Source organism: Achromobacter sp. GbtcB20, assembly GCF_019091095.1.
Taxonomy (GTDB): Bacteria; Pseudomonadota; Gammaproteobacteria; order Burkholderiales; family Burkholderiaceae_B; genus Achromobacter; species Achromobacter mucicolens.
The window spans coordinates 55,734-152,447 of sequence record NZ_JAGXJZ010000014.1 but is presented as its reverse complement, the minus strand read 5'-3'; the positions used below and the strand labels follow the sequence as shown (position 1 = coordinate 152,447).

Genomic DNA, 96,714 nt, shown 5'->3' with positions numbered 1-96,714 from the left:
GTTCGCTTGATCCTTGATTCCAATTGACTCTCCTTTTTTCTCTCAAAAAGGTGTCAACCAATTCCAGGACGGGTCACGGCAATAAAAATGGCCGGCAATAAAAAAGGCCCTGCATGACAGGGCCTTTTTTGCGGGATACCGGCTGAATTACTTCAGCTTGGTTTCCTTGTAGTCGACGTGCTTGCGAGCGACCGGATCAAATTTCTTGATCAGCATCTTCTCGGGCATGTTGCGCTTGTTCTTGGTGGTCGTGTAGAAATGACCCGTGCCGGCGGTCGACTCGAGCTTGATCTTTTCGCGGATACCTTTGGCCATGTCGTGCTCCTAGTATGTAGATTGGCGGGGCGGCCGATTAGGCCATTTCGCCGCGGGCACGCATTTCGGCCAGCACGGCTTCGATGCCGTTCTTGTCGATCGTGCGGATGGCCTTGGCAGAAACACGCAGGCGAACCCAGCGGTTTTCGCTTTCAACCCAGAACCGGCGCGATTGCAGGTTGGGCAGGAAGCGACGCTTGGTCTTGTTGTTTGCGTGCGAAACATTGTTGCCCACCATCGGGCCTTTGCCGGTCACTTGGCATACGCGTGCCATGGATGCACCTCTTTAGTGTCGTTCTTGCCGCGCATCGCTTCGGGGGAGTAGACGGGGGTTTAGCCGCCGGGCTGTGAAGGCTGCTGTACGCTGCCTTGGCCGGCCACCCAGTCTTAGTGGATGAGGGGGAAAGTGATTTCACCCCAGTGCTTATACCCGCTGCCTGCCGCCCGCTTGCATTCACAACACGCGGTTGGGGGTCAGAGTGCTGAACTACAAAGCATAGTAGTCCTGCACGGGAAACTTCATGTGAAGACCGCGATTCTAATACGAAAATCTTAAGTAAATCAAGCTGCAGGGCTACGCGGTGTGCGAACGCGCCACACGCCCGGCCGTCCAGGACAGGCATGCGCAGGCCGCCAGGGTGGTGGTCAGCGGCAGGGCGGTGTCGGATTGCCAGGCACTGACCGCGAAACCCGCGAGGGCGCCGCACGACAACTGAAGTGTCCCCAATAGCGCGGACGCCGCACCCAGCCGCTTGCCCTGGTCCGCCAGCGCAAGCGCCGCCGAGTTGGGGTTCACGAAGCCCTGGCTGCCCATGTAGCAGATCAGGCACAACATCAGCAGCGGCAGCGTCAGCAACCCGGCCAGCGTCAGCGCGACGGCGGCGAGGCTGGCGCAGGCCAGCGTGACCAGCGCGCGGCTTTGCAGCTGGCGCGGGGTGTAGGTGCGCAGCAGCCGCGCGCTGATCTGCGAGCAGATGATGAGCGACAGCGCATTGGTGCCGAACAGCAGGCCGTAGTATTGCGGCGGCACGCCGTAGAGTTCGATGAAGACGCGGGGCGAGCCGATGATGTAGGCGAACATGCCGGCCTGGCCAAAACCGCCCGCCAGGCTGTGCGACATGAAGCCGCGGTGCGCAAACAGGCCGCGATAGTTCTGCAGGATGGTGCTCCAGCGCAGCGGCACCACGCGCTCGGGCGTGAGCGATTCCTTCATGATGAGGATGACGGCCGTCATCAGCATCGCGCCGCCCGCGAGCATCACCCAGAAGAGGCTGCGCCACGAGGTGATGGCCAGCAACTGGCCCCCGATCAGCGGCGCGAGGATCGGCGCCAGGCCCATGATGAGCATCAGCAGCGACATGGCGCGCGCCGCCTCGTGGGTCTCGTAGTGGTCGCGGATGACCGCGCGTGGAATCACGATGCCGGCCGCGCCACCCATTGCCTGCACGACGCGCCAGCCGGTCAGGGCTTCGACCGATCCCGACAGCGCGCACCCCAGCGAGGCGATCATGAACAGGGTCAGGCCCACCAGCAGCGGCGGCTTGCGGCCGAAGCGGTCGGCCATCGGGCCGTAGAACACCTGCGCCATCGCCAGGCCGATCAGGTACGCCGCCAGCGTGCGCTCGACATCGCCGCGGGAGACACCGAGATTGGCCGCGATCGTGGGGAACGCGGGCAAGTACATATCGATGGCGAACGGGCCGATGGCCGTCAGCGCGCCCATGAGGATGAGCCAACCGGGCAGGCTGCTGCGGGATGTCTGTGATGGGGGCATGTAGATCGCGATGAAGCGCAGGGACAGGGCGCGTGGCGGTGCAGGGGCTGCACTGGCCGCGCCAAGCCGGGGACTTTATCATGGGCGGGCTTACAGGAAAATTGCGGGTGCTTTCCGAAAGCGTCCCTGGCGCCGCTACGCATCCGGAGGAGAAGCCGTGAATCCTTTGCTATCTGTCGTGGAACGCAAACTTCAGGCCCTGCCTGTCCCTGTGCAGCTCGTGCTGCCCGATGGCGCCGTGCTCGGCGCGCCGGCCCCCCGCGTGCGGTTCGTGACGCACGACAAGAGCGCGCTGGCCCATCTTGCCGAAGGGGCCGTCGGCGTGCTGGGCCAGGATTACGTCGAAGGCCGCATCGATATCGAAGGGCGCATGCGCGACGTCATGGCGGCCGCGGCCAAGCTTCTGCCCGGTTCGCCGATGGACGCCGCGCGGGGCGGATGGCTGACCGAGCTGGTGCGCAAGGTGATGTCGGTATGGCGGCATTCGGTCGAGCGCGACGCCAAACAGATTCAGTTCCACTACGACCTGTCCGACGACTTCTACGCACTGTGGCTGGATCCGCGCCGCGTCTATTCGTGCGCCTACTACCGCGAGCCAGGCATGACGCTGGCGCAGGCGCAGGAGGCCAAGCTCGATCACATTTGCCGCAAGCTGCGTCTGTCGGCCGGCGAGCGGTTCCTGGACGTGGGCGCGGGGTGGGGCGGCCTGCTGCTGTGGGCCGCCGAAAATTATGGCGTCGACGCCACCGGCATCACGCTGTCACGCAACCAGCATGCGCACGTCAGCCGGCTGATCGAAGAGAAGGGGCTGTCCGGGCGGGTCCGCATGATGCTGCTGGATTACCGCCAACTGGACGAATCGCAGCCCTACGACAAGATCGCATCGGTCGGCATGTTCGAGCACGTGGGGCGCGCGCAGCTGGAAAGCTACTTCGCCAAGCTGCGGCGCCTGCTCAGGCCGGGCGGGCTGATCATGAATCACGGCATCACGGCGGCCGGCGTGTACAACGCCGAGCTGGGCAACGGGATGGGCGAGTTCATCGAGAAGTACATCTTCCCGGGCGGGGAGCTGACGCACGTCAGCGTGGTGATGCAGGCGCTGGCCAATGGCGGACTGGAAGACCTGGACGTGGAGAACCTGCGGCCGCACTATGCGCGCACGCTCTGGGCCTGGAGCGATGGACTGGAGGCGCGCTTGCCCGAAGCGGCCCGCATTCTGGGTGGGGACCAGGGCGAGCGGTCGCTGCGCGCTTACCGGCTGTATCTGGCCGGGTGCGCCATGGCCTTCGAGCATGGGTGGATCGCACTGCATCAGATTCTTGTCCAGCATCCGGCGTCGGGCCGCGCGGACGAACTGGATGGGCCTGCGGATCTGTCTTATCCGTGGCGGCGGGACTATATGTATGGATCGCGGTCCGGAGAGTGAGGGGCCACCGGTGTCAATTGGAACCCTCTTAATTTAATGAATGTTCGCGATTTCTGGAACCAATTGCCGTGTTGCAGTGCACTCTGGAACGCGCTGAACGTATTAATAGGCACATAATATTAACTAAATGTATCTGCCTTTTCGGGTTTGATCTCCCTAGGAGAAATCCGCCGTTTCCCCCTGATCTACTGGGGTTTTCCCGGAGCAATTTGGCCGCGAATGTATCTGTTTCATTCACCCCTGGGGTTGGGCGGCGCAGCAATTTCGTTTAAGATGCTGCCTTCTTCGTTCAGTTTGTTCTCTTTCTGTGAGTATTCAAAAACCCGTTTTTGAAGCTCCCTGTCTTGCAAGACGCCGCATCCCTCGCGGGCAGTCTTGTTGCTAGTGTCGGTTTGTATTGGCGGTTCAGCCCGTCTTCCGCACAACCCCCTTAGCTCCACGGTGCCGCCCCAGGCTTTCATCCTGGCGTGAGTGCCTGAACCTATGGAGGCAAAAGCCAATGCGTTTTACCCCTGTCAAGTCCCTGGCCGCCGCGGCCGTTTTGTTTGCGTTTGCTGGTTCGGCTCAAGCCGCCGACGCCCCGCAATGTGAACTCAAGCGTCCGGTCACGTTCGGCGCCATGAACTGGGAATCCAACCTGGTCCTGGTCGACGTCGAGCGATTCATCATGGAAAAGGGCTACGGTTGCAAGACCGAAACCCTGCCCACCGAGACCTTGCCCGCCCTGGCCGCCCTTGAGCGCGGCGATCTGGACATCAACACCGAGATCTGGCTGAACAGCGTGGCCGATCCCTGGGCCCGCGCCGAGAAGACCGGCAAGGTCAAGCGCATTGGCGACCTGTACATGGGCGCCGAAGGCTGGTACATCCCCAAGTACACGGCCGAGCGTCTGCCCGAGCTGAAGTCGGCGGCGGACCTGCCCAAGTTCAAGGATGAATTCAAGGATCCGGAAGAACCCGGCAAGGGCCGTTTCTATGGCTGCCCGGCCGGCTGGGGTTGCGAAGTCACCAGCAACAACCTGTTCCACGCCTTGAAGCTGGACGACACCTACACGCTGTACTCGCCCGGCACGGGCGCGGCGCAGAAGGCGGCCCTGATGTCGGCCTACAAGCGCAAGCAGAACGTGGTCTTCTATTACTGGTCGCCCACGCCGCTGGTCGGCGCCATGGATCTGGTCAAGCTGGACCTGCCGGCCTACGATGCTGAAAAGCACAAGTGCCTGACGTCGCCCAAGTGCGCCAAGCCCGAGCCCAGCGCCTACCCCGACAACCCTGTCTTTACCGCGGTGAACACCAAGTTCTCCGAAGATGCGCCCAAGCTGACCGAATTCCTGTCCAAGGTTTCGGTGCCGCTGCCGGTCATCAATGAAACCCTGGCCCACATGGAAGAGTCCGGCGATGAGTCCAACGCCGTGGCCAAGTGGTTCCTGAAGAACAAACCCGACGTCTGGACCAAGTGGGTCCCCGCCGACGTCGCCGGGCGCGTCCAAAGCGCGCTGTAAAGCACTGTGATCCTGGCTGCGCGCCGCGGTGGCGCGTACCGGTCCGTCAAGGGGCCGGAACTCTTTGCCGGGATGGCCGCCGGCCGGGCGCATGCGTCCGGCCCGGCAAGCGTGCTTGTGCCGCCACCCGCGGTGGCAGTGATTCCGGTGCCGGGCACCGATGCGGAATGGATTTGCGCAATCAGCGGTCCTTCCGGGTGCCTGGCGCCAGTCTCAGTCTCGATGTCTTGTCCTGCGCCAGCGTGCCCGGTGGCGACACGGGCGGCGAGCGCGCCAGAATGGAGTCGAATGTATGTTTCCTGAACTTATTCCCGCCCGTCAGGTACGGGGGGCGATCGACGGTTTCGTCGATCACCTGGTCACCAACTACGCGGACACGCTGGAAAAGATGTCCCAGCCCGTGCTGCACGCGTTGGTGTGGCTGGAGCAACTGCTGCGCAATTCGCCCTGGTGGGCGGTGGTCGCGGTGACCATCGCGATCGCCTACGGCGTGAGCCGCCGCATCGGCCTGAGCCTGGCGATGGGCGCGCTGCTGTGCGTCATCGGGGTGCTGGGCTTGTGGGACGCCGGCATGCAGACGCTGGCGCTGATGATCATGGCCGCCGGCCTGTCGGTGCTGATCGGCATTCCGCTGGGCGTGCTGATGGCACGGGTGAACTGGCTGCGCTCGGGCATGCTGCCCGTGCTGGACGTGATGCAGACGATGCCCAGTTTCGTGTATCTGATTCCTGTCGTGATGCTGTTCGGCCTGGGCAAGATTCCCGCCATCATCGCAACCGTCATCTACGCCGTGCCGCCGCTCATCCGCCTGACCGACCTGGGCATCCGCCTGGTCGACCGCGAAGTGCTGGAAGCGTCGCGCGCCTTTGGCGCCAACCCGCGCCAGCAGCTGTTCGGCGTGCAGTTGCCGCTGGCGCTACCCAACATCATGGCCGGCATCAACCAGACCACGATGATGGCGCTGTCGATGGTGGTGATTGCGTCGATGATCGGCGCGCGCGGCCTGGGTTATGAAGTGCTTCTGGGCATCAACCGCCTGGAAGTGGGCCGGGGCCTGCTCGCCGGCCTGGGTATCGTGGTGCTGGCCGTGCTGTTCGACCGGATCACGCAATCGTATGGACAGCGCATGCGCACGGGAGGCCAGCGATGAGCAAGATCGAAGTCAAGAACATCTACAAGATTTTCGGTGCGCATCCGAAGAAATGGCTGCAAGCCGCGCAGGGCGGCATGAGCAAGGAAGAGCTGCTGGCCAAGAGCGGCCACACGCTCGGCCTGCGCGACATCAGCCTGTCCATTGAAGAAGGCAGCATCTACGTCATCATGGGGCTGTCCGGGTCGGGCAAGTCCACGCTGATCCGCCACTTCAACCGCCTGATCGAGCCCAGCTCGGGACACATCCTGGTCGACGGCGTGGACGTGGTCAGCCTGAACAAGCGCGACCTGGAAATCTTCCGCCAAAAGAAGATGAGCATGGTGTTCCAGCGCTTTGGCCTGTTTCCGCACCGCACCGTGCTGGACAACGCCGCGTACGGCCTGACCGTGCAAGGCGTTGGCAAGGCCGAACGCGAGAAGCGCGCCCGCGAATGGCTTGAACAGGTGGGCCTGTCGGGCTTCGAGAACCAGTATCCGCATCAACTGTCGGGCGGCATGCAGCAGCGTGTCGGCCTGGCGCGCGCGCTGGCCACCGATGCCGAGATCCTGCTGATGGACGAAGCGTTTTCCGCGCTGGATCCGCTGATTCGCCGCGAAATGCAGGATCAGCTCCTGCAGCTTCAGGCCAAGCTGAACAAGACCATCGTCTTCATCACGCACGATCTGGACGAAGCGCTGCGCCTGGGCAACCGCATCGCCATCCTGAAGGACGGCGAACTGGTGCAGGAGGGCACGCCGGAAGACATCCTGCTGAACCCGGCCAACGATTACGTGCAGTCGTTCCTGCAGGACGTGAACCGCACCAAGGTGCTCAACGCCACGCACGCCGTGAATCCGGCGCGCCTGACGCTGACGATGCGCTCGCGCCCGGCGCACGCCGTGGACCGCATGAAGGCGCTGAACTACGAGTACGCGCCGGTGCTGGATGGCAAGCGTCTGGCTGGCGTGCTGACCGCCGAGGCCGCCGAGAAGGCGATGCAGGAAGGCGTGCGCGACGTGTCCCGCTTCGTCGAGGACCTGGCGTCGGTGCCGGCCACGGCTGGCCTGGGCGAGGTGCTGGCGCAATTGGTGCACAGCGACCAGCCGGTGGCCGTGACGGGCGAGGACGACGAGTTCCTGGGCATGCTGTCGCGCAAGAAGGTCGTGGAGCTGGTGACCCCGGCCCTGACCGAGACGCAGGTGGCGGGCGACACCGCCGCCACGCCCGATGCGGCTGCGTTGACGGCCCAGCCCGAGCAGGAAAGCGAGGGCAAGGCCGCCGCCTGATCCCCGCATCGTCGGCATGACCCCATGCGCCCGCGTGCACCCGCTTGCACGCGGGCGCAGTCACGATATGATGGCTTGCCGGCCGGTTTGGCCGGCTTTCCTCGTCATGCACCCTCGGAACCTGTCATGCCCCTCTTGAACGTCCAGATCATGCAAGGCCACTCGGCCGCCCAGAAAGCCGCCCTGTTGAAGGCGGCGTCCAACGCGGTGGTCGAAAGCATCGCGGCCCCGGTGCCCAGCGTGCGCGCCGTGCTGCACGAAATCCCGGCCGAACACGTGATCGTGGCGGGCGAGATCGGCAAGCGCATGGCGCGCGTGGACGTGGACCTGATCGAAGGGCGCGACGAGGCCAAGAAGGCCGCGCTGATCGCGGCGCTGAATCAGGCCGTGTGCGCCAGCCTCGACATGTCGGGCGAAGACGTGCGCGTGATCCTGCGCGACGTGCCTAAGACGGACATGGGCGTGGCCAATGGACTGAGCGCCAAGGCCGCCGGACGCTGATCCGTTCCGCCGGCAGAACAGAAGACGCCCGCTTGCCGCGGGCGTTTCCGTTTGGGCGATACGTGGGCTGCGCAGTCAGTCCAGCTTCACGTTTGCCGCCTTCACTACCTCGCCCCACCGCGCGATCTCGCTCTTGATGTAGGCGGCGTATTCCTGCGGTGTCGACCCCAGCGCCTGCGCGCCCTGCACCTTGAGCTGCTTCTGCATTTCCGGGGATTTGAGCGCGCGCAGGATCTCGGCGTTCAGCTTGTCGATGATGGGCGCGGGCGTGCCTGCCGGCACGACGACGCCTTGCCAGGCGCCCATGCCAAAGCCCGGCGCCACCGTTTCCGCCACCGTGGGCACGTTGGGCAACTGGTCGCTGCGGGTCTCGCTGGTCACTGCCAGGGCGCGCAGCTTGCCTTCGCGGATGAATCCCAGCGAGTCGTTCAGCGTGTTGGTCATCACCTGGACCTGGCCGCCGACCAGATCGGTCATGGCCGGAGCGCTGCCGCGATAGGGCACGTGGACCGCGTCGATGTTCAGCGACTTGAGGAGCAGCAACGCGCCCAGGTGCGTGACGTTGCCCGCGCCCGCCGATCCATACGACAGCTTGCCAGGATGCTTGCGGGCGTAGTCGACAAACGCGGACGCGGTGTCGGCGGGGACCGAGGGATGCACCAGGAGGACGAGTGGAATGACGGCCGTGCTGGAGACGGGCGCAAAGTCCTTGACCGGGTCGAACGCCAGCGAGCGGTACAGGTTGGGGCTGAGCGCAATGGACGAGGTGTTGTACAGCACCGTGTAGCCGTCTGGCTTGGCCGCGGCCGCGTATTGCATGCCGATGTTGCCGTTGGCGCCGCCCTTGTTTTCGACGACGACGGTCTGGCCGAGCTGGTCGGTGAGCTGTTTGGCCAGCACCCGCGCCACCAGGTCGGTCGGCCCGCCGGGCGGGAAGGGCACCACCATCGTGATCGGGCGGTCGGGCCATGCGGCCTGGGCGCTTGCGGCGCCTCCCAGCGCCAGAATGGCCAGCGTCGCGGCCAGCATTGCTTTTTTCATGGTTGTCTCCTTGTGCTGTTATGGGTACTGCGAACTGGCGGCCGCGTCCTCTGGCGGGACGCGTGCCGCCGAGGGGCATTCAGCCGGGTCTGCCGGCCAGCATGCGCACGGCCGTGTAGGCCATCACCGGCTTGCCATGCTGGTTGCGGACGTCGATCGCGGACGTGACCACCGCGCGGTTGTGCTGCGAGGTGGGGCGCACGCCGGTCACTTCGATCTCGGCCCAGACCGTGTCGCCGGCCACCACGGGCGCGATCATTTTCTTGTGGACTTCCAGCAGAGCCAGGCCCGTTCCCTGCACCATGCCCTGCATGATCAGCCCTTCGATCAGGCCGTAGGTCAGCGCGCCGGGGGCGGGTCGGCCCTTTATCGCGCCGTGGCTGTAGGTGGCGTCGATGAAGATGGTCTCCAGCATGCCCGTGACGCTGATGAAGTTGACGATGTCGGTTTCGGTGACCGTGCGGCGAAACGTCTGGAAGCGCTGGCCGACGGTAAGGTCCTGCCAGTAGTAGCCCTGGCCCAGTTGGGCGGCGGGCGCGGCGTTGCGGTCTTGGGTCATGCGGTGTCCTTGGCGTTGTCGGAAGAGGGGGAGGGCGCTTGGCCGGCGGCGCCCGCTTGCAGCAGGGCGTCGATGGCGGCCGGTGCAAGGCCGGCCTGGCGCAGCACTTCGTGGGTGTGCTCGCCCAGGCGCGGCGGCATGGCGGGCGGCACGCTGGATTGCTGCAGGCGCACCGGGTTGCGGGGAAAGCGGTATTGGCTGCCGGACGCGCTTTGCAGCGGCACGAAGAAGCCGACGCTCTCCAGGTGCGGATCGGTCTCCAGGTCTTCCAGCCGGTTCACGGGCGCGGCCGGAATCTCCAGCCGCTCGCACAGGGCAAGCCAGTACGCCGTGTCGTGGGCCGCGACGATGCCGGCCTGCAGTTCGTACAGCGTCTCTATGTGCCGGGTGCGCGCCGAGATGTCGGCAAAGCGCGCGTCCCGCGCCAGGTCGGGGCGGCCTGCGGCGTTGAAAAAATCGCGCCAATGGGCGTCCGTATAGGGCATCAGGCAGACGTGTCCATCGGCGGTCTGGCAGGGCCGGCGCCACGGCGTCAGCACCCGCGGATAACCGGCCGGGCCGGGCGCATCGGCCAGATGGCGGCCGTAGTAATGCTCCACCAGCGCAAACGACGCCATGCTTTCGAACATGGGCACCTCCAGCTGCTGGCCGCGGCCCGTGCGCTCGCGCTGGAACAACGCGGCCAGGATGGCGTGCGCGGCGATCAGGCCGCAAGTCTTGTCGGCCGCGACGGTGGGCAGGTAGCGCGGCGCGCCGGTCTGGCGGCCCACCAGGTCGGCAAATCCGGACAGGCCCTGGATGATGTCGTCGTAGGCCGGACGGCCGTCATAGGCGCCGCCTTCGCCAAAACCATACAGGCCGGCATACACCAGCCGCGGATGGCGCGCGCACAGCGTGGCGGGGTCCAGTCCCAGCGCCGCCATCTTGGCCGGCCGCATGCTGTGCATCAGCACGTCGGCCTGGTCCACCAGCGTCAGCAGCGCCTCGCGCGCGGCCGGCTGCTTCAGGTCCAGCACGATGCTGCGCTTGTTGCGGTTCAGCCCCAGAAAGATCGCGGACAGGCCGGCCTCCTGCGCGGGGCCGGTGTGCCGGGTGGAATCGCCGCCGGGCGCTTCGACCTTGATGACGTCCGCCCCGTAGTCGGCCAGGATCTGCGAGGCATAGGGGCCGAACACGACGGAGGTCAGGTCCAGGATGCGGATGCCGTCCAGCGCGGAGACGGTCGGGGAGGGAGGCGTGGTCATGGCGGAAATCCTATCGGCGCCGCACATACGCGTCTAATATGGCTTCGGTATTGCTTGATACGGAATCTGTTATGGCTATAGATTTGCGCCAGCTTCGGCAGTTCGTCACGATTGCCGAACTGGGCAGTTACCGCCGCGCGGCCGACGCGCTGCACATCGCGCAGCCGGCGCTGTCGGTGTCGATCCAGAAACTGGAGCATGCGGTGGGCGTGCCGCTGCTGGTGCGGGGCGCCAAAGGCGTCTCGACGACGCCAGCGGGCGACGCGCTGATGGCCGACGCGCGCCGCGCGCTGTTTCATACCGACCAGGCGCGCCAGGCCGCCCGCCGGGTGGCGCTGGGCGAATGGGGCACGCTGCGGCTGGGCTTCGTGGGCTCGGCCACCTACATGCTGCTGCCGCGTTGCCTGCCCGCCTTCCGGACGCAATACCCGGACGTGCAGCTTGATCTGCGCGAGGACAGCACGATCGGCCTGGTGGCGATGCTGCGCGCCAACGAAATTGACGCCGGCCTGGTGCGCGGGCCGCTGGCCGAAGACAATGAACTGGATTCGTGGGTGGTCGAGCGCGACGACCTGATCCTGGCCGTGCCCGCCGGGCATCCGCTGGCCGGCGCCGGCCCGATCGCGCTGGAACGCATGCGGTCCGAGAACTTCGTGCTGTATTCGCCGGCCAAGGTGCCGGGGCTGAACGGGGTGACGCTGGCGCTATGCCACAAGGCGGGGTTTTCGCCCCGCATCAGCCAGGAAGCGATCCAGGTGCAGACGCTGGTCAGCCTGGTCGCCAGCGGCCTGGGTGTGGCGCTGGTGCCCGGTGTGACCCGCGCCTATTCGACGCCGCATGTGGCCTTTGTGCCGCTGACCGACCCGGACGCGCAGGGCGCGCTGTCCCTGTCGCTGGTGACGCATCGCGACACCTCCTGCGCGTCCGTGCTGCGGCTGCGGGAAAGCATGCTGGCGCCGGCCCCGGCCTGACCGGCGCTACACCGCGTAGACGACGCGGTGCGCCTCGGTCGGCAGCGGCAGGTCCCAGCGGTGCAGCATGCCGGTCAGTGTCTTGTTGGACAGCGACGTGTCGCGCCGGGCATTGCGCCGCAGCAGCTCGGCGCGCGGCTTTTCCAGATACACCAGCTCCACGTCGGCCTGATACGCGTACAGCAGGTCCAGCGTCTTCTTGCGCATCAGTTCGCTGAGGTTGGTGGCGTTCCACACAAAGGGCGTGCGGGCGCGCAGCAGGGCCTTCGCGCGGTCGACGGCCAGGTGCGCCACCATGCCCTCGTTCTTGCCGTGCCGCAGCCCCAGTTCCTCGCGCGCATCGTCGAACGACACCACCGGCAGATCGGGATGATGCGCTGCCACCCAGGTGTTCTTGCCGGAAGCGGGCAGGCCCGACATCACGATGACGCGCGAACCGGGTTCCTGGAACAAGGCGTAGTCCGGATGCACGTCCGCGCCGCGGAAATAGCTGACGGCGGTGTGCGCGTCGGCGAAGACGCGGGGCTGGCCAAAGCACTGCTCGTCGCGCGCCAGTTCGCAAAAGAGGGCGATGTTGTCCAGCACGCGGCCCGCGTCCGCGCAGAGGCGGCCGCGCATGTCGGCCTCGGCCAGCATGGCAAGCAGCGGAAGGGACACCTGCCAGGACAGCTCGCGCACGATGAATTCGGGCGAGCGGCCGCGGCGCGAGCCTTCCAGCGCAAAAAACGGCACCTGGTGCGTGGCGATCAGCCGGCAGATGGCTTCGCGCACCGCGAAGGGGACGCCGGCGTCCCACAAGGCGATGCGCGCATCGATCGCGCCCTTGCGCGAATGGCCGGGCTGGCCGATGGCGCCCGTTACCGGGTCGACCACCGTGGTGCTGTGCTTGGCCACATCGTGCAGCAGCGCGGCCAGGAACACGATCTCCTGGTCGGCGCGGGATGCAGCCTGGTACTGCGGCAGCGCGAGCAGCGCGTCCACGACCATTTGCGTGTGCGTCCATACGTCGCCCTCGCCGTGATAGCGCGGGTCCTGCGGCGTGGTCTTGGCCAGCTCCAGCGCGGGAAAGGCCGCCAGGCACGCGGCATAGTCCGCGCCGCGCGTGGGCGTGGGAACCAGTGCCCGGATCTGTTCGTAATTCATGATGTCTCTCCGGCGCGGGTGGCGCCGCGCAAGGTGTCCCAGTCCACCGCGAGGCGCGGCGCGTACAGGTCGACGCCGTCGGCGAGCAGATTGGGGATGTAGGGCTGCTCCGAATGGTGCATGTCCGAATCCAGGATGGCCTGCACGAAGTCGCGGCGCACCCACTTGTAACGGGCGAGTGTCTTGCCGTCGGCTTCGGCCTTGATGTAGAGGCCTTCGGACAGATCCGACTTGTCGCACTGCTTCCAGGCGCGCGCCAGGTCCAGGCCTTCGCGCAGCACGGTGGCCTCGAACGCGTCGCGCCAGCCGGCCGTCTTGGCCAGCGAAGGCTTTAGCAGGGCCTTCAGATCGGCCAGCCGCGCGGGCGCCGGGCCTTCGTACAGCACCGGCACGGACAGCACCGGGCCGCCTGCCAGCAGCGCGCGGCGCGCGCCGGTCGACAGGAATTGGCCGGTGCGGCGGTCCAGTACATCGAATTCAAAGAAGTGATGCGGCAGCGCGTCGTAGAACACGGAGTGCTTTTTCGACAGGGTTTCGCCGTACATCACGTAGCGGTCTTCCAGCCGGTCCAGCAGCCAGTCCGCATGCGCGGCGGCCCAGGCCTTGATGAAGCTGAACTGCCGTTCGCGCCCGCCGCCCACCAGATAGTGGCCGCGCGATTGCAGCAGCAGTTCGCCCGACGGGCTGAAACTGATGCCCGTGTTGGCGCCGTCGAGCTTTTCTTCAACGACAAGGGTCTGGCCCGCCAGCGTGCGATAGGGCACGTGGCCGTGGCCTTCGTCGCCTTCCTGCAGGCGCGAGCCTTCCAGGTGGGGCGTTCGGGGATATCGGAACAGGTCCAGCGATTGCGCGTAGGCGCAGAAATCCAGCGTCATGGGTCTTCTCCAGCAGATGGGAAAAGCCGACAACGCAGTCTTTACGGGAGGGGAAGCAGAGAGGGGGTGGTGTTGCGCTTCCTGGATCCGCGCCTGCCGGGCGGGGTGTGCTCATGACATGGCGTTGAGCAGCGAATGCGGGCAGGCTGACCGCGGTACCAGGACGGTACTCGTCGGCGTTCAGGCGAATTGACGAATGGCAGACACGGTTGCACCCAGAAAATGGCAGGGGTTGAAAAAGCAGGGCCGAATGCTAAGTCAGCGCGGCGGCGCTTGTCAATGCGCCGCCGACAGGGCCCGCTCGCCAGCGTCAGGCGGGCGGCGCGGCGCGCAGCACAATCTGCGTGATCTCCGACGGCCGTCCGAGCCGGATGGGAAAGCCCGGCCACAGGCCCGCGCCGTTGCTCACGTAAAGCTGCATGCCGCCGACCTGATACATGCCGGACACGTAGCCCTCGTTGGCCAGTTGCGTGATGAAGTGCGGACCCAGGATCTGGCCGCCGTGCGTGTGCCCCGACAACTGCAGGCCGGCGCCTGCCTGCGCGTGGCGCTTGGCGCCGACCGGCCGGTGGCTCAGCAGGATGACGGCCGACGACGGCGGCACGCCCTTCATGGCCGCGTCGATATCCGGCAGCGGCTGGCCGACGCGCGCGGCCACGCTGTCGGTGATGCCCGCCAGCACGAGCGGCTGGCCGTCGCGGTCAAGGACCATGTGTTCGTTCAGCAGCATGCGCAGGCCCAGCTTCTCGAAGGCCTGCAGCCAGCCCAGGTATTCGGCGTAATACTCGTGGTTGCCGGGGATCGCCACCACGCCATGCGGCGCGCGCAGATCGGCCAGCGGTTGCACGTCGGCGGCGCGGGCCGCGGGCGTGCCGTCGACCAGGTCGCCGGTGATGAGCGTCAGGTCCGGTTCAAGCGCATTGGCGCGCGTCACGACGGCCTGCATCCAGTCGCGTTGCAGCAGGCGGCTGGCGTGCAGGTCGGTCAGATGCACGATGCGAAAGCCGTCGTAGGCGCGCGGCAGATTGGGCAGGGCGACTTCGATGGTTTCGACTTGCGGCACGCGCACCGCCTGCCAGACACCCAGCGCGGACAGCGCCAGCGCGGCCACGGCGGACACGGCGCGCAGGCGCGGGCAGCCCAGCAGCGCGCGGCCGCGGCGCCGCGAAAACAACGACACGGCAAGCCCCGCCACGTCCGAGACGAACAGGAAGACGGCCAGCAGAATCAGCGCGCCAAACGCCCAGCCCAGCGCCATCAGGACGGCGGCGGGCACCTCGGGCGAGGCCATGGTGCCGAAGAAGGTGCGGGTGATGAGGTGATGTTCGGCGGCAAGCAGCACCAATGCCGACAGCAACAGCTTGCCGGCGGCCGGCCAGCGCAGACGCCAGACGAAGCGCCAGATGACGTAGAGCGCGATAAACGCGGTGATGACATGAAACACGTGCGACATCCTGAATCTTGTTGTTGGAATCGCCGGGGCCAGCCTATTGCAGCCGCCCCGGTGAAGTGTCCCGCGAGGGATCGCCGATTAAACAACGGATTGCGCGGAGGGGATTGAAACATGGCGCGGCGTAGAATCGCTGGCGCCTGCATTTGGAGATTCCTGCGCCCCATGTCGATCCGTTTCGCTCGTCCCGAAGATGCCGTCCTCTTGCCCGCCATCGAACGATCCGCGGCGGCAGTGTTTCGCGCCGCGCCCGGGCTGGCGTGGATCGCGGACGATGCGGTCATGTCCGAATCCGAGCATCGGCGCCTGATCGCGCAGGGCACGGCGTGGGTGGCGCAGGACGCCGAGCGCGTGTGCGGATTTCTAGGCGCGGAGCGCTTTGACGACGACCTGCATGTGTGGGAACTGGCGGTCGATGCAGATCATCAGCGGATGGGGCTCGGTCAGCGTCTGGTGCAGGCCGCGTGCGGCCATGCGGCGGCGGCGGGGCTGTCCGCGGTCACGCTGACGACCTTTCGCGATCTGGCCTGGAACGCGCCGTGGTATGCGCGGCTGGGGTTTCGCGAGGAGACCGCGCTGCCCGGAACGCGGCTTTACGCGGTGCTGCAAGCGGAAGCCCGGCACGGGCTGCCCGCGCAGCGGCGTATGGCGATGCGCCTGCCGGTTGCCGGCGGCGCGTGACTGGCCGGGGCAGCCGCCTAGCGCCCAGCGCCCGTCAGCCCCGCAAAAAAACGCGTCGCATTCGATTCCAGCCCATCGATGTAATAGCCCCCTTCCTGCACGATCAGTGTGGGCAGGCTCAGGCCGCCGACCTCGCGGCCCAGGCGCTCGAAGCCGTCTTCCGTCACGCTGACCATGGCCTGGGGATCCTTCTCGAAAATGTCAAAGCCCAGCGACAGCACCAGGGCGTTGGGCTGGAACAATGCGATCGCACGGCGCGCCTGCGACAGCCGCTCGAAGAACACGGATTCCGGCGAGCCGTGCGGCATGGGCAGGTTGATGTTGTAGCCATAGCCCGCGCCGGCGCCGCGTTCGTCCTCGAAGCCCGCCACCACAGGGTAGAAGTTCTCGGGATCGCCGTGGATGGAGACGTACAGCACGTCGCTTCGTTCGTAGAAGATTTCCTGGATGCCCTGGCCGTGGTGCATGTCGGTGTCCAGGATGGCGACGCGGGGAAACCGGCGGGTCAGCCGCTGGGCGGCGATGGCGGCGTTGTTCAGGTAGCAGAAGCCGCCCGCGGCATCGCGCCGCGCATGGTGGCCGGGCGGGCGGCAGATGGCGTAGGCGCTGCGGTCGCCGGCCAGCAGCGCATCGGCGCCGGCGATGGCGCATTGCGCCGACCAGTAGGCCGAATGCCAGGTCTTCGGGCCAACCGGGCAACTGCCGTCGGCCAGGTAACGCCCGGCCTTGGCCAGCACGCCACGCAGCGCGTTGGGCTCGCGCACGAAGACGTTCGACACGACCTCGCCGCCCCAGTCTCCGGGCAGCTTCATCCAGTCTTCATGCGCATCCTGCAAAAAGCGCAGGTAATCCAGGCTGTGCACCGCCGCGATCGCGCCCGCCCCGTCGTCGGCCGGCGCCTGGACGTCGAAGCCCAGCTTGCGCGCCGCCTGCACCAGGCCGTCCAGCCGCGACGGCACCTCCTGCGGCGTGCGCATCTTGCCGCGCGAAAAATAGGTCTGCGGATGGTGAAGCTTTTGATCGTCGTGAAAGAACGCCTTCATGCCTGGGACCTCTGGACGGGTTGGCTCGCAAACCATGAATTCTTATCCAGCGGCGCGGCGCTGCTTATGGGGGATTACCCGCGCCGCGCGTGCCCGCGTCCGGTCCGAAGGTCTTTGCGGCCCGCCTTTCCCACTACTGCGGCCTGATTTGCGCCGCCTTGACGATGTCCCGCCACTTTTCGCCTTCCGACACGTTGAATCGGGCAAACGTCGCGGGGTCCGATCCCACCGGCTTGGCGCCCAGGCCCGCATACTGCGTCACGACATTGGGCTGGCGAAGCGCCCGGGCCGCATGCTCGGACAGCTTGGCCACGATGGCCGGCGGCGTGCCTTTGGGCGCCCACAGGCCGTACCAGGTGCTGATGTCAAAGCCCGGAAATCCGGACTCGGCCATCGTGGGCACGTCGGGCAGCTCATCCACGCGCCGGCTTGTCGTGACCGCCACCGCGCGCAGCTTGCCGGACTTGATGAAGGGCATGGCCGACGGCATGGAATCGAACATCAGCTGAATCTGTCCGCCCACCAGATCCGTCAGCGCGGGCGCGCTGCCTTTGTAGGGCACGTGCTGCATCGGCAGGCCGGTGCGCACCTTGAAGGACTCGCCCGCAAGCTGCTGCGCAGACGCCGAACCGGCCGAACCGAAGTTCAGCGGCTGGGTCTTACCCTGCGCCACCAGGTCCTGCACGGTCCGCACCTTTGACGTCTGCGGCACCACCAACACCAGCGGCACGTCCGCCAGCTGCGTGATGGGCACGAAATCCTTGAAGGCGTCATAGCGCATCGACGCGTAGATGTACGGGTTGATGACATGCAGCGAGGCGTTGGCCAGGAACGTGTAGCCGTCGGGCGCGGCGCGCGCCACCAGGTCCGCGCCGATCATGCCGCTGGCGCCCGGCTTGTTGTCGACGACGATGTTCTGGCCGATGGTCTTGGACATTTCCGCGGCCACCAGCCGCGCCACGATATCGGTCGGGCCGCCCGGCGGGTAGGGCACCACCATGGTGATGGGCTTGCTGGGGTAGGCATCGGCAGCCTGCGCCGCAACCGTAAAGCAGGCGCAACTGGCCGCCAGGGCCAAGGCAGCAAGCTGGCGAACGCGGGGCGCTACATCGATCGCTGCGCGGGCGCGGCGCGGCCAGGCGGCGCGCCGGAAGTCGTGGGTACGCATGGGGTTGTCTCCTTCGTTATTGTGATCGCCACCTTGCCGACGACTTGTCGGCTTTCCAGGGCGACGAGTGCTGCGGCAAGACCGGTGATCGGATAGATCGCCGTTACAGCCGGCCGGATCCGCTGGCGGCGGGCCCAGTCGAAGAGGGTGGACATGGTCCGCTGCACGGCGGGCGCGTGGACGATGCGTTCGTCCGCGGGCGTCCAGCCGATGTAGCGGCCAAAGAAAAACCCATGCAGGGCAATGTTCTTCACAAGCAGCAGGTTCAGCGGCACGTCGGGAATGCGGCCGCTGGCGAAACCCACCGACACCATGCGCGCGTTGGCCGCCGCGGCGCGCACGCTGTGTTCGAAAGCGTCGCCGCCCACGGCGTCCAGCACCACGTCCGCGCCATGCCCTTGGCTGGCTGCCTTGACGGCCTGCGGCATGTGCGCGTCGGCGGCGAACGCATGGGCCGCGCCGGCGTCCAGCGCGGCCTGGCGCTTTTCCGGCGTGCTGGCGCAGGCGATCACGTTCGCGCCCAGTGCCGACGCAATCTCGACGGCCGCCAGCCCCACGCCGGAGCCGGCGCCCAGCACCAGCACCGTCTCGCCGGGCTGCATGGCGGCGCGCCAGAGCAGCGCTGTCCAGGCGGTGCCGTACGAAATCGGGATGGGCAGCGCGGTCAGGAGCGGCAAGTCCTCGGGCACCGGATAGACGGTGTATTCGGGCACGGTCAGGCGTTCGGCGTAGCAGCCCCAGCGCGCCAGCGCCACCACCCTGTCGCCGGGCTTGAGGCGCGTGACCTTGGCGCCGCAGGCGATGACGCGGCCGGCGGCCTCCGTGCCGGGCGCAAAGGGCAGGGGCGGACGGCTTTGATAGCGCCCCTCGATCAGCAGCTTGGTTGCATGGCTGACGCTCGCATGCTCGATGGCGATGGTGACCTCGTCGGGGGCGGGGGCGGGCGCGTCGGCAAGCTCGCCGGGCACGACGTCCTCGACCGGACCGTGGCGATGGCAGACCAGGGCGCGCATCAGACGGCCTCCTTGCTGCAAGCAGCCTGGCATAGCACGCCGGCCTCAAGCAGGGCCTGGACCTGCCCGGGCGGCACGCCCCAATCGGTCAGCGCCTCGACCGTGTGCTCACCGACCGCGGGCGCGGCGGCAAGGGGCCGGCGCGACAAGGCGCCAGCCGCGCGCGCATAGGGCAGCGGCTCGCCGCCCGGCTGCGCCAGCGGTTCCAGCAATCCCAGGTGTGCGGCCTGCGGATGCGCGGCCAGACCGTCGTAATCGCGCACGCGGGCATGCAGCACGTCTTCGCGCGTCAGGCGTTCCACCCAGTGCGCGGCGGGATGCAGCGCCAGTTGCTCGGCCATTTCCCGATGCAGGCGATCGCGCTGCGCCATGCGCCCCGCGTTGGTGGACAGGGCCGGATCGGCAAGCCAATCGGTCCGCTCCAGCGCGCGGCACAAGCGCGCGAACTGATCGTTGTTCAGCGCCAGCACCGACAGGCGCGCGTCGGCGGTGTCGAACACGCCATTGGGCGCGCTGACCGCCACCGCCTCGCGCTGCCCCGCGATGCCGTAGGCAAGAATGTCGTTCACCTGCAAGGCCGCGCAGGCGGCAAGCAGACTGAGCTGCACATGCTGGCCGCGGCCGCTGCGCGCCTGTTGGTAGAGCGCCGCACTGGCGGCCTGCACGGCGTACAGCGCGGTGGCGATGTCTGCCATCAAGAGGCCGATGCGGCGGGGCTCGCCCGCGGGCGTCTGGTTGGCGAACATCAGGCCGCTGTCGGCCTGCATCACCGAATCCGAAGCCGGCGCGTTGGCATAGGGGCCGTCCGGTCCGTAACCGCTGATGGACACGTAGACGAGACCGGGGCAACGCGCCGCGAGGCTGTCGTAGCCCACCCCCATGCGCTCGGCCACGCCCGGCCGGAAGTTCTGGATCACCAGGTCCGCGCGTTGCGCCAGCTCCGCCAGAAGCGCCTTGCCGCGCGGCTGGCGCGCGTCCACGCACACGCCGCGCTTGCCGGCGTTGTAGGCGATGGATAGCGCGCTCTGGTCGTCGCGCACAACGCCCACGTGCCGGCCCCAGTCGCCGTCCGGCGGCTCCACCTTCATGACGTCGGCGCCTTGCTGCCACAGGATCTGCGCGCAGTATGGGCCCGCGATGCCCTGGCTCAGGTCCAGCACACGCAGCCCGGCGTAGGGGCCGCAAGAAGCGTCAATGGGCGGGGTCGGCATGGGGATCGGGCGCTCCTCGGCAAGGGGTCTTGGGCAATGAAGACGATGCTAGACTCGGCCGACGCATTGGACAATCCATCGGTTTGTGCCGGGAATGGTGAATCATGATTGACAATATGCCGGACCTGAACCTCGTCAGGCTTTTTGTCGCGATGGTCGAGTCGCGCAATCTCAGCGCGGCCGCCCAGCGTTGCGGCATGACGCGGTCGAACATGTCGCATCGGCTAAAGCGGCTGGAACTCGATCTGGGCGCGCAACTGTTCCGGCGCACCACCCGCCATGTCGAACTGACGCAGGCGGGGCAGTTGCTGTACCAGCACGGCATCCGGCTGCTGGACGAGATGCGCGCTGTGCAGGCGGCCATCGACAGCCTCGATGGCGCGGTGCGCGGCGACGTGCGCATCCGCCTGCCCACGGGACTGGGCCATCTTTATCTGGCGCCGGTGCTGCTGGAATTCGCGCGCGCCCATCCCGACATCGCGCTGCGCGTGCACATCAACGACGGCATCGGCGACCTGATCTCCGCCGAGGTCGACATTGCGCTCAAGATCACCTCGTCTCCGCCCGAGGATCACGTGGCGCGGCGGCTATGCGGCATCCAGTGGTGCCTGTGCGCATCGCCCGGCTTCCTGGCGCGCAACGGGCCGGTGCAGCACATCGAACAGTTGGGCCGTTGCGACCTCATCGCGCCGCAATCGCTGGGCCGGCGCTTCGATCTGCGGCTCAAGCAGGCGCACGGCGATCCGTTGATCCTGCGTGTGGCGCCGCGGCTGCAGTCGGGCGATTATCCGTTCCTGCGCGACGCGGTGCTGGCGGGCCTGGGCGTGGCGCTGCTGCCGCGCTACGCCGTGTGGGAAATGCTGCGCGATCAGACGCTGGTTCAGGTGTTGCCCACGTTCGAGCCCGAGGGCGTGGGCGATGCCATCTATCTGCTGACTGCACCGAACCGCTTTCCGTCGATGGCCACGCGCGTGCTTGCCGACTTCATCCGCGAGCACATCGAGCGGCATGCGCGGGACTGGGGCGGGACGCTTCCCGCCGCGAGCGATCAGGCTTTTACGCCGTCCTGACCCAACCGCGCGATGGCCGCCTCAAGATCGTCGGCATGCACCATCAACGCCCGCACCTGCTGCAAGCACGGAAACTGATTGAGCACGGGGCTCCAGCGTGGCTGCGCAAGCAGTTGATGCCATAGCGGCGCAAGCGTCTGCGAATCTGGCGCTTCGCCCGCAATCGTCTGGCTGGCATAGTCCAGACTTTCTTGCGCGGACAGCAGCTGCATGCGGCTCGCGGCGCTGAGCAGCCGGGGCGCGGTTTCTGCGGGCGCGTCCGAGAAATACAGGATCTTGCTGGCCAGTTCGTCCGGGTCCGCCGGCAGCGCGGCCAGCGCCGCGCCGCGCAGCCGCAGGGGCCCCTGATGGCTGTCGAACACATAAGTGGTCTGCGCATCGGCATGCTTGAGCAGCCGCAGGCCCCGCAGCAACCGCGGCAGATCCGTGGTGGCGGCATCCGTGGAAGCCTTTGCCTCCACCAGCAGACACACGTCCCAGACCGGGTCCGCCGCATCGCCACCCGACTGGCGCAGCAGGGCCACGTCCCATTCGCTCTTGGCGCGGTCGGCATTGCCGGGTATCGATGCCGGCACGCGCAGGCACGTCGCCACCCGATAGGTCTCGCCAGCCGCCTGCGCAAGGTGTTGGGCCAGCGCGGCAATTGACGCTTGCGCGCGCGCCTCGACGGCCACACCGCGGCGCCGCGCGTCCAGCCCCTGGGCGGCGGCCTCGGCCGTGCCGGTGCGCGGGCCTTGGCGCTGCCACAGGGATTGATAGCGTTGAACTTGCGGATCGGACGCCAAGTCGTCCTGCCGCCGCAGACGCGCCAAGGCGGGGTCGCGAAGCAACGCCTCCAGTTGACCGGCAAGCGCCGCGTCCGCCTCTTCATCGGACGCCAGTGCGCAATGCAGGGCTTGCACGCCTTGCGTCAGAACGCGCCAATCGCCGGCGGCGCAGGCGCCATCCAAGTCCGCGAGCGCATCGGCCAACGGCCCGGCGGGCATCCGGCGACGCTTGCCGGCATGCGCAAACGCAGCCACCGCCGTGCGCACGGCGCGCCGGTCCGCGCCCGCGTGCGCCGATAGCGAAGCATGTTCGCGCACCTGCGAACTTTGATGGCGCAGGACCATGGCCTGGAAAACGGGATCTCCGCCCGGGTCCCGCAGGGCATCACGGATCAACCGCGACAGCGCAATGACAAAGAGATGCTGATGTTCGCGCCGCGGCTCGGCGCCGGAAGTCAGCGCCGTGCGGCCTGCTTCGATGGCGGCGGCAAGCGCCGCCGCCGGGTCGGAATCTTCAAGCCCGCGCGTGGGTGCGGACATCGCCGCGACGCGGTAGCGGCGCGCCACGGCGCGCAGCGTCTGTTCGATCAAGGCGGGCGGTAAGGCAGCGGGCATGAAGGTTCCGTGGCATGCCCGGCCTCGTCGCTAGCTACCTACCAGGGTACGACCGACACGGCGATCGAAACCACGACGACCAGGGCAATGATGGTGAGGATGTGATTTGTACGCATATTTTCTCCTTTGAGCCACCGCTACACACTACTTGCTGGCGACGCCCCTCGTCTGCAACTGAAGTTTTAAATTCTCATCGGATGTTAGCGGCGCGCGTTTGGCGCGGATTTCCCGCGGCGGCGCGGGGTATAACCAAGGCAAGCGGCCGCGAACCCTTTGCGCCGCGCCGATCGGGAGGTGCCATGCGCGACATCGTGCAATTGCGTCCGGAAGGGCTGTACTGTCCGGCCGGCGGCTTTCATATCGATCCCTGGCGGCCGGTGGACGTGGCCGTGCTGACGCATGGTCACGGCGATCATGCGCGTTCGGGCATGGGCCGCTATCACACCAGCGCCGAAGGCTTGCCCATTCTGCAATGGCGTCTGGGCGACCAGGATTACCGGGTCCATGCGTACGGCGAGACCTTCACGTTGGGCGACGCGCGCGTGTCACTGCATCCGGCCGGCCACGTGCTGGGATCGGCGCAAGTGCGCATCGAAGTCGGTGGCGAAGTCTGGGTCGTGTCCGGCGATTACAAGCGCCAGCCCGATCCCACATGCAGCCCCTTTGAAGTCGTGCCGTGCGACACCTTCATCACCGAGGCCACCTTTGGATTGCCCATCTACCGCTGGCCCAGCGCCTCGGACGTGGCGCGCGACATCGTGCAGTGGCGTGACCACTGCGCCGCGCGCGGCGAGGCGGCCATTCTGTATTGCTATGCGTTAGGCAAAGCGCAGCGCGTGCTTGCGGAATTGATCCCGTTCATCGACCGCCCGGTCTACCTGCATGGCGCGATCGCCGCGGGCGTGGACGTATACCGCAAGGCGGGCGTGCCGCTGGCCGAGACGCGGCTGGTCATCGACGCGGACGGCCCCGCCGCCTCGGGCACGGGATTTGCTGGGGAGCTGATCCTTGCGCCGCCGTCAGCTGCCGGCAGCCCGTGGCTGCGGCGCTTTCGCAAGGCGCAGCACGGGTTTGCGTCCGGGTGGATGCGGCTGCGGGGCAATCGGCGGCGGCGCAACATGGATCGGGGTTTCGTGGTGTCGGACCATGCGGATTGGCCCGATCTGGTGCGCACGATCCGCGACACCGGCGCCAAGCGGGTCATCGCCACGCACGGCGATACCGAGGCGCTGGTGCGGACGCTGAATGATTCGGGCATCGCCGCGGAGACGCTGGCGACGCAGTACGGAGAAGACGACTAGGACGGACACGAACATCCTGGATCATCGACAGGGGAACGGACGCAGGCATGAAGCGATTCGCGGGGTTGTATCAGGAGCTTGACCGCAGCACCGCCACCTTGGACAAGCGCGCGGCGCTGGTGGCGTACTTCCGCGATGCGCCGCCGCGCGACGCGGTCTGGGCGCTGTATCTGCTGGCGGGCGGCAAGATCACCAGCGCGCGCAAGAAGATTGCCGGCGTGGGCGAGCTGCGCGCCTGGGCGGCCGACGCCTCCGGCACGGCGCCGTGGCTGCTGGACGCCTGCTATGACCAGGTCGGCGATCTGGCCGAAACGTTGGCGTTGCTGGTGCCGGATCCGGTACAGGCCGCGCCCGATCGCGGGCTGGCCGATTGGATCGAAGAGGTCTTGCTGCCCGTGGCCAATCGCGACGAGATCGAGCGGCGCGAGGTCGTCGTGTCGGCGTGGCTGGGCCTGCCCTATGCCGAACGTCTCGTGTTCAACAAGTTGCTGACCGGCGCGCTGCGCGTCGGGGTGTCGCAGCGCATGGTGCAGCAGGCGCTGGCCGAGATGTCGGGGGTGCCCATCGCCCGCATCGCGCAGCGCATGCTCGGCGCGTGGTCCCCCAGCCCGGCGTTCCTGCGCGACTTGCTCAGCGTCGAAGAGCTGCCCGGGGATCGCCAGCAGCCTTACCCCTTCTTCCTGGCCTCGCCGCTTGAAGGCGAGCCGGCCATTCTGGGACCCATCGACGAGTGGCTGCTGGAATGGAAGTGGGATGGGATCCGCGCGCAGCTGATCCGGCGCCACGGCGAAGTGTCGCTGTGGTCGCGCGGCGAAGAGCGGCTGGACGGGCGTTTTCCGGAAGTGGAAGCGGCCGCCGCCGCGCTGAACGTGGACTGCGTCATCGATGGCGAGTTGCTGGCCTGGCAGGATGGCCAGGCGGACCCCATGCCGTTTTCAGCACTGCAAACCCGTATCCAGCGCTTAAAGCCCGGCCCCAAGTGGCTGGCCGAGGCGCCCGTGCAGATGCTGGCGTACGACCTGCTTGAACTGGAAGGCGAGGACCTGCGCGAATTGCCGCAGGCAGAGCGGCGTGAGCGTCTGGAAGCGCTGCTGCGCCGCCACCCCGATCCGAGGTTGCGCATGTCGCCGGCCGTGGCGCCCACGGACTGGGACGAGGCCCACGCACTGCGCGCGGAATCGCGCGAGCGCGGTGTCGAGGGCTTCATGCTCAAGCGCCGCAGCGCGCCCTATCAAAGCGGGCGGCGGCGCGGTGACTGGTGGAAGTGGAAGATCGATCCGCTCACCATCGACGCCGTGCTGTTGTACGCGCAATCCGGTCATGGCCGGCGCAGCACGCTCTACACCGACTACACCTTCGGGCTGTGGGATGGCGATGCGCTGGTGCCGATCGCCAAGGCCTATTCCGGCCTGGACGACAAAGAGATCCTGGAACTGGATCGCTGGCTGCGCGCCCACACGCGCGAGCGCTTCGGGCCGGTGCGCTCGGTCGAGCCGGTGCAGGTCTTCGAACTGGGCTTTGAGGGTGTCAACCTGTCCAAACGGCACAAGTCCGGCGTGGCGGTGCGCTTTCCGCGCATCCTGCGCTGGCGGCACGACAAGCCTGCGGGCGAGGCCGATCAGCTTGACACCCTGAAGGCGCTGGCGCGATGAGTGGCGGGGCCCGGGGCAGGGACGCGCCGCTGATCGCGTGGTTCAAGACACGGGGCTGGAAGCCCGCGCCTTTTCAGCGCGAAACATGGCGCCGTTATCTGGATGGCGAGTCGGGGTTGCTGCACACGCCGACGGGCAGCGGCAAGACATTGGCGGCATTTGGCGGCCCGCTGCTCGAAGCGCTTGAAGACGACACACCGGTGCGCGCGGCAGCGGGCGAGGGACCACGCGTGCTGTGGGTGACGCCGCTGCGCGCGCTGGCCGCCGATACCACGCGGGCATTGACGCAGACGGCGAGCGAATTGGGCATCGACTGGACGGTCGCGTTGCGCACCGGCGACGCCAGCGCGCGTGACAAGCGGCTGGCGCGGCAGGGCAAGGCGCACGTGCTGGTCATCACGCCCGAATCGCTGGCGTTGCTGCTGTCGTACGCCGATGCGTCGCTGCGCTTTCGCGCGTTGCGCTGCATTGTGGTGGACGAATGGCACGAGCTCCTGGGCAACAAGCGGGGCGTGCTGTTGCAGCTATGCCTGGCGCGCGTTCGGAAGCTGTCGCCGGCCGCCAGGACGTGGGGGCTGTCCGCCACGCTGGGCAATCTGGAGCAGGCGCGAGCGGTGCTGCTGCCGCAGGCGCTGGACAGCGCGCTGGTGGCGGGCGCCAAGCCGCGCAAGATCCAGATCTCGACCTTGCTCCCGGAACGCAGCCGCGCCCTGCCTTGGGCGGGCCACCTGGGGCTGTCGCAGCTCGAACGCGTCTTCAAGCGCCTGTTCGACGTGCGCGCGACGCTGCTGTTCACGAACACCCGGGCGCAGGCCGAGCTGTGGCATCGCGCGCTGGAATCGATCTGGCCGGAAGCCCCGGCCACGCTGGCCCTGCATCACGGGTCGCTGGATCCCAAGCTGCGCGCCGGGGTCGAGCAAGGGCTGCGCGACGGCACGGTGCGCTGCGTGGTCGCGACGTCCAGCCTGGACCTGGGCGTGGATTTCCCCGCGGTGGATCAGGTGCTGCAGATCGGCAGCCCCAAGGGTGTTGCGCGCCTGCTGCAGCGCGCCGGCCGCGCCAAGCATCGGCCGGGCGAATCGGGCAACGTCGTCTGTGTGCCCGCGCAGGCGCTGGAATTGATCGAGTATGCCGCGGCCCGCCAGGCGATTGCGCGCGGCGAGATCGAATCGCGCATGCCACCCATCGGCAGCCTGGACGTGCTGGCCCAGCACGCCGTGACGCTGGCGCTGGGCGGCGGGTTCGACGCCGCCGAACTGTACGAGGAAGTTCGCGGCACGCATGCCTACGCCACGCTTGACGCTGCAACGTGGCAGGCCGTGCTGGACTTCATCGTGCAAGGAGGGCGCGCGCTGGCAAAGTACCCGGACTACCACCGCGTGGTGCGCGACGAGGATGGCTGCTACCGCGTGCACGACCGGCGCATCGCCTTCCGGCATCGGTTGTCCATCGGCACAATTACGTCCGACGGCGCGGTGGCGGTGAAGTATCTGCGGGGCGGCAGCCTGGGGTCCGTCGAGGAAGGGTTCCTGGCGCGTCTGCGGCGCGGCGACCGCTTCCAGTTCGCCGGCCGCACGCTGGAGCTGGTGCGGCTGGAGGGCATGGTCGCCTACGTGCGCCGCGCAAAGGCCGGCGACGGGCCCGTCGCGACGTGGCAGGGCGGCCGCATGCCCTTGTCGACGCAGTTGGCGAGCGAAGTGGAAAGCCTGTATTCCCATCCCGGCGACCATCCGGAAATGCGTGCGGTCGGGCCGCTGCTGCGGATTCAGGAAGCGGCCAGCGCGCTGCCCGACCACGGCCGGCTGGTGGCCGAGCGCATCAAGACGCGGCGCGGCACGCATCTGTTCCTGTTTCCGTTTGCCGGGCGCGCCGTGCACGAGGGCATCGCCGCAATGGTCGCGCTGCGCTGGGGCCGGCGACAGCCCAACACGATTTCCTACACCGTCAATGACTACGGCCTGATGCTGACCTTGGCCGAACCTGCCGCGCTGGACGACGCGCTGCTGCGCGCGCTGCTCAGTCCCGACAACATGGCCGAGGACCTGCGCGACGGCGTGAATCTTGGCGAAATGGCGCGCCGCCAGTTCCGGGAGATTGCCCGCGTTGCCGGCCTGCTGACGCCGTCGTTGCCGGGGCAGGCGGCGCGCTCGCTGCGGCAGGTGCAGGCGTCCAGCGGTCTGCTCTACGACGTGCTGCGCCGCTACGATCCCGATCACCTTCTGCTGGCGCAGGCGGAGCGCGAAGTCTTTGAATTGCAACTGGAGGCGCCGCGCCTGCTGGCGGCGCTGCAAGACTGCCAGCGCCGCGATCTGGCCTTGTGCGAACCGCGCGCGCTCACGCCGCTGTCGTTTCCGCTGTGGACCGAAAGCCTGCGCGGACAGCTCAGCACCGAGACGTGGCAGGCGCGTGTCAAGCGCGCCGCCGAGCAACTGGAGAAGCGTTATGCACGCATCGCCTGACGCAGGCCTGGCGATGGCGCTGGCGGGCGAGCGCGTCGTCCTGCTGGGCGCGCGCGCCATGCACTGGCCGGCGCGGTCCCGGCTGGTGATTGCCGACTTGCATCTGGGCAAGAGCCATGTGTTTCGCCAGGCGGGCATCGCCGTGCCGCGCGGCGCGACGATGGATGACTTGAATCGCTTGTCGGCGCTGATCGCGGCGACGCAGGCAACCGAGCTGCTGATCGTGGGCGACGTGCTGCACGGTCCCGCCGCGCAGGCGGCCTGGCGCGATGCGTGGATCGCGTGGCGCGAGGCGCATGCGGGCGTGGACGTGGCGGTGCTGGCCGGCAACCACGACCGGGCCCTGGACGCGCCGGCGCTGGGCATGCGCCAGCTTGGGCAGGCGTGGGCCGACGGCCCATTTCTTTTCCGGCATCTGCCAACGTCGGACACGCAGGGCCGGCATGTCATTGCCGGCCACGTGCATCCGAAGACGCGCGTGCCGGGCGTGCCGCGCAGCTGGCCGGCCTTCTGGCTGCGCCCCGGCATCACCGTGCTGCCGGCGTTTTCCGACTTCACGGGCGGACATCCGGTGCAAGGCGGGCAGGGCGCGTCGTTAGTCGCATGCGTGGAAGGCGATGCGCTGGCGCTGGGGTGGTCGCCACCCCCTCCGTGACGCCCCGCCGTGACGGGCACGACGTTTGCTGAACAGGGCGCATCTTCTTGCGCACCTTGTGCCCCAATCTTCATGACAGACCATCGCGGCCTTGCCGCTCAGCCGTCCTGCCTGGACATCCTCGATCAGGCACTTTCAGATGCCCATGCGCCGCTCGATCCCGGGCGGTGGCTGCGGATCCTTGTCGACCAGGGTTGCGACCGGTTGCCGCTGCCCGCCTCGGGCCGCACGCGCGAACGGTGGCAGGCGTTGGCCCGCGTGGCGGCAGCGGATCTCAGCCTGGCCAAGCTTTTCGAGGGCCACACCGATGCGCTCGCCATCCTGGCGGAGTTGCAGGCGTCGCCCGCGCCCTTGATGGCGAATAGCCGCTGGGCCGTGTGGTGCGCCGAACCCCCGGATCACCGCGTCCAGATCACGCAGCGCGCCGATGGTTCGACGCTACTGCACGGCGTCAAGGCCTGGTGTTCCGGCGCGGCATCCGTGACGCACGCGCTCGTCAGCGGCTGGAATCCGGCCGGAGAACCCTGTCTGGTCGCGGTGGCAATGGATCAGGATGGCGTCAAGGTGACCGACGCCGGCTGGCACGCGGTGGGCATGCGCGCGTCGGCCAGCGTCGACGTGGCCTTCAGCCACGTGCCGTGCACGCTGGTGGGCAAGTCGGGCGCCTACGTGGATCGCCCCGGTTTCCTGCACGGCGGCGCCGGTGTCGCGGCGTGCTGGTATGGCGGGCTGGTGCACATTGCACGGTCGCTGCGCGCGGCGTTGCCCGTGACGTCCGCCGATCCGCATCGCCTGGCGCATCTGGGCGCCGTCGACGTCGCCCTGGCGCAGGCGCGGGCAGTGCTGCGCGAGACCGCTGCCGAGATCGATGCGCATCCGCGCCAGTCGTGCGCGATGGCTTGCGCGCGAGCCCGCTTGGCCGTGGAGGCCGCGGCGGCCGTGGTGGTGGAACGGGCGGCGCGCGCGCTGGGCGCGGGGCCGTTGTGCCGCGACGCCGGCTTTGCGCAGGTGATGGCCGATCTGCCCGTCTTCATCCGTCAGAGCCATGCCGAACGCGACCAGGCGGCGCATGGACAAGCGGTGCTTAACCACGAGGGCGCGCCATGGGCGCTGTAGCCGCAGATCACTTCGAACGGCTGTACCGCGCCGACCCCGACCCGTGGCGCGTGGCAAGCGCGTGGTACGAACGCCGCAAGCGCGGCCTGCTGCTTGCGGCGCTCGGCCGCGAACACTATCGCCATGCCTTCGAGCCGGGTTGCGGCACGGGGGAGTTGACCCGATGCCTGGCGCTGCGGTGCGCGCAGGTCTGCGCCGTCGACGTCGCGCCGGCGGCAGCCGCGCGTTGCGGCGAGCGCATGGCGGGCGAGGGCCTGGACCACGTCGCGGTGCTGGCGCTGGACCTGCCGCGGCAGTGGCCAGACGTGCCGCCAGACGGCTTTGACCTCATCGTGCTGTCGGAAGTGGCGTATTACCTGGACGACGCCGCGCTTCGCGCTTTTCTGCATGGCGTGGACGCGTCGCTGGGTGCCGGCGGCGAACTGGTGGCCTGCCACTGGCGCCCGGACTTCGATGACCGTCTCCAACCCACGGATGCGATGCATGCCGCCCTCGGCGCGCTGCCCGGCCTGGTGTGCACGGCGCGGCACGAAGAGCCCGAGTTCCGCCTGGATGTATGGCGCAGACAACCCCAAGGAAGCGATTCATGATCGGCGTGTGTATTCCGGCGCACAACGAAGAGCGCCATATCGAGGACTGCCTGCGCGCCGTACTGCGCGCCTCGCGCCATGCGCGGCTGGGCGGCGAAGCGGTGCGGATCGCGGTGGTGCTGGATCACTGCGTGGATCGCACCGCGGGAATCGTCGCCGGCTGGCCGGTGGATCTGCTGACGGTCCACGCGCGCAACGTGGGCGTCGCGCGTGCCGCCGGCGCGCATCATCTGCTGGATGCCGGCGCGCGTTGGCTGGCCTTCACCGATGCCGACACGAACGTGTCGCCCGATTGGCTGGCCGACCAGCTTTCCCTGAACGCGGAGGTGGTGTGCGGCACGATATCGGTCGCGGGATGGGAAGCGCACGGCGCGTTTGCGCAGCGGGCGCGCGGTGCGTTCGCCGCGCATTACCAGGACCGCGATGGCCACCGGCATGTGCACGGGGCGAACCTGGGCGTCGCGGCGCACGTGTACCGGCGCATCGGCGGCTTTGCGGCGTTGACCTGCAGCGAGGACCAGGCCCTGGTCGACAAGCTGGAAGCCGGCGGCGCGCACATCGCATGGTCCTGCCTGCCGCGCGTGACCACCAGCGCCCGGCCGTACTCACGCGTCGAAGGCGGATTCGCGACCGCGCTGCGCAGAGGGTGGGACGCGGCGGCAGTCAGCGAGGGCGCTCAGCCGGACCCGGAGCCGGACGGGGAGGCCGGGGCGCCGTTCTGCCACTGCTCGTGATAGGCAATCATCCGGGCCAGCGCGTGCTGCGCGCTGGCCCGCCGGATCGCGTTGCGGTCGCCTTCGAAACGCGTCGTCTCGGTGTAGACGGCGGGCGCGCCATCGGCGGGGCCGGCCTTGAATACCCATGCGTAACACTGCGTGCCGGCGGGAATGTCGGGGTCGGTGCCGTCGGTGACGCCCGTGTTTGAAATTGCGACGTTCGCCGGACTGTTGCGGGCGGCGCCCAGCGCCATTTCCCTGGCCACCGCTTCACTGGTCAGATTGTGGCGCTGCAGCGTACGCGCCGCCACGCCCAGGCACTTCTGCTTGGCCTGCGGCGAGTAGGTCACGAACGCGCAGTCCAGCAACGCGCCCGCGCCCGGTATGTCGGCAAGCGTGGCGGCAATCAGCCCAGCCGTGCACGACTCGGCCGTCACCAGTTGCAGCGAGTGCTCGTGCATGTACGCGGCGACCCGTTCGATGGCATTCATTCGCGTCCCTCCTGGCGTGAATGCCCGGGCGGCCAGCAAGCTGCGTGCCGCCCGCGTGCCGACTGCCTGCCCCGTCACCTGTCAGGCGGTTTGTGAGCCACCGCCACCCCCACCGATCCGCACGGCAGCCGGTATTTGCCTCCCCCCAGCCACGTGACGGGTTCGCCGGTCGGAAGGGTGCAGACGTAGATGGGGACACCGGATGCTTCTTGCGTTCTCCTTGCGATCAAACGCCGTTCTACGCGGCAGGTGGAGCGATCGGGGAGTTTTACGATTACATCGGACAGCCTGGATCCTGAAGCCATATTTCATCTCCTGAATGTCGTGTGTCGTGTTGCCGGATGCGGTTGTTGGGCCTTGCCACGGCGTTCTGACCGCATGACCCATTCTTAGCACCGCGACCGCCTTTGGCCTATCGGCCATACAGCGTGGACCTTGTGCGGTCCGGCCGGCCGCCTCCGTCCGGCACAGCACTTGCTGCCCTGGCGAGGCGGGCAGGCGAGGGCGCGCAGCTGTCCCCGAACCCGGCCCGCTTGATGTGCAACTTGCAACGGGAGAGACGATATGAGTAGAGACCCGAGGAACACGCCGGCATTTCGAGGCGAGCGGGAACCGTGGCAGGATCCCGCGCCTTCGTTCGGATACCAGAGCGAAGGCACCCGCCAGGCAGGCACGCGCGAGACGCGAGAGCCTGTGCGCAGCCGCAGCGCGGATCCTGGCCAGAGCAGCTACGGCGGATTCTCGAACGAAGATCCCTCGTTCCAGCGTCAACAGGTGGTCGAGGGGCAGGACCGCGGGCGTGGCAGCGATGACCGCCACCATGACGCGCGCGGCCGATATGGCGATCAGGGCCGCGGCACGGGCGGCCAGGGCCGATATCCGGGCGGGCGCGACCGCGCCTACGGGCGCGATCAGTCCTACGACGGCCCCACGTCCTTTGGCGACGACGAAGGCGGCTATTACGGCGACCGTCCGGCCTGGCGCGAGGAATCCATGTCCTTCGAAACCGCCGAGCGCGGCGGCTACAACCGCGGCCCGACGGCATGGCGCGACCGCGCATCGCGCAGGACCGATCCCAAGGGCTACATCCGTTCGGACGACCGGATTCGCGAGAACGTCTGCGAGGCGCTCGCCCATAGCGGCCTGGACGTGAGCGACGTGTCGGTTTCGGTCACCGATGGCCGGGTCGTGCTGGAGGGCACCGTCCCCAACCGCCGCATCAAGCATCACATCGAGGATTGCACCGTGGAATGCGCCGGCGTCAACGACGTCGACAACCGGATCCGCGTCAACGAAAGGAGCAAATCATGACCAAGCAGAAGGACGACAAGCACAACGAGACCGGCGCGGACCGCACCCAGGACGATACGCCCCGGCAATCGCAGGCGAGCCACGGCGACACGCAGAACCGCACCAAAAAGGAGGGCCATACCACGCAGATCGGCACTGGCCAGGACCAGCAGAGCCAGCGCAACCGCGGGCAGGGCGCCCGGTCCAAGCCTTGATCCTGTCCTGTGCATTGAGCAGGAACCGTAGCCGATGACGCTGGACGCGTTGTGGGACTTCCTGCAGTGGCCGGCCATGGCGGCGTCGCTTGCCGCCGCCTGGCTGGTCGCCTCGCGCAGCCCTGCCCGGCGCACGGCCGGTTTCTGGGTATTTCTTGCCAGCAACGTGTTGTGGGTGGCCTGGGGGCTACACGACGACGCGTGGGCGCTTATTGCGCTGCAACTAGGATTGGCCGTGCTCAACGTGCGCGGCGTCCTGAAAAACGATTCTTAGGGCGCCTGCCGGCAGGGCCAAAGGCCTATACTTTTTCCATCACGCACGCTCCGGCGCACGACACAGGGCGTCTGCCGCCTTCCCCCCGCGCGGCGTTCGCCGGGCATTCATGTGCACAGGGTCATGGCCCCTTTTCCAAGGAGGCAATTCCCATGTCGCGCCCCAGCAGATAGACGGCTTTACACGCTGTTTGTAAAGACATCGCCATCAAGGAGATGTGTGATGAACAACCTGTCCAGCAGTAGTTTGGACGATCTGCGGGCGGCGGCCCGGGGTCAGATCCTGTCGGCCGGCGATGCCGGTTACGACGAGGCCCGAAAAATCTGGAACGCCACGGTGGACCGGCGGCCTGCCGTCATCGCGCGATGCGCCGGGCCGGCCGACGTGCGCCGTGCCGTGGACTACGCGCGCGAACACGGCCTGGTGATTTCCGTGCGGGGCGGCGGCCACAATATCGCGGGCACCGCCGTCTGCGACGGCGGCATGATGATCGACCTGTCGCCCATGAAATCGGTGCGCATCGATCCGGCGCGCGCCAGGGCCTACGTGGAACCGGGCGCTACCTTGTCCGACCTCGATCACGAAGCGCAGGCGTTCGGCCTGGCGGTGCCCTTGGGCATCAATTCCACCACCGGCGTTGCCGGCCTGACGTTGGGAGGCGGTTTTGGCTGGCTGACGCGCAGGTTCGGCATGACCATCGACAATCTGGTGTCTGCGGATGTCGTCACCGCCGACGGCCAGATGCTGCGCGCCAGTGAATCGGAGAACCCGGATCTGTTCTGGGCGCTGCGCGGGGGCGGCGGCAATTTCGGTGTGGTCACGATGTTCGAATTCCAGCTGCATCCGGTGGGCCCCGAGGTCTACGGCGGTCTGGTGGTGTTGCCGCTCGAACAGGGCCGCGAGGCGCTGGCGCGCTACCGCGACGCATTGCCATCGATGCCGCCGGAGCTGACCGTGTGGGCCGTGCTGCGCCAGGCGCCGCCGCTGCCGTTCTTGCCGGCGTCCGTGCACGGAAAGCCCATCGTCGCCTTCGCCGCGTGCTACACGGGCGGGGTGGACAAGGGGCCGCAGGCGCTGGAGGCGGTGCGGGCCTTGGGCGAACCCTATGGCGAGCACCTCGGGCCGATGCCTTATGCGGCCTGGCAGAAGGCGTTCGATCCCTTGCTGACGCCCGGCGCGCGCAACTACTGGAAGTCTCACAACATCGGTGAGCTGCAGGACGGGCTGATCGACGCCGTCGTGTCGGCGGTCCAGAACGTGCCGTCACCGCAATGCGAGATTTTCTTCGGCCACATTGCCGGCGCGGCGATGCGAGTGCCCGTTTCCGCCACGGCCTATCCGCACCGGTCCGCGCAGTTCGCCATGAATGTGCACGGACGCTGGGACGATCCTGGGGACGATGCGCGGTGCATCGCCTGGACGCGCGACATTTTCAAGGCGACCGAGCCCTGGTCGCAGGGCGGTGTGTACGTCAACTTCCTGACGCAGGACGAGACGGCAAGGGTGGGCGCGGCCTATGGTGAAAACTTCGACCGGCTGGTGCAGGTAAAGACCCGCTACGATCCGCACAATCTCTTCCGGCACAACCAGAACATCAGGCCGTCCGCGCCTTGAGGCACGCGGGGCGGCGTGTCAGCCGGGCCGGCGCAATGCGGCATGCGACCGGCCCCGCTGCTTGCGCCGCCAGATCAGCACGCCGGTCACGGACAGCATGACGACGATCAGCCCGAGAAGGCACGCAAAGATCCGGTAGGGCAGGCCGAAGACGTGCGCCATGTGCAGCGCGCCCAGCCAGTTGCTGAAGGTGTCGCCCCATGCGCCGCGCGTGGGCAGGTACATGCCGCGCCGCTCGCCCGTGTTGGCGTCGATCAGGACGGCGGTGTTGCCCACATGGCGGCGCAGGTCGGCATCGCTATGCGCCAGGTACGCGTACATGCCGCGCCGCCGGTCCAGCATCAGCGACTCCTCGCCATCCACGGTAAAGCCGCGTTCTTTTGCCAGTTCGCCCATCGCGCGGCGCGCGGCCGCAAGGGCGGCCGGGCCGTCCAGCGCGGGCGTGGCCAGCGGCTGCGGCAGGACGGGCGCGCCCCGCCACGATGTGTCGAACGTCATGATGACCGACATCACCGGCTGGTAGACCTGGGCCCGCAGGTTGAACATGACGCTGGACCACGCATACACCAGCAGCAGGACCCACAGCCACAGGCCGAAGGCGCGGTGCAGATCCAGCGTCACGCGCGCCGGCGACGCGCCTTGCTTGATCGACCAGGCCGGCCGCCACGCGCGCCAGAATCCCGCGCGTTTCGCGCCCTTGGACGGCAGGGTCAGGTAAAAGCCGGCAAAGCAGTCCAGCGTCCAGATGAGCGCGATCACGCCATACAGCAAGCGGCCCCAGACGCCGGGCAGCGTCAGATCCAGATGCAGCCGGTAGATGAAGGGCAGCAGGTTCTCGCGCGCGAGCGACACCGCACCCTCGTTGCGCCAGCCCAGCACCTTGCCGCTGTAAGGATCCGCGAAGGCATGCGTGGCGGGCAGCGGCAGCATGCGCTCGGCGGCCGCATCCTGCCGCGGCGTCAGTCGAAAGACCACGGCCCGGTCCGCCTCGCGCCGCAGCGGCACCTGCTCGATGCCGGCCCACGGCAACTGTGCGCGAACCGCGTCGCGCAGGACGAAGGGATCCAGCGGCGCGCGTCCCTCGGCGGGCGCCAGGAACAGCTGCGGATTCAACCAGGCGTCCAGGTCTTCCTTGAAGGCCAGGATGCTGCCCGTCAGCCCGGCCACGCACAGGAACAGGGCGGTGGCCAGCCCCGCCCATCGGTGCACGCGGACCCAGAACGGGCGCGCTGCGATTGCCATGCCGCGCTCAGTACTTGGCGCGCAGCGTCAGCAGGAAGGCCTGCGGCTCGCCAAAGATGTTCTGCGAGCGCGGCGAGCTGATGGTCGCGTAGTACTTGCGGTCGAACAGGTTGGTGACGTTGAGCGCCACATCCAGGTTGCGGTTGATCTCGTAGCCGATCTTCATGTCGACCGTCGCATAACCGCCTTGCTCCAGCCGTGCGCCGTTGTACTGCGGCAGGGCAACATAGGTGCCGCTTTGCACGTTGACGCCGCCGCCGATGGTCCACCGGTTTGCCACGCCGGGCAGCCGGTAGTCCGTCCACAGCCGCAGCAGATGGCGCGGCGCGACGGCGGTCACGTTCGAGTCGTACGAGGCGCTTTGGTCCACGCGCGTCTGCAGCCACGTGTAGCCGGCGTAGATGTTCCAGCCCGGCTGGATCTCGCCGTTGACCTGCAGTTCGAAGCCGCGGTTGCGGGTCTTGCCGTTGGCCGTGTAGACCGTGGTGGAATCCGGCGAGAGCGTGGCGCGGTTCTCGTCGCGGATCTCGAACACCGCAAACGAGGCATTGAGCGCGCCGTCCAGGTATTCGCCCTTGATGCCGGCCTCGATCTGCTTGCCTTCCAGCGGCTTGAGCATGCTGCCGTCCGCCGTGGTGTATCCGTTCTGCGGCAGGAAGATCTCGGAGTAGCTGGTATAGACCGAATAGGTGTCGTTCAGGTCATAGATCAGGCCCAGGTTGGGCGTGAACTTGCCATCGTAGTTGGCCTGCTGCGCCTTTTCCGCGGTGAGCGTGCGCTGATTGGACGTCAGGTCCCACCAGCTGAAGCGCCCGCCCGCCACCAGCGTCAGCGGCTCGGCCAGACGCAGGCGCAGGTTGCTGTAGAGGCCCCATTGCTTGGTGCGCGCGTGGTTGCTGTTGTTGAAGGCATAGTCCAGGCGGTCGAAGTCCGAACGCGGGTTCGTGATGTCGATGCGCGGCGCCCAGTTCGGCGTCGGATAGTTCCACGCGTTATCAAAGCGCGAGTCGGTGTAGTTGGCGCCCAGCGTCAGATTGTGCTGACGGCCGAACAGCTGGAAGGGGCCGTCGGCATAGGCGTCGTAGGACGTCTGCGCCTGCCCCGTCGGGCCCTTGGCCGACAGCAGCTGGATCAGGTTGTTCGAGGTATTGGCCGGCCCCCAGCCGTACGCCTGTTCGCGGTCCAGCTTGTTTTCGGCGTAGCGGCCGGACAGCTTGGCGGTCCAGCCATTGTCCAGGCGGTGCTCCACGTCGGCGAAGGCTTCGGTGGACGTGAACTGGTCACGGTTCCAGTCGGCGCCGATGAAGGTGGAGCGCTTGATGTCAGCCAGCGAAAAACTGGGCTGGCCGCCGGGGCCCACGGTCATGAGCGCCGGGATCGACCACATCGACGCGTGGATGTCGCGCTCCTGGCGGCCGCCGCCCACCGTCAGCGTGGTGCGCGGCGTGAAGTCATACGCCAGCGCGCCGTACAGCACGGAATGCTGCTCGTTGGTTTTGTCGTAGAAGAAGCGGCGGTTCTGGTAGACGCCAACCAGCCGTCCGCGCAGCGAGCCATCCTCGTTCAGGCCGCCGGTCAGGTCGACTTCGGAGCGGTAGTTGTCCCACGATCCCGCCGAGACGCTGCCTTCGAAGCCGAATTCCTTTTGCGGGCGCTTGTGGACCAGGTTGATCGCGCCGCCCAGCCCGCCGGCGCCGTTGTACAGGCCTGCGGGGCCTTTCAGGACCTCGACGCGGTCGTAGATGGCAAGGTCCGTCGAGGACAGCATGCGCCAGTCGTATTGCGTGGGAATGCCGTCGATCTGATACGACGTCATGTCAAAACCGCGCGAATGGAAGATCGAGCGGCTGTTGTCGCGGCGTTCGACGGTGACGCCCGCCGTGTTGCGCATCGCATCGTCCAGCGTCTGCATGGCCTGCTGGCGCATCCGCTCTTGCGTGACCACGCTGATCGACTGCGGAATCTGGCGCTGCGTGAGCGGCGTCTTGGAGCCCACCGTGGTCGGCGGGTTGTAGCGTTCGGCGGCCGAGTCGCCCGTCACCGTGACGGGGGCCAGCGTGCTGACCGACGGTGCAGCGGGCCGGATGACGAAGTGGCGTTCGCCCGTCTGTTCGGCGACCAGGCCGCTGCCCGCCAGCAGCGCCGCAAAGCCCTCGGCGATGGCGTAGGGCCCGCGCAGCGCCGGCGCCTGCCGGCCCGTGGTGAGCGACGGATCGAACGACAGCGTCACCCGCGCCGACGCGGCGTACTGGTTCAAGGCGGTCTCAAGCGGCGCGGCGGCCTGTTCGACCGTCACGCGCGCGGACTGGGCATGAACGGCAGGGGCAAGCGCCAGCGCGGCGCACAGCGGAAGCAGGCGCAGAAGGCGCGTCGGGGTGGGGCGGGCAGAGCGGGACATGACGTAGGCGATCCTGGTTCAAACGGGGGTTGTCATTCCCTATGTCGAACGAGGACGCCAAAACCCGTAAACGGAATCGCCAAAAAGTTGTAACGGCATTCAGGCGGGCAGCACGCGGGTCCACAGGCCCGCGTAGCGCTCGATCCGCGTGGGCAGCGCGCGGGACAGCGTATTGAGCGCGCCCGGCAGGTCGTCCAGCAGGAAGACGCCCGACACCCGCAGATCGGCCACGGCGGGATCGCAGCTGATCCAGCCGCGCTGATAACGCGACAGTTCCTGCAGGAAGTCCGCGAGCCGCATGCCGCGCACGGTCAGCACGCCGTCGGCCCAGCTATCGGCGTCAAACGGCACGGCGGGTTCGCGCCGCGCATCGCGGTCCGTCACGCGGTAGCGCCCGCCCGGGTCGGCGCGCGATTCGGCGCCGTGCACGGGGGCAATGCGCAAGTCGCCGAGCTGCATGTCCAGCAGCGTGGCGTCTTCGATCGTGCGCAGCAGAAAGCGCGCCTGCGTGGCGGTGAAACGCGCCTGGCGTGTGCGCACTTCCCACGGGGCGGGCGCCGCGCCCGTGTCCATGCGCAGCTCGCCGGCCAGCAGGGTCAGGCGCCGGCCGCCCGGGTCGGTCCGCACGGCGCTGCCCGTGTTCAGCCACAGTTCGGCCCCGCCCTCCAGCGCGAACCGGCGACGCTCGCCGACGCCGCTGCGGTAGTCGGCGGTCATGCGATCCCAGGCGCCGTCGCGCCACGCCAGCGTCGCGCCAGCGCCCACCGTTCCCAACGCCAGCATGGCAAGGACGCGGCGGCGGCCACGGGCGGGGGCGGCGCGCAGCGCGGACGCCGCCGCCGAACCGGACACCGCGCGCAGATCCGTCTCGATCGCCTGCAACTGGCGCCAGACCCGTTCGTGCTCGGCGTCGGCCTCGCGCCAGCGGCGGCAGGCCTCGTGCTCGGCGGCATCGGCGTGGCCCGAGTTCAGGCGCACCGCAAAGGAAATGGCGCGATCCAGCACCACGGCGCGATCAGCCATAGCGCAGTTCGTAGCAATGACGGATGGCGGCGGCCATGTATTTTTCGACGGAGCTCACCGATACGCGCAGGGTTGCCGCGATGTCGGGATAGGTCAAGCCGTCCAGCCGGGACATCAGGAACGCCGCCTTCGCCTTGGCGTTCAGGCCGTCCAGCATTCGGTCGATGCGCACCAGGGTTTCGAGCAGCAGGGCACGGGTTTCGGGAGAAGGGGCCTGGGCTTCTGGCAGCAGGGCCAGCTCGTCGAGGTAGGCCCGCTCCAGCTTGCGCCGGCGGATGTGGTCCACGGCCAGGCCGTGCGCCAGCGTCGTCAGGTAGGCGCGCGGCTCTTGCAGGCCGCGGGCGCGCTCCGGCGCGGCCAACAGCCGATGAAAGGTGTCCTGCGCGATATCGGCGGCGTCAAAGCCGCACCCCAGCTTTCTGCGCAGCCAGTTCACCAGCCAGCGGTGATGGTCCACATAGAGTGCGCCCACATGATGGTGATCCGGCGCCAGGCTGCGAGTCATGGAAGTGCGGAGAAAGGGGAGACGTTGGCAATCCCGGACGGAAGGTGTCGAGATTGAGAATGGTTCTTATTGTATCAGCGGTTTGCGGGGGCGGCATCAGGGAATCCGAGGGGGGCAGGTGTCAGGCGGGACGCTGGCTTTCCAGTTCGTGCTCGATGCCGGCTTTCAGCGCCAGCAGATGCGGGGCATGCCGCTGCGCCACCGCGGACGGCGCGTCCTCGGTGGTGAGGCTGATGTTCAGCGCCATTGCCGGGCCGCCCAGCGGGCGTAGCGGCGTGGACAGCGCCACCACGCCCGGCTGCCACGACGCCACGCAGTATCCGCGCGCCGCCACCTTGGCGATGGCGCTGTCGATGTCCGCGCGGATCGGCTTCCAGGTGGCGCTGCGATAGCCCTGGCGGATCTGGTCCAGCAGCGCGTCGCGCATGGCGGCGTCCAGCGTCGCCAGGTAGGCGCGGCCCAGCGACGTCAGCTCGATCGGAACCCGCTGGCCCGCAACGATGGTGCGCAGGGACGCCTTGCGGTTGTAGCGGATGGATTCCAGGTAGACCATGTCGGCCCGGTCGGCGCTGGCCAGGCCCACGTTCAGACGCTGCTTGACGGACACCTCGCGCATCAGCGGCGTGGCCGCGCGCAGCACCGGAGACGAGGCGTGCATGGCGTGTCCCAGGCTGAGCACCGGCGCGGCCAGGCGATAGGCGCGCGCGCGCCGGTCGTGTTCCAGAAAGCCGCTGGTCACAAGTGTCTGCGTCAGCCTGCTGACCGTCGCCGCCGACAGGCCTGTGCGTTCGGCCAGATCGCCATTGCCCAGCAGGTCCGTGCCCGGCTTGAACGCGCGAAGGATCTCCAGGCCGCGTTCCAGCGAGCGGTTCTGGCTGACGCCGGTGAAGCGGCGGCTGGCGGCGGGAGCGGGTTCGGAGGCGGCGGGCATGGCAGTGCAATTCCACTAGATGGAAATAGGGCGGTGCATTTGCACACTGTAGCGCCTACCTTGTCGGTGTTGCCAGCCCGGCAGCCGTTGTGGATTCCGGGGCTGGCCCCGGAAACGACGGAGCACGGAAATGGCTGACTACGAATTCATCAAACTGCAGACGCGGGACGGCGTGGCGACGCTGACACTGAACCGCCCCGACAAGCGCAACGCGATCAGCGACGCAATGCGCAGCGAATTGATCCAGGCGCTGGAGCACGTCGCACAGGACCGCGCGATCCGCGCGCTGGTGCTGACAGGCGAAGGCAAGGGATTCTGCGCGGGCGGCGACATCGCGGGCATGCAGCGCAGGATGGACGCGCCGGCGGGCGAGGTCGGATTCAACGGATGGTCGCGCCAGCAGCGCGTGCACCACGCGCAAGGGCTGCTGTTCAACATGCCCAAGCCGACGATCGCGGCGGTGAACGGCGCGGCGGCGGGGCTGGGGGCGGACACGGCGCTCAGCTGCGATTTCATCGTGGCGTCCGAAAGCGCCTCGTTCACGTGGAGCTACATTGCGCGCGGCCTGATCCCGGACGGTGGCGGCATGTATTTCCTGCCGCGCCGCGTCGGCCTGGCGCGCGCGAAGGAATTGATCTATTCCGGGCGCAAGGTGGCGGCACAGGAGGCCCTGCAACTGGGCATCGCCGACCGGCTCGTGCCGGCCGGTACCGAGGTGGAGGCAGCCCAGGCATGGGCGGCGGAATTGAGCCAGGGCTCGGCCACGGCGTTGGCGCTGGGCAAGTCGATCCTGGACCAGACGTTTGAACTGACGGCCGACCAGGTGTTCGCCATGGGCAGCCAGGCGCAAGGCATTTGCTACACCAGCGCCGAGCACCGCGATGCCGTGGCCGCGTTTCTGGAAAAGATGGCGCAGGCGCAGGCGGCCCGCGCCCAGGGAGAGAAGCCGTGAGCGCGCTGGACAAGCTGCTGCGGCCCCGCAGCGTGGCAGTGGTCGGGGCGTCGGCGGACCCCGCCAAAACCTCGGGCCGGCCCGTGGCCTACCTGCGCAAGCACGGGTTTCAGGGCAGCATCTACCCCGTCAACCCGAAGGCGTCCGAGATCGACGGCTTGCGTTGCTACCCCGATATCCGCTCGCTGCCGCAGGCGCCCGACGTCGCCATCGTGGTGCTGGGCGCCGAGCGCACGCAGCAGGCCGTTCGCGAGCTGTCCGCCATCGGCACGGGCGCGGCCATCGTGCTGGCAAGCGGATACTCGGAAAGCGGCGAGGAGGGCGCTCGCCGCCAGCAAGCGCTGCGCGAGGCCGCCGGCGCCATGCGCATTCTGGGGCCGAACACCATCGGCCTGGTCAACCTGACCGACCGGGTCACGTTGTCGGCCAGCGGCGCCCTGGAAATCGACGACCTGCAGCCCGGCGCGGTGGGGCTCGTCTCGCAGAGCGGCGGCATCCTGGGGGCGCTGCTGTCGCGCGCCGCCGCCCGCGGCGTGGGCCTGTCCAAGCTGATTTCGACCAGCAACGAGGCCGATCTGGAAGTGGCCGACTTCGTGGACGCGCTGGCCGACGACCCCGCTACGCAGGTCATCGCGCTGTACCTCGAGAGCCTTCGCCATCCCGCCAAGTTCCGCGCCGCCGCGCGCAAGGCGCGGACCGCCGGTAAACCGGTGGTGGCGTTCAAGATTGGGCGTTCGGAATCGGGCGCGCGGGCGGCAGCGTCGCACACCGGGGCGCTGGCCGGCGCCGACGCCATGTACGACGCGCTTTTCGAGGATGCGGGCATCATCCGGGCGCAGACCTTCTCGGACCTGCTGGATATTCCGGCTGCGCTGGCGCACGCACGCAAGCTCCCCGGACGCCGCGTTGCGATCCTGACATCGACAGGCGGCGCCGGCACGCTGGTGGCGGACTGCCTGGGCCTCGCGGGGTTCGAGCTGCCGGCGCCTGACGGCGCCACCGGCGCGGCGCTGCGCGCCCTGCAACCCGGCACGCCCGCCGCGCTGGACCGCAATCCCATCGACGTCACGCTGGCGGGCCTGCAGCCCGAACTGCTGCGCGGCGCCATCCGCATCCTGCTCGACAGCAGCAGCTATGACGCGCTGGTGGTGATCGTCGGTTCGTCCGGCGTGGCGCAGCCCGAACTGATGGCCGGCGCTTTGAAGGACACGTTGGCTGGCGCCGCCAAGCCCGTGATGGCCTACATCAGCCCGCACGCGCCCCGCGCCGCCGAGGTGCTTGGCCGCTACGGCATACCGGCGTTTCACACGCCCGAAGGCGTCAGCGCGGCCATGGCGGCGATGTGGCAGGCACAGGCGCGCGTCGAGGCTGACAACGCGGTGCCGCCGGACGCAGCGTTGCCGGGCGGCCTGGATCTAGGGGACGGCGGCTCGCTGGACGAGGCGCAGGCCAAGGCGCTCTTTGCCCGGTTCGGCGTGCCTGGCGTCAAGGAAATCGTCGTGCGCGACGAGGCGCAGGCCGCGCAAGCCGCGGCCGCGCTGGGCCCAAGGGTCGTCCTCAAGCTGCTGTCGCGCCACATCACGCATAAGAGCGACGTGGGCGGCGTAGCCGTGAACGTGGCGCAGGAGGACGTGCCCGCACGGCTGCAGCAGATGCGCGAGGAAGTTCTGCGTCATACCGGCGGCGAACCCCGCGCCTTCCTGGTCCAGGAGATGGTGAGCGGCGCGGCGGAAGTGATCGTCGGCCTGCATCGGGATCCCCTGGGGTCGGCCATCCTGCTCGGCATGGGGGGCGTGGTCGCCGAACTGGTGCGGGATACGACGCTCTTGATGCTGCCCGAAGACGGGACCGGCCTGTCGCCGACGCAGGTGATGGCCGGACTGCGGCGGCTCAAGACCTGGCCCTTGCTGGACGGCTACCGCGGGCGCGAGCGCGCCGACGTGCCGGCGTTGGTCGCCGCCGTCGTCGCGTTCTCACGCATGGCGGGCGCGTTGGGAGATGTCCTCGTCGAAGCCGAAATCAATCCGCTCTTCGTTCGGCCTGCGGGCCAGGGCGTTTGCGCGGCGGACGGCGTGGCCGTCCTGCAAAGCCGCCTGAACTAGTTCAGGCGGGTGGATAAAAACAGGAGACAACCATGAAACAGCAAAACTTCTTCACGCGTGGCGGCATCGCCATGGCCGCGGCGGTACTGGCGCTGGGCGCATTGGCCGCGCCGCAGGCGCGCGCGGCCTACCCCGACAGGCCCTTGCGCATCGTCGTGCCGTTCACGCCGGGCGGCGGCACGGATCTGATCGCGCGCCAGTTGGCCAAGGGCCTGACGCAGGAATTGGGCCAGACCGCGGTGGTGGAAAACCGCCCTGGCGGCAGCACCATCATCGGCACGGAGAACGTGGCCAAGAGTCCGCCTGACGGCTACACCTTGCTGATGGCCACGTTCGCCCATGCGGTGAACCCGGCCATCCACAAGAAGCTGCCCTACGATACCGAGCGGGCCTTCGCGCCGGTCGCGATGATCGGCAAATCGCCCAACGTGCTGGTGGTGTCGCCGAACTCGCCGTTCAAGAGCGTGCAGGAGATCCTTGCCTACGCGCGCGCCCATCCCGGCAAGCTGACGTTTGGATCCTATGGCAACGGCACCTCGGCCCATCTGGCGGGCGAGCTCTTCAAGAGCCTGGGCAAGGTGGACATCCTGCACGTGCCCTACAAGGGCGCCGGCCCCGGCATCAACGACCTGATCGGCGGGCAGATCGACATGATCTTCTCGACCTCGGCCAGCGTCAGCGGCCACATCAAGAGCGGCCAGCTGCGCGCACTGGCCGTGACCACGAAGCAGCGTTCGCCGGCCTATCCCGATGTGCCGACCGTCGCGGAAGCGGGCGAGGCGGGATATTTCGTGGATAGCTGGTATGGCGTGTTCGTGCCGAACGGCACGCCGCCCGCCGTCATCGACACGTTGAACGCGGCAATCAGGAAGGCGTCCGGCGATCCGGATTTCCGCGCGGCGCTGGAGCTGGAAGGCCTGGCGCCCGATGTGGGCACGCCCGCCGCGCTGGGCGAGTACGTCAAGGAGGAAGAGGCGCGCTGGAGCCGGATCATCCAGGACGCCGGAATCACGGACAAGCCCTGAGCGGGCCTGCCCCGTGTTCGCGGGCGTGCGTTCAATGCAGCTGGTCGGACCCTTCCGGCTGCAATTCCGACAGCGCCTTCCAGTCCGGATCCTGGAACATGCGCAATTGAATCGGATACACGGGGTGCCCTGCCAGGCACTTGTTGAACGCATCCAGAAACGCCTCGACATTCGGCGTGTAGTAGCGCCATTCTTTCTGATGATTGCCCGTCAGGCAAGCCACCTGCACGCCGGCGTCCGAATTCTCGAAGCCCTGCTCGACGGCCTCTTCGAAGCTGTTGGTGCGCTGCTTGTCTTCATCATTGGGCATGCCCGATTCGATGCCCTCGTACGGCCACGTGATGGTGATCAGGTTCTCGTTGATCTGGCGGTCGGCCTCGGCCGGCAGACCGGCGCGAAAGCGGATGACGACCGGCAGTCCGTTGACGCGGGCTTCGCCCACCGCCCAAAGATCGCCTGGAAAAATGCTGGGCATTGCTTGAACTCCTTTTCACTACTTCGTCGAAACAGGCCACGAGTCTATCGCAAGCGGTCCAGACGGGCCGCGGGGCCCTTGCAGCGGCCCTGCGCAGGGGCCTCGGGGATGTTGACGATTGTCAATTTCGGGGTTTCTGGCCGATCTATGCTGGCGCTGCGCAGGCGTTGCGCGCAGTGAACCTTGTGCGATTGGCAATCGGGTGGAGATCGATCATGAACATGAAGACTGCGGCCATTGCCGCGATGCTTGCCTTGTCGGCCCCTGGCTTGGCGCTTGCCGCGCCGCCCTCTGACGCGCCCGCGCGCCCAGCCCAGCCTGCCTCGCCGGGCGGCAATGTCCAGGACTTCGACAAACAGGCTGCGCAAGTCAGGGATAACCTGGAAAACATGCAAAAGCAGATGGATGAGATCCAGAAGACCACCGATCCGGATGCGCGGCAGAAGCTCATGCTTGAGCATCGGCAGCTCATGCAGAACACCATGGGCATGATGCGCCAGATGTGGACGGGCGGCATGGGACCTTGCTGCGCGCAGGGTGGCGGCGGCCCCCATCATCGGGGAGGCCCGATGATGGGATGGAACGCCATGAGAGGCAATTACTCCGGACTGACGCCTGAACAGGTCCGGGAGCATCAATACATGCGCGACCAATACATGGGAATGCAGCAGCGGATGATGGAGCAGATGCTGCAGCAGCAACTCAATTCGGCCACGCCACAACGGTGACCGCCGCGGTGGGTGTGCGCCTGGCAGCGGCGACGCCAGTCGCGTCGCGGCGTTATCGAGCGGCCCCGCATGGCAGCGCGCCTGCCGCGCTCAGCGGCCGGCCCAGCGGCCGCAGTCCTCGCGCCACCGGCCACACCGTCACCGCGGCCAGCAGTGCCGCCGCCCATTCCCGGAGGCCCAGCGGGCCGAATTCGAACAGCCCGCGCAGGGCAGGCCATTGCAGCGTCAGGGCCAGCAGCGCCAGCGTCGCCGCGACCGCCAGCCGGGTGGCGCCGTCCCAAGTGCCGGCGTGCCGCTGATGCGGCGAGCGGTTGTTGACCATCAAGGTCAGATTGCCCAGCACCAGCGCACAGAAGGCGGTGGCGCGCGCGGTATCCGCGGGCGTCTGGGTCTGCTGCAGCCAGGCGTAAAGAACGCCGGCGGATGCCAACAGCGCCAGCCCCAGGGCCAGGCCAATCAGGAAGGTTCGTAGTGAAAACAGCGGCTTCTCGACGGGCAGGGGAGGGCGGCGCATCAGGTCCGGCTCTGCCGCGACGGACTCGAAAGCCAGTCCGCACAGGGGGCCGATGACGATCTCCAGGAACGCCACATGGGCCGGGCGCAGCAGTTCCGGCCAGCCAAAGAGCAGTGGCAGGATCACCAGCCCGGCGATCGGCACATGCGCCGCGACGATGTAGACGATTGCCTTGGACAGGTTGTCGAACAGGCGGCGGCTTTGCCGGACCGCGTTCAAGATGTCCGAGAAGTCGTCGCGGGTCAGGACCAGGTCGGCGGCTTCGCGCGCGACATCGGTGCCACGCGCGCCCATGGCGATGCCGACGTGGGCCGCGCGCAATGCGGGCGCGTCGTTGACGCCGTCTCCCGTCATCGCAACGATGGCGCCTTGCCGCTTGAGCATCTGGACCAGGCGCAGCTTCTGTTCCGGCTTTACGCGCGCGTAAACGCAGGTGCGGCCCACCAGTTCGGCCAGATGCTCGCCGCCTTCCCGCGCCAGCACATCGCCTTCAGCCACGTAGTCCGCCGGAATGCCCGCCTGGCGGGCAATGGCGCGGGCAGTCTCCGGATGGTCGCCCGTCAGCATCAGCACGCGTATGCCCGCCGCATCGCACGCGGCGACCGACTCGGCCACGCCTTCCTTCAGCGGATTTTCCAGGCCCACCAAGCCCGCGAACTGCAGCGGCAGGTCGTCGGGCTGATCGGGAAGCCGCCCGTTCGGCCAGCGCCCGCTGGCCGCCGCCAACACCCTCAGCCCCGCCGCGGCCATGCGCTGGACCTCGGCCAGCAGCTGCGCCGTGCGCGCCGGCGAAAGCTGGCAAAGCTTGAACACGGCCTCCGGCGCGCCCTTGCACGCGAGACGGGCGTCATCCGCTTGCGCCGTAGCCCAGACGTGGATCACAGCCAACCGTGCGGACGAGAAGGGATAGGCTTTAACCAAGGCAAGACCGTCCGCCGGTGGATGCCCGCCAAGCGACGCGGCAAAAATGCGAAAGGCGTCCTCCATTGCATCCCCGGAATCGGGCACGCTCGCCAGCGCAAGCGTTTCGGCCAGGGTCATGGCCTCGGCCGCGCTATCCGCCGCCGCCGCGCCCGCGAGATCGGCGGCATCGATCCGCACTGAGCCAGCGTAAAGCGCGCGAACGACCATGGTGTTTGTCGTCATGGTGCCCGTCTTGTCGGCACACAACACGGTGGTCTTGCCCAGGGTTTCGACCACGCTCAGCTTGCGGACAAGCACGCCTTCGCCCGCGATGCGCCGGGCTTCCAGCGCGGAGAAGATGGTCACGATGACGGGGAAATCCTGGGGAAGCAGACTCATCGCCAACGCGATGCCCGCCAGCATCCCTTCGAACCATCCTCCCCGCATGTAGACGTACAGGGCCCAGGTGGCCAGCGACAGGAAGAACCCCACCCACATGAACCGCAGGATGAAATGGCGGGTCTGCAATTCCAGGGGCGCGCGTTCCGGCGTCAGTTGCCGCATCGACTGGCCCAGCGCGCCCAACCGCGTGTCGTCTCCCACGGCAAGAACGCGCAGGGTGCCGGTTCCCGACAGCACCAGCGTCTCGCTCAGCACCTCGGCATCGCCCTCAACCGTGCCCGATAGCCGCTTGTACACGGGCTGGAACTCGCCGGTAAGCGGCGACTCGTCTACCAGCAGACCCTCTCCGTCCGTCAACCGGCCGTCCGCGGGGACGCGGTTGCCTTCGGCAAGCAGCACGGCATCGCCAGGCTTCAGTTCGGCCGACGGCACCCAGTGGCGCTTGCCGTCTCGCAGCAGCAGGGCGCGGGGCGCCGCCAGACGATCCAATGCGTCAAGGGCGCGTGCGGTACGTAATGACTGCGCCACCGTCAGCGCAAAAATGACCAGTACAAAAAGCAGCAGCAGCGCCGCTTCCTGCCAGGCGCCTAGTAATGTGTACAGGCCGCCGCCGGCCAGCAGCAACGCGAACATCGGATCCTTGACCAGATCCAGGCTGATCGAGGCCAGGGTGCGCTGATGGTCCGGCGAAGGCATGGCGCATCGGCCTAGGTGATCAGCACCACCGGAATGTGAACGGTGTGCAGCACCTTCAGCGTGGTCGATCCCAGAAACAGGCTGCCGGCCGCGCCCAATCCTCGCGACCCCATGACGATATGGTCGCAACCCTGCTCGGTGGCGTGGGCCTTGATGCATTCGGCAATGTTGCCCACCCGCGTCGCCTTTTGATAGACGATGCCCGAGCGGTCCAGCAAGGCCTCCGACTCCGCGAGGGCGGCCTTGGCTTCGTCCTCATAGAATTCCTCGATGGCATCCGGCTCAAAGAACGCCAGTATCGCGCCGGAAGCAATGGGCGGCTGCACATTCAGCAGGTGGATGGCGCAAGGGCCATGTTCGCGGACCTGGTCGACCACATAGTGCACGGCGCGCAGGGAATTGCCCGATCCGTCAACGGGGATAAGCACGTTTTTCACGACCCCTCCGATAGCAGTATCTGCCCGGGCCGCATGGCTCGGGCGTGATGCCATCATCGCGCCGATGCGGTCGTGGAAGTTGACGTCAGTCAAGCTTTCGCCCGATCGCGTGGGCGAGCGCGGCCAGGCCTGCGCGGAGCCCGACGTTTGTCCCCGATTTCTGCATGACAAAGGTCAATTTGGCGATTCCGGACGGGGGCAACATGGAGAGGCGGGCGAACCTCCCGCGTCTCATCCTCACGAAAAGGAGATAGCCATGTCGCGCTTGACGCAATACAGCCCATTTTCGAGCGAACCCTTCGCGGACGTTTTCCAGGCGTTCCTGCGGCCGATCCGGCAGAACGGGGAGGATCAGGCCACCCGGATGGATATCGATGTCACCGAGGCAGGCGACAAGTACGTCCTGAAGGCCGACGTGCCCGGGATCGACAAGAAGGACATCACCGTGCAGATCGATGGCAACACGGTGATGATCTCGGCCAACAAGGAAAAGCACAGTGAAACGAAAGAGGCGGGAAACGTCATCCGCCAAGAGCGTTTCTGGGGCCAGGTTCAACGCTCCGTGTCGCTGGCCAGCCCCATCGATGAAGCGGCCGCCAAGGCGGTCTGCGAGAACGGCGTCCTGACCCTGACACTACCCAAATCGGCGGGAAGCCGGAACAAGACGCTGCAGATCGAATGACGGCGGTTTACAGCCATGTCCCTGTATAGACGGATCCTCATTCCCATCGACGGCAGCCAGACCGCCGAACTGGGGCTGGACGAAGCCATGCGTCTGGCCGTGTGCAACAGCGCTCGCATTCGATTGATCTGCGTGGTCGGGGAACTGCCCCTGTCCTCGCGGATCGGCGCGGATTGCTATTCCCCAAAAGAGGTGCGCATGCTGTCGCGCGAGCTTGGCGTTCAAGTGCTGCGCAACGCCGCGCGCCGGGTGCGCGCACGTTGCATCCCGGTCGATAGCGCGCTGTTCGAGGCAGGCGAACAATCCTTCGAGGAGCGCGTGGCCCAGGAGGCCGACGCGTGGGGCGCGGATCTGATCGTCATAGGCGCTCGCGGGGGGGACGGCTTTAATGCCATCCCCCGGGGCGCCGGGACCAGGAACGCCCGCCGCGCCGCGCCCATGCTGCTGGTGCACGAATCCGCGCGAAAAGCGCAACGCCGCTCAGTGCACGGCGGGCGTCAGGCCGAAATCGCCTCTAGTCTCGCGTATCTCGTCGACTCGTTCTGAATCCACCAGGCAGGCGGATCGGCCCGGTCAATCAATGTGCGGCAGCGCGCGCCGGCACGGCCCAGTCCGGCCGGCTCTCGCGTTCGGTGTCGACGATGATCAGATAGCGTCCGGCGCCATCGGCGGGCGTCCTGCCGGGTTGCAGCACCCACGGCGGCGCGACCAGATCGGCCGCGAGCTCGTAGTCGGCGTCCAGCAATCCGTAGCTGTCGAGCAAGCGGTTCAGGGTTGCCGGAATGCGGATGCAGCCTTTGGATTGCGGCGTTCCCAGCTTGGATTCCAGCAGGACGGGATCCGTCGCGTGCATCTGCAGCCGCATCGTGCTCACGCCGCCATTGCCCCATCCCCGCAATGCCTGCTGCCAGCCGAAGTCATAGACCCGCATGCCCTTGGCGCCGTAGCCCAGGATGCCATTCGCGTTCTTCGTGCCCTGGGCGCGGAAGTCCGGATTGGCCAAGGTATGCGGGTACACGCCCGTGGGCGTTTCAAAGTGATCGAACTGGCCGATCCTGCCGGTCGACACCGGCGCCGCGCCCACATGGACGGGCATGCCGATGGCGGGCAGCCAAAAGAGGAAGACCGCCTGCACCTTGGGATTGCGGTCGACCACGAGGGCGTACTGCGGGCCCAACAGGCCGAGCCCCGCTTCCTTGAGCATCCCCAGCGCCAGGCTTGCATAGCGGATCTGCTCGTCGGCCGGAACCGTCAGCGCGGGCGCAACGCGCAGCGCAAAGGTCTGCATGACGTCCTGCGGCGTGACCTGGGCCGGTACCGGGCTGGTCATCATCGCCGACAGGACGGCGCACCACACTGCAGCCCGCGCGGTGGCGGGGCCATGGCCCGATCCCCCCACGGAACTCGGCTTGTTTTTCATGGTGTCTCCGGCGCTTTCGCGTGCCAGGCCGCGGGGCCTGGCCATGCAATCATGATCGCGCGGCTGCCGCGGACGCGATTGACGCCGGTCAATCTCTCTTCCGATTGCGGCGTGCGTGCCGGCCAGGATGCGGCACGCGTGCGAAGGATCGTTCGACCAAGCCCCAGCGCAAGGGCCGCCGGTCAGCGTCGAATTCGTGATTTTGGTCAACAAGCGCTTGCCAGACAGGTTCAAGATGAAATCCATGAAGACAAGCGTCCTCGCCGTGTTGCTTCACCTGATTCTGGCCCTGCTGCCGGCTGGCCCCGCGTTCGCACAGCCGGCGGATTCATTGATGCCGGTACCGCCCGCCCTGTTGAACCGCGTTGATCAGGAAGCCGAGGCCACGCTGTTGCGCCTCTATCGTCTGTCGCCCGCGGCCAAGGCGCTGGTTGGCCGGTCATTTGGCGTGCTGGTGGTGCCCGCCTTGCACGCCGACGGAAGCATCCTGGGGATGGCCTATGGACGCGGTGTACTGATCGACGCCGCCGAGGGGCGCAATTACTACAACGTCATCGCCAGTCCGCCGGGCTCGGTGCTTGGGCTGAACGACAAGTCGCTGATCCTGGTCTTTTCGTCCTACCCGGCCCTGCGCGGGTTCCAGGTCGGGCCGGGGTGGGAAGAGGGCGCCAGCGGAACCATCCAGATCCTGGACGAAACCGCCATGGCCGCGCGCGAGCTGGTCGTTGAACCGATCGCGGGCTTCATCCTGTCGGAAACCGAAATGGTTCGAGGCCTGTCGCTCCAGGGCATGCTGTTCGTCAAGGTCCCGGTTTACATGTGCGCCGATCAAACCGATGCCTGCCGTGGAAAAACCGCAATCCCCTTCCCCCCTTGATGCTCGCGGCCATGTATAGACGGATTCTCATACCGATTGACGGCAGCTCGACCTCTGAATCGGGGTTGGATGAGGCAATACGCCTGGCCTTTCTCCATGACGGGGTCATTCGGCTGATCTGTATCGTCCAGCCTCAGCCGTCGTCCGGCGCGCCAGGCGCAAATTGCTATTTCCCGGCGGAAATTCAGGCGCTATTGTTTGAGCATGCCGCCGAACTGCTGCGCAATGCGGCAACAAAGGTGCGCGCCAACTGCATTGCCGTCGATAGCGCGCTCCTCGAAGCAGGCGAACGCTCGTTCGAGGAATGCCTGGCGGCCGAGGCCCGGGCCTGGGAGGCCGATCTGATCGTGATCGGGGCGCACCGGTCGCGCGACGTGCGCAGGATGCCGATGGCCAGCCCGGCCCCGAACCTGCCGCGCGGCGTGGCCGTCCCCTTGCTGCTCGTGCGCGAGGCTGCGCCAAAGGCCGTTCAACCACTCGTCAACAGTTGGAGGTAGGGCATGAATACCACGATGAAAGCAGTCGTCTTTGCCAGCCCGGGCCGCATTGAAATACGCGAAAAGCGCATTCCGGACGTCGGGCCCAATGACGCGTTGATCAAGATCACCACCACCACCATTTGCGGCACGGATATCCACATTCTCAAGGGCGAGTATCCGGTGCAGCCGGGCCTGACGATCGGCCATGAACCCGTCGGCGTCATCGAAAAGCTGGGAAGCGCCGTGACGGGGTATTCCGAGGGCCAGCGCGTGATCGCCGGCGCGATCTGCCCGAATTTCAATTCCTACGCCGCGCAGGACGGTGCGCCCTCGCAGGACGGCAGCTATCTGGTGGCCAGTGGCATGTGTGGATGTCACGGCTACCGCGCCACCGCGGGGTGGCGCTTCGGCAACATGATCGATGGCGCCCAAGCCGAATACCTGCTGGTTCCCGACGCGCAGGCCAATCTCGCGCCCGTGCCAGACGGCCTGAGCGACGAGCAGGTGCTGATGTGCCCGGACATCATGTCGACCGGATTCAAGGGCGCCGAAAACGCCAACATCCGCATTGGCGACACGGTGGCCGTGTTTGCGCAGGGCCCGATCGGACTGTGCGCGGCGGCGGGCGCCCGGTTGCTGGGCGCCACCACGGTCATCGGCGTGGATGGCAATGCGCGGCGTCTGGAAATATCTCGCCAGTGGGGCGCCGATATCGTCCTGAATTTCCATGATTGCGACGTCGTCGAGGAAATCCTGCGTCTCACCGGCGGCAAAGGCGTGGACTCGGCCATCGAAGCGCTGGGCCAGCAAAGCACCTTTGAATCCGCCCTGCGCGTATTGAAGCCGGGAGGCACGTTGTCCAGTCTGGGCGTCTATTCCGCCGACTTGAAGATCCCGGTATCCGCGTTTGCCGCCGGTCTGGGCGACCACAAGATCAACACGGCGCTCTGCCCGGGCGGCAAAGAGCGAATGCGCCGGCTGATGAACGTGTTGCAGTCGGGCCGCCTGGATCTCGCAAAAATGGTCACGCACCGCTTCGCGCTGGACCAGATCGAGGACGCGTACGACCTGTTCGCCAATCAGCGGGATAACGTGCTGAAGGTTGCGATCCGGCCCGGGGCCTGATTCCTCTACAACCAGCCCCGGCGCCGTGGCGAGCCTGGGCGGGCTTGCGGCGGGCCGCATCCTCGGCAGCCTGGCCAGGTGCTGGTTGCGCTCGCACTTCAACGTAAACGCCAGCCCACGGAAAATTCGCAGCAACTTTCCGCCAGTTCGGCCACGCTCTCGCAAAACGCCACATCCGCGTCCCGGCGGAACATCGCGCTGTACACCGATTGCGGCGGCGCCACGCTGGTGCGCGCAATGACGAGTTGCCGCGTGCTGACCATCTCGGCAAAATAGTCGCGCGGCAGGCAGCTCACGCCGAAGCCCGCGGCGGTCAACCCGGCCATCGCGATCAGGCTGTTGATGGTGAAAATGTTGCTTTGCGCGGTGTGGGGGCGCAGCCATTCGTCATAGATCATGTTCAGGCCGGACTCGCGGCTCTGGCGCAGCAGCGGCAGGCGGGCGATGTCGGCCGGGGTGTAGACGTGGCTCGTGTCGATCAGGTCGGGACTGCCCATCCACGCAAATTCCAGGCGCTGCAACGCCACGACCTGCAGGTTCGGCTCGGCGAATTCGCCATGCAGAAAGGCCATGTCCAGCTGCCCGGCCAGCAGCCGCTTGTGCAGGTCGCCGCCCAGATCGATATGCGGCTCCAGCGTGATGCGCGGATAGTGGACTCGCAGCAGGCGGATGAGGGCGGGAAGCCAGGTCATCGCGGTGATCTCCGTGATGCCGAAGCGGAAGGTGCCCGTCAGGGTGTGCTGGCCTTTCAGGCGCGCCAGCAGGCGGTCGCGGTGCCCCAGCATCTGTTCGGCCAGCGCGTAGATTTCATGACCGCGCGCCGTCAGTTCGGCGCGGTGGCCTGACCGGTCAAACAAGGCGATGTCGAAGTCGGCTTCCAGCTCCTGGATGCGCTTGGTGATTGCCGATTGCGTGGTGTGCAGCTTCTGCGCAGACGCGGAAAACGTGCCTAGCCGCACCGTCCAATACAGCGCCTCGATTTGCTTGAAAGTCAGCATGCGGCGCCCATGAGATCGGTAGAGTTCATTCCGAATTTTCCCTTAAGGGGTAACCCCTATATTCTGAAAAGTGATGAAGTTCGCTGAAATTTAATCCCTTTTTCGGAATCGCAAAAGCTCGCACCATTCGCTCTGACTCAATTCCTGCCGACCGGATCCGCTTCATAAAGCCGGAGATCGAGCGGCCTTCGATTCAGGACAAGCAGATCGTCATGGCTACCATTTCCACCGGCGCACGCATACTGCCGGCATCTCCCGTCGCGCCCGCCGCCATCCTGCAAGCGCTTGCAGGCATCGTCACGCCGCATCTGAGCGACAATCTTGCGCGGCGCGAGGGCATCACCGGGCTGCGGCGCTACAACCGAGCGGGCAAGCTCGTGGGCACGGCGCTGACCGTCAAGACCCGCCCCGGCGACAACCTCATGATCTACAAGGCCATGCTGCAGATCCAGCCGGGCCACGTGCTGGTGGTGGACGCCGGCGGCGATCTGTCCAACGCCGTGCTCGGCGAGATCATGAAGCGCTATCTGCAGATCCACGGCTGCGCGGGCGTGGTCGTCGACGGCGCCATCCGCGACGTGGCAGCCTTCGAAGCCGACAGCTTCCCTTGCTACGCGCGCGGCCACATCCACCGCGGTCCCTACAAAGACGGTCCCGGCGAAGTCAATGTGCCCGTGTCGATCGGCGGTCAGGTCATCAATCCCGGCGATATCCTGGTGGGCGACGAAGATGGGCTGGTCAGCTTTGCCGTGTCGGACGCCGACGCGCTGATTGCCGCAGCCCATGCGCACGCCGACAAGGAAGCGCGCATCATGGCCGAAATCGCCACCGGCGAGAAAACGCAGAGCTGGATGCAGGCCGCGTTTGCGGCAAAGGGGCTGGCATGAACGCCGTCACCCCCGAATTCCTGGCCGAACGCGCGCGCGCCATCAAGCCTTCGCCCAGCATGATGGCCAAGAGCCGCGTGGATCAACTACGCGCTCAGGGCCGCGACATCATCGATTTCACGGTGGGCGAGCCGGATCTGCCCACACCTGCCCACATCGTGCAGGCCGGCATCGACGCGCTGAACAGCGGCGACATCCGCTACACCGCGTCGGTCGGCGCCAAGCCCCTGCTTGAAGCGGTGCGCGCCAAGTTCCGCCACGAGAACGGACTGGACTACGGCCTGGATGAACTGATCGTCGGCGTGGGCGCCAAGCAATTGATCTTCACCGCGCTGGCCGCCACCGTGCAGGCCGGCGACCAAGTCATCATTCCGGCGCCGTACTGGGTGTCCTATCCCGATATGGTCCTGGTCAACGACGGCACGCCGGTCGTGGTGGCCTGCACGGAGGCCGACGGATTCAAGCTGACCCCCGACGCGCTCGAGCGCGCCATCACGCCGCGCACCAAGTGGCTGCTGTTGAACACGCCCAGCAATCCGACCGGCGCGATGTACGGCGCCGACGAGCTGCGCGCGTTGGCGCAGGTGCTGGCGCGTCATCCGCAGGTCTGGCTCCTCACCGACGAAATCTACGAGCACCTGGCCTATGGCGGCGAGGGCCACGCGTCGCCCGCGGCCGTCGAGCCGGCGTTGGCCGCGCGCACGTTGACGATCAACGGCGTCTCCAAAGCCTATGCAATGACGGGCTGGCGCCTGGGGTACGCAGGCGGTCCGAAGGCGTTGATCAAAGCCATGGCCACCCTGATTTCGCAGAGCACCAGCTGCGTCAGCGCCATCAGCCAGTCGGCCGCGCGGGTCGCGCTGACGGCCGACCAGCAATGCGTGCGCGATGCCGCGGCCCTGTTCCACGACCGGCGCGACCGCATCGTGGCGCTGCTCAACGAGGTGCCTGGCATCCGTTGCCCGGTTCCCCAAGGCGCGTTCTACGTGTATCCGTCGGTCGAAGGCCTGCTCGGCAAGACGACGCCCAACGGCCGCAAGCTGGAAAGCGACCTGGACGTGGTGATGTTCCTGCTGGACGAGGCCGGCGTCGCGGGCCTGGACGGCGCGGCCTATGGACTGTCGCCTTACCTGCGGCTCAGTTTCGCGACGTCGATGGAAAACATCGAAGAAGGCTGCCGCCGCATCCGCGAAGCCTGCGCCCGGCTGGCCTGATATCGGATTTTTAAGTAGCACCCATACCTACACATCAAGGGAATCCCATGAAGACGTTCATCTCCTCCTTCGTTGCCATTGTCGGCCTGGCGGCCACGCTGGCGCCCGCCGCCAATGCCGACACGCTGCAGGACATCAAGGCCCGCGGCAAATTCATCTGCGGCACCATGGGCACGGCCGAGCCGTTCAGCTTCCAGGATCCCAAGACGCGCGGCATCGTCGGCTACGAAGTGGATGTCTGCCAGGCGCTGGCCGACAGCCTGGGCGTGCCGCTGGAGCTCAAGCTGATCGCCGTCGAGGCCCGCATCCCCGAGCTGATTGCCGGCCGTGTGGACGTCGTGGCCGCCAACCTGGGGTGGTCGCCCGAACGCGCCAAGCAGATCGATTACTCGCACCAGCACTTCGTGAGCCCGCAGAAGATCCTGTCGCGCGAGTCGGACAAGGACCTGAAGGCGCCGGCCGATCTGGCGGGCAAGCGGGTCAGCGCGGTGCGTGGATCGTCCTCGGAGCAAGGCGCGCGCAAGAACATCCCGAACGTCGATCCCGTGACGTTCAAGGATCCCAGCGGTGCGTTCCTGGCGCTGCAGCAGGGCAAGGTGAGCGGCTTTGTCGGGTCCGAACTGATGCTGGTCAAGCTGCAACACCAGGCCGCCTCCAGCGCGGTGCCCGTCAAGATCCTGGAGCCGGCGCTGTTCATCGAACCGTGGGGTGTCGGTGTGCGCAAGGGCGACACGGCGATGCTGAACCAGGTGAACAAGGTGCTGGACGGCATGGAGGCGTCCGGACAGGCCGCCAAGACCTTCGACAAGTGGTTCGGCCCCGGCACGCAATTCAACATCAAGCGCGACTTCCGCATCGAAGAAATCAAGGGTTGACGCACCAAGCGTCCTGGAGCCTGGTTCGATGCACTACATCTTCGACTTTGGCGCCATTTTTCAGGGCGAGTATCCGGACTGGCTGCTCAGGGGGTTGATCACCACCCTGGCGCTGGCCGGGCTTGCCTGGATCCTGGCGTTCTTTGTGGGCAGCCTGTTGGCGGTGATCCGCCTGACGGGCTCGCCCATTGCCAATGGATTGATCGCGACGTACGTCGCGTTCCACCGCAACGTGCCCATGCTGGTGCACATCCTGTTCTGGTATTTCGGTGTGCCGGCCTTGCTGCCGGCCCCCGTCACGGACTGGCTCAACAGCCACGGCAGCGAATTCATCCTGTCGTGCATCGCGATAGGGCTGGTGATGTCCGCGTATGTCTGCGAAGACCTGCGCAGTGCGGTGCGCGGCATTCCGCCCGGCCAGGTCGAGGCCGCGCGCGCGCTGGGCCTGAGTTTTCTGAAGACCATGCGCAAAGTCGTGCTGCCTCAGGCTTTTCGCATCGCCATTCCGCCGCTCTTGAATCAGACCCTGCTGCTGCTCAAGAACACCAGCCTGGCGATGGCCATCGGCGTCACCGAGCTGACGGCGGCCGCACGCGAGATCGAGAACAACACGTTCCGCACGTTCGAGGCCTACGCGGTCGTGACGGTGATCTACCTCGTGCTCTCGTTCGTCATCATGGGCGGGGGCGCAATGCTGCAACGACGCTATCGTCCGCTGGGAGTCCGCTGACATGTGGGACATACTCAAAGACAATTGGCTGCTGCTTCTGATCGGCCAATATCCGCATGGACCTATCGGCGGACTGGTGGCCACGCTGGGCCTGGCCGCGATCAGTCTTGCCTTGGCGCTGCCGTGCGGGGTGCTGCTGGCGCTGGGCCGCATCAGCCCCTATCGCATCTTTTATTGGCCTTCGTCGGCCGTGGTCTACCTGGTGCGCGGCCTGCCGCTGCTGATGTTCATCTTCTGGGCGTATTTCTTCGTGCCTCTGATCATCGGCCGTCCCGTGGCGGGCACGACCACCATGGTGGTCGCGCTGGTCTGCTACGAAAGCGCCTATCTGGCCGAGATCATCCGCGCCGGCATTCAGGCGCTGCCGCCCGGCCAGCAGGAAGCCAGCCGCGCGCTGGGCTTGTCCTACATGCAGACGATGCGCCGGGTGATTCTGCCGCAGGCGCTCTACAACATGCTGCCCAGCATGCTGAGCCAGTTCGTGTCCACGGTAAAGGAGACCTCGTTGGCCTACGTGATCAGCGTGCAAGAGCTGACCTACGCCGCCAACCAGATCAACAGCGTCCTGCTGACCAAGCCCTTTGAAGTCTTCGGGCTGCTTGCGCTGACCTATTTCGTCCTGAATTTTGGCCTGAGTCTATTGGTGCTCCTGACCGAACGCCGCATCGGCCGCCGGCGCGCCGGACCTGCGCCTACCCAGAAAGTGGTGCCCACATGATCCGATTTTCCGAAGTGCAGAAGTGGTATGGCGATTATCAGGCGCTGGCCGACGTGACCGCGCAGGTCGCCCGGGGCGAGGTCGTCGTGGTGTGCGGACCCTCCGGGTCCGGCAAGTCCACGCTGATCCGCACCGTCAATCGGCTGGAGCCCATCCAGAAAGGGGTGATCGAAGTCGACGGCAAGGACATCTACGGCAAGGACGTGCATCTGGACGCACTGCGCAGCCATATCGGCTTTGTGTTCCAGCAGTTCAATCTCTTCCCGCATCTGTCCGTGATGGAAAACCTGATGCTGGCGCCGCTGCAACTGAAGCGCGCCCGCCGCCCAGAAGCGCGCGAGCGTGCGATGCAACTGCTGGAACGCGTTGGCCTTGCGCACAAGGCCGATGCCTTCCCCGCGCAATTGTCCGGCGGCCAGCAGCAGCGCGTCGCCATTGCGCGCGCCCTGGCCATGAGCCCGCCCGTCATGCTGTTTGACGAGCCCACCAGCGCGCTCGACCCGGAAATGGTGGGTGAAGTGCTGCAGGTGATGAAGGGCTTGGCAAAGGACGGCATGACGATGGTCTGCGTGACGCACGAGATGGGCTTCGCCCGGGAAGTTGCCGATCGCGTCTGGTTCATGGACGCCGGCCGCATCGTCGAAACCGGCACCCCGGACGCGTTCTTCAACCGGCCGCAGACGGCCCGGGCGCAGAAATTCCTGGCGGAAATCCGGCATTGAAGCTGCGCCAAGCCAATGGCAGACCTGCCACATCATGCTGGAACGGGACGCAAGCAGCCTTGGCAAGCACGCTTGCCTTCAGGCGGCAGACAACGTTTTCGCTTTAAGGTGTCGTTTGCAAGCCATTAAGGAGGCCATGCCATGACACCCGAAACAGACACCGCAATCGCCATCGTTGGTCCAGGCGCCATCGGCACCACGGTTGCCGCCGCGCTGCATCAGGCCGGCCGCACACCGCTCTTGTGCGGCCGCACGCCCCGGGACCGGCTGACGCTCCTGGATGGCGATCGCCGCGTCGACGTTCCCGGCCCTGTGCTGACGGATCCGGACCAGGCCGGCCGCAAGATGGACCTCGTTTTCCTCGCGGTCAAGGCGACGCAGACCGAGGCTGCATCGGGATGGCTCGCGGCATTGTGCCGGCCAGATACCGTGGTCTGCGCGTTGCAGAATGGCGTCGAGCAATTGGAAGCGGTTGCAACGCATGCGCCGCCCGCGCGGATCATCCCCGCTGTCGTGTGGTTCCCCGCGCAGGCGCAAGCCGACGGCTCGGTGCGTTTGCGCGGGAATGCGCGCCTGAGCCTGCCCGACATGCCGGCAGCTCACGTGGTTGCCGAGGCGCTGCAGGGGACTCAGTGTGCGGTGGAAATCACCGAAGATTTCCAGTCTGTGGCTTGGCGCAAGCTGCTGCAAAACGCAGTCGCTGGCCTCATGGCCCTCACGCATCGCCGCGCGGGCATGTTTGCGCGGCCGGACATCGCCAAGCTCTCCTTGGCGTATTTGCAAGAGTGCCTGTCTGTCGCGCGCGCGGAAGGCGCAAAACTTGGAGACGAGGTCCCGCAGGAAATCCTCGCCAAGTTTCAGGCCGCTTCCCCCGACCTGAGCACGTCCATCCTGACGGACCGCGAAGCCGGCCGGCCACTGGAATGGGATATACGAAACGGCGTGATCTCGCGTCGTGCACAGGCCCATGGCCTATCCACGCCGATCAGCGACATCATCGTGCCCTTGCTGGCTGCGGCGAGCGACGGGCCGGGCTGAACGCGACGACGCTGGCATTTCCAAGCGAACGACCGATTTCCTCGAGCAACGCCCTGAACGACGCCTTGAGGGCGACGCTTGTTCAAGTCATCCCGCATACTCGTTGCGTTGGTTCGTGTATCGTCGCGTCAACGTAAGACTCTTACTGCCATGGCCCGCCGCGATCTACTTCCGCCACTGAATCCCGCCCGAGCGTTCGAAGCCACTGGACGCCTGCTTAGCGTTTCCAAGGCAGCCGATGAATTGTGCGTGACGCCTGCGGCGGTCAGCAGGCAGGTGCGTGCGCTGGAAAGCTATCTGGGCACGCCGCTGCTTTTACGCATACGCGGCCGCCTGGAGTTGACGCCGGCGGGCGCACGTTACCTGTCGGACTTGATTCCGTTGTTCGCAACCCTGCGCGAAGCCACGCAGGCGGTTTCCGGCAGCAAAGTGGGCCGGGATACCTTGCGTATCAGGTCGCCCGCCACCTTTGCCGTACGATGGCTCATCCCGCGACTGGCGAGTTTTCATCAGAAGCATAAAGACATCGACGTTCAAGTCATGACGTCGTTCGCACCACTGGATTTCCAGCGCGAAGACATCGACGCAGGCATACAGCTGGGCGATGGCCGCTGGCCGGGGATGCGCACCCTGCAGCTTGTGCGCAACGAGTTGATTGCTGTGGTGGCCCCCACGCTTCGGCTGTCGCAAAGGAAACAACTGGCGACGCAAACCTTGCTGCATTCGATGGCCCGGCCCGACGATTGGATGCTATGGCTGCGTGCCGCAGGTTTGCGCAACGTGAACCCCGCGCAAGGCATGAAGTACGAAACCTCCTTGCTTGCCTACCAGGCCGCCATCGAAGGTCATGGCGTTGCCATTGCCCAAAAGGCCCTCATCGAGAAAGAGCTGACGGACGGGACTTTGGTGGCGCCGCTGGATCGCATGCTGGATCGTGAGGATTACACGTATTACTTCGCGTGGCCTACGGGCAAGCCGCAATCCAGGGCGTTGCGTCTATTCCGCGATTGGCTGGTCACCCTCGTCGCCCTCTGAACCGCGCGCGCCTGCACTGACCTCTTTACAAAAAGTCAAAGCGTCCTGCCGATAAAGTCGTTTGCCGGCTAGATCGGCCCTGCCTATTCTGCCCGCATGACAAGTGATCACGACCACCTATCAGGCCGTGTCGCGCAGGAGCCAGGATATGTTCAAACGCAGCTTGCAAGGTGTGCGAGTCGTGGATTTCTCGCACGTACTCGCGGGGCCCGTCTGCACCATGATGCTCGCAGATATGGGTGCAGAAGTAATCAAAATCGAGCCGCCGGGCGGGGAACTCGGGCGGCAGATCGGCCCTCCCTGGATCGCGGGAGAAAGCGCCGTCTATTTGAGCGTGAATCGCAACAAGCGCGGCATGGCGCTGGATCTGAAGTCCGACGGCGGCCGAGAAGTCGCCCGTCGCTTGATCAACCGTGCGGACGTGGTGGTCGAAAACTACCGGCCGGGCGTCATGCAATCGTTTGGGCTGGACTACGACACGCTGGCCGACAGCAACCGCGGTTTGGTGTACTGCTCGATCTCCGCGTATGGCCAAACCGGCCCGCTGCGAGGCCGGCCTGGTGTGGATGGCATCATCCAGGCCGCCAGCGGCTTGATGAGCACCTTGGGCATCGCGGGCGGGGAGCCGGTAAAAGTCGCAACGCCCGTCGCCGACATGGTCACTGCCTATATCGCGACGATTGCGATTCTGGCGGCGTGCAACGCGGCACAGCGCAGCGGCCAAGGCGAATACTTGGACATCAGCCTCTACAACGCGACGCTGATGCTGCAGCAGATCGGGTACGCGTCGTTCTTCGCCTCGGACGCTGTACCCGCCAAGGCTGGCAGCGCCGCTCCCTACGCCGCACCCAATGAAGCCTACCAGACCCTCGATGGATGGATCATGGTGGCCGCCTACCATCCCCAGCGCTGGCGGGCGCTGTGCGCCGTCTTGGGGGCGGGGGAGCTGGAACATGATCCGCGCTTTGCCAGTAATGAGTGCCGTGTCGCGCATCGCGAAGAACTGCGCCGGGTGCTGACGCCGCTGTTTCGGCAGCGAGCCACCGAAGCGTGGGTAAGTCGGCTGTCCGGACTGGACATCCTGTGTGCGCCGATAGCGAACTACGACGATGTCGTCCGCTCGCAGGAATACGCCGCTAGCGGAATCGACAGTTGGGTTGACCATCCTGTTGCTGGAAAAGTGCGCGTGCCGGGCTTTGCGCCCGGGCCTGCTCACGCAGCAAGCGCGCATGACCCCATCACGGCCGCGCCAACGCTGGGCCAGCACAGCCGCCAAATCTTGAACGAATGCGGCTATGACACAGCCGAGATAGACGCCATGTTCAGTAGCGGCGTGCTGGGTAAGCACGAACGATTTTCTACATAAGCCAAGGAGACACCGATGAAAACCAATGAATCCAGCGTCTCGGGAAGTGCCTGCGTCCCGGGTGATGTGCTGATCCGGCAAGATGTCGCCGACGGCGTTCTCACATTGAGCCTGAATGACCCGGATTCAGGCAATGTCATGTCGGTGCGCATGGCTGAGGCCCTTGCCGAGGCACTGGAGCAGGCCAATACGCTGCCAGACGTTCATTGCGTATTGCTGCGCGCCAATGGCAAGTACTTCTGCACGGGCGGCAATGTGAAAGACATGGCTCGAGGATCCGACTTGATGCAGGGGTCGGTCACAGAGCTACGCGCCCGGCTGAAATCGACGCTGCACCGAATCACGCATGCAATGCAAGCACTGCAGGTGCCGTCCATTGCCGCGGTCAATGGCGCCGCGGTCGGAGCCGGCTGCGACTTGGCGCTCATGTGCGACCTGCGTGTGGCCAGCGAACGCGCGACGTTTGCCGAGAGCTTCCTGCGGCTCGGCCTGGTTTCCGGAATCGGCGGCGCCTGGTTCTTGACGCGCATCGTGGGGAGGGCAAAGGCGTTGGAGCTGACACTGACCAGCGAGTTCATCGATGCCCAGACCGCGCTGCAATTAGGCATGGTTTCCCGTGTCGTGGCACCGGAAGAGCTGGACGAGACAAGCGCCGCGTTGGGTCGCCGCATTGCATCGAACCCCCCCCATGCCTTGCGCATGGCCAAGCGCCTGGTATTGGATGCCGCCGAATCCACCTTGCCGATGGCGCTGGAGGCTGCTGCCGCCATGCAAGCGATTTTGCTCTGCGGCGATGAACACAAGACCGTGGTGCGCGAGTTTCTGGCAAAACGCGCCCGACGCGATCTCCAGGCTCAACCCGCTGGAGTGCGTTGACAGCGCAACCGCGGGCGGTGGCATACACAACGTGCGGGTCCTCGACGCCGGCACGGACAAATCACAGGAGACAAAAATCATGATCCGCATCACTGCTTTTATGATCCGCGTGGCGGCGTCGTTGTCGGCCGCCCTTGGTATGGCCTGGGCCGTATCGGCGCAAGCGGCTGATTACCCTGCGAAGCCCCTGACGTTTGTCGTGCCCTTCGGCGCGGGCAGCGCGACCGATTTGCTGGCACGCGCATTGTCAGCGTCGCTGACGCAACAAACGGGGCAGGCTGTCGTCGTGGAGAACCGACCTGGCGCGAGCGGCATGATCGCCGCGCAGCATGTTGCCCGAGCTGCCCCCGACGGCTATACGGTGTTAATCACCAGCAATACGACGCAAGCCGCCAATCCGCACCTTTTCAAGAAGCTCCCCTATGACCCGGTGGGGGATTTCACGCCGTTGACAGGATTGGGACGCGGCGGCCAGATTCTGGTGGTGAAAGCCGATTCTCCGTATCGCACCGCCGATGAGTTGATTCGCGCGGCACGGCAAGCCCCAGGAAAGTTGAGCTTCGGCAGCGGAAATTCGTCCAGCCGCATGGCTGGCGAAATGCTCAAGCAACTGACCGGCACCGATATCGTCTGGGTCGGCTACAACAGCAATCCCAATGCGCTCAACGATCTGCTGGGTGGTCACATCGACATGATGGTGATTGACACCGTGACGGGCTTGTCGCAGATCGAAGCTGGCAAACTGCGTCCGCTCGGCGCGTCAACCCTTGAACGCCTGCCTCAGCTTCCAGAGTTGCCCACCCTGAACGAGGCCGGCATCAAAGGCTATGACATGGGCTATTGGTTCGCCGCCTACGTACCGGCCGGCACACCCGCGCCGGTGGCAGCGACGCTTAGACAGCTACTGGTCAAGGCGGTCGGCAGCGACGGCGCGCAGACGTTCTTTCGGAACTCGGCAACCCAGGCGTGGACGACGACCCCCGACGGGTTGAGACAGTTTCAGGCTGCCGAGATTCAAAAATGGGGCAATGTCATCAAGGCGGCTGGAATCGAGCCGGAATGAGCTGCCCCTCCAACGCCTTACCGCGTCTGCGTCCGCCTTGTTAGTCCATCCGCACGCCGGCCTGCTGCGCCAGCTTGCCCCATTTCTGGCTCTCGTTCCGAATGAAGATGGCGAACTCCTCGGGCGTGCCTCCCATCGGATCGGCGCCTTGTCCTTTGATAAACGCGTCGACCTCGGGTGTGCGCAACACGCGGCCCAGCGCGGCGTTGATCTTCTCCACCACATCTCGGGGCAGCTTGGCGGGCCCCATGATGCCGTACCAAGTCCCACTGATCACATCTGGCAGGCTTTCCTCGGCCGTAGTGGGTATCTGAGGCAGAGTGGAGATGCGATTGGAGGATGTGACCGCCAGAGCGCGTAACCGGTCGTCGGCAATGAAGGCGGACACGGCGGGCGCGTCCGCGACCATCATGTCCACGGTGCCGCCGATTACGTCGGCAATGGCGGGCGCGGCGCCACGGTAGGGGATATGTGTGATGGACACGCCCGCGGAACGCTTAAGCAATTCCGCGCCGAGTTGCGTGGTGGTGCCATTGCCCGCCGACGCGAAGTTCAGCGTATCGGGCTTTGCCTTGGCTGCCCTGAGCAGGCTTGAAAGCGATGTGTAGGGGCTTTTGGAGGCCACCACCACGACCTGCGGCGTGTTCACCGCCAAGCCGATGGCGACGAGATCCCGGTCTGGGTTGTAGCTCACGTTCTTCGTGATGGCGGGAATGATCACCAGTGCGCCCGTCGACGAGAAGAGGATGGTGTGGCCGTCGGAGGCCTTGGCCACTTCGGCGGCTCCAAGTGTGCCGCCCGCGCCGGCGCGATTCTCCACGATCACCGTCTGTCCCAGCTCGGGGCCCAGGCGCGCGGCGATAAAGCGGGCCAGCGCGTCGGCGGGGCCTCCCGGCGCGAACGGGACGATCAAACGAATCGGTTGTCTTGGCCAAGACGCCGGTTGGGCTTGAGCAGGCGAAGAGAGCAGCAGTCCGCCGCAGGCGATCAGACTGGCCAATATGGCCGAGACGGCGCGGCGCCGAGCTGGAATCCGGGGATTTGTCATGTTGTCTCCTGTTATTGATCTATTTGGCCGCCGTGACGCCGGCAGCCAGGTCCTTGCTGATTTAGCTTTCGGGCGGCTTGCGCATGCGCGCCAGCTCCGCCAGGATGTCGGGAAGTCTCTGCCGAGCGCTGCGGCGGACATCCTCGTACAGACTGTTGCCGTGGGCGTCGATCCCCACCGTGGTCGGCCCCAGCCCTTCGACGCGCAGGCGCACGATGCGGTAATGGGTCAGCATGTCCGGCCATCCCACTTCGAGCACTTCCTTTACGGCCTGGGTGAGCGGCGTGCACCCGCCGCCGAGGAATGACAGGTAGACGCCGCCCGTTTGCCGCAGCGCCTGGACACTCGCGGAATCGAGGCCGCCCTTGCCGCCGACGGCGTGCAGGCCCAATTCCCGGATCAGCGTGGGCATGTAGGGGTTGAAGCGGGTGCTGGTCGTCGGGTTGATGTAACGCACGTCGAAATGGTGGCCGCGTTGTTCGCTGTAACTGCCGATATGGAACAGGCTTTGATCCTTCATCGCCAGCGGCAGCGGTTCATGCCCCTCCAGCGCGCGCAGTAGCCGTTGATGAGTGGGCAGCCCAGCCGTTACCAGAATTTCTCCGTCCAGCACCACAAGGTCGCCTGCGCGAAGCTTGAGCGCGGCCTCGGCGGAAAGCGGGAAGCGCAATCGGTGCAGGGATGGCGTCATTCGATCACCTCAACGCGACCGTCGTTATGCAGGCGAGCCCGGGTGCGGCGGTTTATCCAGCAATTAAAGGCGACCGCTACTGGGATAAATCCGTGCCCGGCAGCGTAGTTGACGTGCACGGCATAGGCTGTGCTCGTTCCGCCCGTACCCATGGGGCCAAACCCGGTCTGGTTCACTGCCGCTGCCAGCCGGCGCTCCATGTCCGCCACGAATGGCTCGGGATGAACCTGTCCGATCGGACGCAGCGTGGCTTCCTTGGCCAATTTGGCGGCGTAGTCAAAGGTTCCCCCAATCCCCACGCCCACAACCACTGGCGGGCAGGGCTGAGTACCGGCTTCCATCACGGCCTCCATGATGAAGGCTTCGATGGTCGCCTGGTCGGGAAAACTGAATATCTTTAGCGCTGCCCACCGCCCGGAGCCGAGTGCCTTGGGACTGCAAGTGATGTCCAGGCAATCGCTGCCGTCGACGACGTCGAACGTAATGATGGGCATGCCCGGCCCGGTGTGGCCGCGCTGCAGTGTCAGCGGATGAGTGACATGGGGAAGCAGTGGCGGGTTGATGGTGTCCACCAGCGCTTCGTAACCGTCGACGATCGCCCGGCGCAGGTCGCCATCCAACTTTGCCTGCGTACCCACGCGCACGAAGTAGACGGGTATCCCTGCGTCGGAGCAGACGAAATGATTGGATTGTTTGGCTGCATCGGCGCTCTGCAGCATGATCCGCAACGTGTGCCTGGCGGTTTGATCTGATTCGCGTTGTTCCGCTTGCGCGAGCGCCAGGCGGGTGTCATCAGGAATGCCGCGCAGGGAGCGGTCATACAGTTGCGCGCACACGGCGGCGATCAGTTCAGCGGAAATTGCCATGGGGCGTCTCCGTGTTGGATGCCGCGGCCAGCGACCGGGCTCGAAGCGCCGCCAATGCGTGAACCGTGCGGCAGTGGGGCATGTCCACGCCAGTCTGCGCGGCCAACTCGATCGCCGCGCCCAGAATGGCAGCCAGTTCGACTGGACGTCCTGCCTCGGCGTCCTGAAGCATGGACGTTTTGACGTGGCCAAGGCGCCTCGTCGTTGCGATACGTTCCGCGGGCGACACCGCCGGTGCGATACCCAGGCTCCGCCCAAGCGCCAGTAACTCGCACATCATCTGCGTGAAGACGCCACGTACGCCTGGATCGTCGATCATGACGTCGGTAGCGGAATCGGTCACTAAGCTGACGGGGTTGAAGCATGCGTTGCCGAGCAGTTTGCTCCAGCTTTCCGTGCGGATGTCTTCCGTCGTATGGGCGTCCAGCCCGCAATGACGTAGCAGCGTCACCCACTGCGATAGCCGTTCTTTGTCGGCAGTTTGCACGACATTGCCGAAAACCAGCCGAGAACCCGCACCGTGCCGGGTGATGCCGGGCTCGGGACTGGAACAGGACGGGTACACGACCGCGCCGATGATCCGATCTGGCGGAACCGCGTGGCCGAGTTCGCCATGCGGATCCGTGCTGGTCAGCGGCGCTGCCAGCGAAGATTTGCCCGCACCAAACCACCACGGAACACCATTTATCGCTGGCACGACGATGGTTTCCGGGCCGACCAGGCGCGCGAGCAGCGGGGCCAGCGATGGCAGGGAATGGGCTTTGACGGCCAACAGGACGACGTCCGGCATCCATGGATCATCCTGCTCGAATCCGCTGCCGATCTCGGTGTCGAAGGCGAGAACGCTTGCGCCAATACGCTGGCCACCGATATCGAGCCGCCAGCCGTGCTGCCTGATGGCGGCCAGGGTCTGGCCACGTGCGAAGACGCGGACATCCACACCGGAGCGCGCCATTTGAACGCCAAGAAAGCCGCCGATGGCGCCCGCGCCGATGACGCAGACCCGCGTTGGCGGGATGGGTCGCAGGTCAATAGAACGCTTTTCCATGCTTCGATCCTTCGGGAAAGTACTGAATTGAATCCGTTGCCCGGGCGCGAGATAAATGAATTCTTCGGCTAGACTCATAAGTTCCACTTATAAATATCGCGCCATGCATGTCACTTTGCGTCAGTTGCGGGTCTTGCTCGCGGTAGCCGAGACGGGCAGTTTCAGCGCTGCGGCGCGGGTAGTGGGGTTGTCCCAGCCGGCAGTCAGCCAGAGCATCCGGGCCGTCGAGCAGGCGCTTGGGGTGTCGCTGCTGCAAAGGACTACGCGCCATGTCGTGCTGACGCAGGCTGGCGAACAACTGGTCTTGCCGTTGCGGGACGCGCTGAAGACGCTGGAAGACGTCCTGACACAAGCGCAGCAGGCTGGTGAGCGCCTGCTGCACGTGGTGCGTGTGGCCGCTACGCCTTCGCTGTCCGGCAGGCTATTGCCGCGCTGTCTGGCAGACGTCGCACGGCAATTCCCTGGCGTTGCGGTGCAATTGAAAGAGCAGGCGCAAGACGCCGCGCTGGCATCCGTCAGGCGCGGGACGGTGGATTTTGCGTTGGCAGTCGGTGATTTTGGGCCGTGTGAGTTGCAGCGCACCTCGTTGCTAAAGGATCGCTTCGTGCTGGTCTGCCGCGGCGATCATCCATTTGCCCGTCGTGACAAGGTCTCGATTGGACATCTTGCCCTTGAGCGTCTGATCGTGCTTGACGCGGCGAACGGCGGACGCCGGGGGCTGGACCGTGTGCTGGTCGCGCACGGTGTCTCGGTCGACGTATTGCAGGAAGTCGCGTCGGCCTCGACCGCGTTCGAAATGGTGAAGGAGCGGTTGGGCGTGGCACTGCTTCCGGCCAGTTGTGTGCCGACGTTCTCAATGAAGCAATTGCGCTCGGTCAGCCTGGAGCCGGACGTCTTGCGTGACGTGTCACTGTTCAGTCGCCGGCATGAGGACTTGTCCGAGGATGCACGCGCGGTACACGACATCATTCTTGCTCGGGCGCAAGGCGGTACGCGAGGCGTGCCGCGGCCGCTCACTGTCCTCGTTCCGTTTCCGAAGCGAGGACCGGTGGATAGCTACGGCAGAGCGTTCGCCAAGCTGCTGGCTGCGCGCCTGGGCAAGGATGTGGTGGTGACCAACACGGTCGGCTTGGGTGGCGCGCAAGGCGTTCACGCCGTCACGCGCTCGCGGGCGGACGGCTACACCATCGGTATCGCGGGCAATGGTGCGACCGTATTTACGCCAGCCAGTGGGCGGCAACCGTTGTTCGACGTCTTCGAGGACCTCACGTTTCTCAGCGGTCTGGTGCGTGTGGCTGCCGTGCTGGTGGTAGGGGCACATACCGCCGCCCGCGATTTTGCGCAGTTGTGTGCCCTTGCCCGACTGCATCCTAAGCGTTTCGTTGTTGGCGCGGCGGGAACGGGTTCGAGCCGGATGCTTGCCGAACTTCTGGGGCGCTTGACCGGCATCGAGCTGACACATAAATCCTATGACGGGCTGGCACCGGCGCTGGACGACCTCGCCAAAGGCAAACTTGACATGGTCTTCGGGGAGCCGGCCGGCGTGCTTCCGCTGGTGCGAGCCGGAAAGGCATTTGCGCTGCTCACGACCGGCGATGAGCGTTGCTCTTTGTTGAACGAAGTGCCGAGCGCGGCTGAGGCCGGCTTGCCGGATCTTGCGACTGACGGGGGATACTGCCTGGTGGCGCCGCCATCATTGCCGGCCAGCGTCCTTGAGCGGCTGTCAGGCGCGATCGCGGAAGTTCTGCAGTCCGATGAACTGAATCGGACTTTCGCCGCGCTGGGTGTTCGGCCCGATTTTCGAAGCGGCCCATACTACGAGAATTTCGTCAGGGGAGAGCAGTCTCGTTGGCAAGCATTTCTCGAGAGAGATTGATTCCAGTCATCTCGTTAGCCGCGATGCCCAGATCAGCCGCACAGTGTGCAAGCTGCTCCCTCACATGAAGCTTCAGCGCGTTGGGGTGGGGCACGCATGCGTTGGCGCCGCAGTCGTTCCGCGAGGCCACATGGCTGGTCGAAGCCGGCAAGCTCATGCCGTATCTCGCTCCCCGGCGGTTCGACCTGCGATCCGCGGAAGTTGCCTACGAAAGCTATCTCGACCGCAACCGCGAGGGGGGAAATCGTGGCGGATGTCGCATGATGCTCGCACCCCGCATTGCGGGTGGCGGCATCGGTTGGCGATTTGCTGCCGACTCAATAGATCATTCTTTGCACGGCGCTATGGTTCCGAGCCCCGGGACTTTGCGTGCCGCGCCGCAATCCATGACAAGGTGCCGACGTCGGCCCCTCCAGACTCGATGACGGTGGTGCCGGCCATCATCAATCCGTAACCGTGTTCCTCCTCCCAGGCGCAGCGGAAGTCCAGGCCGATATAAGGCCCGCCTGCGACAGGATGGAGCGTGATGTTGTTCAGACGGATCAGTTTCAGCAAGGCTGGGCCATCCCAGTGCTGCGGCAGGCGGAAGGCATCATCATCCAAAACGATGCCATCCTGCTCGGCGCGCAGGCGCGGCAGATCCGCCAGCATCGCCTTCATCACCGCCTGGTAGAACACCTCGTCATGGTCCAGCAGCCAGCGCGCCGCCTCGATCATCATTGACGCCGGCGCTTCGCCGGAGCCATCATCATTTTCAAACAAAGCGATGACCTCCCCGGCTTGTGCGATCGCGTCGTCGCGCGCGTAGCCCTTTGAAGCGGGAAGGGCATCGGCGCCGCGCAATCGCGACGTTGCGGGCAGTGGCAACGCGGTGACCCAGACGCACCACGCGCTTTTCGGCCCATAGAGCGTAGGCAGGCCCGTTACCGAAAGCGGCACATAGTCTGATGGAATCTGGCCGGTATTCATTGAATCGCTCCTTGAATCTTTGTTGAGGCGACGCCAACCTCACTCTCCGGTCGTGGCTGCCGCCAGGGCCGTCAGCGCCGCCAGCAACGCCGTGTCGGCACCGTCAGGCGCAGAGGCCACCGCCGCGCGCACCCGTTGCGCCAAAGCGCTGTTGAAATCGGCCGCAATGTCGGCGCGCAGTGTGACCCGCCGGCCGGTCTTGTCCAGAAGCATGTCCGGCGCTACCCCTACCAAGTCCAATCGGGCGCCATCGGCGCGGTGAACGCGGGCGGTGGTGATCACCAACGCGCCCTGGTCGCCGGGCAGGGACCGCACGGTCTGGATCGTGCCCGCGCCCAGGGTTGCCGTGCCGATCAGCAAGGCACGGCCGTGGTCCTGCAGCGCGGCCGCCACGATCTCCGCGCCGGCGCCCGTGCGGTGATCGACGAGCACCACTACCGGAACCCCCTGCGGCACGAGGGGGGCGCGGGCGCGCAAGGTGCGCGCATTGTCAGGCGTGCGACCGCGCAAGCTGCCGATCTCGGATCCTTCGGGCAACACCATGCCGGCGACTTGTTCGGCTGCGTCGAGCAGCCCGCCGGCGTTGCCGCGCAGGTCCAGCACCAGTCCCGACAGCGGCGCTTCGGCATGCGCGGACGCTGCGTCGAGCGCATCTTTCAACTGGCGGCCCGTTCGGCTGTCGAAAGCGGAGATCCGGATCACCGCAAGCGCGCCATCCAGGTCCCAACGTACCGTGGGAGGCGCCTGTACGGGTCCGCGCACGGGCTGCGCCGTGATCGCGCTGGCCGAACCCGGCCGACGCAGTGTGAGCGTGACGCGGGTGCCTGCCGTGCCGCGCAGCAATGCGACGGCTTCTGGCAAGGGCAGGCCCGCGGTGGCACGGCCGTCCACGTGGGTCACGATGTCGCCGGCCTGGACGCCGGCGCGTTCGCCCGGGCTGCCGGGCAGGGGCCGCACGACGGTCAGGGCACCGTCCCGGATCGACAGCTCCAGGCCGACGGATGCCGGCGGGGCTGCCAGTTCAGCGCGCGTCGCGACGCGGCTGTAGGGGTCCAGACCCGCCATCATGCCGCGCAGGGCCGCGTCCAGCGCCATCTCGCGTGGTGAGCCGTCGTCAAAACGCAGGATCTCGCCGGTCAGGAGGCGGATCTGGGGTGTCATGCCTTCCGTCTGATGCCCGGTCAGGACGGCCTGTTCGATCGCGGCCTTGCGCGATGGATCTTCAGCGCCTGGCAGCGCCTTGAGCGCGCTCAGGCCGTTCACCACGAGTACTCGTGAATCGAGGGGATCGACGTACTGGTTTACAACCTGAGTCATGGCAGCCGCGAGCGTGGCTTCGATCTCCTGGCGCGTCATGGCGTCGGCAGACGCGTGCACGATGGTGCACGCCCACAGCAGGGCGCAAAGCGATTGTCGCAGCGCGCACCCGCGTCCGGCGAACGATGCCTGCTTTTTCGCGGGCGCCGGCCCCGCCCCGCTCGAAGGCGGCGATCGTAAGGGCGCACGGAGGAGGGCGGTCCGGAACGCTTCAGCCCAAAAGGCAAAGGAAAGTTTCGTCATCCTGCGGAATGCGCCGCTTGCGCGTCGGATTGTCCAGTGCGCTGATGTTAGCAGCCAGGAAATCATCGCCAATTTGCGGTGCGAGTGTCGGGTCCGGGCTTCCTGCGGATGGAGATCGCGCAGTCAGACAGTATGACAATCAATGCTACGCGTCGCCGCAGGCCTGGTCTCAAAGACGGTCGAGTTGATCTCGCGGGTGAAACTCGGCGTCGTCTTTGCCGTCCAGCATTGCATCCACCATGCGCTCGAATGCGCCAGCGGCATTCGCGAACGCATCGGAAGCCAGAAGCTCGGATCCGCCTATTCCGGCCAATCCAAGCGCAGCAACGGTCTCCCGTTCACCTTCCTCGCCCCAGATGTAATCGTGAACTACCGCAAGGCCTCGACCATCCGCCTCGAAAAAATCGGCCGCGCCACGCGCTACCGTCAGAAAAACAATGAGGTCGTAGAGATTTTCGGAATAGGTCAGCGACCCTGCAACGAAGTGCGTTTCCGAAGAATCGTAGGCCGCAACCTTGATGTTGTCGGCCTCGGCGGATTGCAGAATGGCCCGCAGCGCCGCGCGATTGTCCGAATGGCGAGCCAGCATGGCGTCGCATTCCGAAACAAGCTTGCCCAAATCCTGATCGCTGGAGGCAGCCAAATCCTTGCCTTCCGACAGATACCACTGCCCGCCAATGGTGCGCCAATCCGACCATCTTGATGCCGTCGGCACAGGGGCAGCGAGCCATCTGGCTAGATTCTCGCGGGGCATCTGGAATTTGAGAAAGGCGGAATATGGTTCGGACATGGCAGCTATCGATCCTCAGGTGCTCAGCAACTTTGCTTTTATCAAAATGGCGCTGCAAATTCTACGGTTGCGTCTTCAGCACGGCCTGCCGCAGGATGTCGTAGACCGACAGGCCCGGAAGCCTCGAGAAGAAGGTGTTCCTATCGGCAGAAGCTGTCCATGCAGACCACAGCGTCAGCACGGAAAGCTGGCCATGCTTCCATGCGACGAGCGCCTCGATGTCGCCCGCGCCGCGGCCCTTCTTGTCTTCGACGGAAAATCGGAAGGTGCGCGCGGCAAACCCCTGGTCCGCCAACGCACTACCCACCAAAGGAGCATGCGCACGACTGCTGATCAACTGATTTCCCTACTGATGAAGTCTTATTTAACAGGGCGCCCTTGGCGCCCTGTGCTTCGTAGACCGTGGCAGCACCCAACTAGCGCAAGGTGGCAGGCAGATCGGTCATGTCAGTCCACCTTCGCGCCAGTACGTTTCACCAGCGATTCCCAGTACGGTAGTTCTTTGGCTATAAAGCTCGCGAACTGTTCGGGCGTTACGGCCACGTCATCGGAGCCCATCTCGTCCAGGTTCTTGGCCAGCGTCGGACTCTTCAGCGCCTTGACCACCCCCAGGTTGAGGCGCTGGATCAGTGCCGCGGGTGTTTTTGCTGGAGCAAAGATTCCATACCAGTTGTCGATCACGAAATTGGCATGGCCCAGTTCTTTCATCGTCGGCACGTCGGGCAGGATCCTGGAACGGACTGTGCCAGTAGTGGCCAACGCGCGGATGCGGCCCGAGCTGAGCTGCGGGGCGATGGCTGTAGTGGTTTCAAACGCGATGGGCACCTGGCCTGCAATTACGTCGGCCAGCGCCGGCCCCTGTCCGCGATAGGGGATGTGGATCATGTCGAGCTTCATATCAAGTTTGAGCATTTCACCCATCAGGTGTTGCGGGCTGCCACTGCCACCCGATGCGAAATTGAATTCGCCGGGCTTGCTGCGAATCAGGGTGAACAGCTCATCGGCGGTCCTGGCAGGCACGGAGGCGTTGACGTAAAGCACCAGTGGGACTGCAGCCACTTCAGCGACCGGCGCCAAAGTGCTGACCGGGTCGTTGCGCAGTGTGTACAAGTTGCGGTTGATGACGACCCCGGTGTTGTTGCCCAAAAGCAGTGTGCAGCCGTCTGGCGCTGCCGTGGTGACGTACTGAGTTCCGATGTTGCTGCTTGCGCCACCCTTGTTCTCCACGATGACGTTGGTGCCCAGTTCTGCGGCCAGTCCCGGCGCGATCAGACGCGCCAGAATGTCGGTGGTGCCGCCCGGCGGGTAGGGTGAGATGATCTTCACCAGCTGGCAGGGATAAGGCTCCTGGGCCAAAGCTGGCGCGGCGATTGCGGCAGTGACCGCGCACAGGGCTCCTGCACTCAAAATGCGGATTATTGACATCATGTCTCCTTGGATTATGTAGTTGTTATCAGCGCAGAATCAGGTCGGATCGGTCGGTCTATCCGGAGAACGCTGCAGTTTGTGATAGCCGAACTGCCTGCGCGCTTCGGCCAGCGGCACGCCGTTCAACGCCGCTGCCAATATCTGGCTTTCCAGCGCGCGTGTTTCCAGCGCCTTATGGAGCACTTCCCGTATGCGCGCCTGCGGCACCACCACCACTCCATCGGCATCGCCAATCACAAGATCTTTCGGACACACGCGCACGTCACCCAGTGCGACGGGCTCCTCGTAAGCCTGTACCTGCACCCGATCCTTGCCGGTGCGCATGAAGGCGCCTCGGGCATATAGCGGATAGCCAGCATCGTCGGCTTCAGCTGTGTCGCGGCATACCCCGTGCACGACCGTACCGGCAATGTTTTTTTTCGCAGCCAAGCGGCTGAGAATGCCGCCCCACACAGTGCAGTCCATCCGGCCGCCATTGTCCAAGACGGCTACGGTGCCGGGGACGAGCCGGTCGATGAAGTCGCCCACTGTCCCAGGCTGGGCGTCGTCGATTGGCGCGAATCGGACCGTATAGGCATGTCCGAACAGCCTGTCCGGCCCGGCGACCGGCCGTATGCCCAGGACACAACCAGCCAGCTTGTAGTAGTCGAGGGCGTCGGATACCTCGGCAGTGGAAAGGCCGCGGGCAAGACTCAGCCATTCGGGCTCGTTCAAATCAGGCATCAACAGGGTCTCCAAGTTTGGCGCGTGAATGGGGGCTTTCAATCTGGGTGCTTTCAATCCCATGTTCAGCTAAAGAAATGTAGAGAGCAATCAAGCATTTTTGAGCGTAAGATCAATTTCCATGAACCTAAAACCCCTGCAGTTCTTTTGCGAAGTGGTCGAAACCCGCAATGCCAACTTGGCGGCCCAGCGGTTGCACGTCGTGCCTACGGCGGTCAGCATGCAGCTGGCACAGTTGGAAGCCCGGTTGGGAGCGAAGGTGTTCGACCGTTCGAAACGGCCCATGACGCTTACGCCGCTGGGCAGTTTCATCTATCCCAAAGCCAAGGCGCTGCTGGCCGACGCCCAACGTCTGTTCGACGAGGCGCAGGACATGGCCTCGGGCCATTTTGGTTGGTTGAGTATTGGCTTCACGCGTTCGACCATTTTTTCGGTGCTGCCCGATGCTGTACGCAAGATGAAGGCTGACCTACCCAAGGTGCGAATCGATCTAACCGAAATCCTCAGCGAGCACCAGGGCGAGGCCCTGCGCAGCGGGCTTATCCATGTGGGCCTGTCGCGCACCATCGGGCGGTGCATCGAGGAGGAGGACCTGGACTACTTTCCGCTGTTCGAGGACGCGCTGGTTGCGGCCGTGCCGTGTACGGATGCGGTTGCCAAGCGCAAGCGACTCACGCCCAATGACCTGGCCGACATGGCCTTCATCAGCTATCCAAAGGATCCGGGTAGTAGCTTCGCCCGCTCGACCATCGAGGCGTTGGAACAAGCGGGAGCCAAGGTCCGTGTGGGATACGAGGCGAAAGAAATCCACACCGCGCTGGGTCTGGTGGCGGCCGGCCTGGGCTTTGCCTTGGTTGGAAGGTCGGTTGCCGACCACAGCCGCAGCGATATCCTGTTCTTGCCCGTCCAGGGGCTGACGGCCAGGGCACAGGTATATGCGGTGCGCGCCAAAGGCGTCTCACATCAATTGGTTGACGGCTTCATGAAGATCGTCGCGGCGCAGTCGGGCGCGCGATGATTTGGTAAATTGTGTCGCGAAGAAACGATTAAGACCGCGAACTCCCATTCCCCCGCCCCAGGTTTGAGCGCACGGAATAAAGTTCGCTTTTTTTTTGACGGGCGAGCTCGCAAAATTTGTACCAGCCAAGTTCGCATTTTTTTGCAAGGGACGCAGGACAAGGATGGATTTATACGAAAGTTCGCCTTTTCTTGGGCAAGTAGCAAATCGGTGCGCTTCTTGGCGCGAGTGGGTTCCAAGCCACCGTGCCGGGAATGTGTCTTAGGGCCAAACCGTGATGCAAATTTAACCCGCGACGCCACTGATATAGCCTTCGTTATACCTCCTGAAAACCGCCTCGGGGGCCGTAGGGTCCAGCTAGATTGCGCGGGGTTTTCGGCTCGGGCCGGCGCGGTTCGAGCCTCTTCAGGTTCAGAAGCCGTAGGCACGTCGGGCAGTTCAGACGAACCAATTTTCGTCTTTTAACCAATGTGCACCGCAGGGAAGGCACGTGAGCTGACAGGCCGACTCTGTCACCAACATGCGTCCGTTCGGAATGAACGGCGCCGAGCCGAGAGGAGTCTTGGCCATTCAGAAAGCCTAGAAAAGGGCCAAGAAGCGGTGGCAGGGATATCCACCTTGGCAAGCCCCGTGGAGAAGCACGGACATCTTGATCCCAAGGCGCATGAACTGATCGCGCTGGCCGTCGCAGTTACCACGCGTTGCGACGGTCGATGAGATATCGGAGGCGCTTTTGGTGGGGATGGGTGCGGGTAGTCTGCAGTTGCCGGAATTTATGAAAAGGCGAACTTCAGTGAAATAGGCGGACTATATTCCCCCGCCCCAGGTTTCCCCTAATCAAATTCCCCTTGCGGAAAATCAATGCTCTATAGGACACTTTGTGTCATAGCGCCGCGATGGCGCATACAAGGGGAATGGCATGAAGGTCTTGGGCATGGTGGCAGCGTTGGCGATGACGGCGGGATTGGCGGGGCACGCGCAGGCGGCGTTTCCGGAGCGGCCGATCCGGCTGGTGGTGCCGTTTGGCGCCGACGGCATCACGGATATCGTGGCGCGGCAGGTGGGCAAGGGAATGGGGGACGTGTTGGGGCAGGGGATCGTCATCGAGAACCGGCCGGGTGCGGGGGGTGTGATCGCGGCGCAGGTGGCGGCGACGGCGCCGGCCGATGGATACCCAATATTCATGGGGACGGTGGGCACGCAGGTGGTTAACCCGTTGATCTACGCCAAGCTCAGCTATGACGCGGACAAGTTTGCGCCGGTGGGCATGGTGTCCGGGTCGCCCTATTTGCTGGCCGTGCGTTCGGGTTTGCCCGGCGCGTCGTTCGCCGAGTTCGTCAAGTATGCCAAGGCCAATCCCGCCAAGCTGAATTTCGGCTCGGCCGGCAACGCCAGTTCACCGCATCTGGGCCTGGAACTCTTGAAGCTGACTGCGGGCGTGGACATCGTGCATGTGCCGTTCAAGAGCGGCAGCGAGGCCGTGAATGCAGCGATCGGCGAGCAGGTGGATGTGGTGATGGACGCCAGTCCGGTCATCATGCCGCACGTCGCGTCGGGCAAGTTGCGGGCGCTGGCGGTGGCGTCGGACAAGCGGCTGCCGTCTGCGCCCGCAGTGCCAACCAGCGTCGAGGCGGGCGATGCGGGCCTGCAGATCAGTTCGTGGAATGCGTTCTTTGCACCCGCCGGCACGCCGCCGGACGTGGTGGCTGCGTTGAGCGCGGCCTTGCAAAAGACGCTGGCCTTGCCCGACTTGAAGGAACGGCTGGCGGCGCAGGGCACGCAGCTCTACACGGGCACGCCCGAGGAATATCAGCGCTTCATCGGCGGCGAAAAGACCAAGTGGGCCGAGATCGTGAAGCGCGCCAATATCAAGATGGATTAGGAAACACGCATATGGAAAGGAGCTACGCATGAATACCGGGGCGTCCCACCCGCTGGCGGGCAAGCCGCTGGAACTGGCCGATACGCTGCGGTCGGGCAACGCGTGGAAGATCCGCTTGGCCTGCGGGCTGATGGGTCTGCCACTCAAGCGGCGCACGTTCGACATCGTTCAGGGCGACCTGGAGACCGAGGCGTTCGCGCGCATCAATCCGTGGCGGCAGGTGCCGGCGCTGTTGACGCCGGAAGGGCAGTGGCTGGCGGAGTCGCAGGCGATCCTGTGGTATCTGGGCATGGGCACGTCGTGGCTGCCCGAAGACCGGCTGGCGCAGGCGCAGGTGTCGAGCTGGTTGAGTTTTGAGCAGACCCAGCACATGCACGCGTTCGCGCAGCCGCGCCTCTTAATCCACCTGCGGCAGACCGCCAAGACGGACGATCCTGACATGGTGGCGTGGCGCGCGGCGGGCATGAAGGCCGCCGCGCTGATGGACGGCCACCTCGCGGGCCGCGAGTTTCTGGTGGGCGCCTCGCCCACCATCGCGGACATCGCGTTGTACCCCTACACGAGCATGGCGGGCGAGGGCGGTTACGACCTGTCCGGCTTTGCGAACCTCACTGCCTGGCTGGCTCGCATGCGCGCCTTGCCGGGATTTACGCCGTTGATGGAAACGGCATGACGGAGACATGATGGCCGATACGATGCACCTGGGAAAGGACGAACTGATCGCGCGCGCACAGGCCGAGATGCAGCGCCAGTTCGACACCCCGCAATGGACCTTGCGCGAGCGGCTGGCGCTGACCTGCCGCATCCTCTTTGACGGCGGGCATGATTCGGGCCTGGCGGGCCAGATCACGGCGCGCGCCGATGCGCCCGACCGCTATTTCACGCAGCGTTTGGGGTTGGGCTTCGACGAGATCACGGCCAGCAACCTGCTGCTGGTGGACGAAGACCTGCGCGTGCAGGAAGGCGGCGGCATGCCCAATCCGGCGAACCGCTTTCACTCGTGGATCTACCGCGCGCGGCCGGACGTGAACTGCATCATCCACACGCATCCGCTGCACGTGGCGTCGTTGTCGATGCTTGAGATTCCGCTTGAGGTCTCGCACATGGACAACTGCCCGCTCTACGGCGACGTGGCGTTCCTGAAGGACTGGCCGGGCGTGCCGGTGGGCAACGAGGAAGGCGAGATCATTTCCAAGGCGCTGGGTTCCAAGCGCGCCATCCTGTTGTCGCATCACGGCATGCTGATTGCGGCCGGGTCGGTGGAAGAAGCCTGCGTGCTGGCGCTGCAGTTCGAGCGCGCCGCGCGCATGCAGCTGCTGGCGATGGCCGCGGGCAAGATCCAGCCGATTCCGCCGGAACTGGGCCGCGAGGCGCACGACTGGATTCTGACGCCCAAGCGGTCGCAGGTGGGGTTCTCGTACTACGCGCGCCGCGCCCTGCGGGCGCACCCTGATGTGCTGAGCTAGGCGAAGCAGGGCGGGGCGGCTCGACGGCGGCGGGCTTTTGGGGCATTCTTGCCGGTTGTATTTGCGCCTTCCCCGCCCATGATCGACCTGCCGCACCGCCTACGCACCCTGCGCCGCCAGCAAACCCTGTCTCTGGAACAGCTGGCGCAGCGCACAGGATTGACCAAAAGCTATCTCTCCAAGTTGGAGCGGGGCCTGAGCGAGCCGTCGATTTCCACGGTGCTGCGCCTGGCCGAGGCCTATGGCGTGGGCGTGTCCCAACTGGTCGGGGACGACGGCGCCGCGCAAGACGAAGTGGTCAGCGTGGTGCGCGTGGCCGACCGGGAGGCCCTGCAGCGGCGCGGCCTGGGCAGCGAGTACCATTACGAGTCGCTGGCGGGGCGGCGCAAGGTCAAGGCGATGGAGCCCTTCGTGGTGCATCCGCCGCGCGAATTTCCGGACGCCGCCGCGGTGTTTCCGCATCCGGGCGAGGAATTCCTGCTGGTGCTCAAGGGCGCCATCGAGGTCCACGTGGGCGAACGCCAGTTCCGCCTGGAAACCGGCGATTCCGTCTATTTCGACTCTGAATTGCCCCACCGCATGCGCACCGTCAGCCGGGCCATGGCCGAGGTGCTGGTGGTGGCGGCGCACTGAACGCCCGGGGCCGGCGCACTGACTCGCTATTGAAAGACACAGGATCAACCATGAAAAACGATCAATCGCGGCTTGTCCGCATCGATGCCGGCCCGATGAAGAACCCGGTGCCCGGCAAGCCGCGCCGCCCGATTTCGGGCGATGCCGCGTTTCGTACCGTGACCGCCTTTGAAGGCAACGCGGGCAAGGCCGAGGCGGGCGTGTGGGAAAGCACGGCGGGCTCGTTCCAGTCCAACACCACCGGCTACATCGAATTCGGCTATATCGTCGAAGGCGCCGCGCGTCTGGTGGACCCGGACGGCACGGTGCACGAGCTGACCGTGGGCGAAGCCTTTGTCATGCCCGAAGGCTACACGGGCCGCTGGGAAGTCGACAACTTCGTCAAGAAGATCTATTTCATCACCCGCATGGGCTGACCCGCTCGGCTACACCCCGATCACACCCCGGAGCAATCCTCATGACCGCAATTCCCGCTGCCCCCATGCCGGGCGCAGCGCTGCCCGCCCGCACCGCGCAGGTGGATGTCGTCTCGATCCAGTCCCAGGTCGTCTACGGCTATGTCGGCAACAACGCCGCCATGCCAGTGTTCCGCAAGGCGGGACTGCGCGCGATTGCGCTGCCCACCGTCATCCTCAGCAATACGCCGCACTATCCCACGCTGCACGGCGGGGCGGTGCCGCTGGACTGGTTCGAAGGCTTGCTGCAAGGATTGGTTGAACGTCGCGTGAGCCAGGTGGCGCGCGCGGTGGTCTGCGGATATCTGGGGCAGCCGGGGCAGGCCGGATTGCTGGCGCGATGGCTGTCGTCTGTGCGTGCGTCACGGCCCGAGCTGCGGGTGTTCATCGACCCGGTCATGGGCGACCGCAATGACGGGCTCTACGTGGACGAAGGGCTGGTCGCGCAGTATCGCGATTTGCTGGTGCCGCTGGCCGAGGGCATGACGCCCAATCATTTTGAGCTGGAATTGCTGGTGGGCCGCGCGCTGTCGTCGGTCGACGAAGTGGTGACCGCGGCCCGCGAGTTGATCGCGCGCGGGCCTCAGTGGATCGTCGCGACCAGCGCCGCGCCGATGACGGCGGCGCCGGGCACGTTGCAATTGGTGGTGGTCACGCAGGACGACGTCACGGTGGTGACTCACCCCGAGATCGCCATTCCGCCGTCGGTACATGGCACGGGCGACGTGTTCATGGCGGGCGTGTCGTCGCGATTGCTGAACGGCGTGACGCTGGTTCAGGCGGTACGCGAAGCGGCGGCCCAGGTCACGGTGACGCTGCAGCGCACCCGCGAACTGGGCTGGGAAGAACTGGCCGCCGAGGGCTAACCGCAGGCGGGGCCCGCCCCGCCTGGCGCGCCTTCAGTACGTCTTGTACGGCAGGAACTTGCCGCTCATCACGATCTGCACGCGGTCGCCCTTGGGGTCGGCCTCGCGCGACAGATCCATCTTGAAGTCGATGGCGCTCATGATGCCGTCGCCAAACTCTTCGTTGATCAGCGCCTTGAACGTGGTGCCGTAGACGTTGATCAGTTCATAGAAGCGGTAGATCAGCGGATCGGTGGGCACGGTGCTGGGCAGCGAGCCCTTGTAGGGCACGACCTGCAGCTGCACGACGGCGTCAGCGGGCAGATCCAGCACGCGGGCGGCGGCCTGCGCCTGTTCCTCGGTCATGGTCATCTGGCCCAGCAGCGCGGCGGTGGTCCATTCCTTGCTCTGGCCGACGGCTTCGGCGATGGCGCCCCACGAGAGCTTTTTTTGGAGCTTGCGGGTGACGACGAGTTCGGTGACTTCAGCGCGGGACATCATGGTGGTTCACTCCTTGTGGATGGCCTTGTCGACCAGGAAGTCGACGAGATGGTTTCGGATGTCGTAATAGCGGGGTTCGTGATGCAGGCTGGCGCGCGTGCGGTCGCGCGGCAGGTCCACGGTGACGGATTCGGCGATGCGGGCGTAGGGCCCTGCGCTCATGAGCAGGATGCGGTCCGACAGCAGGATGGCCTCGTCGACGTCGTGCGTGATCATGAAGACGGTCTGGCGGGTTTCCTGGACGATGGCGCGCAGCTCGTCCTGGATAGCGCCGCGGGTCAGCGCGTCCAGCGCGCCAAAGGGCTCGTCCAGCAGCAGCATCTTGGGCTGGATCGCAAAGGCGCGGGCGATGCCCACGCGCTGCTTCATGCCGCCGGACAGTTCGCAGGGCTTTTTGCCGGCGGCGTGGCCCAGCCCGACCATGTCGAGGTAACGCTGGCTGTGCGCGCGCACCTGTTCGCGGCTGTAGGCCGGCCAGCGCGAACGCACGCCGAATTCCACATTTTGCAGCGCCGTCAACCACGGCAAGAGCGCGTGCGCCTGAAATACGACGCCGCGTTCCAGCGACGGCCCCGAAATCTGGCGGCCGTCCATGATGACGATGCCTTCGTTGCTGTCGTCGATGCCGGCCAGCACGTTCAGGATGGTGGTCTTGCCGCAGCCGGAGTGGCCGATGACGCAGACGAACTGGCCCTTGTCGATCTGGAAATCGATGTTCTCGAAAACGGGCGGTTGCGGACGGCCATCGCGCCCCGGGTAGCGCTTGCCCAGCCCTTGGACCTGCAGGAAAGATTGGCTCATGCGCGTTACTCCCGATAGCTCACCAGCCGCGCGGCGCGCGCCAGCAGGTTGTCCAGCAGCATGCCGATCAGGCCAATGAAGACGATGGCGCAGATGATGTTGGAGATGGACAGGTTGTTCCATTCGTTCCAGACGAAGTAGCCGATGCCCGTGCCGCCGATCAGCATTTCGGCGGCGACAATCACCAGCCACGCGATGCCGACCGAGATGCGCATGCCGGTCATGATGGTGGGCGCGGCGGCGGGCAGGATTACCTGCAGCGCGGTGCGCAACCGGGAGACTTCCAGCGTGCGCGCCACGTTCAGCCAGTCCTGCCGCACGGCGCCCACGCCGAACGCGGTGTTCACCAGCATGGGCCACAGCGAGCAGATGAAGATCACGAAGACGGCGGAGGTGTTGGCGTCCTTGATGGTGTAGAGCGCCAGCGGCATCCACGCCAAGGGCGAGATCGGCTTGAGCACCTGGATGAAGGGATCGAACGCGCGGTAAACCGTGCGGGACATGCCGATCAGGAATCCGAGCGGGATGGCCACCAGCGCTGCCAGGCCGAAGCCCGTCAGCACCCGCGCCACGGAGTAGCCCAGCTGGATGCCGATGCCCTTGTCGTTCGGTCCGCGGTCGTAGAAGGGATCCTTCAGGTGCTGCCATAGCTGCGCGCCGACCTCGGCGGGACCGGGGAACGGCGTCTTGGACCCGCTGGCCGCGGCGTTGCCGACCAGCGCGGCGTAGGCCGGGTCCACCGTCGCCTCGCCCGCATCGGGGCGGGTGGCGGCGTGCCAGAGCAGCAGGAACGCCAGGAACAGGGCGATCGACAGGAACGTGGCCCGCCAGTGTTGCACGGACCCCATCAGGTCCTCCGGATCTTGAAGCTGGCGAGGTAGGCCTCGGGCTGGCTGGGATCGAAGGGCTTGCCCATGACGCTGAAGGTCTTGCCGGTTTCGGCGGGCGGGGTGAGGCCGGCTTCGCGCATCAGGCGCACGGCGTCGGTCGCCAGGAAGACGTCGCTTGCGACCTTCTGATAATCGACGTCGCCCTTGACCTGGCCCCAGCGCTTCATCTGCGTCAGGATCCAGACGGCGAACGACTGCCAGGGCATGGGGTCGAAGTCGATGCGGTTGGGATCAGTGAGCACCTTGCCCAGGCCGTCGGCGTAGGTGCCGGTCAGCACCTGCTCGACCACCGTGACGGGCTGGTTCAGGTAGTTGGGCGCGGCGATGGCGGTGGCGATTTCCTTGCGGTTGGCCGGATTGCGGGCATAGGCGGTGGCCTCGATGATGGCTTTCAGCAGGGCCTGATAGGTGTTGGGCATGGTGGTGACGAACTCCTTGCTGGCGGAGAACGCGCAGCAGGGGTGGCCGTCCCAGATGGCCTTGGACAAGGTGTGGATGAAGCCCACGCCGTCGTACACGGCGCGCTGGTTGACGGGATCGGGCGCCAGGAATCCGTCGATGTTGTCGGCGCGCAGGTTGGCCACCATTTCGGGCGGCGGCACGGAGCGGATCTGCACGTCGGTGTCGGGATCCAGGCCGTGTTCGGCCAGGTAGTAGCGCAACAGATAGTTGTGCATGGAGTAGTCGAAGGGGACGGCGAACTTGAAGCCCTTCCAGTCCTTCGGGTCGCGGCGGTCCTTGTGCTTCATGGACAGCGTGATGGCCTGGCCGTTGATGTTCTCGACGGCCGGCATGGTCCACGGCACGGCGCGGCTGGCGCCCACGCCCATCGAGATGGCGAGCGGCATGGGCGACAGCATGTGGGCGGCGTCATACTCGCCGGACATGGCCTTGTCGCGGATGAGCGCCCAGCCGGCGGTCTTGACGACTTCGACGTCCAGCCCCTGTTTGCCGTAAAAGCCCATGGGGTGCGCCATGATGATGGGCGTGGCGCAGGTGATGGGGATGAAGCCGACCTTGAGCTTCTGTTTTTCCAGCGGGCCGGCGGTCTGCGCGAAGGCTTCCTTGGCGGCGGCAAGCGGGAAGATCGACGCGATGGCGGCCATGGCGGTGCCGCTGCCGACGGCGCGCAGGAAGCGGCGGCGCAGCGCATCCTGCGGGAACAGGGCGCGCATGACGGCCTGTTCGACGGCGCTGCCGGCGGCATCGCCCTGCGAGATTGCCTGCGTGGCGCGCTCGTGTTCGGCCTGCGAGGCGTGGCGTCCGCAGCCGCATGCCAGGCGGCTGTTGGCGTCAAATGGGTTGCTGAAAAGGGACATGGTGGCTCCTTCGGTCGGGAATGGAGCCATCATGGGGCTGGCCGTCTGCGGCCGGTATCGCCGGTTCAACGATACGCGTGTAGGGGCCTTACTACGTGGTGCGCGGGCTGCGCCGGGATAGTGCGGCAGGCGGTCAGATCGCACCCAACTGGTGCGTGTTGGCGTAGGCGACCAATTCCACCAGCGTGCGGACGTTGAGCTTTTCGAAGATGCGGCTGCGGTAGGTGGAGATGGTGTTGACGGACAGGGCAAGCTGTTCGCCGATGGCCGAGACGGAGCGGCCGGCCACCAGCAGCTGCAACACCTGGAATTCGCGGTTGGACAGCAGTTCGTGGGGCGGGCGGGAGCTGTCCTGGCGGACGGTGTGGGCGAGCAGTTCGGCGACAGTGGGCGTGACGTACATCTTGCCCGCGGCGGCGTTGGTCAGGGCGGCAAGCAGTTCTTCGGGCTCGCAGCCTTTGTTCAGATACGCATGGGCGCCGGCGCGCAGTGCGCGGACGGCGAACTGGGATTCGGGGTAGACGGAGAGCATGACGACGCCCAATCCCGGATGATCGGCGCGCACGCATTTCAGTACATCCAGCCCGTCGCGCTCGCCAAGGGCAACGTCCAGGACGATGGCGTCGTAGTGGGCCTGGCGCAGGGCGCGCAGGGCGGCGGGGCCGTCGGCGGCTTCGTGGACAAGGGCGACGCGCGGATCTTCTTCCAGGATGCGGGCGAGGCCGCGGCGGATGATGAGGTGGTCGTCGACGATAAGCAGGTTCAGGGGCATGGCGCGGTTTCCTTCAAGCAGCCAGCGGGTTCAGGCGCAGGCGGGCGCGCATGCCGGCGCCGGGGGCGCTGTCGAGTGCAAGATCGCCGCCAATGGCGCGGGCACGCTCGCGCATGCCAAGGATGCCGAAGGTGTGGCGGTCTTCGGGCAGTTGCATGCCGACGCCGTCGTCTTCGACGGTGAGCACCAGGCCGTCGGCGCCCCAGACGGCGCTGACGCTGACGCTGCGGGCGCGGGCATGCCGCTGCACGTTGGTGAGCAGTTCCTGGACGATGCGGTAGATGGCGATTTCGGCGTTGCGGTCCAGGCGCAGGCTTTCGGTGTCGGGCGGGCAAAGGTAGCGGCACTGCAGGCCGCTGCGGGTCTGCAGGTCCTGCAGCAGGGCTTCAAGGGCGGCCCAGAGGCCAAGGTGGTCGAGGACGACGGGGCGCAGGTCGTTGAGGATGCGGCGGGTGGCGCCCATGGCGGTCTGGGTGACTTCGAGCATGCGGTCAAGGTGCGCCTGGAGGTCGGGCGCGGCGCTGAGCTGGCGGCGCAGCCAGTTCAGGTCGAGCTGCAGGGCGGTGAATGAGGCGCCCAGATCGTCATGGATGTTGCGGGCGATGTGGGCGCGTTCCTCTTCGCGCAGGGTGCTCAGGTGCGAGGACAGGCGGCGCAGGGATTCGTGGGCGGCGCTGAGTTCGGCGGTGCGTTCGCCGACGCGGCGTTCTAGCAACGCTTGGGTGCTTTGGAGTTCGCGCTCGATCTGTTTGCGGGCGGTGATGTCTGAGAAAGTGACGACGGCGCCGACGACTTCCTGGTCGTTGCGGATGGGGTATGAGGCGTACTGAGCGTCAAAGCAGGTACCGTCGCGGCGCCAGAGCACTTCGTCGTCGGCGCGTTCGCCGCGGCCGTCGCGGAAGGCTTTGAAGATGCGGCAGTCGTGGACGGGCATGAGGGTGCGGTTGGCGTGGGAGTGATGGATGAGGTAGTGCATGTTGCGGCCTACCAGTTCATCGGGGGTGTAGCCGAGCATGTCGGCGCCGGCGCTGTTGATGAAGATGCAGCGGCCGCGCAGGTCGATGCCGTAGATGCCTTCGCCGGCGGATTCGAGCAGCATTTCAAGCTGGCGGCGCCAGGCGGCGTGGTGCGAGAGGTGCTTAAGGTCGGCGAACATGAATGGCTTTGCTTGTGCTTTATCTGTCCGGGGCTAGCGGCCCGGATCCCCTTGGTGCGCGGTGTTTTTGGGTGCGCTTTGGGGCGGAGTTTACGGGACGGGGTTGGAGTTTCGGGGGGATTGAGGGAAATCCCTTTGTTGGATTCTTTGTTGGTTTCTTTGGTGGTTTCTTTCGGTGGTTGTTTCGGTGGTTGTTTCGGTGTTCTTGCGGCGGCTGGGGCGGGTTTGGTGCGGGTTCTTGAGACGCCCTGCACGGCGGCGGCCTGGGTGCGCGGGGCTACGATTGCGGTCCGGAGCCTTCGCTCCGGACTTCCCCGTCGTCATCGTCGTTGTCGCCTTCGGCGACTGCCTTCCGATTCCCTCGGGCGCATCTACACGCCCCGCGCACCCGGGCCGCCGCCGCGCCGGGCTGCGTCGTAAAAGGTCGGGCGGCCGTTGGGGAGGGTGGCTTGCTTGACCTTTTTCTACAGGTCTGTTCGGGTTCGGAAGATCTTGCGGGGCTGCCAGATGTCGGCCGCGCGGGCGGCCTTATCTGGCGTTCGGGTGCCTTGCGTCGGCGTTCTATACCAAGGTGTCTGACACCCGTTGAATTGCCGTCACGGGCTGACGCCCCTCTCTCCAGGGTGTCTGACACCGTCCCGCCAATAGAGGTAGCCCCCCCAATCGCGCGCGCAAAGCAAATCGCCGGCATTTCAAGCCGGCGATTTTCATTCAACGATTCCGTGCCGCGTTAAGGCCTTACGGAATCAGCGACAGGCCCACGCGGAACTGGCTTTCGTTGCGCTGGTTGTAGCCAAGCAGCGTTTCGCCGTAGCCGTTGAAGTACTGCAGGTGCAGGTAGCCGTTCCAGTTCAGGAACGTGCGTTGCAGCGGCCAGGCGAAGTCCAGTTGGGTGGTGCGGCGGCGTTGGTCGCCCTGGCGGTACATGGCGGTGACGACCGCGCCGTTGTCCTGGGCCCAGCGCAGTTGCCAGTCGACGTGGCCGGCGTAGGCGGAGTAGTCGCTGTTTTCGTTGGCGACGGCGAAGTAGGCCTTGACCTTGGGGGCGAAGGTGAGGGTGCTGCCGCCGTCGAAGCGGTAGTGGAAGCGCGGTTCGATGTAGCCGTCGTTCAGGGAGCGCGAGTCGTCGCCGTCCTTGCCGTTGGAGGCATGTTCGACGCCGACGTTCATGCCGATGCGCCAGTTCTGGTTGTCGGATTTCCAGACGTCGTCGGAGAGCCAGAAGACGCTGGGGTTGAAGGTGGTGTCGATGAAAGGCTTGGAGTCGCTTTCCAGGTCCCAGAGCGAGGTCTGGGTGTAGCCCAGGTAGAAGTCGTCGTGCCAGGTGTCTGCGCTGCCGCGCGGGCTGATGAGGCGGTATTTGGCGCTGATCTGGAAGCGGGCGGTGGTCAGGCCCCGGGTGCCGACGGCGAAGTAGACGGGTTTGTAGGCCGAAAAGGCGCTGCGGAATTTGTCGAAGGCGGCCTGTTCGACGGTCTGTTCGACGGCGGCGGCGGGGGCGGGGCCGGCTTCGGGCGAGGCGCCTGCCGCGGCGACGGCGGCGGGCGGGACGGGCTGGCCGCTGCGGGCGTCGACGACGGGGGTTTGGGCGGGCGTGGTGGCCAGGGTGCCGCTATCGCGGCCGGTGGCGTCCAGCGCCATCATGGACGGTTGGCCTTCGATGGAGACGGCTTGCAGGCCGCGCGCGGTGGCGGGCACTTCGGCGGTCCAGGACATGCGGGCGAAGTTGTTGACGGGCACGCTGTAGTTGTCGCGGCCGCTTTTCAGTTTGGCCAGGCTGCGCACGATCTGGCCGTTGGGGCTGCGCCACTGGAGGACGAGTTCAGGCGGGGCCTGCCAGTCCACGCGCGAGCCCCCTTCGTTGAAGAACACGGCCTCGATGGTGACGGTTTCGCCGGGCGCCGCAGAGGGGCGGTCCAGCCGGTAAGACACGCCTGCCGCGGCGGAGCCGGCCGCGCTCAGGGCCAGGATGGCGGCGGCGAGGCGGGTAGTGGGAGAGCGATGAAAGGGACGGCTGGAGGTCATTGAGGACGTGTATGGTTTTTGTGATGAGGCAATGTAGCACCGTCCCCGGCAACAGTTTGTAAGTCAGGCTAATTGGTTGTATGGGCTGTAAGCAATGCGAAAACCCCGCGCATTGTCGACAATGCGCGGGGCTTGGAGAAAGGTGTTGGGCGAAGGCGCTGCGCGGCGGATCCGGCAGGCCTTGCGGCAGGGTGATCGGCGGTTATTCGCCGAATTTGATGCCTTGGGCCAGCGGCAGGTTGCGCGAGTAGTTGATGGTGTTGGTGGCGCGGCGCATGTAGTTGCGCCAGGCGTCTGAACCGGACTCGCGGCCGCCGCCGGTTTCCTTTTCGCCGCCGAAGGCGCCGCCGATTTCGGCGCCGGAGGTGCCGATGTTGACGTTGGCGATGCCGCAGTCGGAGCCGGCGGCCGACAGGAAGGTTTCGGCTTCGCGCAGGTCGTTGGTGAAGATGGCGGACGACAGGCCTTGCGGCACGCCGTTCTGCATGGCGAGCGCGTCGTTGAAGTCCTTGTAGCGCATCACGTAGAGGATGGGGGCGAAGGTTTCGTGGCAGACGACGTCGGTCTGGCCGGGCATTTCGGCGATGGCGGGGCGCACGTACCAGGCGTCAGGGTATTGGTCGGCCAGCACGCGTTCACCGCCGGTGACCTTGCCGCCTTGTTCGCGTGCGGCGGTCAGGGCTGCCTGCATGGCGTCGAAGGAGGCGCGGTCGATCAGGGGGCCGACCAGGTTGCCGCTGTCGAGGGGGTTGCCGATGGGGGCGCTGGCATAGGCCTTGTGCAGGCGCTGGACCAGTTCGTCGGCGATGCTTTCGTGAACGATGAGGCGGCGGGTGGTGGTGCAGCGCTGGCCAGCGGTGCCGATGGCGCCGAAGACGATGCCGCGCGCGGCCATGTCCAGGTCGGCGGTGGGGCCGACGATGATGGCGTTGTTGCCGCCCAGTTCCAGCAGGACGCGGCCGAAGCGCTGCGCGACGCGCGGTCCGACCTGGCGGCCCATGCGGGTGGAGCCGGTGGCGGACACCAGGGCCACGGTGTGCGAGTCGACCAAGGTCTCGCCGACTTCGCGGCCGCCGATCAGGACTTCGGACAGGCCGGCGGGGGCGTCGCCAAAGCGTTGCACGGCTTGCGCGAAGAGGGCCTGGCAGGCGAGGGCCGTGAGCGGCGTCTTTTCCGACGGCTTCCAGACGACGGCGTTGCCGCAAACCATCGCCAGCGCGGCGTTCCAGGACCAGACGGCGACGGGGAAGTTGAAGGCGCTGATGACGCCGACGACACCGAGCGGATGCCACGTTTCCATCATGCGGTGGCCGGGACGCTCGGACGCGATGGTCAGGCCGTAGAGCTGGCGCGACAGGCCGACGGCGAAGTCGCAGATGTCGATCATTTCCTGCACTTCGCCTTCGCCTTCGGCAACGATCTTGCCGGCTTCCAGGCTGACCAGGCGGCCGAGCTCCTGCTTGTGCTGGCGCAGGGTCTCACCGAACAGGCGGATCAGCTCGCCGCGGCGGGGGGCGGGGACGTCGCGCCATGCCAGGCTGGCTTGGCGGGCGCGGGTGATGGCGGCGTGGGCCTGGGCCACCGTGTGCTCATGCACCTGCGCCAGCTCGGCGCCGTCGATCGGGCTGCGGGCGATCAGGGTGCCGCCGGTGAGCGCATTGGAATTGAGTCCGAGATTGCGCAGGATGTCTTGAGGAGTGTCCATGCCGGTTCCTTCGATGCCTTGCGAAGTCAGCGTCTTCGCTTAAGGGTTATGCCTAAGTGGCGATTCTGGAAAAAAATTTACTATACGAAACTATGACGTGAAATGCGAAATATTTTTGAGGTGCACTGCACCTGAAGGTGAATTCGTGGCCGAACCCTTGCTCGTAGTTCAGGCAGTCAGAAAGACCTATCAGCGCGACGGGCATCCCCCGCATCTGGCGCTGGATGGCATCGATTGCCAGCTCGAACGCGGCGAGGTGATGGTGGTGGTGGGGCCGTCCGGCTCGGGCAAGAGCACCTTGCTGCGCACCTTGAACGGCCTGGAAAGCATCGACAGCGGCAGCATCCGCGTGAACGGCGTGTCGCTCACGGACCCGGCCACGGACGTCAACCGCTGGCGCACCGACGTGGGCATGGTGTTCCAGCACTTCAACCTGTTCCAGCACCGTACTGCGCTCGACAACGTGGCGCTACCCCAGCGCGTCGTGCGCGGGCGCAGCCGCGCCGATGCCGAGCGCTACGCCCGCGAGCTGCTGGGCCGCGTCGGCATGGCGGAATTTGGCGATCGCTATCCCAGCCAGCTGTCCGGGGGCCAGCAGCAGCGTGTGGCCATTGCACGCGCGCTGGCGATGGACCCGCAACTGATGCTGTTCGACGAAGCCACGTCGGCGCTCGATCCCGAGACGGTGGGCGGCATTCTTGAATTGATGCGCGCACTGGCGCGCGACGGCATGACGATGGCGGTTGTGACGCACGAAATGGGGTTTGCCCGCGACGTGGGCGACCGCGCGCTCTTCATGGATGCCGGCCGCATCGTGGAGATGGGCACGCCCGACGAAGTGTTCGGCCACCCCAAAGAGGCGCGCACCCGCGCTTTCCTGGAAAAGATTCTGTAGTCCCGCCGGTCCGGCTTATCCGGGCGCTGCCGGCGCGATGTGCCTTGCCCGGAACGATATGGGTCCAATCACCAAAGGGGTTAGAAATGCTGAAGATCAAACAATGGCTGGGCGTGGCCAGCGTCGCCCTGGCGGCCGCCACCGTGGCCCTGCCGGCACAGGCGGACGAACTTTCCGACATCATCAAGCGCGGCGAACTGCGCGTGGCGGTGCAGACATCCGGGCCGCTCATGAGCTTCATGGACAAGTCGGGCAAGCGCACGGGGCTGGCAGTGGAAGTGGCCAAGCGCATGGCGGACGACCTGGGCGTGAAGCTGGTGCTGCAGGATTATGAATGGAAGGGCCTGTTGCCCGCGCTGCTGTCGGGCAAGGCCGACATGGTGGCCGCGGACATGACACCCACGCCGCAGCGCGCCGCGCAGGTGCTGTTCTCGCTGCCCATGTTCTACGCCGACACCGTCGCCGTGGTGCCCAAGGATTCCCCGTACAAGAACTTTGCCGAACTGAACAAGTCCGGCGTCACCGTCGGCGCGCTGGGCGCCAGCACCTATGCCGAAGTCGGCAAGAAGATGCTGCCCTCGGCCACGCTGAAGGAGTTCTCGGGCGGCAGCGCTCCGGTCGGCCAGGCGCTGTCCAGCGGCCGGCTGGACGCGGGGATCATGTCGCTGTCCACCGCCAACCAGTTCCTCGTGGACTTCGGCAACCTGCGCGTGCTGGAAGGCGTCATGGTGCGCGAGCCGCTGGCGTTCGCCGTCGGCCCCAACGCCTTCCGTCTGAAGTTCTGGCTGGACAACTGGCAGACGCTGAAGACCGCCGACAACTCGCTGCCGGAGCTTGTGCAGTACTGGTACTCGACCGATTGGAAGAAAGACCACTGATCGGAGACGGGACCGCCCATGGACTGGCTGATCGATTTCTATAACTGGCGCATCGTCAGCCAGTACACGGGCCAATTCGCCGAAGGCCTGGTCAATACGCTGATCGCGGCGGGCGCAAGCCTGGTGCTGTCGGTGCTGGCCGGGGTGCCGCTGGCGCTTGCCCATATGTCGTCGCGCGGCGCGGTGTGGCGCCCGGTGGCGGCCTATGTGCAATTCGTGCGCTCCACGCCGCTGCTCGTGCAGATCTACCTGGTCTATTACGCGGTGCCGTACCTGGTGCCCGGCGCCAAGGGCTGGAGCGAGATGGTGCTGGGCATCATCGCCATGACCGTGCACCACGCGGCCTACATGAGCGAAATCATCCGCGTCGGCATCGAGTCCGTGCCGCGCGGCCAGATCGAAGGGGCCAAGGCCTGCGGCATGAACTACCACCAGCGTCTGCGTTATGTGGTGCTGCCGCAAGCCTTCGCCAATACGTTGCCGCCGCTGCTGGGCCAGACCGCCGTGCTGATCAAGGACACCTCGCTGCTGTCGCTGATCACGGTGTTTGAACTGGTGGCCGCCGGCGTGCAGATGAACAGCGAACGCATCGTGCCCAACGAAGCCTTCCTGACCATCGCCGCAGGCTATCTGCTGATCTACTGCGTCATGCTGCTGCTGTCCAAGGGCGTAAGCCTGTGGCTGGCCGGCCCGGCCTGGAACGCGAGGTAACCATGCTGGAATCCTATCTTTCCACCGCCGGCGTCGTCCTGCCCTTTCTGCTCAAGGGTTTTTGGGAGACGCTGAAGATCTCCTTCGTGGCCATCATCGCGGGGTCGCTGCTGGGCTTTGTCATCGGCGTGATCCGCAGCTACCGCATTCGCGGCGTGCATCAGATCCTGGGTCTCTACATCCACATCCTGCGCGGCACGCCATTCCTGGTGCAGCTCTACATTTTCTACTTCGTGCTGCCCAGCTCCGGCATTGAAATGCTGCACTGGGATTCCGGCACGGCGGCCTTCGTGGCGCTGTCGGTCTACACGTCCTGCTACGTGGCGGAAATTGTCATGGGCGCCATCCAGGCCGTGCCGCGCGGCCAGACCGAGGGCGCGATGACGCTGGGACTGCGACCGCTGCAGATCCTGTGGCTGGTCATCCTGCCGCAGGCCATGCGCCTGATCGTGCAGCCCATGAGCGGCGTCTACGTCATGCTGATCAAAAGCACCGCCATCCTTTCGGTCGTCGGCATCACCGAGCTGACCCGCCAGGGCGAAGTCTTCATCATCACCTTCCCGGCGAAATCCCTGTTCATCTACGGCATGATCGCCGCCATCTACTTCATCTACTGCTACCCGCTCCTGCGCCTGGCCAACTGGCTGGAAAAGCGCCTGACCGGGGGCCTGCAAGGCGCGGGCCTGCACTGAGCGGACACCATGGTCTCCGAGTACATCGACACGTATTACAAGCGCACGCTCGCCGACAGCGAAACCTACTATCCGCCGCTGGCGGGCGCGGCCAGCGCCGACGTCTGCGTGATCGGCGCGGGCCTGGCAGGCCTGTCCACCGCGCTGGAACTGGCCCGGCGCGGCCGCAACGTCACCTTGCTGGAGGCGCGGCGCATTGCCTGGGGGGCGTCGGGCCGCAACGGCGGCTCGGTGTCGCCGGCCTTTTCGGCCGGCGCCGATGCCATCCGCAAGCACGTCGACGAAGACCACTACCGCCAGCTTTACCGGCTGTCGATGGAAGGCGTCGAGATCATCCGCAACAACATCCGCGATCTGCGTATCGCCGACGCCCACAAGGTGGACGGTCGCCTGCGCGTCGTGCGCTACGAGGCGACCGACGCGCTGCGCCAGTGGTGCGACAGCCAGCAGCGCGACTTCGGGCGCGACGTGCGGCTGCTGTCGCGCAGCGAAGTCCGGGAGCGTCTCGTGTCCGATGTCTATTTCCAGGGCATCGAAGACCCGTCGTCCTTTCACTTCCATCCGCTGAACTACGCCCGCGCGCTGGCCCGCGAGTGCGTCCGGCTGGGCGTGCGCATCCATGAAGACTCGCCGGTCGTGCACGCCACGCTCGACGGCGCGGTCAAGCACCTGAAGACCGAACAAGGGCAGATCGACGCCGCCACTGTCGTGCTGGCCACCGGCGGCTACACCGGCGACGTCGTGCCCGCCTTGCGGCGCGCCATGCTGCCCATCGCCACCTACATCATGCTGACCGAACCGCTCGGCGACCGCGTCCGCGAAGCCATCCGCAGCACCGCCGCCATCGGCGACGACCGGCGCGCCGGCAACTATTACCGCGTCCTCGATGGCGGCCGCATCGGCTGGGGCAGTAGAATCACCACCCGTGTCGACGACCCGCCCGATCTGGCCGAGTCCCTGCGCCGCGAATTGCTTGGCGTCTACCCGCAATTACAGGGGGTGCGCGTTGAGGCGGCGTGGTCGGGACGCATGGCTTACGCGCGGCACCTGATGCCGCAGATCGGGCTGCTGGGCCCGGGCGTCTGGTACTGCACGGCGTTCGGCGGCCACGGCATGAACACCACCTCCATAGGCGGACGCGTCGTGGCCGAGGGGATCACCGGCGACTCGCAGCGCTACAAGCTCTTCGAACCGTTCGGGTTGGCCTGGAATGGCGGGAGCCTGGGCACGGCGGCGGTTCAACTGACTTATTGGTCTTACCAGACGCGCGATTGGTGGCGTGAACGTCAATCGCGGGGCTGATTATTGCGGGCCTGATTGTTCAGGCCCGACTACTGCGGGCATGACAGGGTGTAGAGAATGCAAGGCAACAAACAGAGCGCATTGGCACAACGGCTGCGAGCCTTGCGCCAGGCGCGCGCGTGGACCCTGAAGCAGGCGGCCGAGGCCACCGGCGTGTCCGCGTCGACCCTGT

Annotated in this window: 96 protein-coding genes and 1 pseudogene (1 of these 97 cut by a window edge); 54 read left to right on the top strand and 43 right to left on the bottom strand. The window is 66.1% G+C overall.

Annotation, left to right across the window (positions count from 1 at the left end; all coding sequences use genetic code 11):
- Positions 1–147: 147 nt before the first annotated feature.
- From rpmG to KVT32_RS18755, 3 genes are all read right to left on the bottom strand, one after another.
- A complete protein-coding gene (gene rpmG / locus KVT32_RS18765) occupies positions 148–315 on the bottom strand; it encodes a 50S ribosomal protein L33 (protein WP_003810296.1) in 168 nt (55 codons plus the stop codon).
- Positions 316–352: 37 nt separating this feature from the next.
- On the bottom strand, positions 353–589 hold the full coding sequence (rpmB, locus tag KVT32_RS18760) for a 50S ribosomal protein L28 (RefSeq protein WP_050447723.1): 237 nt from the start codon (positions 587–589) through the stop codon (positions 353–355).
- 300 nt (positions 590–889) lie between these two features.
- Positions 890–2,089 carry a Bcr/CflA family multidrug efflux MFS transporter gene (locus tag KVT32_RS18755; RefSeq protein WP_082586282.1) on the bottom strand — a complete coding sequence of 400 codons (1,200 nt, stop codon included), beginning with the start codon at positions 2,087–2,089 and terminating at the stop codon, positions 890–892.
- 157 nt (positions 2,090–2,246) lie between these two features.
- On the opposite strand from KVT32_RS18755, the gene KVT32_RS18750 reads away from it, so the two are divergent.
- From KVT32_RS18750 to KVT32_RS18730, 5 genes are all read left to right on the top strand, one after another.
- On the top strand, positions 2,247–3,515 hold the full coding sequence (locus tag KVT32_RS18750; RefSeq protein WP_217618670.1) for a class I SAM-dependent methyltransferase: 1,269 nt from the start codon (positions 2,247–2,249) through the stop codon (positions 3,513–3,515).
- Positions 3,516–4,014: 499 nt separating this feature from the next.
- Complete coding sequence (locus KVT32_RS18745; RefSeq protein ID WP_056322835.1) at positions 4,015–5,016, top strand: ABC transporter substrate-binding protein; 1,002 nt, start codon at positions 4,015–4,017, stop codon at positions 5,014–5,016.
- Positions 5,017–5,308: 292 nt separating this feature from the next.
- The gene (locus KVT32_RS18740) at positions 5,309–6,166 is read left to right on the top strand and encodes a proline/glycine betaine ABC transporter permease (protein WP_175157059.1); all 858 of its coding nucleotides are present in this window, start codon (positions 5,309–5,311) and stop codon (positions 6,164–6,166) included.
- A complete protein-coding gene (locus KVT32_RS18735) occupies positions 6,163–7,434 on the top strand; it encodes a glycine betaine/L-proline ABC transporter ATP-binding protein (protein ID WP_217618669.1) in 1,272 nt (423 codons plus the stop codon). Before KVT32_RS18740 ends, KVT32_RS18735 begins: the two co-directional genes overlap by 4 nt.
- Before the next feature lie 126 nt (positions 7,435–7,560).
- Positions 7,561–7,935 (top strand): tautomerase family protein, encoded by a 375-nt coding sequence (locus KVT32_RS18730; protein ID WP_056322842.1) that lies wholly within the window; start codon positions 7,561–7,563, stop codon positions 7,933–7,935.
- Between the two features lie 75 nt (positions 7,936–8,010).
- Here the strand turns inward: KVT32_RS18730 and KVT32_RS18725 are convergent, their stop codons facing one another.
- From KVT32_RS18725 to KVT32_RS18715, 3 genes are all read right to left on the bottom strand, one after another.
- Complete coding sequence (locus tag KVT32_RS18725; RefSeq protein WP_175236416.1) at positions 8,011–8,976, bottom strand: tripartite tricarboxylate transporter substrate binding protein; 966 nt, start codon at positions 8,974–8,976, stop codon at positions 8,011–8,013.
- Positions 8,977–9,055: 79 nt separating this feature from the next.
- Positions 9,056–9,535, bottom strand: coding sequence for a MaoC family dehydratase (locus KVT32_RS18720; RefSeq protein ID WP_217618668.1), 480 nt, complete (start codon positions 9,533–9,535; stop codon positions 9,056–9,058).
- Complete coding sequence (locus tag KVT32_RS18715) at positions 9,532–10,779, bottom strand: CaiB/BaiF CoA-transferase family protein (RefSeq protein WP_217618667.1); 1,248 nt, start codon at positions 10,777–10,779, stop codon at positions 9,532–9,534. The genes KVT32_RS18720 and KVT32_RS18715 overlap by 4 nt, the downstream gene beginning before the upstream one ends.
- Positions 10,780–10,850: 71 nt before the next feature.
- On the opposite strand from KVT32_RS18715, the gene KVT32_RS18710 reads away from it, so the two are divergent.
- Positions 10,851–11,750 carry a LysR family transcriptional regulator gene (locus KVT32_RS18710; RefSeq protein ID WP_254636930.1) on the top strand — a complete coding sequence of 300 codons (900 nt, stop codon included), beginning with the start codon at positions 10,851–10,853 and terminating at the stop codon, positions 11,748–11,750.
- 6 nt (positions 11,751–11,756) lie between these two features.
- Here the strand turns inward: KVT32_RS18710 and KVT32_RS18705 are convergent, their stop codons facing one another.
- The 3 genes from KVT32_RS18705 to KVT32_RS18695 all read right to left on the bottom strand — a co-directional run bounded on the left by KVT32_RS18705 (position 11,757) and on the right by KVT32_RS18695 (position 15,212).
- The gene (locus tag KVT32_RS18705) at positions 11,757–12,893 is read right to left on the bottom strand and encodes an AAA family ATPase (protein ID WP_217618665.1); all 1,137 of its coding nucleotides are present in this window, start codon (positions 12,891–12,893) and stop codon (positions 11,757–11,759) included.
- Positions 12,890–13,768 (bottom strand): RNA ligase family protein, encoded by an 879-nt coding sequence (locus KVT32_RS18700; protein ID WP_175157053.1) that lies wholly within the window; start codon positions 13,766–13,768, stop codon positions 12,890–12,892. Before KVT32_RS18700 ends, KVT32_RS18705 begins: the two co-directional genes overlap by 4 nt.
- A 310-nt stretch (positions 13,769–14,078) precedes the next feature.
- A complete protein-coding gene (locus KVT32_RS18695; protein WP_152385568.1) occupies positions 14,079–15,212 on the bottom strand; it encodes a metallophosphoesterase in 1,134 nt (377 codons plus the stop codon).
- A gap of 171 nt (positions 15,213–15,383) precedes the next feature.
- Between KVT32_RS18695 and KVT32_RS18690 the strand changes: the two genes are divergently transcribed.
- Positions 15,384–15,899 carry a GNAT family N-acetyltransferase gene (locus KVT32_RS18690; RefSeq protein WP_152385138.1) on the top strand — a complete coding sequence of 172 codons (516 nt, stop codon included), beginning with the start codon at positions 15,384–15,386 and terminating at the stop codon, positions 15,897–15,899.
- 17 nt (positions 15,900–15,916) lie between these two features.
- Here KVT32_RS18690 and KVT32_RS18685 read toward each other — a convergent pair whose 3' ends face one another.
- The 4 genes from KVT32_RS18685 to KVT32_RS18670 all read right to left on the bottom strand — a co-directional run bounded on the left by KVT32_RS18685 (position 15,917) and on the right by KVT32_RS18670 (position 20,334).
- Positions 15,917–16,942, bottom strand: coding sequence for a histone deacetylase family protein (locus KVT32_RS18685; protein ID WP_152385137.1), 1,026 nt, complete (start codon positions 16,940–16,942; stop codon positions 15,917–15,919).
- A gap of 133 nt (positions 16,943–17,075) precedes the next feature.
- Positions 17,076–18,110: a tripartite tricarboxylate transporter substrate binding protein gene (locus KVT32_RS18680; protein WP_152385136.1), complete on the bottom strand. Its 1,035-nt coding sequence runs from the start codon at positions 18,108–18,110 to the stop codon at positions 17,076–17,078.
- Positions 18,047–19,123 carry an NADPH:quinone oxidoreductase family protein gene (locus KVT32_RS18675; RefSeq protein WP_217618664.1) on the bottom strand — a complete coding sequence of 359 codons (1,077 nt, stop codon included), beginning with the start codon at positions 19,121–19,123 and terminating at the stop codon, positions 18,047–18,049. Before KVT32_RS18675 ends, KVT32_RS18680 begins: the two co-directional genes overlap by 64 nt.
- Complete coding sequence (locus KVT32_RS18670) at positions 19,123–20,334, bottom strand: CaiB/BaiF CoA-transferase family protein (protein ID WP_152385134.1); 1,212 nt, start codon at positions 20,332–20,334, stop codon at positions 19,123–19,125. The genes KVT32_RS18675 and KVT32_RS18670 overlap by 1 nt, the downstream gene beginning before the upstream one ends.
- Before the next feature lie 104 nt (positions 20,335–20,438).
- On the opposite strand from KVT32_RS18670, the gene KVT32_RS18665 reads away from it, so the two are divergent.
- On the top strand, positions 20,439–21,404 hold the full coding sequence (locus tag KVT32_RS18665) for a LysR family transcriptional regulator (protein WP_180100665.1): 966 nt from the start codon (positions 20,439–20,441) through the stop codon (positions 21,402–21,404).
- Here the strand turns inward: KVT32_RS18665 and KVT32_RS18660 are convergent.
- A complete protein-coding gene (locus KVT32_RS18660) occupies positions 21,383–22,786 on the bottom strand; it encodes a 3-deoxy-D-arabino-heptulosonate 7-phosphate synthase (protein WP_217618663.1) in 1,404 nt (467 codons plus the stop codon). The two genes, KVT32_RS18665 and KVT32_RS18660, sit on opposite strands and share 22 nt — an antisense overlap.
- Before the next feature lie 299 nt (positions 22,787–23,085).
- Here KVT32_RS18660 and KVT32_RS18655 point away from each other — a divergent pair, with 299 nt between their 5' ends.
- From KVT32_RS18655 to KVT32_RS18625, 7 genes are all read left to right on the top strand, one after another.
- Positions 23,086–24,087: a ligase-associated DNA damage response exonuclease gene (locus KVT32_RS18655; RefSeq protein WP_152385131.1), complete on the top strand. Its 1,002-nt coding sequence runs from the start codon at positions 23,086–23,088 to the stop codon at positions 24,085–24,087.
- Positions 24,088–24,134: 47 nt separating this feature from the next.
- Positions 24,135–25,739: an ATP-dependent DNA ligase gene (locus KVT32_RS18650; protein WP_175157046.1), complete on the top strand. Its 1,605-nt coding sequence runs from the start codon at positions 24,135–24,137 to the stop codon at positions 25,737–25,739.
- Positions 25,736–28,198 (top strand): ligase-associated DNA damage response DEXH box helicase, encoded by a 2,463-nt coding sequence (locus tag KVT32_RS18645; RefSeq protein WP_217618662.1) that lies wholly within the window; start codon positions 25,736–25,738, stop codon positions 28,196–28,198. Before KVT32_RS18650 ends, KVT32_RS18645 begins: the two co-directional genes overlap by 4 nt.
- Positions 28,182–28,853 (top strand): ligase-associated DNA damage response endonuclease PdeM, encoded by a 672-nt coding sequence (gene pdeM / locus KVT32_RS18640; RefSeq protein WP_217618661.1) that lies wholly within the window; start codon positions 28,182–28,184, stop codon positions 28,851–28,853. Before KVT32_RS18645 ends, pdeM begins: the two co-directional genes overlap by 17 nt.
- A gap of 72 nt (positions 28,854–28,925) precedes the next feature.
- Positions 28,926–29,969 (top strand): acyl-CoA dehydrogenase, encoded by a 1,044-nt coding sequence (locus KVT32_RS18635; protein ID WP_217618660.1) that lies wholly within the window; start codon positions 28,926–28,928, stop codon positions 29,967–29,969.
- Positions 29,957–30,559 (top strand): SAM-dependent methyltransferase, encoded by a 603-nt coding sequence (locus KVT32_RS18630; RefSeq protein ID WP_152385126.1) that lies wholly within the window; start codon positions 29,957–29,959, stop codon positions 30,557–30,559. The genes KVT32_RS18635 and KVT32_RS18630 overlap by 13 nt, the downstream gene beginning before the upstream one ends.
- Positions 30,556–31,293 (top strand): glycosyltransferase family 2 protein, encoded by a 738-nt coding sequence (locus tag KVT32_RS18625; protein ID WP_217618659.1) that lies wholly within the window; start codon positions 30,556–30,558, stop codon positions 31,291–31,293. Before KVT32_RS18630 ends, KVT32_RS18625 begins: the two co-directional genes overlap by 4 nt.
- Here KVT32_RS18625 and KVT32_RS18620 read toward each other — a convergent pair.
- Positions 31,236–31,766 (bottom strand): CinA family protein, encoded by a 531-nt coding sequence (locus tag KVT32_RS18620; protein WP_152385124.1) that lies wholly within the window; start codon positions 31,764–31,766, stop codon positions 31,236–31,238. The genes KVT32_RS18625 and KVT32_RS18620 overlap by 58 nt on opposite strands.
- A 564-nt stretch (positions 31,767–32,330) precedes the next feature.
- On the opposite strand from KVT32_RS18620, the gene KVT32_RS18615 reads away from it, so the two are divergent.
- From KVT32_RS18615 to KVT32_RS18600, 4 genes are all read left to right on the top strand, one after another.
- Positions 32,331–33,077 carry a BON domain-containing protein gene (locus KVT32_RS18615; protein ID WP_152385123.1) on the top strand — a complete coding sequence of 249 codons (747 nt, stop codon included), beginning with the start codon at positions 32,331–32,333 and terminating at the stop codon, positions 33,075–33,077.
- On the top strand, positions 33,074–33,271 hold the full coding sequence (locus KVT32_RS18610; protein WP_152385122.1) for a hypothetical protein: 198 nt from the start codon (positions 33,074–33,076) through the stop codon (positions 33,269–33,271). Before KVT32_RS18615 ends, KVT32_RS18610 begins: the two co-directional genes overlap by 4 nt.
- Positions 33,272–33,305: 34 nt before the next feature.
- Positions 33,306–33,545 (top strand): hypothetical protein, encoded by a 240-nt coding sequence (locus KVT32_RS18605; protein ID WP_369818539.1) that lies wholly within the window; start codon positions 33,306–33,308, stop codon positions 33,543–33,545.
- A gap of 222 nt (positions 33,546–33,767) precedes the next feature.
- Positions 33,768–35,159, top strand: coding sequence for an FAD-binding oxidoreductase (locus tag KVT32_RS18600; RefSeq protein ID WP_175157041.1), 1,392 nt, complete (start codon positions 33,768–33,770; stop codon positions 35,157–35,159).
- A gap of 18 nt (positions 35,160–35,177) precedes the next feature.
- On the opposite strand, the gene KVT32_RS18595 is transcribed toward KVT32_RS18600, so the two are convergent.
- The 5 genes from KVT32_RS18595 to KVT32_RS18575 all read right to left on the bottom strand — a co-directional run bounded on the left by KVT32_RS18595 (position 35,178) and on the right by KVT32_RS18575 (position 41,258).
- Positions 35,178–36,401 (bottom strand): PepSY domain-containing protein, encoded by a 1,224-nt coding sequence (locus KVT32_RS18595; protein ID WP_152385120.1) that lies wholly within the window; start codon positions 36,399–36,401, stop codon positions 35,178–35,180.
- Between the two features lie 7 nt (positions 36,402–36,408).
- Positions 36,409–38,799 carry a TonB-dependent receptor gene (locus KVT32_RS18590; protein WP_217618658.1) on the bottom strand — a complete coding sequence of 797 codons (2,391 nt, stop codon included), beginning with the start codon at positions 38,797–38,799 and terminating at the stop codon, positions 36,409–36,411.
- 99 nt (positions 38,800–38,898) lie between these two features.
- Positions 38,899–39,822 (bottom strand): DUF4880 domain-containing protein, encoded by a 924-nt coding sequence (locus tag KVT32_RS18585; protein WP_217618657.1) that lies wholly within the window; start codon positions 39,820–39,822, stop codon positions 38,899–38,901.
- Positions 39,815–40,327, bottom strand: coding sequence for a sigma-70 family RNA polymerase sigma factor (locus KVT32_RS18580; RefSeq protein ID WP_217618656.1), 513 nt, complete (start codon positions 40,325–40,327; stop codon positions 39,815–39,817). The genes KVT32_RS18585 and KVT32_RS18580 overlap by 8 nt, the downstream gene beginning before the upstream one ends.
- A 121-nt stretch (positions 40,328–40,448) precedes the next feature.
- A complete protein-coding gene (locus KVT32_RS18575) occupies positions 40,449–41,258 on the bottom strand; it encodes an IclR family transcriptional regulator (protein ID WP_217618655.1) in 810 nt (269 codons plus the stop codon).
- A 130-nt stretch (positions 41,259–41,388) separates the two neighbouring features.
- Between KVT32_RS18575 and KVT32_RS18570 the strand changes: the two genes are divergently transcribed.
- Genes KVT32_RS18570 through KVT32_RS18560 form a run of 3 tightly spaced genes read left to right on the top strand, consistent with a single transcriptional unit; the run spans position 41,389 to position 45,337 of the window.
- Positions 41,389–42,210: an enoyl-CoA hydratase/isomerase family protein gene (locus KVT32_RS18570; protein ID WP_175157036.1), complete on the top strand. Its 822-nt coding sequence runs from the start codon at positions 41,389–41,391 to the stop codon at positions 42,208–42,210.
- Entirely contained in the window at positions 42,207–44,312 is a 2,106-nt protein-coding gene (locus KVT32_RS18565) for an acetate--CoA ligase family protein (protein ID WP_217618654.1), read from the top strand. Before KVT32_RS18570 ends, KVT32_RS18565 begins: the two co-directional genes overlap by 4 nt.
- A gap of 32 nt (positions 44,313–44,344) precedes the next feature.
- The gene (locus KVT32_RS18560) at positions 44,345–45,337 is read left to right on the top strand and encodes a tripartite tricarboxylate transporter substrate binding protein (protein ID WP_175157034.1); all 993 of its coding nucleotides are present in this window, start codon (positions 44,345–44,347) and stop codon (positions 45,335–45,337) included.
- 31 nt (positions 45,338–45,368) lie between these two features.
- On the opposite strand, the gene KVT32_RS18555 is transcribed toward KVT32_RS18560, so the two are convergent.
- Positions 45,369–45,812: a DUF695 domain-containing protein gene (locus tag KVT32_RS18555; RefSeq protein WP_217618653.1), complete on the bottom strand. Its 444-nt coding sequence runs from the start codon at positions 45,810–45,812 to the stop codon at positions 45,369–45,371.
- Positions 45,813–46,027: 215 nt separating this feature from the next.
- Here KVT32_RS18555 and KVT32_RS18550 point away from each other — a divergent pair, with 215 nt between their 5' ends.
- Entirely contained in the window at positions 46,028–46,540 is a 513-nt protein-coding gene (locus KVT32_RS18550; RefSeq protein WP_227741275.1) for a hypothetical protein, read from the top strand.
- Between the two features lie 52 nt (positions 46,541–46,592).
- Here KVT32_RS18550 and KVT32_RS18545 read toward each other — a convergent pair whose 3' ends face one another.
- Together KVT32_RS18545 and KVT32_RS18540 are read right to left on the bottom strand one after the other, a co-directional pair.
- Positions 46,593–49,055, bottom strand: coding sequence for a cation-translocating P-type ATPase (locus KVT32_RS18545; protein ID WP_217618652.1), 2,463 nt, complete (start codon positions 49,053–49,055; stop codon positions 46,593–46,595).
- Positions 49,056–49,066: 11 nt separating this feature from the next.
- Positions 49,067–49,585, bottom strand: coding sequence for a universal stress protein (locus KVT32_RS18540; protein ID WP_217618651.1), 519 nt, complete (start codon positions 49,583–49,585; stop codon positions 49,067–49,069).
- A gap of 163 nt (positions 49,586–49,748) precedes the next feature.
- Here KVT32_RS18540 and KVT32_RS18535 point away from each other — a divergent pair, with 163 nt between their 5' ends.
- Positions 49,749–50,174, top strand: coding sequence for an Hsp20/alpha crystallin family protein (locus KVT32_RS18535; protein WP_217618650.1), 426 nt, complete (start codon positions 49,749–49,751; stop codon positions 50,172–50,174).
- A gap of 15 nt (positions 50,175–50,189) precedes the next feature.
- Positions 50,190–50,720, top strand: coding sequence for a universal stress protein (locus KVT32_RS18530; RefSeq protein WP_217618649.1), 531 nt, complete (start codon positions 50,190–50,192; stop codon positions 50,718–50,720).
- A 31-nt stretch (positions 50,721–50,751) separates the two neighbouring features.
- Here KVT32_RS18530 and KVT32_RS18525 read toward each other — a convergent pair whose 3' ends face one another.
- Entirely contained in the window at positions 50,752–51,594 is an 843-nt protein-coding gene (locus KVT32_RS18525) for a L,D-transpeptidase (protein ID WP_254636928.1), read from the bottom strand.
- A 244-nt stretch (positions 51,595–51,838) separates the two neighbouring features.
- Here KVT32_RS18525 and KVT32_RS18520 point away from each other — a divergent pair, with 244 nt between their 5' ends.
- The 3 genes from KVT32_RS18520 to KVT32_RS18510 are packed head-to-tail and all read left to right on the top strand — an operon-like array spanning position 51,839 to position 54,075.
- The gene (locus KVT32_RS18520; protein WP_217618648.1) at positions 51,839–52,471 is read left to right on the top strand and encodes a hypothetical protein; all 633 of its coding nucleotides are present in this window, start codon (positions 51,839–51,841) and stop codon (positions 52,469–52,471) included.
- Between the two features lie 11 nt (positions 52,472–52,482).
- Positions 52,483–52,968 (top strand): universal stress protein, encoded by a 486-nt coding sequence (locus KVT32_RS18515; RefSeq protein WP_217618647.1) that lies wholly within the window; start codon positions 52,483–52,485, stop codon positions 52,966–52,968.
- Between the two features lie 3 nt (positions 52,969–52,971).
- On the top strand, positions 52,972–54,075 hold the full coding sequence (locus KVT32_RS18510; protein ID WP_056322931.1) for an NAD(P)-dependent alcohol dehydrogenase: 1,104 nt from the start codon (positions 52,972–52,974) through the stop codon (positions 54,073–54,075).
- Between the two features lie 98 nt (positions 54,076–54,173).
- Here the strand turns inward: KVT32_RS18510 and KVT32_RS18505 are convergent, their stop codons facing one another.
- A complete protein-coding gene (locus KVT32_RS18505; protein WP_056322933.1) occupies positions 54,174–55,073 on the bottom strand; it encodes a LysR family transcriptional regulator in 900 nt (299 codons plus the stop codon).
- Between the two features lie 212 nt (positions 55,074–55,285).
- Between KVT32_RS18505 and KVT32_RS18500 the strand changes: the two genes are divergently transcribed.
- From KVT32_RS18500 to KVT32_RS18450, 11 genes are all read left to right on the top strand, one after another.
- Positions 55,286–55,960 carry an RraA family protein gene (locus KVT32_RS18500; protein WP_152385106.1) on the top strand — a complete coding sequence of 225 codons (675 nt, stop codon included), beginning with the start codon at positions 55,286–55,288 and terminating at the stop codon, positions 55,958–55,960.
- Positions 55,957–57,174, top strand: coding sequence for an aminotransferase class I/II-fold pyridoxal phosphate-dependent enzyme (locus KVT32_RS18495; protein WP_152385105.1), 1,218 nt, complete (start codon positions 55,957–55,959; stop codon positions 57,172–57,174). Before KVT32_RS18500 ends, KVT32_RS18495 begins: the two co-directional genes overlap by 4 nt.
- Positions 57,175–57,221: 47 nt before the next feature.
- The gene (locus KVT32_RS18490) at positions 57,222–58,049 is read left to right on the top strand and encodes an ABC transporter substrate-binding protein (RefSeq protein ID WP_056322942.1); all 828 of its coding nucleotides are present in this window, start codon (positions 57,222–57,224) and stop codon (positions 58,047–58,049) included.
- Positions 58,050–58,077: 28 nt separating this feature from the next.
- Positions 58,078–58,779, top strand: a complete 702-nt coding sequence (locus tag KVT32_RS18485; RefSeq protein WP_152385104.1) for an amino acid ABC transporter permease — start codon at positions 58,078–58,080, stop codon at positions 58,777–58,779.
- Between the two features lies 1 nt (position 58,780).
- Entirely contained in the window at positions 58,781–59,497 is a 717-nt protein-coding gene (locus tag KVT32_RS18480; RefSeq protein WP_152385103.1) for an amino acid ABC transporter permease, read from the top strand.
- Positions 59,494–60,219 carry an amino acid ABC transporter ATP-binding protein gene (locus KVT32_RS18475; RefSeq protein WP_056322950.1) on the top strand — a complete coding sequence of 242 codons (726 nt, stop codon included), beginning with the start codon at positions 59,494–59,496 and terminating at the stop codon, positions 60,217–60,219. The genes KVT32_RS18480 and KVT32_RS18475 overlap by 4 nt, the downstream gene beginning before the upstream one ends.
- Before the next feature lie 141 nt (positions 60,220–60,360).
- Positions 60,361–61,257 carry an oxidoreductase gene (locus KVT32_RS18470; protein ID WP_152385102.1) on the top strand — a complete coding sequence of 299 codons (897 nt, stop codon included), beginning with the start codon at positions 60,361–60,363 and terminating at the stop codon, positions 61,255–61,257.
- Positions 61,258–61,407: 150 nt separating this feature from the next.
- A complete protein-coding gene (locus KVT32_RS18465; RefSeq protein ID WP_217618646.1) occupies positions 61,408–62,292 on the top strand; it encodes a LysR substrate-binding domain-containing protein in 885 nt (294 codons plus the stop codon).
- Between the two features lie 148 nt (positions 62,293–62,440).
- A complete protein-coding gene (locus KVT32_RS18460; protein WP_217618645.1) occupies positions 62,441–63,658 on the top strand; it encodes a CaiB/BaiF CoA-transferase family protein in 1,218 nt (405 codons plus the stop codon).
- A 15-nt stretch (positions 63,659–63,673) separates the two neighbouring features.
- Positions 63,674–64,534, top strand: a complete 861-nt coding sequence (locus tag KVT32_RS18455; protein ID WP_152385099.1) for an enoyl-CoA hydratase-related protein — start codon at positions 63,674–63,676, stop codon at positions 64,532–64,534.
- A 79-nt stretch (positions 64,535–64,613) separates the two neighbouring features.
- Positions 64,614–65,597: a tripartite tricarboxylate transporter substrate binding protein gene (locus KVT32_RS18450; protein ID WP_217618644.1), complete on the top strand. Its 984-nt coding sequence runs from the start codon at positions 64,614–64,616 to the stop codon at positions 65,595–65,597.
- A gap of 40 nt (positions 65,598–65,637) precedes the next feature.
- Here the strand turns inward: KVT32_RS18450 and KVT32_RS18445 are convergent, their stop codons facing one another.
- From KVT32_RS18445 to KVT32_RS18430, 4 genes are all read right to left on the bottom strand, one after another.
- Entirely contained in the window at positions 65,638–66,645 is a 1,008-nt protein-coding gene (locus KVT32_RS18445) for a tripartite tricarboxylate transporter substrate binding protein (RefSeq protein ID WP_193725313.1), read from the bottom strand.
- Between the two features lie 61 nt (positions 66,646–66,706).
- Positions 66,707–67,336: a fumarate hydratase C-terminal domain-containing protein gene (locus tag KVT32_RS18440; protein ID WP_152385096.1), complete on the bottom strand. Its 630-nt coding sequence runs from the start codon at positions 67,334–67,336 to the stop codon at positions 66,707–66,709.
- Complete coding sequence (locus tag KVT32_RS18435) at positions 67,333–68,202, bottom strand: fumarate hydratase (protein ID WP_152385095.1); 870 nt, start codon at positions 68,200–68,202, stop codon at positions 67,333–67,335. The genes KVT32_RS18440 and KVT32_RS18435 overlap by 4 nt, the downstream gene beginning before the upstream one ends.
- Positions 68,186–69,250, bottom strand: coding sequence for a ketopantoate reductase family protein (locus KVT32_RS18430; RefSeq protein ID WP_217618643.1), 1,065 nt, complete (start codon positions 69,248–69,250; stop codon positions 68,186–68,188). Before KVT32_RS18430 ends, KVT32_RS18435 begins: the two co-directional genes overlap by 17 nt.
- A 103-nt stretch (positions 69,251–69,353) precedes the next feature.
- Here KVT32_RS18430 and KVT32_RS18425 point away from each other — a divergent pair, with 103 nt between their 5' ends.
- Positions 69,354–71,126: a tripartite tricarboxylate transporter substrate-binding protein gene (locus KVT32_RS18425; RefSeq protein WP_217618642.1), complete on the top strand. Its 1,773-nt coding sequence runs from the start codon at positions 69,354–69,356 to the stop codon at positions 71,124–71,126.
- Positions 71,127–71,468: 342 nt separating this feature from the next.
- Here KVT32_RS18425 and KVT32_RS18420 read toward each other — a convergent pair whose 3' ends face one another.
- The 6 genes from KVT32_RS18420 to KVT32_RS18395 all read right to left on the bottom strand — a co-directional run bounded on the left by KVT32_RS18420 (position 71,469) and on the right by KVT32_RS18395 (position 76,596).
- The gene (locus tag KVT32_RS18420) at positions 71,469–72,095 is read right to left on the bottom strand and encodes a hypothetical protein (protein WP_217618641.1); all 627 of its coding nucleotides are present in this window, start codon (positions 72,093–72,095) and stop codon (positions 71,469–71,471) included.
- A gap of 39 nt (positions 72,096–72,134) precedes the next feature.
- Entirely contained in the window at positions 72,135–73,472 is a 1,338-nt protein-coding gene (locus KVT32_RS18415) for a S41 family peptidase (protein ID WP_217618640.1), read from the bottom strand.
- A 352-nt stretch (positions 73,473–73,824) separates the two neighbouring features.
- Entirely contained in the window at positions 73,825–74,445 is a 621-nt protein-coding gene (locus tag KVT32_RS18410) for a hypothetical protein (protein ID WP_217618639.1), read from the bottom strand.
- A 61-nt stretch (positions 74,446–74,506) separates the two neighbouring features.
- Entirely contained in the window at positions 74,507–74,782 is a 276-nt protein-coding gene (locus KVT32_RS18405) for a hypothetical protein (protein WP_217618638.1), read from the bottom strand.
- A gap of 110 nt (positions 74,783–74,892) precedes the next feature.
- On the bottom strand, positions 74,893–75,873 hold the full coding sequence (locus tag KVT32_RS18400) for a tripartite tricarboxylate transporter substrate binding protein (protein WP_254636927.1): 981 nt from the start codon (positions 75,871–75,873) through the stop codon (positions 74,893–74,895).
- Positions 75,874–75,909: 36 nt separating this feature from the next.
- A complete protein-coding gene (locus KVT32_RS18395; RefSeq protein ID WP_152385089.1) occupies positions 75,910–76,596 on the bottom strand; it encodes an RraA family protein in 687 nt (228 codons plus the stop codon).
- 121 nt (positions 76,597–76,717) lie between these two features.
- On the opposite strand from KVT32_RS18395, the gene KVT32_RS18390 reads away from it, so the two are divergent.
- The 8 genes and pseudogenes from KVT32_RS18390 (at position 76,718) to pdxK (ending at position 82,916) form a co-directional block, all read left to right on the top strand.
- On the top strand, positions 76,718–77,614 hold the full coding sequence (locus KVT32_RS18390; protein WP_152385088.1) for a LysR family transcriptional regulator: 897 nt from the start codon (positions 76,718–76,720) through the stop codon (positions 77,612–77,614).
- Positions 77,615–78,250: 636 nt separating this feature from the next.
- A pseudogene (locus KVT32_RS32140) lies at positions 78,251–78,325 on the top strand (carboxymuconolactone decarboxylase family protein); the annotation flags it as partial.
- A 208-nt stretch (positions 78,326–78,533) separates the two neighbouring features.
- Positions 78,534–79,496, top strand: a complete 963-nt coding sequence (locus KVT32_RS18385) for a tripartite tricarboxylate transporter substrate binding protein (protein ID WP_217618637.1) — start codon at positions 78,534–78,536, stop codon at positions 79,494–79,496.
- Positions 79,497–79,524: 28 nt separating this feature from the next.
- Positions 79,525–80,169 carry a glutathione S-transferase family protein gene (locus KVT32_RS18380; protein ID WP_152385086.1) on the top strand — a complete coding sequence of 215 codons (645 nt, stop codon included), beginning with the start codon at positions 79,525–79,527 and terminating at the stop codon, positions 80,167–80,169.
- A 10-nt stretch (positions 80,170–80,179) separates the two neighbouring features.
- On the top strand, positions 80,180–80,962 hold the full coding sequence (locus KVT32_RS18375; RefSeq protein WP_062842292.1) for an aldolase: 783 nt from the start codon (positions 80,180–80,182) through the stop codon (positions 80,960–80,962).
- Between the two features lie 78 nt (positions 80,963–81,040).
- The gene (locus KVT32_RS18370; RefSeq protein ID WP_056323110.1) at positions 81,041–81,595 is read left to right on the top strand and encodes a helix-turn-helix domain-containing protein; all 555 of its coding nucleotides are present in this window, start codon (positions 81,041–81,043) and stop codon (positions 81,593–81,595) included.
- 50 nt (positions 81,596–81,645) lie between these two features.
- Entirely contained in the window at positions 81,646–82,011 is a 366-nt protein-coding gene (locus tag KVT32_RS18365; RefSeq protein ID WP_217618636.1) for a cupin domain-containing protein, read from the top strand.
- A 41-nt stretch (positions 82,012–82,052) separates the two neighbouring features.
- Positions 82,053–82,916, top strand: coding sequence for a pyridoxine/pyridoxal/pyridoxamine kinase (pdxK, locus tag KVT32_RS18360; protein ID WP_217618635.1), 864 nt, complete (start codon positions 82,053–82,055; stop codon positions 82,914–82,916).
- Between the two features lie 33 nt (positions 82,917–82,949).
- Here pdxK and cynS read toward each other — a convergent pair whose 3' ends face one another.
- From cynS to KVT32_RS18320, 8 genes are all read right to left on the bottom strand, one after another.
- Positions 82,950–83,393 carry a cyanase gene (cynS, locus tag KVT32_RS18355; RefSeq protein WP_217618672.1) on the bottom strand — a complete coding sequence of 148 codons (444 nt, stop codon included), beginning with the start codon at positions 83,391–83,393 and terminating at the stop codon, positions 82,950–82,952.
- A gap of 9 nt (positions 83,394–83,402) precedes the next feature.
- Positions 83,403–84,197: an ABC transporter ATP-binding protein gene (locus KVT32_RS18350; protein ID WP_063954410.1), complete on the bottom strand. Its 795-nt coding sequence runs from the start codon at positions 84,195–84,197 to the stop codon at positions 83,403–83,405.
- Positions 84,198–84,202: 5 nt separating this feature from the next.
- Complete coding sequence (gene ntrB, locus KVT32_RS18345; protein ID WP_056323123.1) at positions 84,203–85,045, bottom strand: nitrate ABC transporter permease; 843 nt, start codon at positions 85,043–85,045, stop codon at positions 84,203–84,205.
- Positions 85,045–86,406 (bottom strand): CmpA/NrtA family ABC transporter substrate-binding protein, encoded by a 1,362-nt coding sequence (locus KVT32_RS18340; RefSeq protein ID WP_063954406.1) that lies wholly within the window; start codon positions 86,404–86,406, stop codon positions 85,045–85,047. The genes ntrB and KVT32_RS18340 overlap by 1 nt, the downstream gene beginning before the upstream one ends.
- A 133-nt stretch (positions 86,407–86,539) precedes the next feature.
- Positions 86,540–87,178, bottom strand: coding sequence for a response regulator transcription factor (locus KVT32_RS18335; protein WP_217618634.1), 639 nt, complete (start codon positions 87,176–87,178; stop codon positions 86,540–86,542).
- Positions 87,179–87,191: 13 nt separating this feature from the next.
- A complete protein-coding gene (locus tag KVT32_RS18330) occupies positions 87,192–88,334 on the bottom strand; it encodes a PAS domain-containing sensor histidine kinase (RefSeq protein ID WP_142054100.1) in 1,143 nt (380 codons plus the stop codon).
- A 738-nt stretch (positions 88,335–89,072) separates the two neighbouring features.
- On the bottom strand, positions 89,073–90,359 hold the full coding sequence (locus tag KVT32_RS18325) for a phospholipase A (protein WP_152385083.1): 1,287 nt from the start codon (positions 90,357–90,359) through the stop codon (positions 89,073–89,075).
- A 202-nt stretch (positions 90,360–90,561) separates the two neighbouring features.
- A complete protein-coding gene (locus KVT32_RS18320; RefSeq protein WP_152385082.1) occupies positions 90,562–92,064 on the bottom strand; it encodes an aldehyde dehydrogenase family protein in 1,503 nt (500 codons plus the stop codon).
- A gap of 145 nt (positions 92,065–92,209) precedes the next feature.
- Between KVT32_RS18320 and KVT32_RS18315 the strand changes: the two genes are divergently transcribed.
- From KVT32_RS18315 to KVT32_RS18290, 6 genes are all read left to right on the top strand, one after another.
- Positions 92,210–92,959: an amino acid ABC transporter ATP-binding protein gene (locus tag KVT32_RS18315; protein WP_056323137.1), complete on the top strand. Its 750-nt coding sequence runs from the start codon at positions 92,210–92,212 to the stop codon at positions 92,957–92,959.
- Between the two features lie 86 nt (positions 92,960–93,045).
- Positions 93,046–93,837, top strand: a complete 792-nt coding sequence (locus KVT32_RS18310; protein ID WP_062842199.1) for an ABC transporter substrate-binding protein — start codon at positions 93,046–93,048, stop codon at positions 93,835–93,837.
- A gap of 18 nt (positions 93,838–93,855) precedes the next feature.
- Positions 93,856–94,548: an amino acid ABC transporter permease gene (locus KVT32_RS18305; protein WP_217618633.1), complete on the top strand. Its 693-nt coding sequence runs from the start codon at positions 93,856–93,858 to the stop codon at positions 94,546–94,548.
- Positions 94,549–94,550: 2 nt separating this feature from the next.
- Positions 94,551–95,240 (top strand): amino acid ABC transporter permease, encoded by a 690-nt coding sequence (locus KVT32_RS18300; RefSeq protein WP_056323142.1) that lies wholly within the window; start codon positions 94,551–94,553, stop codon positions 95,238–95,240.
- 9 nt (positions 95,241–95,249) lie between these two features.
- Positions 95,250–96,542 carry an FAD-binding oxidoreductase gene (locus KVT32_RS18295; RefSeq protein WP_217618632.1) on the top strand — a complete coding sequence of 431 codons (1,293 nt, stop codon included), beginning with the start codon at positions 95,250–95,252 and terminating at the stop codon, positions 96,540–96,542.
- Between the two features lie 57 nt (positions 96,543–96,599).
- Positions 96,600–96,714, top strand: partial view of a helix-turn-helix domain-containing protein gene (locus KVT32_RS18290; protein ID WP_056323144.1) — the 5' end (the start) only. The gene runs 470 nt beyond the window's last position; only the first 115 of its 585 coding nucleotides appear in the window; its start codon is at positions 96,600–96,602; its stop codon lies beyond the right edge, outside the window.

Coding starts and splice junctions, on each gene's coding strand:
- rpmG (WP_003810296.1), bottom strand. CDS start 315: ATGGCCAAAGGTATCCGCGAAAAGATCAAGCTCGAGTCGACCGCCGGC.
- rpmB (WP_050447723.1), bottom strand. CDS start 589: ATGGCACGCGTATGCCAAGTGACCGGCAAAGGCCCGATGGTGGGCAAC.
- KVT32_RS18755 (WP_082586282.1), bottom strand. CDS start 2,089: ATGCCCCCATCACAGACATCCCGCAGCAGCCTGCCCGGTTGGCTCATC.
- KVT32_RS18745 (WP_056322835.1), top strand. CDS start 4,015: ATGCGTTTTACCCCTGTCAAGTCCCTGGCCGCCGCGGCCGTTTTGTTT.
- KVT32_RS18740 (WP_175157059.1), top strand. CDS start 5,309: ATGTTTCCTGAACTTATTCCCGCCCGTCAGGTACGGGGGGCGATCGAC.
- KVT32_RS18735 (WP_217618669.1), top strand. CDS start 6,163: ATGAGCAAGATCGAAGTCAAGAACATCTACAAGATTTTCGGTGCGCAT.
- KVT32_RS18730 (WP_056322842.1), top strand. CDS start 7,561: ATGCCCCTCTTGAACGTCCAGATCATGCAAGGCCACTCGGCCGCCCAG.
- KVT32_RS18725 (WP_175236416.1), bottom strand. CDS start 8,976: ATGAAAAAAGCAATGCTGGCCGCGACGCTGGCCATTCTGGCGCTGGGA.
- KVT32_RS18720 (WP_217618668.1), bottom strand. CDS start 9,535: ATGACCCAAGACCGCAACGCCGCGCCCGCCGCCCAACTGGGCCAGGGC.
- KVT32_RS18715 (WP_217618667.1), bottom strand. CDS start 10,779: ATGACCACGCCTCCCTCCCCGACCGTCTCCGCGCTGGACGGCATCCGC.
- KVT32_RS18710 (WP_254636930.1), top strand. CDS start 10,851: ATGGCTATAGATTTGCGCCAGCTTCGGCAGTTCGTCACGATTGCCGAA.
- KVT32_RS18705 (WP_217618665.1), bottom strand. CDS start 12,893: ATGAATTACGAACAGATCCGGGCACTGGTTCCCACGCCCACGCGCGGC.
- KVT32_RS18700 (WP_175157053.1), bottom strand. CDS start 13,768: ATGACGCTGGATTTCTGCGCCTACGCGCAATCGCTGGACCTGTTCCGA.
- KVT32_RS18690 (WP_152385138.1), top strand. CDS start 15,384: ATGTCGATCCGTTTCGCTCGTCCCGAAGATGCCGTCCTCTTGCCCGCC.
- KVT32_RS18685 (WP_152385137.1), bottom strand. CDS start 16,942: ATGAAGGCGTTCTTTCACGACGATCAAAAGCTTCACCATCCGCAGACC.
- KVT32_RS18680 (WP_152385136.1), bottom strand. CDS start 18,110: ATGCGTACCCACGACTTCCGGCGCGCCGCCTGGCCGCGCCGCGCCCGC.
- KVT32_RS18675 (WP_217618664.1), bottom strand. CDS start 19,123: ATGCGCGCCCTGGTCTGCCATCGCCACGGTCCGGTCGAGGACGTCGTG.
- KVT32_RS18670 (WP_152385134.1), bottom strand. CDS start 20,334: ATGCCGACCCCGCCCATTGACGCTTCTTGCGGCCCCTACGCCGGGCTG.
- KVT32_RS18665 (WP_180100665.1), top strand. CDS start 20,439: ATGATTGACAATATGCCGGACCTGAACCTCGTCAGGCTTTTTGTCGCG.
- KVT32_RS18660 (WP_217618663.1), bottom strand. CDS start 22,786: ATGCCCGCTGCCTTACCGCCCGCCTTGATCGAACAGACGCTGCGCGCC.
- KVT32_RS18655 (WP_152385131.1), top strand. CDS start 23,086: ATGCGCGACATCGTGCAATTGCGTCCGGAAGGGCTGTACTGTCCGGCC.
- KVT32_RS18650 (WP_175157046.1), top strand. CDS start 24,135: ATGAAGCGATTCGCGGGGTTGTATCAGGAGCTTGACCGCAGCACCGCC.
- KVT32_RS18645 (WP_217618662.1), top strand. CDS start 25,736: ATGAGTGGCGGGGCCCGGGGCAGGGACGCGCCGCTGATCGCGTGGTTC.
- pdeM (WP_217618661.1), top strand. CDS start 28,182: ATGCACGCATCGCCTGACGCAGGCCTGGCGATGGCGCTGGCGGGCGAG.
- KVT32_RS18635 (WP_217618660.1), top strand. CDS start 28,926: ATGACAGACCATCGCGGCCTTGCCGCTCAGCCGTCCTGCCTGGACATC.
- KVT32_RS18630 (WP_152385126.1), top strand. CDS start 29,957: ATGGGCGCTGTAGCCGCAGATCACTTCGAACGGCTGTACCGCGCCGAC.
- KVT32_RS18625 (WP_217618659.1), top strand. CDS start 30,556: ATGATCGGCGTGTGTATTCCGGCGCACAACGAAGAGCGCCATATCGAG.
- KVT32_RS18620 (WP_152385124.1), bottom strand. CDS start 31,766: ATGAATGCCATCGAACGGGTCGCCGCGTACATGCACGAGCACTCGCTG.
- KVT32_RS18615 (WP_152385123.1), top strand. CDS start 32,331: ATGAGTAGAGACCCGAGGAACACGCCGGCATTTCGAGGCGAGCGGGAA.
- KVT32_RS18610 (WP_152385122.1), top strand. CDS start 33,074: ATGACCAAGCAGAAGGACGACAAGCACAACGAGACCGGCGCGGACCGC.
- KVT32_RS18605 (WP_369818539.1), top strand. CDS start 33,306: ATGACGCTGGACGCGTTGTGGGACTTCCTGCAGTGGCCGGCCATGGCG.
- KVT32_RS18600 (WP_175157041.1), top strand. CDS start 33,768: ATGAACAACCTGTCCAGCAGTAGTTTGGACGATCTGCGGGCGGCGGCC.
- KVT32_RS18595 (WP_152385120.1), bottom strand. CDS start 36,401: ATGGCAATCGCAGCGCGCCCGTTCTGGGTCCGCGTGCACCGATGGGCG.
- KVT32_RS18590 (WP_217618658.1), bottom strand. CDS start 38,799: ATGTCCCGCTCTGCCCGCCCCACCCCGACGCGCCTTCTGCGCCTGCTT.
- KVT32_RS18585 (WP_217618657.1), bottom strand. CDS start 39,822: ATGGCTGATCGCGCCGTGGTGCTGGATCGCGCCATTTCCTTTGCGGTG.
- KVT32_RS18580 (WP_217618656.1), bottom strand. CDS start 40,327: ATGACTCGCAGCCTGGCGCCGGATCACCATCATGTGGGCGCACTCTAT.
- KVT32_RS18575 (WP_217618655.1), bottom strand. CDS start 41,258: ATGCCCGCCGCCTCCGAACCCGCTCCCGCCGCCAGCCGCCGCTTCACC.
- KVT32_RS18570 (WP_175157036.1), top strand. CDS start 41,389: ATGGCTGACTACGAATTCATCAAACTGCAGACGCGGGACGGCGTGGCG.
- KVT32_RS18560 (WP_175157034.1), top strand. CDS start 44,345: ATGAAACAGCAAAACTTCTTCACGCGTGGCGGCATCGCCATGGCCGCG.
- KVT32_RS18555 (WP_217618653.1), bottom strand. CDS start 45,812: ATGCCCAGCATTTTTCCAGGCGATCTTTGGGCGGTGGGCGAAGCCCGC.
- KVT32_RS18550 (WP_227741275.1), top strand. CDS start 46,028: ATGAACATGAAGACTGCGGCCATTGCCGCGATGCTTGCCTTGTCGGCC.
- KVT32_RS18545 (WP_217618652.1), bottom strand. CDS start 49,055: ATGCCTTCGCCGGACCATCAGCGCACCCTGGCCTCGATCAGCCTGGAT.
- KVT32_RS18535 (WP_217618650.1), top strand. CDS start 49,749: ATGTCGCGCTTGACGCAATACAGCCCATTTTCGAGCGAACCCTTCGCG.
- KVT32_RS18530 (WP_217618649.1), top strand. CDS start 50,190: ATGTCCCTGTATAGACGGATCCTCATTCCCATCGACGGCAGCCAGACC.
- KVT32_RS18525 (WP_254636928.1), bottom strand. CDS start 51,594: ATGAAAAACAAGCCGAGTTCCGTGGGGGGATCGGGCCATGGCCCCGCC.
- KVT32_RS18520 (WP_217618648.1), top strand. CDS start 51,839: ATGAAGACAAGCGTCCTCGCCGTGTTGCTTCACCTGATTCTGGCCCTG.
- KVT32_RS18515 (WP_217618647.1), top strand. CDS start 52,483: ATGTATAGACGGATTCTCATACCGATTGACGGCAGCTCGACCTCTGAA.
- KVT32_RS18510 (WP_056322931.1), top strand. CDS start 52,972: ATGAATACCACGATGAAAGCAGTCGTCTTTGCCAGCCCGGGCCGCATT.
- KVT32_RS18505 (WP_056322933.1), bottom strand. CDS start 55,073: ATGCTGACTTTCAAGCAAATCGAGGCGCTGTATTGGACGGTGCGGCTA.
- KVT32_RS18500 (WP_152385106.1), top strand. CDS start 55,286: ATGGCTACCATTTCCACCGGCGCACGCATACTGCCGGCATCTCCCGTC.
- KVT32_RS18495 (WP_152385105.1), top strand. CDS start 55,957: ATGAACGCCGTCACCCCCGAATTCCTGGCCGAACGCGCGCGCGCCATC.
- KVT32_RS18490 (WP_056322942.1), top strand. CDS start 57,222: ATGAAGACGTTCATCTCCTCCTTCGTTGCCATTGTCGGCCTGGCGGCC.
- KVT32_RS18485 (WP_152385104.1), top strand. CDS start 58,078: ATGCACTACATCTTCGACTTTGGCGCCATTTTTCAGGGCGAGTATCCG.
- KVT32_RS18480 (WP_152385103.1), top strand. CDS start 58,781: ATGTGGGACATACTCAAAGACAATTGGCTGCTGCTTCTGATCGGCCAA.
- KVT32_RS18475 (WP_056322950.1), top strand. CDS start 59,494: ATGATCCGATTTTCCGAAGTGCAGAAGTGGTATGGCGATTATCAGGCG.
- KVT32_RS18470 (WP_152385102.1), top strand. CDS start 60,361: ATGACACCCGAAACAGACACCGCAATCGCCATCGTTGGTCCAGGCGCC.
- KVT32_RS18465 (WP_217618646.1), top strand. CDS start 61,408: ATGGCCCGCCGCGATCTACTTCCGCCACTGAATCCCGCCCGAGCGTTC.
- KVT32_RS18460 (WP_217618645.1), top strand. CDS start 62,441: ATGTTCAAACGCAGCTTGCAAGGTGTGCGAGTCGTGGATTTCTCGCAC.
- KVT32_RS18455 (WP_152385099.1), top strand. CDS start 63,674: ATGAAAACCAATGAATCCAGCGTCTCGGGAAGTGCCTGCGTCCCGGGT.
- KVT32_RS18450 (WP_217618644.1), top strand. CDS start 64,614: ATGATCCGCATCACTGCTTTTATGATCCGCGTGGCGGCGTCGTTGTCG.
- KVT32_RS18445 (WP_193725313.1), bottom strand. CDS start 66,645: ATGACAAATCCCCGGATTCCAGCTCGGCGCCGCGCCGTCTCGGCCATA.
- KVT32_RS18440 (WP_152385096.1), bottom strand. CDS start 67,336: ATGACGCCATCCCTGCACCGATTGCGCTTCCCGCTTTCCGCCGAGGCC.
- KVT32_RS18435 (WP_152385095.1), bottom strand. CDS start 68,202: ATGGCAATTTCCGCTGAACTGATCGCCGCCGTGTGCGCGCAACTGTAT.
- KVT32_RS18430 (WP_217618643.1), bottom strand. CDS start 69,250: ATGGAAAAGCGTTCTATTGACCTGCGACCCATCCCGCCAACGCGGGTC.
- KVT32_RS18425 (WP_217618642.1), top strand. CDS start 69,354: ATGCATGTCACTTTGCGTCAGTTGCGGGTCTTGCTCGCGGTAGCCGAG.
- KVT32_RS18420 (WP_217618641.1), bottom strand. CDS start 72,095: ATGAATACCGGCCAGATTCCATCAGACTATGTGCCGCTTTCGGTAACG.
- KVT32_RS18410 (WP_217618639.1), bottom strand. CDS start 74,445: ATGTCCGAACCATATTCCGCCTTTCTCAAATTCCAGATGCCCCGCGAG.
- KVT32_RS18400 (WP_254636927.1), bottom strand. CDS start 75,873: ATGATGTCAATAATCCGCATTTTGAGTGCAGGAGCCCTGTGCGCGGTC.
- KVT32_RS18395 (WP_152385089.1), bottom strand. CDS start 76,596: ATGCCTGATTTGAACGAGCCCGAATGGCTGAGTCTTGCCCGCGGCCTT.
- KVT32_RS18390 (WP_152385088.1), top strand. CDS start 76,718: ATGAACCTAAAACCCCTGCAGTTCTTTTGCGAAGTGGTCGAAACCCGC.
- KVT32_RS18385 (WP_217618637.1), top strand. CDS start 78,534: ATGAAGGTCTTGGGCATGGTGGCAGCGTTGGCGATGACGGCGGGATTG.
- KVT32_RS18380 (WP_152385086.1), top strand. CDS start 79,525: ATGAATACCGGGGCGTCCCACCCGCTGGCGGGCAAGCCGCTGGAACTG.
- KVT32_RS18375 (WP_062842292.1), top strand. CDS start 80,180: ATGGCCGATACGATGCACCTGGGAAAGGACGAACTGATCGCGCGCGCA.
- KVT32_RS18370 (WP_056323110.1), top strand. CDS start 81,041: ATGATCGACCTGCCGCACCGCCTACGCACCCTGCGCCGCCAGCAAACC.
- KVT32_RS18365 (WP_217618636.1), top strand. CDS start 81,646: ATGAAAAACGATCAATCGCGGCTTGTCCGCATCGATGCCGGCCCGATG.
- pdxK (WP_217618635.1), top strand. CDS start 82,053: ATGACCGCAATTCCCGCTGCCCCCATGCCGGGCGCAGCGCTGCCCGCC.
- cynS (WP_217618672.1), bottom strand. CDS start 83,393: ATGTCCCGCGCTGAAGTCACCGAACTCGTCGTCACCCGCAAGCTCCAA.
- KVT32_RS18350 (WP_063954410.1), bottom strand. CDS start 84,197: ATGAGCCAATCTTTCCTGCAGGTCCAAGGGCTGGGCAAGCGCTACCCG.
- ntrB (WP_056323123.1), bottom strand. CDS start 85,045: ATGGGGTCCGTGCAACACTGGCGGGCCACGTTCCTGTCGATCGCCCTG.
- KVT32_RS18340 (WP_063954406.1), bottom strand. CDS start 86,406: ATGTCCCTTTTCAGCAACCCATTTGACGCCAACAGCCGCCTGGCATGC.
- KVT32_RS18335 (WP_217618634.1), bottom strand. CDS start 87,178: ATGCCCCTGAACCTGCTTATCGTCGACGACCACCTCATCATCCGCCGC.
- KVT32_RS18330 (WP_142054100.1), bottom strand. CDS start 88,334: ATGTTCGCCGACCTTAAGCACCTCTCGCACCACGCCGCCTGGCGCCGC.
- KVT32_RS18325 (WP_152385083.1), bottom strand. CDS start 90,359: ATGACCTCCAGCCGTCCCTTTCATCGCTCTCCCACTACCCGCCTCGCC.
- KVT32_RS18320 (WP_152385082.1), bottom strand. CDS start 92,064: ATGGACACTCCTCAAGACATCCTGCGCAATCTCGGACTCAATTCCAAT.
- KVT32_RS18310 (WP_062842199.1), top strand. CDS start 93,046: ATGCTGAAGATCAAACAATGGCTGGGCGTGGCCAGCGTCGCCCTGGCG.
- KVT32_RS18305 (WP_217618633.1), top strand. CDS start 93,856: ATGGACTGGCTGATCGATTTCTATAACTGGCGCATCGTCAGCCAGTAC.
- KVT32_RS18300 (WP_056323142.1), top strand. CDS start 94,551: ATGCTGGAATCCTATCTTTCCACCGCCGGCGTCGTCCTGCCCTTTCTG.
- KVT32_RS18295 (WP_217618632.1), top strand. CDS start 95,250: ATGGTCTCCGAGTACATCGACACGTATTACAAGCGCACGCTCGCCGAC.